This window comes from Providencia rettgeri, assembly GCF_023205015.1.
Classification (GTDB): domain Bacteria; phylum Pseudomonadota; class Gammaproteobacteria; order Enterobacterales; family Enterobacteriaceae; genus Providencia; species Providencia rettgeri_E.
On the sequence record NZ_CP096258.1, the window covers coordinates 230,686 to 346,028 of the forward strand.

A 115,343-nucleotide genomic window follows, 5' to 3' on the forward strand; every position below is an offset into this window, starting at 1 on the left:
TCGGTGCGTTGTTGGCTGCGTAATGCAAAAGCATCTTGGTCTTCACGGCTAATGTTGTAGGTTTCAGCCACATTTTCCGCAGTTTCTGGCATTGAATCTGTGGAAAACTGTTGTTCCATTAGTGGGTTGATAAACCGCCAGCCAATAGTGGTATCAAACACTTGTGCTTGGCGTGAGAATGCGGACTCTTGTTTGCCCATGACAAACGGTGCGCGGCTCATGGACTCGACGCCTCCGGCAATCATCAGCCCAGATTCCCCCGCTTTGATACTTCTTGCCGCTAACGCAATGGCATCAAGCCCAGAGCCGCATAGGCGGTTAATGGTGGTTCCAGAAACGGAAACAGGGAGCCCGGATAACAGCCCAGCCATACGTGCCACATTACGGTTGTCTTCCCCTGCTTGGTTTGCGCAACCAAAAATAATGTCGTCAGTTAATGACCAATCAAGTTGCGGGTGTCTTTCCATTAATGCTTTTAATGGGATAGTGGCAAGGTCGTCAGGACGTAATGACGATAAAGCGCCCCCATAGCGGCCAATTGGAGTGCGAACGCCATCGCAAATAAACGCATCAATCATGATTGTTCTCCTGTTAAACGATGACCTAACCGATGAGAACGACCGTGGAACAGCGCGAGTGTTTTGCCATCTTGGTTAGTTATCTCGACTTCATATAAGCCGCTACGTTTACCTTGGTGTTTCATCGTGGCAGTGGCAGTGAGTAAGTCACCTTCAAAACCGGGACGGATAAAATCAATGGAACACATAGAGGCAACAGCGGCATGCCCTTGGCTATTACAGGCGTAGGCAAACGCAGTGTCGGCGAGGCTAAATAATTGCCCGCCGTGGCAGGTTTTATGGCCGTTAAGCATTTGTGCTGTGATAGGCATTTTTAATTGCGCAAAGCCTTCTTCGACTTTTTCAATGGACATACCCATAGCTTTTGCACATGCATCATCACGGTACATAATGTGAGCTGATTGCTGGGCCAGCGTGTCGTTTGGCAGTGAAATCATGATATCTCCTTGAAAGTTAAAGATTGATAACCTGCGGCTAATTGCCTTAACAGCGGATTTGGCCGATAACGGTTGTCCCCATAAAACTGAGCCAAATTTTCAAGTACTGACAGCACGCGTTGCCAGCCTAGCTGCATACCCCAAGCGAGGGGGCCTTTGGGATAATTCACCCCAAAACACATGGCATTATCGGTATCTAAGGCTGTTGCTATCCCCTTATTGACGATATCTAACGCTTCATTGCATAACATCGCGACCGTTCTCATGGTTAACAGCGCTGGGTAGTCTGGCAATACAATCACGTGTTTACCTAACGATTGAAAAAACGCGATAGCTTGCTGGTTTTGTTGCGCACTATTTTGTGCTGCACAGCTTAACGTGATGGTTGTTGCGGCAAGGTAATTTGCCGATAAGTCAAAATGCACGACGGCTTGTTTCTGCATTTGCGCATGTGATGATGCCAATTTACCATTTGTTAACATAATAATAACGCCATTAACAATAAGTGTCGGGGATTGTTCGGAATGTTGTGTTAATCCTTCGAGAGAGATCCCATTTTCAGTTAAAAGCTGCGCAAACTCAGGAAACATCTGCCAATCGCCACAAGCTGTTATATTTTGAGGTTGGTCAAGGTGGACTTTTTCTGCAACGGAGGGCAAAGGTTGAGGTTTATTATCATCATAATGATAAAACCCTTGCTTCGATTTACGGCCTAAATGACCTGCTTGGACTAATTCCAATTGCATTAATGAGGTTTGAAAGCGTGGGTCATAGCCGAAGGCCTGAAATACGGATTCGGTGACAGCATAGTTCACATCATGGCCAATTAAATCTGTCAGTTGTAATGGTCCCATGGCGAACCCCCCAGCGTCACGTATGGCGCTGTCTAATGTGGCAGGTGTGCCAACTTGTTCTTCAAGTGCGCGTAATGTTTCAGCGTAGAATGGCCTGGCGACACGGTTGACAATAAAACCAGGGGTGGAACGGCAAATCACTGGCACTTTTCCAAATGATAGCGTCAATTCTTTTAGCTGTTTTATCACCGTATCTGATGTTTCTAGCCCGCGGATCACTTCAACCAATTTCATCACGGGCGCTGGGTTAAAAAAGTGTAATCCGGCAAGACGCTCTGGATGTGTGAGTTGTCTACCGATTGCGGTAATTGATAAAGACGAAGTGTTACTAGCAAAAATAGTTTTTTCACTACAAATACCTTCAAGTTCGCTGAAGATAGCTTGTTTTATTTCAAGTTTTTCAGCAACAGCTTCTATTACCAATTGTGCGTCCGACAGTGCCGAGAGACTTTTTGCCACCGCAATGTTTGCGATAATCGCCTCTGTGGCCTCGGGTTTGGCTTTCCCTTGCGCAACACGTTTGCGTAAACGTTGGGTCATCGTTGATAAACTACGGCTTAAGACGTCTTGGTTCACATCAAACAGCAAGACGGATAAACCCGCCGTTGCTGCCACTTGCGCTATACCAATCCCCATGGTTCCAGCGCCAATTACCGCGACGGTGTTGATGGTTGAATTCAAAGGTAAGGTCATGATTATCTTCCTTTAAACTGTGGTTCACGTTTATTTAAAAAAGCATTGACCCCTTCGCGATAATCTTCACTTCGTCCGCCAAGGCGCTGTAAATCGCGCTCAAGGTTGAGTTGCTCATCGAGAGTATTGGTTGCCGCGGCATAAATGGCCTTTTTGATAAGTCCTAAACCATAAGTGGGCTGGGTTGCAAGGTGTTGTGCGAGCTGTTGAGTAGTATTGATGAGCTCTTCATTTTCAGTCACTTGCCAAATCATTCCCCACTGTAATGCTTGCTCAGCACTTATTTTATCGCCTAATAATGCCATCCCCATTGCCCGCGCATGGCCCGCTAATTGAGGTAAAAACCAGCTTCCCCCTGAGTCAGGAACCAAGCCAAGGCGGCAAAAAGATTGAATAAAACTGGCACTTTTTGCTGCGATAACAATATCGCCAGCGAGTGCAATGGCGGCGCCTGCACCTGCGGCAACACCATTAACTGCGCAAATAATCGGTTTCGGTAATGTAGTTAGACGACGGATCAAGGGGTTATAGTAAGTTTCAACGGAAAACCCAAGATCGGGTGCTTCACTGCCTACGCTCACATTGCGATCATTCAGATCTTGCCCCGCACAAAATCCACGGCCTGCGCCAGTGATCACTAAACAGCGTACAGTTTCATCGCGTTCTGCTATTTTGAACGCTACACTGAGCTGGCGATGCATTTCGTCATTAAAGCTATTCAGCCTATCAGGGCGGTTAAGAGTGACGGTGAGAACCCCATTTTCTAACGTAGTGAGGATCATTGCTTCATTGGTCATGATTATTGTCCTGTAAACTGGGGTTTTCGTTTTTCGAAGAATGCCTCGATCCCTTCACGTCGATCGTTCGTCCCCGCTAAAGTCACAAAATATTGGCGCTCAAGCTGTAACCCTTCGGCAAGGTGGTTTTCTTGAGAATGTACCAGTGAGGCTTTTGCCGCTTGTACCGCTAAAGGGGCATGCATCGCGATACGCTCTGCCAGCTTTTGGGCGCGTTCTAGCACTAACTTATCCACACAAATTTCACTGATTAGCCCTGCTTGTAGCGCATGTTTTGCTGTGATCGGTTCACCTGTTAGTACCATTTGCATGGCGAGAGATTTACCGACTGTGCGGATTAAACGCTGTGTTCCTCCCGCGCCTGGCATTAAACCCAGAGTAATTTCGGGTAATCCGAAGCGAGCAGACTCACCGGCAATAATGATGTCGCTGGCGAGTAATAATTCAAAACCTGCACCCAGTGCATAACCATTTGCAGCACTAATGATGGGCTTTGATATCATCGATAACCTGCGCCAAACTTGGGGGCGTTTGTCGGTGATCGCACTAGCAACGGTTTGCTGCTGTAGTTCTTTAAGGTCGGCGCCAGCCGCGAAAAAACGCGGATTTCCGGTGATCACGATCGCACCGATCTCATCATTTATTTGTGCTTGTTCGAGGTGCTGAACCAGCAACTCTAAGCAGGCGGTGCTCAGCGCGTTGCGCACTTCAGGGCGGTTCAACGTGAGTGTGAGAACGCGGTTATGTTGTTGTGACAAAATCCAGTGGTTTTCCATTGCAGCTCCTACACATCAAAGTCTAGAACAACACCATCGCCTTTTGGCCACGCTTGGCAGCTAAGGATGTACCCCGCAGCGATTTGGTCGGGCTCAAGACTGTAATTGACCCCCATTTCCACTTCACCAGAGCGCAATTTACATTTGCAGGTTGCGCAAACGCCCCCTTTACAGGCGTAGGGTAAATCTGCGCCTTGACGTAATGCGGCATCCAAAATGCTGTCGTCTTGGCTATCCATGGCGATGTCCATGGTTCTGCCGTCTAGGTGAATACTGACTTGGCGTGTTTCGCTAGTTATGGCGGTTGCGGGTTTAAATTTGGCGCCTGAAGTGTTGAAACGCTCGGTGTGAATATATTCTTTTGGCATGCCATAACCGACTAAAGTGTCATGCACTTCATCCATCATGCTGTCGGGCCCACAAATAAACGCTCGGTCAAATTGTTTAAAATTCAATAAGGTTTTGCCTAACGCATTGAGCTGCTGTTGGCTGATTCTGCCGCTGAGTAGTTCGCTATCTTGTTGTTCTCGGCTAAATAAATAGAGAATTTGAAAGCGTGTAGAAAAACGGTTTTTCAGATCAGCAATGCTCTCTTTAAACATCACGGAGCGGCTATTGCGGTTACCATAAATCAACACAAAACTGCTTTTAGGTTCAGTTTGTAATGTGGCCTTAATGATGGAGAGCAATGGGGTGATCCCAGAACCAGCTGCGACGGCAAGGTAGTGTGCGTGGGTATTTGCCTCTGGTTGGTAGCCAAATTGCCCTTGCGGAACCATCACATCAAGGCTATCGCCAACTTGTAGTTCTTGGTTAACGAAATTAGAAAAACGTCCCTCGTAAATGGCTTTTACTCCAATTTTTAGCGTGTTTTCATCCGGTGAACTGCAAATGGAATAACAGCGACGCAGGTTTTCGCCATTAATAGAGGCCTTTAATGTGAGATGTTGCCCTGGGCGGTAATGGTATTGCTCTCGTAATGCATCTGGTACGTTAAAAGTAATGGCGACAGCTTCAGGGGTGTCACGCTCAATGGCAGCAATACTTAAACGATGAAATACAGTCATATGGGTGCCCCTAAATACATTTAAAGTAATCAAACGGTTCTAAGCATTCAGTGCATCGATACAATGCCTTACATGCAGTGGAACCAAATTCACTAATTTTTTCGGTCTGCTCGCTGTCACAACGTGGGCAACGAACCGCACCTTTGTGTTCTGGGTGTTCGCAGGACGTACCTTGTGGTGGTGCGATACCGAATTCACGCAAGCGCCTTTTCGCATCCTGATTCATCCAATCTGTTGTCCAAGCTGGGGTTAACAGAATTTCGATGTCGATGTTTGGAAAACCGGCATTACCTAGAACAGTTTTGATTTCATTGATTAAAAATTCAGTTGCTGGGCAACCTGAGTAGGTAGGTGTAAAAATAACTTTCCAACCCTGAGCCGCAGGTAGCACATTGCGGATCATGCCGAGATCAGTAATAGAGAGTGCGGGTAGCTCAGGATCGGGTATTTGGTGAAGCTGTTGCCAGATCTGGTGAACCTGGGGCGATTGAAGCTCACGATATTGCAGTCTCTGTTCCATAACATCACCACTGGCTGTTCGGGTAAGCGCGTTGCACAAACTGCAATTGCGTTAATAACAAGCCCAAGTGCTCAGTGTGGCTGCCTTGCTTGCCGCCTAAGCGATACGCTTTTTTCTCTGGCACAGTGAGGGTCGCTTCCGTGAATGTTTCGTTAATGGTGTTTAACCATGCGGCTTGTAAAGAACGTGGGTCAACAGCGATACCTGCTTCGCTGAGTGCAATTTCAATTTCATCAGCATGGAAAAGCTCACCGGTAAAGCGCCATAGCGCATTCACTGAACGTTGGATCCGTTGATGGCTTTCTTCACTGCCATCCCCTAAGCGGATCATCCACCCACGGCTAAAGCGCAAGTGATAAACGGCTTCTTTGAGGGATTTTTCCGCAATTGCTGACAATTGTTCATCACTGCTATGAATTAAGGCTTCATATAATGGAACATGATAAGCATCCATAAAGAATTGGCGCACTAGAGTGTCATCAAAGCCATTGTTGGGTTGTTCAACCAGTAATAAATTGCTGAACTCCCGTTCATCACGCAAAAAAGCAAGGGTATCTTCATCACATTCAGCCCCTTTTAGTTGCGCGGCATAGCTTAAAAAGTGACGCGACTGCCCTAGCAAATCTAAGCCGATATTCGATAGCGCAAGGTCAATTTCGAGCTCAGGGGCGTGGCCGCACCATTCGCACAGACGCTGCGCTAAAATTAAGGGGCTATCGCCAAGGCGCAATGTGTAATGGTGGAGCCGTTCTTGTTGGTTCATGGCAAGCTCCTTACATGTTTTTGATGCCATCAGGGATGGTATAGAAGGTTGGATGACGATAGACCTTGGTGTCCGCTGGGTCGAAGAACGTACTTTTATCTTCGGGCTGTGAGGCGATTAAATGCGTGGCCTTTACCACCCAAATTGAGCAGCCTTCACTACGCCTTGTATATACATCGCGGGCATTTTCTAGCGCCATTTGGTCATCAGCAGCATGTAAACTGCCGACATGACGATGGGCAAGCCCTTGCTTACTCCGAACAAAAACTTCATATAAAGGCCAATCTTGATTGCTCATGGTGTTTTCCTTTTCGTAAAATGGTCAGTGATTAAGCCGCAGATTTAACGGATTTCTGTTTGCGGCTATGTGCCATTGCACCTTCACGTACCCATGCGCCGTCTTCCCACCCTTTGCGCTTTGCGCTAAGGCGTTCGTGATTACAAATACCATTGCCTTTGATGACTTGGTAAAACTCTTCCCAGTCGATTTCACCGAAACGGTAATGGCCAAGTTCTTCATCCCAAACCAGCTCAGGATCAGGGATCGTCATACCTAACGCTTCCACTTGCGGAACGGTGTTATCAACAAACTTTTGCCGTAACTCGTCATTACTGAAGCGTTTGATTTTCCAAGCCATGCTTTGAGCACTGTGTGGGGAGTCCGAATCATTCGGACCGAACATCGTGAGAACGGGCCACCAAAAGCGGTTTATCGCATCTTGCAGCATCGCTTTTTGTTCATCGGTGCCTTCTGCGAGCGCCATCACTGCTTCATAGCCCTGACGTTGGTGGAAACTTTCTTCTTTACAGATTTTCACCATCGCTCTGGCGTAGGGGCCATATGAGGCGCGACATAGCGCGACTTGGTTCACAATGGCGGCACCATCGACTAGCCAGCCAATAACGCCAATATCAGCCCAACTTAACGTGGGGTAATTGAAAATGGAGGAGTACTTCATTTTTTCATCAAGTAACTTTTGATAGATATCTTGACGGGAGCAACCGAGGGTTTCGGCGGCGCTATATAGATATAAACCGTGGCCTGCTTCATCTTGAATTTTAGCCAGTAAAATCGCTTTACGGCGGAGTGTCGGGGCGCGTGTTAGCCAATTTGCTTCTGGCAGCATACCGACGACTTCTGAATGGGCATGTTGGCCTATTTGACGGATAAGGTTCTGCCGATACGCATCGGGCATCCAATCCTTGGGCTCGATGGAAATATCGGCTTCGATTTTGGCTTCGAAGTTAGCCTGATTTTGCTCGCTCATTGATCTTTTCCATTAAGTGATTCGATTATTATTATCTTTTCGATAAGAGTGAATCATATTCATTTAACATCAATGCTAGGAATTGTTAACAAAAAGATCAATGTTCATTAACCCTGTTTTGCGAGTGGCTTCACAATCAATAAATTAAATTCAAATAAAAACAATGTGTTGGTATTGATTGTTTTTGTGTGGTTTTTATGGGAGTGGGTATTTAAGACAAAGTTGTTCTTAATTTGTTAAATTTAAATTGGCGTCTATGCTTATTTTTATGATACATATTTGTTATCTGATTTTAATTGATGTTTTTTATTTCTGGAGAGGAATATGCAGCATTTAACAAGTTATATTATGGGGAAATGGGTGCAAGGTGAGGGCGAAGGGCGAAAAATTCATCATGCACTAACGAATGAAACCTTATATACGGTGACGACTGAAGGGTTGCCGTTAGCAGAAAGCTTACAGTATGGCCGCCAAGTGGGGGGCGAAATATTGTCAGCGATGACATTCCAGCAACGCGGGCAGATGCTTAAGGCACTCGCAAAATATCTACTGGAACATAAAGCGCAGTTATATGCGATTTCGGCACAAACTGGCGCAACCAAAGCGGATAGCTGGGTAGATATCGAAGGGGGAATTGCCACACTGTTTTCTTATTCGGGTCTCGCTAACCGTGAGCTGCCAGATGACACGATTTGGCCAGAAGAGGAAATGATCCCGTTATCGAAACAAGGGCAATTTATTGGCCATCATATTTTAACGTCTCGCCGTGGCGTTGCCTTGCACATTAATGCATTTAACTTCCCGTGTTGGGGAATGTTAGAAAAATTGGCACCCACATGGCTTGCTGGCATGCCAGCCATCATCAAACCAGCAACCGCCTCAGCACAGTTAACACAGGCGATGGTGAAATTGATGGTGGACAGCGGCTTGGTACCTGATGGTGCTATCCAACTGGTTTGCGGTGGTGTTGGCGATATGTTTGAACACCTTGATTTTGAAGATGTAGTGACTTTTACAGGGTCGGCAAATACAGGGCAAAAACTGAAATTGCACCCACGTATCATTGCTAAATCAGTGCCTTTTACAATGGAAGCGGATTCACTGAACTGTGCAATTTTAGGCGATGACGTCCAGCCAGAACAGCCTGAATTCGCGTTATTTATTAAAGAAGTCGTTCGTGAAATGACCGCCAAAGCGGGGCAGAAGTGTACCGCTATCCGTCGCATCATTGTGCCGCAAAACCAGCTCGAAAATGTGAAGCAAGCATTATTGAAACGCTTATCCGCTACAACAGTGGGTGACCCTGCGGTTGAAGGGGTCAGAATGGGGGCATTGATTAACTTAGAACAGCGCCAAGACGTACAAGAGAAAGTAAATTATTTACGTGATCATGGCTGTGATGTCTTATGTGGTGGGCAATTCGAGAAGCTTGATGTGATTGGTGCAGATAGCCAACACGGGGCTTTTTATCCACCTACGTTGTTGTATTGTGCAGAGCCTTTTAAATCTACAGCAGTACATGAAATCGAGGCTTTTGGTCCAGTCGCCACGTTAATGAGCTATGAGAATATCGAACAGGCGGTGCAATTGGCGATTTTAGGTGGTGGGAGCCTTGCGGGGACGTTAGTCACTGCGGATACACAAGTCGCGCAAACGGTCATTCGTGCGAGTGCGCGAGCTCATGGGCGGATGCTAATTTTAAATGAAGCATCAGCCGTGGAGTCCACTGGCCACGGTTCACCGCTTCCGCTACTGGTACACGGTGGCCCAGGGCGTGCGGGTGGTGGTGAGGAGCTAGGTGGCTTGCGAGCAGTCAAACACTATATGCAGCGTACTGCCATCCAAGGTAGCCCTTCGATGCTAACGGCAATTACCAAACAATGGATCCGAGGTGCAGATACCATCGCTGATGTGGTTCATCCATTCCGTAAACATTTTGAAGACTTAGTGATTGGCGACACGTTACTGACCGCAAGGCGTACCGTAACTGAGGCCGATATTGCTAATTTTGCCTGTCTCAGCGGTGATAATTTTTATGTTCATGTTGATAAAATTGGCGCAGCACAGTCGCTATTTGGTGAACGGATTGCGCACGGCTATTTTGTCGTTTCAGCCGCTGCGGGGTTATTTGTCGATGCAGGGGTTGGGCCTGTGATCGCCAATTATGGGATGGAAAACTTGCGCTTTATTGAACCTGTGAAAATCGGTGACACCATACAAGTTCGCCTAACGTGCAAGAAAAAGATCAAGAAAACGCAGAAACTTGCTGAAGACAAACCTAATGGCGTTGTTGAATGGGATGTGCAAGTGTTTAATCAGGACGATACCGTTGTGGCGTTGTACAGTATTTTAACGCTGGTGGAGCGTCGTGTAGGTGATTTTCACTAGTCATTATACGGTATGAATTAATTGTCGAGCTAATAGGTGCTTTTTCAATCATTTTCTGTTGTGATGAGGTAAAAAGTCATTTTGCTGTACAAGCCAATGGCTTATTTACCTCAGATGTGGTTATGTGAATTTCAACGTCAGTAAGCGGTTAGTTGGCAATAAACTGCGCTTGGTTCAATTGGCTAAGCGCGGTATTGACCGCAAAAATTTCACCACGTACTTCAGGGATACCGAAAGATTTCAGGCGTGCGCTGTGTTTTTGTAGATATGCTTTGGCATCGGCTTCAGAGGTAAACAAATAAACGCCTCCGGCTTTTTGAGTTTGTTGGTTTTCTGTCCAAATTTTCCACACAAAACCAGGTTCTTGGTTGATTGAATTGGCTAATTCATCCATTGCCACGGTCATTTCTGCGCCCCAAGGCCCTCGATACGGGAAATCAACTTGTAAAATAACGCTCATATCTGCTCCTTATGATTGAAGCGCTATAGTAATTCTTAAAGCAAATAATAACTTTGCTATTTATCGTATTTTAAACGATTTATTGCTTCAAACTATTACGCTTACCCGCTTCAAATGCCGCCAGTGTGGCGAGACGGGCTTGTTTATGGTCAACAATTGGTTCTGGATAATTAATCGGTGTATTGCTGATCACCGCCCATTCATGGGGTGTATGAATATATTTATCGGGAACTTGCTGTAATTCGGGTAACCAATGGCGAATAAAAGTCCCTTGCACATCAAACTTTTTCCCTTGAGTGGTTGGGTTAAAGATACGAAACCAAGGGGAGGCGTCAACGCCAGTAGAGGCTGACCACTGCCAACCGCCGTTATTTGCGGCTAAACTGCCATCAAGGAGTTGGCTCATAAAGTATTTTTCACCTTTGCGCCAATCAATCAGTAAGTCTTTGACTAAAAAGCTAGCCACAATCATACGTAGACGGTTATGCATCCAACCTGTTGTATTCAGTTGGCGCATAGCGGCATCCACAATTGGGTAACCCGTTTGTCCCGTTTTCCATGCGGTAAAATCGGTTGAAGAATCATTCCAGTGAATATGTTGTGTCCATTGAATAAATGGCTGATGGCGGCATAGACGTGGGAATGCCACTAAAAGATGCGAATAAAATTCACGCCAAATTAACTCATTTAGCCACGTGAATGCCCCGCTATCTGGGTAATCCAACACTTGGGGATTTTCTGCTTGTAATCGGTTGAAGCATTGGCGAGGGGACAGCACCCCCATCGCGAGGTAAGGTGATAATTGGCTGGTACCATCAATAGAAGGAATATCTCTATCGTTTTTATAACCGGCGACTTTCTGGGAACAAAACTGTCTTAATTGCTGTAAAGCAGACTTTTCACCGGCGGGAAATTGCGGCGAGTTTTCAATTGGTTGATAAGGAAATAATGGCAAAGTCTTATCGATGTTGACCGCGGCCGCTCGTTTTTCAGGGGCTCGCAGTGAACGGCAATCTGTCACAGTAAGTTGGGTGAGAAAGGCTCGGCGAAAAGGGGTATAGACTTGATACATCTCCCCTTTTTGATTCGTGACGGAACCCGGGGGAAGTAATAAGTAATCGTCAAAAGCATGGATATGCAACCCATGAGGTTGATTGATTAACCATTCATCCCGTTGTTTTTCGTTCCACTCGTATTGCCGATTAAAAAACAAGGCATCAGCCTGTTGCGTCTTTGCGTAATCGAGTACCCATTGTGCCGCATCGGCAAAATTCGCCTCAGTTTGACAAACCAGTGGAATACCAAGCTCAGCGAGTGAATTTTGCAGTTCAACGAGGTTTTGGTGAATAAAGGAGATTTGTCGCTCAGCCATATCATGTTGTTGCCATTGCTCAGGGGTGGCAGTAAATAGGGCGATGACTTGCGCATCTGGGTCTGCGCAGGCGGAGGAAAGTGCTTTGTTATCAGTGACCCGTAGGTCATTGCGAAACCAGATAAGATGACAAACTTGTTTGGCTGCCATCGCCTCCCTCCTCGGTTAACATTTTTGTTGAAGTCAAAACAAAGGGCCGGTAAACGGCCCTATTATGTTTAATCTAATTTAGGATGCTGATTGATTAAGGATTGGCGTTTTTTCTCAAGTTCAGCAATTTGTTCGTCAATATCTTCAACTTTTTGTTCAATATTGTCAAAGTGCTCGCTAAGAATTTCTTTTGCCTCGGCTTTATCTGATGCCGCAGGTGTTGCGCCCCGCAATGGTTTATTTGCCGTTTCTGGCATTCTGATACCCGTATATAAGCCAATTAAAGCAATCACGATTAAGTAATAAGCAGGCATATATAAGTCAGTGGTTGATTCGACCAACCATGCCGCAACAGTCGGTGTCGCACCGGCAATTAATACTGAAATATTAAAGGCAATCGCTAATGCACTGTAACGAATGTGCGTTGGGAAAATCGCGGGTAAAATGGAAGCCATAACCCCAGTAAAGCAGTTCAACAGCACCGCTAAAATTAATAAACCTAGGAAAATTAAGCCAACAGAACCACTGTTGATTAACATAAATGCAGGGTATGCCAATAAAATCAGACCGACACTACCGGTAATAACAAATGGGCGGCGACCAATTTTATCACTAGTTAAACCGATAATCGGTTGAACAAATAACATACCAATCATAATAGCAATAATAATTAGCACACCATGGTCAGTAGAGTAATTCAGGTTGTGTGATAAGTAACTTGGCATGTAGGTCAGCAACATATAGTAAGTCACGTTGGTTGCGATAACCAAGCCAACACAAATCATCAAGCTTTTCCAATACTTAGTCGCCACTTCACGCACTGAGATTTTGGGTGGGTTTTGAATATTGGCTTTATCTTGTCTTTCTAACGATTCAACATGTTGTTGGAACGCTGGGGTTTCTTCCAGTGAATGACGTAGATATAACCCGATGACCCCTAACGGTAATGCTAAGAAGAACGGAATTCTCCAGCCCCAATCATGGAAGTTGGCTTCCCCAACGATACTGGAAATTAGTACTACGACACCCGCACCTAAAACGAAACCGGCGATAGAGCCAAAGTCTAACCAGCTTCCCATAAAGCCACGTTTACGGTCTGGTGAATATTCTGCAACGAAGATAGCTGCGCCAGAATACTCCCCACCTACAGAGAAACCTTGAGCTAGCTTAGCAATTAATAACAGAATAGGTGCCCAGATACCAATGCTTTCATATGATGGGATCAAACCAATACAGAAGGTACTGACTGCCATGATGATAATTGTCATCGAAAGGACTTTTTGACGACCGTATTTATCACCTAAGATACCAAAAACGACCCCACCTAATGGCCTAACTAAGAAAGGCACGGAGAAAGTGGCTAATGCGGCAATCATCTGTACGCTCGGTGATGCGTCCGGAAAGAAAACCTGACCTAGAACATAGGCTAAGAAACCGTATACCCCAAAATCAAACCATTCCATCGCATTACCCAGCGAAGCCGCGGTAATTGCTTTTTTGAGTTTACCGTCATCAATAATAGTAATATCACTAATATTTAACGGCTTTTCTTTTTTCTTCTTGAATCTCATGAAACCATCCTCTTATTTTAATTTCAATAATCGAAACAACAGCACTTAAGATATGGGTTTTCATACATCAGAAAATATAAAACCTTATTATTTAGAATAGACGTTGTTTACGCAATAGATAAGTTTTTAGTGTTTTTATGTAGCGCTGAAATAACAGGCTAAAATAGATATGTAATGGGTAGAATAATGAGAATGTCTGTCTTTTAAATACAGCAAAAAAGTCACCTTGAGTTAAAAAATACAGTGCTAATACTACATTAATATCGAGCAAATGTAAAATGTAGGTGCTTTATACTGATACATACGCGTTATTGGGATTTTATATTGGCAATATAACGATTGAATTTAATACTTGAAAAAATAGAACCTTGGGGATGAATTAGGTGAATATAAATTGTTTTAAATCAATTTAGTATATATTTTTTGGTGAATTTTAGTCTGTCATAAATATATAAGGTTATTGATTTAATATGGTGGAAACAATGGTGTGACTGTAATGAATAATATACGCAGATAACCCCATCTTTTTATGATGCTCTTGTTTTGCTTAAGTTATTAATAACTCGCCTATTTATTTATCTTGTTGCTATCCTCTTCTTTTGATAATAACGGTGGATTGTGCTGTTCTGTTTTATATTTAATTTGATGAGTAGGAATGAGGAATTTACTTAGTTACAATCAATCTATTATCGATATTGGGTTTGATATACGCGAGTATGACAAGATTCTACTTTGAATGTTGTTATATTTCTAAAAGTACCTTTCATATTTTGAGCTGCAAGATATCAAGGGTATCACATCCGACTTAAAAGAGTGCCATTATGAAAAAACAGAGTGTTGCATCCTATATTGCAAAAGTACTTGATAATGCAGGTGTTAAACGTATTTGGGGCGTTACAGGAGACTCGTTGAATGGCTTAACCGACAGCTTGCGTCGTCAAGGCGCGATTGAGTGGTTAGGAACCCGCCATGAGGAAGTTGCTGCTTTTGCTGCGGGTTCAGAAGCTCAGTTAACCGGCAATTTAGCTGTCTGTGCGGGCTCTTGTGGACCCGGAAATATGCACCTTATCAATGGGTTGTATGATTGCCATCGTAATCGAGTACCCGTATTAGCAATTGCAGCTCATATCCCATCCAGTGAAATTGGTAGTAACTATTTCCAAGAAACCCATCCAACTGAATTATTCCGTGAGTGCAGCCATTATTGTGAAATGGTCTCTAACCCAGAACAAATTCCACAAGTTCTCGGTATTGCTATGCGTAAAGCGATCCTGAATAAAGGGGTATCAGTTGTTGTGATTCCGGGTGATATTGCGCTGAAAGATGCGCCAGAGTCAGCGAAAGAGACATGGTATCAGCCGCAAGCGCCACTGATTATGCCTCAGCGAAGTGAAATCGAAAAACTCGCCGAACTGCTGAATCAGTCTAAGAATATCACGCTATTCTGTGGTAATGGCTGCGCAGGTGCCCATGATGAAGTGGTTAAGCTAGCAGAAACCCTAAAAGCGCCGGTAGTACACGCGTTACGTGGTAAAGAACATATTGAATGGGATAACCCATACAGCGTCGGAATGACAGGTTTAATCGGCTTTTCATCAGGTTACCACGCAATGATGAACGCAGATACAGTTGTTTTGTTAGGAACACAATTTCCATACCGTCCTTTCTACCCAAGTGAGGCTAAAATCATTCAGGTTGATATCAATGCAGGCAGCTTGGGCTCCCATTGCCATATTGATATGGGGCTGATTGGGGATATTAAAGCGACATTGGATGCATTACAGCCACATTTACAGGCTAAGCAGGATACAAAACACCTTGATGGCGCTTTAAAACATTATGCAGAGGCTCGAAAAGGATTAGATGATCTCGCTAAACCGGGTCATGAAGGGTTAATACATCCTCAGTATCTTGCAACAAAAATTAGTGAATTAGCTGCGGATGATGCGATTTTCACTTGTGACGTTGGAACCCCGACAGTATGGGCTGCACGCTACTTGAAAATGAACGGTAAACGCCGTTTAATTGGCTCTTTTAACCATGGGTCAATGGCGAATGCGATGCCACAAGCTATTGGTGCGCAGGCCGTTGATAAAAAACGTCAAGTGGTTGCCATGTGCGGTGATGGCGGTTTCAGTATGCTAATGGGGGATTTTATCTCTCTTTCTCAAATGCAATTGCCAGTAAAAATTATCATTCATAACAATGGCGTACTTGGTTTTGTGGCCATGGAAATGAAAGTGGCGGGTTTCTTGACCGCTGGGACTGATTTACATAACCCTAACTTTGCAGCGATTGCGAATGCTGCGGGTATCAAAGGGATCCGTGTTGAAAAAAGTGAAGACCTAGACGGCGCATTAAAAGAAGCGTTTGCCCATGATGGGCCTGTGGTCGTTGATGTCTTGACCGCCAAACAAGAGCTGTCTATGCCGCCAGAAATTGCAGCGCAAGAAGCGAAAGGTTTTAGTCTGTATATGTTAAAAGCGATTATGAGTGGTCGCGGTGATGAAGTCGTTCAATTAGTGAAAACGAATTGGCTACGTTAAGTTATTCTTGTGAATAGCTGGAAAGCCCAATTCAGATGGATTGGGCTTTTTTATTCATCAATATCCTGCGGCTGATTGACTACGCCACAAATGGGCGGCAACCAATGCACGCCATGGGGTAAATTGTTCCAACCATTTTTCTGTTTCTTTGGCGCTGGGTTGCTCTGGTTTATCGAGCAATGTTTGTAAATTACGCCTTACAGCAACATCTCCATGTAAAGAGCCATCCAAATAATTAAGTCCTCGGAGTAAAGCATAGCTTACCGTCCAAGGGCCAATCCCTTTGATTTGTAATAATTGTTCAGTTATTTGATTTGCATTGGCGTGAGTGACGAGCCGTGATAAATCAATTTTTTGATTTTCAATGGCTTCACAAAGAGCTCTGAGGGCGATAATTTTACCCTTCGAAAAACCTGTTTGGCGCAGCGTTTCGTCATCAACTGACCTGACCTGTGGCGTATCGGGAAAACACCAAATACCCGAAGAGTGTTGGATCCCCACGGCTTGGATAAATCGCCGACGAATGGCAATAGCTGCATGAACACTGATTTGTTGGCCAATAATAGCCCAAACTAACGCTTCAAATGCACTAGCCGATTGATAAATCCTCAATCCTCTTTGTTTTTCAATGAGCTGTCCAAGTATTGGAGTTTCAAGGTAGCATTTTTCGAACTCATCAATATTTTGTTTCAAACCAAGTACATGTTGTGCCAGCGTTAGTAAATCTTGCTCATTGATAATGATAGATGGAGAGTCAATCGCTAATGAAATCGTTGCTTGTTGTTTTTTAAGCTCCAATGTCATTTTTGTTGCATGTTGTTGCCATATTATACCTTTATGTAATGTATTTTCTTCCACTATTTCCGCAACATTGTGTTGATCTCTCAGATGAAAGGCAAAAAAAACACTGTAAAGGTAATTTGTTGGGAGTGCTAGCTGTGCGGTGAATACTGGCATAATGATGGCCTTGTCAGATTGTTCTTTATTAGCAATATTATTGTGAATTAGCACATTGATCGACTCATTTTTTACTGAATAGGTATGCTATCTTATATAGGGTTATTAATTTTGTACTGATGTTATTTATCCATAGAATAAGGAAGTGTAAATGAAAACTGAGGATCACAGTTCATCTCATGGCACTTCGGTACCATTACCACAACCAAGGAAAGAATTAAAAGGCATTGGTGGATGGCTTATTTTTCCTATGTTAGGGATAATATTGTCCTTGATTATTTTGCCTTTTTCTATTTATGAGCAAAATACTCAAGTGATTGAATATTGGGTTGAATTAACAGACCCACAATCAAGTTCATTTATTCCATTATTTAAAGAACTAATCTATTTTGAGGTTTTAGGTAACATTATTTTATATGCGACCTTACTTTTCCTCAGTTATGTCTTTTTTACAACGAAAAAGCTCACAATTAAAATTTATATTTTTTTCCAGATCTTTTCTTTAGTTTTAACGGTTACGGATATTATACTCGCAAGTGTCTTATTAGATTTAGAGGTTGAGACCTCCGATATCAAAGATATTTTTCGGGCTCTCATTGCCTGTGCAATTTGGATACCGTATTTTTTAGTTTCAAGGCGTGTCAAAAATACCTTTGTAAATTAACAAATAAAATTCTGTGGTTTATTAATTGGGTAGGTAAATGATGATTAAATGCAAACGAGTTTATGACCCAGTCGATGATAACGACGGTTATCGCGTACTTATTGATAGACTGTGGCCAAGAGGAATAAAAAAAACTGATTTACAACACGACTCTTGGAATAAAGACGTTGCACCTTCTAATGAACTACGAAAATGGTTTCATCAGCACACGGATCAGTTTGCACAATTTATTGAGCGGTACCAGCAGGAACTTAATAGCACAGCAGCTTGGCAGGTACTGGTTGCTCAGGCAAAACAAGGTGATTTAACACTGTTATACAGTGCTAAAAATACAGAATATAATCAGGCCGTTGTACTCAAAGCATTTCTTGAAGATAAAATGCAAAGTAAAAAGTAAATAAAGGTTATTGGAATGGATATTCAGCAATCAACCCCGCAAACAGAGTCTGCAATAATATCATCGGTGGCTCAACAAGTGGCTAAAAAACCGTTACAAGGGATCGGTGGATGGTTAATTTTACCGGTTATTGGTCTGTTTTATATGTTGTACAAAACGGTCACGATGCTATTGCAAGAAATCTCGCAAGTACAAACTGCATGGCCATTGGCAACTGAAGCGGATTCTGATTTTTATATTTCAGGCTTTGCGACAGGTTTTTACCTCTTGCAACTCGGTTATGGTGTTTTAATTGCTCTATTTCTTTGGACGTTTATCGCTGCGGTTAAATGGAAAAAACAGGCGAAGTGGCTGTTTATCACCACCATGGTACTATTTACTTTAATGGTATTAGTTGCTCGTTTTGTGTTCCCATATATATTTGGTTTGGAAATTAACTACTCAAATATTATTACCGCTATAAATGGCAGCTTCTATTGTGTGTTATGGATCCCCTACTTTTTAGCTTCTCACCGCGTTAAAAATACGTTTATCCATTAAAGCGGATGGCCACACCTAATTTGGTAGTGGCCTAGTAGACAGTTATTTATCAGAAAGATTTAGCGTATGGGTTATATTGCAGTTTGCAATAAAGGCGTCATCGTGAGAAACCAGTAAGAGTGTTCCTTGGTAGTCCTGCAATAGCGCTTCAAGTAGTTGTTTTGAATCCAAGTCTAAATGGTTATCCGGTTCATCGAGTAATAAAATAGCAGGTGGGTTTGGGCTATGTGTGAGTGCCAATAGTGTTGCTTTTAGCTGCTCACCACCACTGAGCTGTTGTAGTGGCAGTAATGATTTATCTCCTCGTATTCGCAGCATACCTAATTGCGTGCGCCACTGCTCTACGGTAAACAAGGGTTGGTATTGATGAAGTGCTTCAGCGACAGGTAATGTTTTATCGAGTAAGTTGAGGTGCTGGTCTAAATAGCAAAATGTACCACTGAGGCGGCACTCTCCTGAATCTGATGGCAATAGGCCAGCAAGCACCTTCAGTAGGGTTGATTTACCACAACCATTACGCCCTTGAATATGCCAATGTTCTCCACTGTATATGGTGAATGAAAGTGGTGATGAATAACCGTAGGGCAAATGCAAATCAGAAGCAAAAATGGTGACTTTACTCCCTTCGTTTTGATAGTTAATCGTCATTTTTTGTGGTTTGATATGGCGGACTTTCTCTTGGTTTTCCTGTTGTTGATTTTGTAGGTTATCCATAACCCGTTGGTGCCGTTCTGCGACATTTGATTGCCTTTTCTCCGCACGATTTTTTTGCATATCAAGCAACAGTAAGGATTGCGACCCACCATAGCGAATTTTTTCCCCCTGTTTCTTGCGTTGAGCGGCTTTTTGTAATGTGGCCTGTTGCTGCTTTTTCTCTTGGTGAATACGTTTTTCTAAGCGCTCACTTTGTGCATCAATTGCGGCAATTTCCAAGTTTTTTTGGGTATCGTATAACGCATAATTCCCCCCATACTCGTGTAACCCTTTTTCTGTTAATTCAAAAATAGTATCCATTTCGCCTAACAGGGTTCTATTGTGAGAAATAACGAGGCAGCCAGCTCGGTGATCTGTGAGTTTTTGGCTGAGCCACTGCCGGCTTTGTGTATCTAAATGGTTATCCGGTTCATCGAGTAGCAAAAAGTGATCTTGATGAAGAAATGCACGACAAAGCGCGAGGCGGGTACGTTCACCACCACTTAAATGGGAGATAGGTGCTTCCATTGAGATAGCGAGCCCCGCAGAGTCCAATAGACTTTGCCATTGGGAAGGTAAATGCCATTTATCTTCTGTGAGCTCAAAATCTGCCAAAGAACCATTTCCTGCCTCAATGCGTAAGAATGCATGATAAAGCTCATTGATGCCTAAGGCATCGATGAGAGTGTCTCCTGTGAGTCGGGTTAATTGACCAACATAGATAAAGGGGAGATCCCAATGTACATTCCCTTGCGTAGGGGCTAATTGGCCAGCAAGAATACGCATCAAAACGGATTTTCCTTTGCCATTATGACCAATTAAGGCATTTTTTTGGCATGATAGCGTCCCGTTTAGCGGTGGAAAAAGGGCGGTTTGGTTAAATTCAATATTGAGCTGTGAAAAGTGACAAGCAATCGTCATATGTACCTCCAAAATAATGAGGACAGACAACGTCGTTGACTTATCAAGAAGTGTCGATGAAAGCGTTTGCCTGCCAGGAACAGAAAAATGAATACCAAAAGGGTATTGGAAAATATTTTCTGGCAGTGCTTAGTTCATCGTGAGGCGTACCTGTGAAGTTGGGTGAGAGGTAAATTCGCATACATTATAAACAGGCGTAATTGATTTGTACAACTTATCGTGATTGGGTCTTTTCTGAAATTCTTGGCAACGATTTAAAATAAAAAAAGCCAGTCAAACAGTGATGACTGGCTTTTTCCATTAACAACGAGATTTTATAACAACGAGATTTTACGATTATACAGAGGTATTCTCTGACAACCCATTTTTTGCTAACCATTGAGCAATGCGCTGCTTTTCTTCTTCATTCAGCCACATACCCAATTTAGTGCGACGCCAAATAGCATCATCCAACTCTGTTACCCACTCATGTTTGACTAAGTAACGTAACTCCGCTTCGTAGACATTCGCAGAGAATGCTTCACCAAGGTCGCTGAGTGAATTCGCGCCTTCAAGGATCAATTTACTGTTGCTACCGTAAGTTCTGGCAAAACGTAGCGCTAAGCCTTCAGGAAGCCATTGATAATGTTGACGTAATACACGTGCATAACCATCACGGTCACAACCTTCGATATCACCACCCGGTAACTGACCATTTTTGGTCCATGGGGTGCCTGCATTTGGATAATATGCTGCTAATTTAGTAACAGCAGCTTCTGCTAATTTACGGTAAGTTGTTAATTTTCCACCAAATACCGACAGCAATGGCGCTTGGCCTTGGTCATCGTGAATATCCAATGTGTAATCACGAGTAATGGCTTGTGGGGAGTCTGATTCATCGTCGCACAGTGGGCGAACACCTGAGTAGTCCCAAACAATATCACTCACGGTTAACTGTTTTTTGAAGTGGTCGTTATACACTTTCAGTAAATAGTTAACTTCGTTCTCATCAATTTTGACGTCTTTCGGGTCACCTTTATATTCTACGTCAGTGGTGCCGATGATAGAAAATTCATCCATCCACGGGATAACAAATACAATACGGTTATCTTCATTTTGTAAGATATACGCTTGTGGTTCATCATGTGCACGTGGAACGACAATGTGGCTGCCCTTGATTAGGCGAATACCGTAAGGTGATTTTAATTTCAGGCCATCATCAAAGAACTCTTTTACCCAAGGCCCAGTGGCATTAACCAGCCCTTTCGCTTTCCATGTATGGGTTTCACCCGTACGTAAGTCCTGAGCTTCAACAACCCATAAGCCATTTTCACGGTAGGCACGAGTCACTTTTGTGCGAGTACGAACCTCACCATTCTTACGTACCACTTCTTGAGCGTTTAATACAACTAAACGCGCATCATCAACCCAACAGTCAGAATATTCAAAACCTTTCGTTAATTCAGGTTTGAGTACGGAGTTTTGGTTAAACTTCAGACTCTTGCTGCTTGGTAAGCTGACGCGTTTGCCTAAATGGTCATATAAGAATAGGCCAATACGGATCATCCAAGCTGGACGTAAATGAGGCTGATGCGGTAAGCGGAAGCGCATTGGGAAGGCAATATGTGGTGCTAATCGTAATAGCACTTCACGTTCAGCCAACGCTTCGCTGACTAATCTAAATTCATAATGTTCTAAGTAACGTAAGCCACCATGAATGAGTTTAGAACTCGCAGATGAAGTGGCACTTGCTAAGTCTTGAGCTTCGAGCAGTAATACCGATAATCCACGACCTGCAGCATCTGCTGCAATTCCAGCGCCGTTGATCCCGCCGCCGATGACAATCAAGTCTTTAGTTTCCATGCATCCCCCTGAGATGTTCGAAACACTTTCAATAATGTTCGTTTTCGCTCATTTGATTGTAGTCAAAATAGATAGTGATGCCAACTATTATTAATGAAAAAAATAACAACTGCGTGATATTGGTAACAATTTTTTTTCAATACCCACACATAAAATATTGTTATTCACAATGGAAAAAAGAGAATTTCGCGCGAAAAAGAAAAAATGACGGTAAGGCTGAGGATTAAAATAGAGGAATAGCAAGAAGCATGATGGTAGTAGGAACTACCATCATGAGGATAATTTCTTGATTAACAAAGCTCTAATTGAACATTATGTTGCTCAATCACTTTAAGAATACTGTCTGGTGGCTGTTTATCAGTAAATAAGTAGTCAATCAGGTTCATATTACCCAAATTAACCATCGCGTTACGACCAAATTTAGAATGATCGGTGACAAGCATGACACAGCGTGAATTTTCAATAATCGCGCGTTTGGTACGAACTTCGTGGTAATCGAACTCAAGCAATGAGCCATCCATATCAATACCACTGATACCCAAAATACCGTAATCAAGCCTAAATTGAGAAATAAAATCGAGGGTCGCTTCACCAACAATACCGCCATCTCGTGAACGTACTTCACCCCCGGCTAAAATGAGGCGAAAATCTTCTTTTGGCATCAGCAAGGTGGCGACGTTAAGGTTATTGGTCACCACGCGTAGGTTTTTGTGATTAACCAATGCATGGGCAACGGCTTCGGGTGTGGTACCAATATCTATAAACAGTGTTGCACCATCAGGAATTTGGCTCGCAACATGTTGCGCGATACGCGCTTTTTCATCTGACCACATGATTTTACGGTCATTATAGGCCGCATTTACCGAACTTGAAGGCAGTGCTGCGCCACCGTGGTGCCGCTGAATTTTATTTTGTTCAGCGAGATCATTGAGGTCTCGACGGATTGTTTGAGGGCTAACCTCAAAGTGTTCGACGAGTTCTTCAGTACTGACATATCCCTGAAGACGCACAAGTTCCACTATTGCATCATGTCTCTGGGTTTGTTTCACAGCGTTAGCCTCTAATTATTAAAATGTTTTATCTGGAGCTCTGGTGTTTAAAACTGTGTCTATTATCCCATACTCCCATTAATAAGCCGATAATTAACCCTGAAGTATGTGCGGCATTGGCGATATGCATGCCTAAAACATCGAAATAACCGAAAAAAAGCCAGATAATGGAAAAAATCATTAACCCTCGAGGAACGCTAATGCCACTTTCAGGGCGACGTTCACCCGTTAACCACACATAACTGACAAGGGCATAGACAACACCGGATAATCCGCCAAAGTTGTTTTCACTAAATAGCGATTGTCCCCAGTTACTAAACAGCGCAGAGACCAGTAAGATAGTGAGTAACTTACCCGTCCCGAGTTTTCGCTCTACTTGCCCAGCCAAAAACCACCAGAGCGCAAGGTTGAAACCAATATGTGATAGCGAAAAGTGCACCAATGCAGGGCTAAACCAGCGCCAAAGCTCAGTTTGTTGGTCGCCAATAGGCCATGCCAAATAACGTAGAACTTCACGGGCATCAGTCATTTCTACCCAAAGATATACAACAACCGATAACAAAATAACAGCGATAGTTAAAGGGCCAGACTGCTCTTTAAGATAGCCCCAAGTTAGGTAGTTGCGATACTGAAATTGGATATCTGCGCTGCCAGTGTACCAACTGGCTTCTAGGTAGCGGGGGTGATTTGGGTCTTGCAAAAAAATATCTAATTCTTTCTGGACTTGAGGCTGCAATGGCTCATCTTCTAACCAAAGCTCAAAAAGCGCTTGTTCCTGTGATGGCTTTATTATTAAGTGAATATTTTTACTCGCCATGTAGTCAACAAAGGCTTGTGCCATTCTAGGATTAGCAAAAGAGGTGATGTGGATCATGAATGCGTTTTCTCATCTAGAGAGCCGTAACGGCTTGTGGATATTCCCTTAACCATGCTTCAAATCCACCATTGATGCTATACACCGATTCAAAGCCTATGTTGATCAGATACTGTGCAGCACCTTGGCTACTATGCCCATGGTAACACATCACCATAACAGGTTGTTCGTAATCCGTTTGTTCTAGAAATTGGCTCAGTGACTCATTGGTGAGGTGATAAGCCCCACTAGCATGGCCTGCACGAAAACTTTGTGGGTCTCGCACATCTACCAGTATGGCGGTGCCGTCTAACCAATGTTGATAGGCTTGCTCTGGTGTTAATGTTTCAAAATGGTCCATAAAATACCAAATACAGTAAGTAACAACCCATAAAAGGTTAAATGATAGGCACCCGTAAAGAACCGAGTGCCAAATATTCGTGGTATTGATTAGTAGAAAGAGTGTTCGCCACGTTGGTGCTCAGTCAGGTCTTTAACGCCTTTTAACTCACCTACAAACATTTTGAGAAGTTCTTTTTCGATACCTTCTTTAAGGGTGACATCGACCATTGAACAACCGTTACAGCCGCCACCAAATTGCAGAATTGCAAAGCCTTCATCGGTGATTTCCATCAGGGAAACACGGCCACCGTGGCTGGCAAGTTGTGGGTTAATTTGTGACTGTAAAACATACTCAACACGCTCAATTAATGGTGCGTCATCAGAGACTTTACGCATTTTGGCGTTCGGTGCTTTTAATGTCAGTTGTGAGCCGAGTTGGTCGGTGACGAAGTCAATTTCGGCATCATCCAAGAAAGGGGCGCTAATTTCATCAACATAAGCAGATAACTTCTCGAACTTTAGTTCTTTATCTGTGGCTTCAACGGCACCCGGAGGGCAGTACGACACACCGCACTCAGCGGTTGGCGTGCCTGGGTTGATAACAAAAACACGGATTTGAGTTCCTGGCTCTTGATTTTCCAACAACTTGGCAAAATGAGCCTGTGCTGCTTCAGTAATATTAATCATAATCATTTGCTCAATAATAGTTGACTGCTTTAGTTGGTTATAATACGCCCATTTACCCCTTTCCTACAAGGTGCGACACAGTGACCATGCATCAACAGTATGCGCTCCCGCACAAATCAACAATTGTGCTGCACTATTCATGGTAGAACCTGTTGTAATAACATCATCAATAACAGCAACATGTAGGTTTGAAACCGAACTGTTTAAGGTAAATGCTCCCTTTAGGTTATTTCGGCGATACTCACGTTTTAGTGTAGTCTGTGCCAGTGTAGCACGACTACGCAATAATGAATTTTGCGAATAGGGAATATTTAACCATCTGGACAAATTTTCGCCTATTAATGCCATGTGGTCAAATCCTCTCCACCATAGGCGGTGACGATGCAGTGGAATGGTGATGATTAAGTCTGGTTTTTGCCATTGTTGTTGGCGATAACCTGTGAGCCAAAATAATGCAAAAATACGTGCTAAAGTAGAAGCAAGTTGAGGTTGTTTTTGAAATTTAAAACGATGAATTAACATACGTAAAGCGGCTTGGTATGGGGTTACAGTGATAATTCTTTGCCATGAGGGAGGGCTCTTTAGACAGCGTCCACATTCCATGGTCGGCTGCTCACAGGGTAAAGCGCAGCGTAAACAACAGGTTGGCATTTTAGGTAGTCCTTTGAGGCAAAAATGGCAAATCCCCTGGTGAGATAATTTTAGTGATTGATGGCATAGCCAGCAGCCCCCCTCCATTGTTAGCATAGTAGCGTCCCGTTAAAACGAATTGGCAAATAAATGAATGAAGAGAGTGTAACGATGGCAAAGTTATATTGGCAGACCGTTGGTGAAGGTAAACAAGATCTTGTGTTGCTGCACGGATGGGGGCTGAATGCGCAAGTCTGGCAAACAATTATTCCGCGAATCGCTTCGCACTTTCGGGTTCATTTGGTTGACCTTCCGGGGTATGGGCGGAGCCAAGATTTCTCCCCCATGAATATTCAATCGATGGCGAATATTTTGTGGGAGTATGCCCCTAAAAACGCGATTTGGCTTGGTTGGTCACTTGGTGGGCTAGTTGCAAGCCGTATCGCGCTTGACCATCCCTATGAAGTTAAAGGGCTCATTACGGTTGCTTCCTCCCCGTGTTTTAAAGCCGAAGAAAACGGTTGGGCAGGGATCCGGCCAGAGGTTTTATTGGGTTTCGAGCAGCAACTTTCGGCCGATTTTCATCGCACAGTCGAGCGTTTTTTAGCATTGCAGACATTAGGGACAGAAAGCGCCAGAAACGACGCAAAAACCTTGAAATCTGTGGTACTCGAACAGCCTATTCCAACGGTTGAAACGTTAAATGCAGGGCTTGAATCATTGCGTACCGAAGATTTGCGCGAGGAATTAAAACAGTTACCGATCCCCTTCTTACGCATTTATGGCTATCTCGATGGCTTGGTACCGCGCAAAATAGTGCCAAGTTTAGATGAGCTGTATCCGAATTCGCCATCCGTGATTATGCGCAATAGCGCTCACGCGCCATTTATTTCTCATCCTGATGAGTTTTGTGAATACCTGTTGGATTTTCAAAGTCGTATTGAGGAATAAATAAAAAAATCAGCCTAATTCGAGGCTGATTTTTTTTGTGGTGTGCTTATTATTTGATTTTATACACAAAATGAGTGCAATCAGTGCTTTCAGGGCAGCCTTTACAGCTACTGCCTGTTAAACAAGCACTGATATCAACTTGTTCAATTTTCTCTAAGCTGACGAGCTTCTCAACCATCGCTTGAATCAATGGAATTGGTGTATTTAGCTGCTCACTGAGTAGCGCGATGTCAGCTTGCCCATATAAGGCGATTAAATCTCTTACCTGTAGCAAGCTGGTCATCGTTTTATTCCTTAGTGGCAAGCATCGCTTGAACAGCCAGAACATTGCCCGGCGGTTCTGTTTTTGATGTTCAAGGTTACGCGGCTACGCATGCGACGTAAGAATATGAACAAGGCAAGGTTGAACAGAACAACCGCGGCTATAGTAATCAAGCTACTTTGTGGGTGTTCACTGAATGTGGCGACTTGGTAAAACAGAGCTGCAAGGCTATAAGCCACATTCAAGCCCCACAGAATGGAGAAGCTCATCCAACTTTTGTTGGTTTCACGTGCGATAGCCCCCATCACAGAGACACAAGGCACATACAGCAAGACGAAGATCAGGTAGCTATAGGCTGCAACCCCTGAGCCAAATTTCGCGGCCATGGTGCCCATTGAGCCGGATTCCATCTCTCCATCGCCTTTACTAGCTTCGATAGGGTTCGATAACGCGCTTAAGGTAAAGGTCTCTTTTAAGCTATCCCACGTTTCGGAAACTGCATCCTCTAATTCTTCCCATAAATTGAAAGATTCTGCATCAAACGGCTCAGAAGTAATGGCTTCAGCGGTATACAGGGTGTTTAGTGTACCCACTACCACCTCTTTGGCCATCGCCCCGGTAATCAACCCAACAGTTGCTTGCCAGTTATCAGCATGCACGCCAATTGGCTGTAAAGCCGGGGTTATCACTTTACTGACAGAAGCCAGTGCGGAGTCATTAATATTATCAACGGGCTTACCAGAGAATGAGAAACTATTTAATGCGCCAATAAAGATACTGGCAACGATGATAACTTTACCTGCACGCACTACGAAGCCTTTGAGGCGTTGCCATGTTTGAATCAGCAGTGTTTTGATGTGCGGTACATGGTAAACCGGAAGCTCCATAATAAATGGAGAGGCTTCCCCGCGCATCAGGGTATGTTTGAGTAGTAACCCAGTTAAGATAGCGACAACAATCCCTAAAATATAGAGTGAAAAGACCACGCTGGCCCCATTTTTGCCGAAGAAAGCGGCCGCAAAAACAGCGAAAATGGCCAGTCTTGCCCCACAAGACATAAACGGTGCCATTAAGACCGTAATTAGCCTTTCGCGCGGTGCATCGAGAGTGCGTGCGCCCATAATCGACGGTACGTTACAGCCAAAACCGACAATCAAAGGCACGAAAGATTTACCCGGTAAACCTAAGGCTTGCATGAGGCGGTCCATCACGAAAGCAGCTCGCGCCATATAGCCCGAATCTTCCAGTATTGAAAGAAACAGATACATCATCCCAATTTGTGGCACTAACGGTAAAACCGTGTTAATACCGCCACCAACACCTTGGGCAAGGAAAATAGTTAGCCAATCAGGGAAGCTAAAGTAGGCACCAACCCACTGAATACCATGAATAAATATCGCTTCTGACGCACCTTCAAAGAAGGGTTGTAAGGCGCCACCGATGTTGATGGCTAAAACGAACATCAAATACATCACAAACAAGAAAATAGGTACGCCGAGCCAACGGCTCAGAATAAATTTATCCAGTGATTGTGTTAGTCGATTTGGTTCAGCGGCACTATTGTTAATCGCAGCATTGCAAATGGTCGCAATAGATTGATAACGTGCGTCGGCAATGAGTAATTCGGGTTCTTCGTTTAAGCTTTCTTTCAGTGTTTGGCGTATCGCCAGCAATTGTCCTTCAGATATTTCTGCGCGTTGGCGGCTATAGATATCCCCTTCGAGGATCTGCAATGCTAACCAGCGGCGTTGCTGGTGGCTAAATTGTTGTGCTGAAATTTGTTCAGATAATGAATCCACAGCTTGTAATAATTGTGCTGGATACTCTACAAGAGCTTGTTGGTTGTTTTGTGGATGTGTATCAATGGTTTTTTTCAGTTTATCGATACCCGTTGCTCGAGTTGAAACCATTGGGATCACAGGACAACCGAGCTGTTTTTCTAACTCAGCAATATTAATATCAATATGTTGGCTTTGAGCGATATCCAACATATTCAAGGCGACAATACATGGAACGCCTAACTCGACTAATTGCAATGTCAGGTAGAGGTTACGCTCTAAGTTGGATGCATCGACAACATTAATGAGCATGTCTGCCTCACCACTTAAAATAAAGTAGCAGGCGATTTGTTCGTCAAGAGAGGTTTGCTCAGAAATGGTGGTCAAAGAATAGGTGCCGGGTAGGTCAACAAGCTCGATTTTATGGTCATCTGTATGGAAGCGGCCCACTTTTCGTTCAACAGTGACCCCCGCCCAGTTACCGACCCGCTGCCTTGACCCTGTGAGCTGGTTGAATAAGGTCGTTTTGCCTGCATTGGGGTTACCAATTAAGCCGATAGTTAATCGTTTCATAGTGTTTGCCAATAATAAAAAAGAAATACTTAAACGGTGGTCGCTTCATCTAGATTGAGTAGAGCAAGATCTTTTTTACGCAGCACTAAGCTGACGCGGTGAGTTTCTATTTGAACAGGATCACCAAAAGGCGCTAAGCGCACCACTTTAAAGACAGAACCCGGAAGTAAACCGAGTGAGAGTAGTTTTTGTCGGTATGCAGGACTGATTTCTGGAGAGAAACCAAGTATTTTGTAACTGCATTGAGGAAGTATTGCCATAGTGTCTTCCTAATCATTTAATTAATAATGATATCGATGACAATTGTTAAAGAGTGCAATTGCTCAGGTAAATAAGGTCGCCAAACAAAAATAAATCTAATTAACAATGAGAATCATAATCATCCACCTTTTGTTATATTTAGCCTCTTTTTTCGTCAATTTGACTTGATGTGGATCAACGAAGCATTGAGTTTACGGTGTTCCGCTAGCGAAATTAATGGTGGAGTCAGTGAAGGGAAGGGGGCTGAATTATACTCAATACATTGTTTGATTTAATCAATAACAGCATTATTTATTGAAATAGGCACCACAATAGGTACATTGCGATGCCTATAAAGAAAGTTAACGTTTCTTACCGAATGCCGCGGCAAGGGCATCACTCATGGCGCTGTTACCCGAAGATGCGTTGTTTTGGCGTGAGTTACCTCTTGATTGAGGCGCTTTACGTGTATTTTTATCCTGTTCAGGGGCTGCACGGCGAGGAGAACTATTAGAATCCCCCGCTTGTTCATCTAAACGCATCGTTAGCGCAATACGTTTGCGTGCAATGTCCACATCTAACACTTTGACTTTTACAATGTCGCCTGCTTTTACCACCTTGTGTGGGTCTTCGACATAACTATTTGAAAGTGAAGAAATATGAACTAAACCGTCTTGGTGAACACCAATATCCACAAAAGCACCGAAGTTGGTCACATTGGTGACTGCACCTTCTAAAATCATGCCAGAAGTCAGGTCATTCATGGTTTCGACACCTTCGGCGAAGGTGGCAGTTTTAAACTCAGGACGTGGGTCACGCCCCGGTTTTTCTAACTCTTTAATGATATCAGTGACGGTTGGAACCCCGAATTGCTCAGTGGTGAAATCACGTGGGCTCAAGGCATTAAGGACTTGTGAATTACCCATAATTTCTTTGAGTGGCTGGCGGACAGACTCAAGAATTTTTTCAACAATCGGGTAAGCTTCAGGGTGAACAGTAGAAGCATCTAGCGGGTTTTTACCATCAGTGATACGTAAGAAGCCCGCGCATTGTTCAAAGGCTTTTGGCCCAAGACGTGCAACTTTGAGCAACTGCTTTCTATCACTAAATTGGCCATTTTGGTCACGCCAATCTACCACGTTTTGCGCAATCATTTTGCTTAGACCGGCAACGCGAGTCAGTAAGGCAACGGAAGCGGTATTCAAATCAACACCAACCGAGTTTACACAGTCCTCGACGACTGCATCGAGTTTACGCGCTAATTGTGTTTGGCTGACATCATGTTGATATTGGCCAACCCCAATGGATTTAGGGTCAATTTTCACTAATTCAGCCAGTGGGTCTTGTAGGCGACGAGCAATGGATACGGCACCGCGCAACGACACATCTAAGCTTGGAAATTCTAACGCTGCAAGTTCAGAGGCCGAATAAACAGAAGCCCCAGCTTCGCTGACAATCACTTTCTGTGCAGTGACTTCAGGGTATTGTTTTTGGACTTCAGCAAAGAAACGTTCCGTTTCACGAGAAGCGGTGCCGTTACCAATTGCCACTAATTCAACATTGTGTTTTTGGCAAAGTGCGGCCACGATGGTTGCTGCTTTTGCGGCTTGCCCGGTATGTGGGTAAATCGTGTCGGTAGCAATTAATTTACCTGTCGCATCGACGACTGCTACTTTTACCCCAGTACGCAAGCCAGGGTCTAAGCCCATGGTGGCACGCATTCCCGCTGGCGCCGCCATCAGTAAGTCACTGAGGTTACGCGCAAACACGTTAATAGCTTCCTCTTCAGCTTTTTCGCGCAGTGAGCTCATCACTTCGGTTTCTAAGTGCAGTAATATTTTGACGCGCCATGTCCAACTGATCACAGCTTTACGCCATTGGTCAGCAGGCGCATTGTTTAAACGAACATCTAAATGGCGGGTAATAATTTCTTCACAATAACTCTCTTTTGGCGGTTCATCGAACTGAGGGTCACAGTTTAATGAAAGCTGTAAAATACCTTCGTTACGACCACGGAACATCGCAAGGGCTCGGTGAGAAGGCACCTGAGCAACGGGTTCGTGATGTTCAAAGTAGTCACTAAATTTCACCCCTTCTTCTTGCTTACCTTCAGCAACAACAGAAACAAGGTGGGCATTTTTCCAAATATAGTCACGAACTTTCGCTAAAAGAGCTGCATCTTCGGCGAAACGTTCCATAAGGATGTAGCGAGCACCATCTAAAGCGCCTTTAACGTCAGCCACACCTTTATCCGCATCGATATAGGTTTTAGCGAGTTCATCAGGTGACTGGCTTGGGTCATTCCACAGGGTATCTGCTAAAGGCTCGAGCCCTGCTTCAATAGCAATTTGCCCGCGGGTGCGACGTTTTGGTTTATAAGGAAGATACAGGTCTTCAAGTTCGGTTTTATTGAGCGTCGTGTCAATAGCGGAGGCGAGCTCTGGTGTCAATTTACCTTGTTCTTCTATCGACTTGAGGATGGTTTGCTTACGGTCATTTAATTCACGCAAGTACCCTAAACGGCTTTCTAACTGGCGAAGCTGAGTATCGTCCAACCCACCGGTAACCTCTTTACGGTAACGTGCAATAAACGGGACAGTATTTCCTTCATCTAATAGCGTGATTGCAGAAAAAACTTGTTTCGGCTGGGCTTGCAGTTCCGCTGCAATAATTTGGCTTAGAGTTTCATTCATGTCGAGTTTCAATACCTACTGTTTAAATACCTACTGGAAGAACAGTTAAAAATTTATTGCACTGTTATACTTGGTGGTAACGAGAATTTCCAGACTGAATTTGAGCCTATTGGTAGGAAAGTCTCAGATTATGTTCTATAAAATATTATAATTATGGGTTCCATTGGCTAATATTTGAAGGTTATGACTAAAAGTCTTTTAATTACACGTGAAGGTTGGGATGCGTTAGATAAAGAATTGAAGTACCTGTGGAAGGATGAACGTCCTCGGGTGACTCAATCTGTTTCAGAGGCCGCAGCTCAAGGGGATCGCTCAGAAAATGCAGAATACATTTACGGCAAAAAAAGGTTGCGTGAAATTGATAGACGCATCCGTTTTTTATCCAAAAGGCTAGATCAATTAAGAATTATTGAGCCTGATCCTCGCCAAGAAGGCCGTGTCTTTTTTGGCGCATGGGTTAAACTAGAAGATGAAAATGAAAATATCAGAATATTCCGTATCGTCGGTGCTGATGAATTCAACCCGACAAAACAATGGATTTCAATTGATTCTCCCGTAGCGCGAGCCTTGATAGGCAAACAGGTTGATGATGAAATAACAGTAAATACGCCAGGAGGGCAGGTGACTTATTTTGTATTAGAAATAAGTTATCGGCCACTAACCTTCTGAAGTGTAAAATGATTCATTAAATCCCATGTTAGTGGTAAATTAGTGAGCATTAATATTGTTTTACTTACATTCATTAAAAAAATAATTTGAAAGATGCACATCTTGAGGGCTACAAAATGCAGGAAAGTTATAAGGTTCTTGTCGTCGATGATGATATGCGTTTGCGTGCGCTGCTGGAACGCTATCTCACTGAGCAGGGTTTTCAGGTAAGAAGTGCTGCAAACGCTGAACAGATGGACAGAATCCTGACAAGGGAATCTATTCACCTGATCGTCTTAGATTTAATGCTACCGGGCGAAGATGGCTTATCAATTTGTCGTCGCTTACGTAGTCAAAATAACCCAATTCCAATTATTATGGTGACAGCGAAAGGCGAAGAAGTGGATCGCATCGTTGGCTTAGAAATTGGTGCGGACGACTATATTCCCAAACCTTTTAATCCACGGGAATTGCTAGCTCGTATTCGTGCGGTATTACGTCGTCAAGCTAATGAATTACCAGGTGCGCCATCTCAAGATGATGCGATAATTACCTTTGGTAAATTCAAATTAAATCTTGGAACGCGAGAAATGTTCCAAGGCGATGAAAATATGCCGTTAACTAGCGGTGAATTCGCGGTGTTAAAAGTATTAGTTTCCTATCCAAGGGAACCATTGTCGCGTGACAAGTTAATGAGCTTAGCCCGGGGCCGTGAGTACAGTGCGATGGAACGTTCTATTGATGTTCAAATCTCACGTTTGCGTCGCATGGTTGAAGAAGACCCAGCACATCCTCGTTATATTCAGACGGTTTGGGGATTGGGTTATGTGTTTGTTCCGGATGGAAGTAAAGCATGAAGCGACTGAGGTTTTCAAGGCGTAGTACATTTTCTCGCTCGTTATTTTTATTTGTAGCCTTACTGTTTGCGAGCCTCGTAACCAGCTATATGGTTGTGTTGAATTTTGTTGTGATGCCTAGCTTACAACAATTCAATAAGGTATTGGCATACGAAGTAAGAACATTAATGACAGAGAAAATGGTTCTACAAGATGGAACCTCAGTGCGGGTATCTCCCGCGTTACGTAAGAAAATCTACAATGAATTGGGGATCACTTTTTATGCACATTCAGCAGCGATGGAAGAAGGGCTGAATTGGGCGAAAGAGTATGATTTCCTAAGTGAACATATGTCGGAATATATTGGTGGCAAGGCGAGTGTTCACCTCGAATTGGGCCGAGAGTACCCCATTCTATGGCTAACGTCTTATCTTGCACCTGATATTTGGGTTCGAGTTCCACTGACTGAAATTGGCCAGAACCAGTTCTCCCTTGTTTTTCGCTATACATTAACGATTTTTCTCACGATTTTTGCGGGGGTATGGCTGTATATACGTTACCAAAACAAGCCGTTGCTTGAATTGGAGTACCACGCAGGTGAAGTCGGTAAAGGGGTGATTTTGCCCCCAATGCAGGAAAAAGGTGCCACCGAGGTCAGGGCCGCCATCCGTTCTTTTAACCATATGGCTACAGGGATTAAAACCTTAGAAAACGACCGAACTGTCTTAATGGCAGGGGTAAGCCATGACCTAAGAACCCCCTTAACTCGTATTCGTTTAGCAACAGAAATGATGAGCCCAGAAGATAGCTATCTGGCTGAATCCATTAATAAAGATATTGAAGAGTGCGATGCAATTATCGGCCAATTCATGTCTTACCTGAAAACGGGTCAAGAAATGGATATGGAATTCTGTGACCTTAACGCTATCTTGATGGAAGCAGTGAACTCAGAAAGCAGCGTCGTCGGCGAAATTGAAACCGCACTTGAGCCAGGCTCAATGATTGTGAATGGTAACCCATTAGCGATAAAACGTGCTATTACAAATATGATAGTCAATGCATATCGTTATGGTAATGGCTGGATCAAGGTCAGTAGCGGTAAGACTGAAGACTCAGTTTGGTTCCAAGTAGAAGATGACGGTGCAGGTATCAAAGAAGAAGATATTCACCGCCTATTCCAGCCATTTGTTCAAGGTGAGAAAGCTCGCAGCAACAAAGGAACAGGGTTAGGTCTGGCGATTATTCGCCGAATTGTCGATGCCCACGAAGGGAGTATTGAGATCCATAAGAGTGAGCGTGGTGGGTTTGCGATTAGGGCTCTACTTCCCCTCAAAGAAAAAGAAGACTAAATACTCTTCACACTTTGCGCCGCAGCGTTGTTGGCTGCGTTCGGCTACTCGGGTCACATACTTGTGTATGCTCCCCGAGATATCCTCTCTGGCCGCCTAGCTGCAACACAAATTGTCTTGAGTATTATTTGTATTAAGTAGGAAAAGAGGCTCTCTTTTTATGGAGCCTACCTACAACTTGAACTATTTAGTGCTATCCTTCTACTCTTCACACTTTGCGCCGCAGCGTTGTTGGCTGCGTTCGGCTACTCGGGTCACATACTTGTGTATGCTCCCCGAGATATCCTCTCTGGCCGCCTAGCTGCGACACAAATTGTTTTGAGTATTATTTTATGGTTGTAGGATAAAAATATTTTTCGCTTTTATGACAGTCTGTCATTTTTCTTTTTGATATCAACCTAGAAATTCCATCCTCATAACTAATTGAATTTAATGGTTTAAAATTGAATTTCCTTCCGGCGTTATTTTCATCTAAGTGAAAAAATAATTAATTGTCATAAAACTGTCATAAAAACGACATGTTGTCGTAACGAAATTGTCCTATTTTTCCTACCGTGACATACACCCAACAATTTTATACTTGATTGTTTCTATACATCCCCGGAGGGATTATGAAAATGACGCGTACCACCTTAGCAAGCGTAATGGCAGCAACTTTATCTCTGACTGCAATGTCTTCTTTTGCTGCTACCAGCCTGACCGGAGCTGGCGCGACCTTTCCTGCTCCTGTTTATGCGAAGTGGGCAGACTCTTATCAGAAAGAAACAGGTAATAAAGTAAACTATCAGGGGATTGGTTCTTCTGGTGGTGTCAAACAAATTAATGCAAAAACAGTTGATTTCGGTGCATCTGATGCCCCATTGACTGATGAAAAACTCAAAGAAGATGGCTTATTCCAGTTCCCAACCGTGATTGGTGGTGTTGTACTGGCAGTGAACGTGAAAGGCATCGAATCTGGCCAATTAACGTTAGATGGCAACACGTTAGGTGACATCTATTTAGGCAAAATCACTAAATGGAATGACCCAGCAATCGCTAAATTAAACCCAAATGTTAACCTACCAGACCAAACAATTGCAGTTGTAAGACGTTCTGACGGTTCTGGAACTACATTCGTATTTACTAGCTACTTAGCAAAAGTCAGTGCAAGCTGGAAATCAGACGTTGGTGCGGGTTCAACCGTTAATTGGCCGAAAAATAGCGTAGGCGGTAAAGGAAATGATGGCGTTGCTGCTTTCGTACAGCGTTTACCGGGTTCTATCGGTTATGTTGAATATGCTTACGCAAAACAGAACAACCTTGCGTATACTAAATTAATCTCTGCCGATGGCGAAGCGGTTTCACCAACAGGTGAAAGTTTCAGCGCAGCAGCGAAGAAAGTTGACTGGTCTAAATCTTTTGCTCAAGATTTAACAAACCGTGATGGTGCGAATGCATGGCCGATTACTTCAACCACATTCATCTTAGTTCACAAGCAGCAAGCGAATGCGGAAAAAGGCAAAGCGGTTCTCGATTTCTTCAACTGGGCTTATGACAAAGGTGGTAAACAAGCGGAAGCATTAGATTACGCAATTCTACCTCAAGAAGTCGTGGCTGCAGTACGTACTGCATGGAAAACAGAAGTTAAAGATAGCCAAGGTAAAGCATTATTCTAGGTGAACTTAGCTTTTTTAAGTGCACTTAGGGTTGGAAATGGCGGGTAAGTGCTGAGGAACAGGACTTACCCGCTCATCGTTGTAACGCAATCCTGTAGATAAAGAACAGGAATGAAATGAGAACAAAGCGCATGGCCGAGAAAACAACGGCATTTAAAGCTCCCAGCAAATCAGGTGATGTGATTTTTGGTGCACTGGTAAAAATTGCCGCGCTGATCACATTGCTAATGCTTGGTGGCATCATTATTTCCCTTATTTTTGCATCTTGGCCAAGTATGCAAAAGTTTGGGTTTTCGTTTTTATGGACTAAAGAATGGGATGCTCCGGCGGAAGAATTCGGTGCCCTTGTGCCTATTTATGGCACTATCGTTACATCGTTAATTGCTCTGATTATCGCCGTTCCTGTTAGTTTTGGTATAGCGCTATTCCTAACAGAACTGGCTCCCAATTGGCTAAAACGTCCGCTTGGTATCGCGATTGAACTCCTTGCTGCTATCCCTAGTATCGTTTATGGGATGTGGGGGTTATTTGTTTTTGCACCTCTGTTTGCGGAGTATTTTCAAGAACCCGTTGGTAATGTGATGTCGAGTGTACCGATTGTCGGTGAACTATTTTCAGGACCTGCATTCGGGATCGGTATTTTAGCTGCGGGGATTATCCTCGCGATTATGATTATTCCCTACATTGCGTCCGTGATGCGCGATGTATTTGAACAAACGCCTGTGATGATGAAAGAGTCAGCTTACGGCATTGGTTGTACGACATGGGAAGTGATTTGGAATATCGTGCTGCCGTATACCCGCAATGGGGTTATTGGTGGTGTGATGTTAGGCCTTGGCCGTGCGCTGGGTGAAACCATGGCGGTGACTTTCGTGATTGGTAATACTTACCAACTTGATAGCGCATCACTGTTTATGCCTGGAAACAGTATCACCTCGGCACTGGCAAATGAGTTTGCGGAAGCAGAGAGTGGCTTGCATACATCGGCCTTGATGGAACTTGGACTTATCCTGTTTGTTATCACTTTCATTGTGTTAGCAATTTCCAAGTTGATGGTCATGCGTCTTGCGAAGAATGAGGGCCGTTAATATGTCGATATCTCAACCTATCGCAGTGAATGAAAAAGAGCGAGCACGCCGTCAAGCATGGCGTCGTCAAGTTAACAGAATGGCGCTATTTGTCTCAATGTTAACCATGGCTTTCGGTTTGTTCTGGTTAGTGTGGATTTTATTTTCTACAGTCACTAAAGGGATTGATGGCATGTCTCTCAATCTATTTACTGAAATGACTCCACCACCGAATACGGAAGGTGGTGGGTTGGCAAATGCCATCGTAGGAAGTGGTTTATTAATCTTATGGGCGACGGTTATTGGTACGCCTTTAGGGATTTTAGCGGGAATTTATTTAGCAGAGTATGGCCGTAAGTCATGGTTAGCTTCAGTTACCCGATTTATTAATGACGTTTTATTATCAGCTCCATCAATCGTTGTAGGGTTGTTTGTGTACACCATTGTGGTTGCACAAATGCAGCACTTCTCGGGTTGGGCTGGGGTCGTGGCGCTTGCATTGCTGCAAATTCCAATTGTTATCCGAACTACTGAAAACATGTTGAAATTAGTTCCAGATAGCTTGCGTGAAGCTGCTTATGCACTTGGCACACCAAAATGGAAAATGATTTTATCTATTACGCTAAAAGCGTCTGTGTCAGGGATTATCACTGGGATCTTGCTAGCGATTGCGCGTATAGCGGGGGAAACCGCACCGCTGCTGTTTACTTCACTGTCGAATCAGTTCTGGAGTACAGACATGAGCGAACCCATTGCTAACTTACCGGTGACAATCTTCAAATTTGCAATGAGCCCATTCTCTGAATGGCAAGAGCTTGCATGGGCAGGGGTTCTTTTAATTACCCTATGTGTCCTGCTCATTAACATCATTGCACGTGTTGTTTTCGCACAGAAAAAACACTAAGCGCCAGATAAATAAAGATTTAGAGAGAAAAGCAAACCATGATTAATGCAAACGATATTGCAAATAGTAAAATTAAAGTCCGTGACCTCAACTTCTATTATGGCAAGTTTCACGCACTGAAAAATATCTCTTTAGACATTGAAAAAAATAAAGTAACTGCATTTATCGGCCCATCAGGCTGTGGTAAATCGACGTTATTACGCACCTTCAATAAAATGTATGAATTGTATGGCGAGCAGCGCGCAGAAGGTGAAATTTTACTGGATGGCCAAAACATCCTGACTGATAAACAAGATATCGCACTGCTACGTGCAAAAGTCGGCATGGTATTCCAGAAACCAACCCCATTCCCGATGTCAATCTACGATAATATTGCATTTGGTGTGCGTTTATTTGAAAAGTTATCTCGTGTGGAAATGGATGAACGCGTGCAGTGGGCGCTAACAAAGGCTGCGTTATGGAATGAAACCAAAGATAAGTTACACCAAAGTGGTTATAGCTTGTCGGGTGGACAGCAGCAGCGTCTTTGTATTGCTCGTGGTATTGCTATTCGCCCAGAGGTTCTATTATTGGATGAGCCTTGTTCTGCCCTTGACCCTATTTCAACGGGTCGAATTGAAGAACTGATTAGTGAATTAAAATCAGAATACACCGTGGTGATTGTTACCCACAATATGCAACAAGCTGCACGCTGTTCTGACTATACGGCTTTCATGTATCTAGGGGAGTTAGTTGAGTTTAACCATACTGACAAAATGTTTACTACCCCAGAGATGAAGCAAACTGAAGATTATATTACTGGCCGCTACGGTTGATATGGAGCCGACGATGGATACGCTGAATCACAACAAACATATATCGGGGCAGTTCAATGCTGAACTGGAACATATCCATACTGAATTAATGACAATGGGAGGGCTGGTCGAAGAACAGCTCACCAAAGCCATTACGGCCATGCATAATCAGGATGAAGCCCTTGCGCGTGAAGTTATCGAAAATGACCATAAAGTCAATATGATGGAAGTGGCCATTGATGAAGAATGCGTTAAGATCATTGCGAAGCGCCAACCAACAGCGAGTGACTTGCGTCTGATTATGGCGATTTCGAAAACCATTGCTGAGCTAGAAAGAATCGGTGATGTTGCGGACAAAATTTGCCAAACTGCATTGGAGAAATTCTCTCATCAACATCAGCCCCTGTTAGTGAGCTTAGAATCATTAGGCCGCCACACAGTACAAATGCTACATGATGTATTAGATGCATTCGCACGAATGGATCTCGAGGAAGCTATTCGTATCTACCGTGAAGATGAGAAAGTTGACCAAGAGTATGAAGGTATCGTGCGCCAATTGATGACTTATATGATGGAAGACCCGAGAACGATCCCGAGCGTATTAACAGCACTATTCTGCGCTCGTTCAATTGAACGTATCGGTGACCGTTGCCAAAATATCTGTGAGTTTATTTTCTACTATGTGAAGGGGCAGGATTTCCGTCATGTGGGGGGAGATAGTCTTGAAAAAATGTTGACTAAAGACGATTAAATACTCATCTGATGGGGTATTTCTTTAATGACTATTGGCGTAAGTTTTTTCTACAGACTTTCTTCTTGCTCAATAAGAGTCTATTGATGGTTTAACCATGTTTGGGGCGCTTTGTTATCAAGGCGGCCCTTTTTTGTTTATTTGTATATGTCATTTTGGCATAAATATATTATTTAATATTATTTCAAGTGCTAAGCAATAATTGATAGCGTGTGATGGTCGATTTACAAAAATTTACCGTCAGGGGTATTCAATGAAAGCTCGTATTCTAACAACTGTTTTACTTACAGGTTTAGCGCTGACAGCGAATGTCGCTAGCGCAGATAAATTGGATGATATCAAACAAGCGGGTGTGATCCGTATTTCGGTATTTGATAGCAACCCACCATTTGGTTTTATTGATCCAAAAACTAAAAAGTTAGCGGGTTATGATGTTGATATAGCACAAGAAATAGCAGATAGTCTAGGGGTTAAGCTTGAGCTTCGTCCTACTAACCCAGCAAACCGTATTCCACTCCTGACTTCAGGTAAAGTTGACCTAATCGGTGCCAACTTTACCATTACAGATGAACGCGCAAAACAGGTTGATTTTTCTATCCCTGATTTTGCGACAGGCCAAAAATTTATTGCTCGCAAAGGTGTATTAAAAACACCTGACGACATCAAACCACTACGCATTGGTGCAGATAAAGGCACCGTGCAGGAAGTCACTTTACGTGAACGTTTTCCTGACACAAAAGTAATTTCTTATGACGATACCCCGCAAGCGTTCGCGGCACTGCGCAATGGTAACGTCCAAGCTATCACTCAAGATGATGCAAAACTGGTGGGCTTATTAGGTAATTTACCTGAAAAAGTGAAGGCAGATTTTGAAATTTCTCCATTTAGCCTAACGAAAGAGTACCAAGCATTGGCAGCAAGCAAAGGCGAAACGCGTTTGGTTGAAAACGTCAACGAAACACTGTTGAAACTGGAAAAAGAGGGTAAAGCTGAGGTGATCTATAACCGTTGGTTTGGGCCAGAGACCAAAGCCGCACAGCCACGCGGAGACTTTAAATTCGCACCTCTGAGTGAGCAACAGCCACAGTCTTAATGGGGAACGGTAAGTACTCAGTGATTTCAAGCCCCGCACTCTGTGTGGGGTTCTTGGTTATAAGGGATGAGTTTTTAATCACAAGCTGTGAAAGCAATAGGTCGTGAGCCATGTTTGAAAAATTTTTAAATGGTGATTTTTGGTCTGCTCATTTATTGGCACCGCAATATCTAGAGTGGTTTGGCTACGGCTTTTTGATCACCGTTTGGATCTCGATTTGTACTATTATTGCAGCGACGGCATTGGGCTTTATCGTTGCATCAGCAAAGGATAGCCAAATTGCACCTGTGTGTTGGGCCGTGAATATCTATATCTCTATTTTCAGAAATACGCCTTTGTTGGTGCAGCTATTTTTTTGGTATTTCGCTTCCGGTGAAATTTTACCGTCTGTTGTGATGGAGTGGCTTAATACCCCCCATGAGATCCATTTACTTGGAATAACTGTGGGTTGGCCGTCATTTGAATTTTTAGCGGGTTTTATTGGTTTGACCCTGTATACCGTGCCGTTTATAGCTGAAGAAATTCGTGCTGGGATCCGCGGCGTTCGTCAGGGGCAAAAATATGCGGCATTTGCTTTAGGACTAACTTCATGGCAAGCGATGAGGTTAGTAGTGCTTCCTCAAGCAGTAAAAATCGCCATGCCTCCGCTATTGGGCCAATATATGAATGTGGTGAAAAACTCATCATTAACAATGGCGATAGGTGTTGCTGAATTGTCTTATGTTTCTCGCCAAGTAGATAGCCAAACATTACAAACTTTCGCAGCCTTTGGCGTGGCAACCGTTTTGTATATCGCCATTATTGCAGTAATGGAAGGTTGGGGCCAGTGGCGTCAGCAGCGTAATTTGGCTCAGGGGGTATAAGATGGATTTTTCGATTATTGAGCAGAACTGGCAATATTTGTTATTTGGCACTTTCCCGGATGGCCCATTAGAAGGCGCGGCACTGACGTTAGTTATTAGCTTGCTTGCAGGTGCAGCTTCTATTGTATTAGGCACATTGGGTGGGATTGCATTAGCTATGCTGAGTGGTTTCTGGGTTAACCTATTCGCTGCAGTATTAGGTTTCTTTCGTGCAATTCCCGTCATTATGCTGATTTTTTGGACCTATTTCTTATTGCCGATGTTATTGGGCACGGAAATTCCTGGGATAGCGACAGTTGTGTGTGCATTGGCATTGATTACCTCTGCATATTTGGCTCATGCCGTGAAAGCGGGTATTTTAGCGATAGGTAAAGGGCAGTGGCAAGCAGGGATGTCCTTGGGGTTTAGCCGCTGGCAGGTATTGTGGAATATCGTATTACCACAGGCTTTACGTATGATGGTGCCGTCATTTATTAACCAGTGGGTGGCATTAATTAAAGATACCTCATTGGCTTATATTGTTGGGGTCGCTGAACTGTCCTTTTTGGCGACACAAGTGAATAACCGTGAAATGGTTTATCCTCTTGAAGTTTTCTTATTCGTCGCATTTATTTATTTTGTGATGTGTTTTGCGGTAGAAATTATTGCAAATAGGGTAGCGAAAAAGCTGAGTGCACAACATCAACCTCAGAAACTGGCGGCAAAACATCGCTTATTGTTTTGGCGTCGACAAAAGCTATTAGCACTTTCTTAAATTAAAAATGGCGGTTAAATAGCCGCCACTTCTTTTATTCGTTACCATCAATTCTTTTACTATTTCACCCTAGTGTATCAGTTAGTTAGGACGTTTTTACCCATAACAGCTTACGCAATCGTTTTCTTTTGTGATTTTTAATTGTAGTATAGGGCGAAAAAAACTTTTTTTGGGCGCGATATCTAATGAGTAATCAATCTTCTAGCTCGGCACAACCGCAGGGCTTGTTTCAGCGTGTTTTTAAATTACAAGAACATGGCACCACAGCACGGACAGAAGTTGTTGCAGGCTTCACCACCTTCCTGACGATGGTATATATCGTTTTTGTTAACCCTCAAATTCTCTCAGTTGCAGGCATGGATATCAAAGCGGTGTTTGTCACCACCTGTTTGATTGCCGCTATTGGTAGTATTTTGATGGGGCTGTTGGCAAATTTACCGATAGCAGTAGCACCTGCTATGGGGCTGAATGCTTTTTTTGCTTTCGTTGTAGTTGGCGCGATGGGCTATTCATGGCAAGTTGCAATGGGGGCCGTATTTTGGGGAGCAGTTGGGTTATTTATTCTGACACTATTTCGTATCCGTTATTGGATTATTGCCAATATCCCGCTTAGTCTTCGCGTCGGGATCACGAGTGGTATCGGCTTATTTATTGCGATGATGGGGCTGAAAAACTCCGGCATTATTGTTGCGAACCCGGACACGTTAGTCTCTATCGGCAATTTGACTCACCATAATGTTTGGCTGGGAGCCCTAGGTTTCTTTATTATCGCTATTCTTGCTGCACGCAATATTCATGCCGCTGTATTAGTGTCTATTGCAGTGACAACACTGATTGGTCTTGCTCTGGGGGATGTGAAATATTCTGGGATTTTCTCAATGCCGCCAAGTATTACAAGTGTGGTGGGTCAGGTTGATTTTTCTGGCTCTTTAGATTTAGCGTTATCTGGGGTGATTTTTGCCTTTATGTTAGTCAATCTGTTTGACTCATCAGGTACCATGATTGGTGTGACTGACAAAGCGGGTATTACGAATGAACGCGGGACTTTCCCTCGAATGAAACAAGCGTTATATGTGGACAGCTTGAGCTCTGTTGCAGGTTCAGCAATGGGGACATCTTCTGTCACTGCATATATCGAAAGTTCTTCTGGTGTTTCTGTTGGTGGGCGTACAGGTTTAACTGCGATTGTCGTTGGTATTTTATTCCTATTGACCATGTTTATCTCTCCTCTTGCAGGTATGGTTCCAGCTTATGCCACTGCGGGTGCCTTGATTTACGTGGGCGTGCTGATGACTTCAAGCTTAACTCGCGTGAAATGGGATGACTTAACGGAGTCTGTACCCGCTTTTATTACGGCAGTGATGATGCCATTTAGTTTCTCAATCACAGAAGGTATTGCACTAGGCTTTATTGCGTATTGTGCAATGAAAATTGGTACCGGACGTTGGCGTGATCTGGGGCTATGCGTGATTTTAGTTGCGGCGATGTTCCTACTAAAAATGGTGCTCGTCGACGCCTAATATTCGTCATACTTCAAGCTGTGGCGTCGTTGTCTTTACTCGGCTACTCGGGTTACATACTTATGTATGCTCCCCGAGATAACCTCGATTGACGCCTAGCCACAACTTGAATTATTTAGAATATTGCTCAAAACGTAAATCTCTATTCTTAGTACAAGCCTCTTCAACCAGCTTCCCTTTTTGTTGCTTGCATGCAACTCCAATTATTTAAGGTATAATCAATAAAGTACTATTGCGAAGGCAGGGTGGGATAAAAAATCCACTGAAATTGCAAACTAGTGCTTTCCCCCTTTATGGGATCCTGCTAGATTTCGCAGCAGAAACTGACTTTATCAAGGTATCAGACCATGAATGCACCAAAAAAACCGGCTGCTAAGCCAAAGAAAAAATACCGTAAAACGAAAGAAGAGATAAATGCGGAAGGCCGTGAGCGTAAGCGCGAGAAAAAACATCGTGGTCATAAATCCGGTAGCCGTAACCAAGAATCTGTGTCTAACAGTGCGAAAGGTGGGGAGTCTACCACTAAGGATCCACGCATTGGTAGCAAAAAACCGATCCCATTAGTTGTGGAAGATAACAAACCGACAGCACGTCCAGTGGTGAAAGAAAAGCCAGCCACTAAAGAAAAACTGCCACCAGAAAAAGAGCTGGAAATGCTAGAAAGCGACGATCGTTTAGATAGCATTTTGGCGCGTCTGGAAGATGGCGAAACTATCACAGCACAAGAACAACAGTATGTTGATACGTGTTTAGATCGTATTGATGAATTGATGAATATTCTCGGTATTGAGTTCAGTGAAGAAGAAGAGGAAGAAGACGAAGAAAAACTTGATGACATTATGCGCATCTTAAAAAGTAAATAATTTCGTTTAAAAGATCCCTCGTGCTAGCGGGGGATTTAGCTATTTTTTCTGCTAACTCACTTTTCTTTGATGTTGTATCAAATCTCTTTTCGCTAACATACTTTATAATATTATTTAAGTTGTGAAACTTTCACACTCACCAAATAACAATTAAATAAGGTGCAATCCATTGTATGGTTTGAGCTTTTGGTCAATTGAGGAATGTTATGTCAGAGCAAAATATTGTTTGGGATCTTTCTCTCATTCAAAAATACAATTATTCAGGTCCACGGTATACCTCATATCCCACTGCCTTGGAGTTTAACCAAGAGTACGATGAGAATGCGTTTGTTCAAGCAACACAGCGTTATCCTGACCGGCCTTTATCGCTCTATGTTCATATCCCTTTTTGCCATAAGCTTTGTTATTTCTGTGGCTGTAATAAATTAGTGACGCGGCAAAAACATAAAGCCGATGAATATCTTCAAGTAATTGAAAAAGAAATTATTCAACGAGCCTCGTTATTAAAAGGTCGTTTGGTAAGCCAGATGCACTGGGGTGGGGGCACTCCAACTTATCTCGATAAAACTCAAGTCAGCCATTTGGTTGGTTTATTGAAAACACACTTTAATTTTGCGGATGATGTGGAGATGTCGATTGAAATCGACCCGCGTGAAATTGAATTGGATATGATAGACCATCTGCGCCATGAAGGGTTTAACCGTTTAAGCATGGGAGTACAGGATTTTAATAAAGAAGTTCAGGTGTTGGTTAACCGTGAACAGGACGAAGAATTTATTTTTTCCCTAATTAAACGTGCCAAAGAAACGGGTTTTACCTCAACGAGTATTGATTTGATTTATGGTTTACCTAAGCAAACCCCTGAAAGCTTTGCGTTTACCCTAAAAAAAGTGGCTGAGTTATCACCAGATCGCTTAAGTGTGTTCAATTACGCGCATTTACCTAATTTATTTGCGGCACAGCGTAAAATTAAAGATGCAGATTTACCGAGTGCAGAACAAAAACTCGATATTCTGCAAGACACCATCGCGACTCTCACCAGAGATGGCTATCAATTTATAGGCATGGATCATTTTGCTCGTCCTGAAGATGAACTTGCCGTGGCACAACGGGAAGGGGTTTTACACCGTAACTTCCAAGGATATACGACTCAAGGCGATTGTGATTTACTGGGGCTAGGCGTTTCTGCGATCAGTATGTTAGGCGACAACTATGCACAAAATCAGAAAGATTTGAAAACCTATTATGCGCAAGTTGAAGAGCAGGGCCATGCGCTGTGGCGCGGCCTCGTTTTAACTGATGATGATTGCCTGCGTCGTGATGTGATTAAAATCTTAATCTGTAATTTTCAATTGGATTTCGCACAAATCGAAGAACTATATCCTATTGATTTTAAATCTTATTTTAAGGAAGATTTAGAGTTACTGAAACCGATGGTTGAAGATGGGCTGGTTGAAATGAGTGAAATGGGGATTAAAGTGACGCCTCAGGGACGTTTACTTATTCGGAATATTTGCATGTGTTTTGATGTTTATTTGCGGAATCAGATGAGGCAGCGGCAGTTTTCCCGTGTCATCTAAATACTCTTCATATTTCGCGCAATAGCTGCGTTGGCCTTATTCGGCTACTCGGGTCATATACTTTTGTATACTCCCCGAGATAGCCGAATTTTGCCGCCTTGCTCTAGCACGAACTATTTTGAGTATTACTGGTTCGTTATCTGATTATTTAGAACATTGGATGTTCTGCGGGGACTAGTATTTCGCTTTTTCGATTAGCTGATAAGCCGCATTGATGCGATCAGGGATGGGATACCATTTGTTGGACAAAATCACAACCGCAATTCGGTCTTCAGGAATAAATGCCGCATAGGTTGCAAAACCATTGGTTGAGCCGGTTTTGTTGTAGAAAGCTTGTGTTTCTGGCGGTAGTGCTGGTGTAATCGCTTCGACCTTTTGTGGCTGTAATGCCATTTCATCTCGGTTACCTTGCTGTAATTGAGAAATGGATACAGGCCATGAATAACTTTCCCACATCATATCTTGCACAAATGAATCGGTCATATAGAACCCAGCATGCGTGTTCTCTATGGCTTCCTGCCACGGTTTAGCGACTTTCTTTGTTTGCATATTAATATCTAAGAAGCGAATTAGATCTCTCGCATTCGATTTCAAACCATAAGATTCAGCATCTAAAATTTGTGGTGTTACACGAACGGGTTGGTTGTTCTTATTATAACCTTGAGCATAATTTTTCTGTTGATTTTTAGGGATATGAATATAGGTATGTTTTAGCCCTAGCGCAGGCAGCATCAGTTTTTCCATCGCTTGTTCAAATGGCATTTTGAGTTGTTTAGCCGTAACGATACCGAGTAGCCCCACGCCAAGATTTGAATAAGAGCGATACTGTCCAATGGCTTTGGTAGGTTTCCACTGCTGGTAATAATGGATTAACTCCGCTGAATTTGTAATGTTATCAGGCACAAATAACGATAAACCCGAAGTGTGAGTTGCCAAGTTCATGATTGTCACTTGGTCAAAAACAGACCCTTTTAATTCAGGAAGATAGTGGCTTACCTTTTGCGAGAAATCGAGTTTTCCTTGGTTTTGTGCGTAGGCTGCGAGTGTGGCAGTGAACGTTTTAGATAAAGAACCAATCTCAAATAAAGTCTTATCACTGACAGGTACTAAGCTTTGCTTAGACTGCACACCATAGTGATAAATATAGTGTTTCCCTTCAACGGAAATTGCGACAGACATCCCTGGGATCTGTTTTTGTTCCATCAGAGGTTTAATAATGTCATCCACATCCTTTTGAGTGAACGCATTAGCGGATAGCGTGGTTAACGCCAAACTCAGTGCGACAAAAATTCGCCCCTGACGAAAAAGAGTTTTCATAGAGTTATTCCAATAAGTACAAGTTTAAGTTATTGCTAACAGGAACAGGAAAGCATTTCATTGTGAATTAAAAGTGCTTTAATATACGATTTTCAGCGGATAATCCGTGTTTGAAAAATAGTATGCATGCTCTCAAACATTATTTAAAACGATATAAAATTCGATGAGGTAAAAGAAAATCTTATGGCAGAAAATTATCGTCATCGGCTTCCTCTTAATGCACTTAGGGCTTTTGAAGCTTCAGCACGACATTTAAGTTTTACACGAGCAGGAATTGAATTGAATGTGACTCAGGCCGCTGTCAGCCAACAAGTTAGGCTATTAGAGGAACAATTGGGGCTAGAACTATTTATTCGTTTACCTCGAGGGCTTGCATTAACCGAAGAAGGTTTTGCATTATTGCCTGTTTTGAGTCGCTCTTTTGACCAAATTGAGTCACTGTTGCTGCAGTTTGAAGATGGCCATTATCGAGAAGCCTTAAGTATTTCAGTTGTTGGCACATTTGCAGTGGGCTGGTTATTACCAAGACTAACGCAATTTTCGGAGTTATACCCTTATATTGATTTACGCATTATGACTCATAACAATGTGGTGAATTTAGCAGCTGAAGGCGTAGATTTTGCGATCCGCTTTGGTGAAGGGCTATGGCCACTCGTAGAAAATACACCACTATTTTCAACTGCGCATACGGTGCTTTGTTCAGAGAAAGTTGCGAATCAGCTGAAACATCCATTAGATTTAAAATCCCATCCGTTAATGCGTTCATATCGTAAAGATGAATGGGAAAAATGGTTTTTAGCTGCGGAGATTGATCCTTGGCGTGTCAAAGGCCCAGTATTTGATTCATCGCGTTTGATGGTTGAGGCTGCTTTATTAACCAATAGTGTGGTATTGGTGCCAAGTTGTATGTTTAGCCATGAATTAAGCGCAGGGGAGTTAGTTCAACCTTTTGATATATCTGTAACATTAGGGGGTTACTGGCTTAGCCGCTTGAAGTCTAAGCCATATACACCTGCAATGATGACGTTTCGCAATTGGTTGGTGGAAGAATCTCAAAAAGAACAATAAGTCGGTGCTATATTATAAATAGAAATAGCACCGACATTTAATTTACTGGCATATTATAATGCTCATATTTAGAGGTTAGAATACCAAAGCTTCAGCAGAGAAATAATTCTTTTTATTAATAGGGAGATCTGTACTATTAATATTCGTAATAGTTTCAGTAAAGAAATAGGTCGGCGAAACATTAAATATTTTTGCCAACTGGTAAATGGTGTCGACATGAATATTAACCTCACCATTTTCATAGCGTGATTGGTGTTGTTGGCTAATACCTAATAACATGCTTAATTCTTTACCACTCATTCCGTGAATTTCTCTTAATGATCTTATTTTTAAACCGACGGATTTAGATATTTTTCGTTTCATGATTTTTTCTCTAATTTATTTTAAATATTACAATGTGAATATAATTAAATATTTTTAATGTAATTGGAACTTCTAGCAATATGTACTATTACTTAATTTATTAAAAATCATGGGACTGAAAGAAGGTTTGAATATCAATCTCAAAATACGTTGCATACTGGAACAACCTATCTAAAGTAATTCTATTTATTCCTCTTTCATATCGTGACTGTTGTTGTGGGCTGATGCCAATAACCTCGGATAATTCATTAACTGAAAGCCCATTCGTTTTCCGATAAAAAAGTATTTTCTTGCCGATTAGGTGAGATGTTGAATAAGTCATATATACTCCTATAATTATATTTTTTATTTCTAACTAAACACGATGAAAGATTACCTCTCTATCTTAACCATTTTAATAAAATAGTAAATTTGCTATTTATCAATTATTCGATGATATTTTTCGATGTTAGCAATAAAAAACAAGTTATAAATAAATTATCATCTTTTTATGAATTAACATTGAATATTATTTATTCATATCTTATGTTAACCGACGCTGTTGAGTTTGCTGTTCCTGCGGTTATGTTATTAGCAGTTTTAATATATCGAGCTTTCCAATTAAAAATATAATCGCCACCTGCAACATTGTTTTGTAAAGTGAACTTTGAGTTGAGCTTTATTGGGTTACTGTTTCTATCTAATAATTGAATGGCGATTCCGGCTGCTTGCCCTTGCCCAGACAATTTAATCTTCCCTGTATTGGTATCAACATACCCAGCACTACTTGTAACTGTCACTTTTAGATTGGTGCCTGCAGCGCAGCTTAATGTAATGGGTATATTGACACTATTGCTAGTAGAGCCAATAGCTTTAAACTGAGTATCATACCAAGTCCCTAAGTTAACATTGTAACTTGTCGCTTTTGTTGAGCACTTTAATACATTAATTTTGATAGCACCTGCTGGAATATTCAACGATGTTAAATTCCACGTACTGTTATGTGGCGCAGGGTTACGCTGTGTTAATCTTCCCACATGCCCTGCCTTTAAATTTCCCCCCTGTGTGACTTGCCCTGTTTTTTTGATAGTGATAGTCCAATATGGGTTAGGGATCCCCCAAGCGGCTGGATTAGCTGCTGTTGGTGGTCCATAACGTGTATTTAAAAAACCGATATTGGTTGCTTTCACTTGAATGCTGATGCCCGGTATATTACTGGCTGCAATTTTATTGCCGTTTGGTACCCAACCATTGACATAGTCAGCATGTAAGTAGGCATTACCACATTGACCATTACTTCTTGGGCCTGAAAATGTATTGACTTGTGAGCCTTTAAAATTGACTTGAATCGTGGCTAAATCACGAGCCCCGGTATCATCATATTGCAGTGAATAGGTTCTTGCAGGTACATTCACCACAACATTCCGTAAATTAGGGTTTTGAATACAGGCTGCTTGTGTATATGTAGAATAAGCAAAAACCGAGCCTATTATTACCCGTAAAATTTTCTTTTTAGTCATAAAATATCCTTAACATTTTCTTTTTTATTTAAATATTTTTCTTCTGCATATTCAATCTCATTAATCTCCCTCGAATTGAAAATAAAAAAATCCATAATATCAATTTTAAATATTCTGGCGTATTCATTAAGCCTGTCAATATTAATTCGATTAATTCCCCGTTCGTAGCGGGATTGTTGTTGTTCACTCACTCCAATGATTTTAGATAAATTGTCTAGTGTCATTCCTTTCATTTTTCGATAATAGGTGATTTTATTTCCAATTATTCTTGATATAGGATAGTAATTAGGCATACCGCTTTCCCCTATTCGAATTGATACAACAAAAAATTAATTACTGATAGGTAAATGTAAATTCTAAATGGCTTTTAAATGAACCTGCAACCATACCACTGCCATAACCAGATACTCTTGCCGATAATGGAATTTCAACATTTCGCGTTTGAGTATTAACATTTGCGGTAATGGTATCGCCATTTTTTATTGTTGTTTTATTACCAGTATTTGCTAAATTTAATGCCACATTTTTCGCCGTACCATTATTAATAAAATGTTCAGTGACTATTGAGTCTGGCGTACCTGATATTTTCATTACAGCTTTGGTAGTGCCGACAGGGCAATTTTTTAACTTCACGGAAAAATCAACCCACGGAGATTTTTGCGTATCTTTGATATTCCAAATGTTAATTTTTTTCAAATCAATTAAATAGTTGTTTTTTTCGACTTCACAAGGTGCAGCAATAACGACGCCATGCACTTTAATATTTGCAGTTAGCCCAAATGCAGTTAAAGAACAGCTCATTAGTGATAGTAATAGAATAAAATGTCTCATGTTATTTTCTCTTTTATAAATAGGTAATTGTTGCCGTAATGTTGGCGGAAATAGTTCCCGGAGTGGCATTACCTAATGAGCTAAAAGCACGTGTGCGTAATGGAATATTAATATTCGCTTGCCCATTTGTCGGAACTTGTAATACTTTTTGGTTACCTAAAGCGGTTGTTCCATTACCATTTTGTAGTTGAACGGCTAGGTTTTTAGCCGTACCTTGGTTTTTGTATAAGCTTGCAGTATCCGCAGTATCCGCGGTTCCTGTAAACGTCAGTTTTACCTGGTTAATAAAAGATGAACAATTATTTAGGCTAATATTAAATGTGTTCCAATTAGAACCTGAACTCGCATTACGAAATACATCAGCAGAAATATTTTTTAGGTCAATATCAATATTATTCCCACCGGTAATATTGCAAGTTGCGGCTCGAATATTTCCGGTAAAGTTCAATGTCACTGTGCTAGCAGCAAATAAATTTCCGCTGAATATTAAGCTACTAAGTAAAAGTAAATTTTTAGATATATTTTTCATTTTTTATTCCTACTCATAGCGAATATTTACAGTCGCGGAGGCATTCGCTGTACCCGGCGTGATGTTATCGGCCGTTTTGATATAGCGAGCTTTCCAATTAAACATATAATCACCAGCCGGTACATTATTTTGCAGGCTATTTAACGTGTTCAACTTGATCGGGTTATTATTTTTATCCAGCAATTGTATTGCCACGCCAGTGGCAGTATTAGTACCCGTTAGCCCTAATTTTCCTGTAGCGGTATCTTCATATTTAGAACTTGTGACCGTCGCTTTGATATTAGTACCCGCCATACAGCTTAATGTTATGGGAATATTGATATTTGTACTGGTACTGCCAACAGAGGGAAATTGGGTATCATACCAATCCCCTAAGTTGATGGTAGGAACTGAATTTTTTAGTGAGCAACTGAGTACATTTATTCGATAGTTAGTGGAAAAAGAAACAGTTGAAATATAAAAATTGGTACCTGTCTTTCTATTCTGTTGATAAAATCTAGCGAGTTGCCGAGTTGAAATAATCCCACCAGAAGTAACGCGCCCCGTTTTTTCTATACGGATATCCCATGCTGGATTCGAGAATGTCCATGTAGTTGCCGTATATGGGCCATTGACAGGAAAGAAGGTATTTGATCCAAAGCTATTAATTCTCGCTTTGACACCAATACCATTAATTCCACTTACGGCCATACCATTACTGACTGGTGCTAGATAAATACCAACTTGATTTCCGCCACAATCTTGACCAACACCATTAGTCGGGTTATAAGTCCCCGTATAAATCGGTAAAGATATCGATTTTAATTGATAAGACCTAGTGTCATCATATTGTATGTTGATTGTTTCATTAGGTATTGTTTTTTGTATATTTCTCCATGTAGGATTTTGCACACATGCTGCATTAGCATATCCTGAGTATAAATATATACAACTCACTGACAATATTGTTCTATAAATAAAATTTTTCATTATTTACCCCTTATTATCGGCAAACAGCAGTTGTTTTATATAACCCCATATAGTTCGATATGCCTGCTAAGTTATAATTTACTTGGCACTGTTGTTTCTCGTTATATTGAATAATAAAATTGCCATTTTCAGCTAAGCCAGATAAATAAATTTCACCATCATTACCCACTATATTATTTAGCTGTGGGTTATCTTTAAATATCGCCTGAGCACCAAAAGGTACGGGGTTACCATCAGCAAAGGTTAATATCATGATGGCTCGGTACCCGACATTCGCCGCAAAGCTAGCTTTCACCAGAGCACCACGGCTTGGTGCAACACTTTGGCTGGTTAACTCCATTTCCGTATTTTCAGGTAGTTCAGAAGTGTCAATATCAATCACATTTTTACGATAAGCCGTGACATAAGGCACGAGTGCATAACCTTGGTTATTAGTAACAACCCCAGCTTGGTTTAAAATGGGAACATCGCCTGCATCTGGGACTTCAACAATCGCCGCGGTTTCCCCTAATTGTTGGCCGAGTACAAGGCCGCCAGAGTGAGCCACTAAGCTACCATTCACACCGTAATAAAGGTTATAGTTGTCTTTGCTATAGCCAGTGCCGCCTGAAACTTCACCATATTGGCCTTTATAAGAGGCGTTCATATTGCCGCTCGTACCTTGTTCTTGAGTGGTGAAACCCTGCTGCATGCTCCAATTTAAGCGGTTATTGAGTTGTGAAGCGGAAAGCCCAATACTGCCTGTGCTTGGGCCGTTGCTGCTACTATTACTGTTAAAGTTGTAATAGAAGGTGTTATCAAACACGGTAAATGGCACACTGACCGAAAACGCTAATTGATGGTCATCTTCACTTTTCGTGCGGCTACCGGAAGTATATGAGTAGCTATTAGTATTTTTGTTATAGGTATAATTCAAACTATAACTGATGCCTTGCCAACTGTTGTTGTAACCCACGGTAGCAGATTGTGTTTTACGGTCACTATTCCAGTAGTCTTCATTGATGTAGCCGACAGAGATTGAACCAAAGTTATCCCCTAAGTTTTGGCTGAGGGTGATTTCACCGCGATTACGGCGTCGTTCAATTTCTGGAGCATAGTTTGTATTTCTATAACCATCAAAGACTTCCGCTAAACTATAAAAACCTTTAGTGGAATAGCGGTAACCCGCTAATGCGATATTCGTACCAATATCGTTGATATTTTTGTTATAGCGGAAGCGGTATGATTGACCTTTCTCCTTAACATCATTACTTAGCGTTGAATTTGCATGAGTAACGTCAATGGATAATGCACCAAATCGCCCAAGGTTTTGGCCTGCACCGATGGAGTAAGATTGGTAATGCTCACTCACTTGGCTACCACCATAAGCGGTAATACCATATGGTAGACCATAGATTAAGGTAAATTGGCCAAATTTTGTTTTATCAATGCTACTGTCATAAGCGCGGTATTCCCCGCCCGTTACGCTATAAGAAAAATATCCTTCACGCTGCAATACGGGTAATGAAGCAAAAGGAACGATTTGATATTGCTCGCTACCGTTGGATTCTTTGATGGTGACATGCAAATCACCGCTTCCCCCTGTTGGGTATAAGTCATTGATTTTAAAAGGGCCTGCAGCCACCTCGGTTTGGTAGATAATGTAACCATTTTGGCGGATCGTCACCTGTGCGTTGCTACGAGCAATCCCACGTACAACGGGCGCATAGCCGCGTAAACTCTCAGGGGACATATCATCATCTGTCGCAAGTTGGGCACCCCGAAATGGCACGCTATCAAAAACCATCGAAGGTGAGACACTATCCCCCAAGGTCAACTGACTTTTGATGCGATTAATACCGCGTGATGCGTAGGTATAGATGGTATCCCATTTACCGGATTGGTCGGTACTACTTGACCATGTGGTGTAATTGCGTAACCGCCATGCTCCAATATTTAAGCCAGGTCTTAAATTTACATAATGGGATGTGTTATCCGAGCCACTACTTTTACGATCGTAATTCTTAGAGCCGTTATAGCTATAATTTAATAGCAGTGCGTTGATCCCATTATCGATATTGGCTAAGTCAACGTAACCCCTTGGGTTTCTATCCAATGCGATTTGGGGGATGCTTAAATATAAACGTTGAGAATCAAACTCAAAATTACTTGTGGCATCAGGGATCGCGGCAAGGTTTACACAGTGGCTTCCTGCGGTTTGTAATTCAGGGTATTCGGCTGTTTTGATACCAAACTCTTTAATATCAGCCAGTGATAAACACGGAACTAATTGGTTACGGCTATTTTTTTCAAATTTAAGATTTTTAGCACCAATTAAGTTGGTGTTGACATAAATATCAACATAGTAATCACCCGCTAATTGTTCATTATTCTCGAACTGTGACAAATCAACCGAATCTTTATTCGGTAGCTCTAAAAAGTCAGGATCAAAGTAGACATTATTTTCTATTTTTTCTTCAGCATATAGCGATGCGGTATAGCCTAAATATAATAGCAGGCCTAGAGATATTTTATTTATTTTCATGATAAAGCCCAACTTATTTTATAGTTTTATATTTTCTTTTCGAGTGCTTCTGGCGCTGCACCATAATCATTAATAACTTCCCATTTTATTGTCCCATTACTATTTGAGTTATTAACCTCGAAAGTCGCACTTGAGAAAGGTGCCGCATAAGAAACGTCATTAGCCTTTGTTCCATTAAAACTGATGCTCTGGAAATTCATAAAATATGGCGTTGGGTTTTTAACCGTAATTTTATTTCCAGATTTTGACCACACTAATTTTTTTTGCTCTTCAATAAAATCAACATCTTTTAATCCCTTGGGGCGATAAATTAATTTCATTTGCGTTTTAAAGGCAATTTGTAATGAGTTTTCTGTTCTTTCTGTTGCTGGAATAGTTTTTATATTTAGCCAGAATAATGACTCTCTATCATTAGGTAATTTATTTTCTGTTAAAAATATTCTTAGTGCATTAGTTCTATCTGCATTTAGCCTAAATAATGGTGGTGTGATAGAAAAATCAGACTGTTTTTTTTCATCTATATTATCTATCCAAGATTGAATCAAATAAGGGATTTTATCTGGATTTTCCACACTGATGCTGACATCTTTGTTTCCCTCGTTATAAATAACACGGGTTCCACCAATAATAACACCAGCATTCGCAGTGTTTATTAGTGCCAATAAGGAAATAAAAATATAGATAATAGATTTCATAATACCACCATTGATTATTATTAGATAAGGCTTAAGTCCTTTTAAACCTTATTTATTATTTAGTTATAATTGATTGTAAAAGTTGCTGTCGCATTAGCAGGACCAGGGGTCACAGCGCTAGACTTGGCAATATAACGTGCTCTGAAATCTAAATTATTTTCTACATTTTGTTTTAATGGATAAGTTTTAGAGGCAGTAAACAATGGCACGACTTTATTCTCATCATCAGTAATTTGAATACCAACGCCAGTTGCAACGCCAGTTTCTTCTTTTAATTTAATAACTTCATCATCACCAACATAAGAATCCGCATCAAATTTCACTGAAGCCGTTGTTACGGTAGCAGGGCAATTAATTAATTTAATCGTAAATTTAGTTGCAGCAGCAGTGCTTCCTGCAGTTGGTAATGCGGTTTTAGATACTTTTCCGAGATTTACTTTTAATGCATCAGAGCCAGCAGCTAATTCGCATGCTTGGTCGATGATTTCACCTGTAAAGTCGATAGTACCATCCGCCGCTAATGCATTATTAACAGCAACGATTGAGGTTGCTGCAATTAATGATGCAAGTAAGTTCTTTTTCATTTGTTTTTCTCCAAAAGATAATTATTTATTTTTCATTGAGTATATAAAAACAATAATTACTCAACTGAAGAGTATTTTGAGACTATTTTTTAAAATAAACAAGTTTTGTTAAAATTGGAAATATATAATTAAATATTAAAGTATTTAATTTTTTTAATTGAGTTAACACATTATGAGAGAGGGGTTGATATACTATATTGAACTAAGTTAAATATAATTTTTAATGATTATTTGACTAAAGTTAAATAACGATATAAAGCTAAGAATAATTACAAGGAGGGATATAAATTTAATTTATCTCTCATATAGAGATTATTTGGAATTATCAATCTTTGGCACGTTAGGTAAAATGTAGTGATTGTTTTATTTGTATTGTCGAAAAACGAAAGTATAGTGTAATTGTCGGTTTTGGTAGGTCTAAATGTGCTCTGTCTTGTTTTTTAATTAAGTACCACTAGAGATGTAGTCTTAATTTTAGATGGTTTAACTAAGACTACATAGGCGAAGGTTGCTCTTATTTTGATAATAAAGAGCAACAACCTAAAAATATGCAACATTATTTTTTGTTGATACTATTTGTACAAATTGAAATTTTTTCTGGCGATAATAGGCTTTCTGCTTGGAGTATTTTTCTTCTATTCTGTTGATTGTTTATTGTGCTAACTGGTGCTGGAATGGCAAAATCAATAATTAATTCTTGAATATCAAGGTCGAGTATTTCAGAAATAAAATATAAAGTATCAACGTGAATTCGTATTTCCCCTAGTTCATGTCGAGATTGATGCTGCTGACTTATCCCGAGTAATGTGCTGAGTTGCTGAATACTCATGTTATGGTCTTTTCTTAGTGTGCGGATCCGTGCTCCGATAATTCTAGATGTGTTTTTTTTCATACTGATAACCAATAATGATTAAGTAAAAATACTATAAAGAAAATGATTTTTTAATTTCATAACCATTTTTAATTTTTGTTTTTTCATCTTCACTAAACGAAAAAAAGTAACTAATGTTAATATCAAAATAGTTGGAGTATTGTTTTAGCCTATCTACCGATATTCGGTTATTTCCTCGTTCATAACGTAATTGTTGTTGCTCACTAATTCCAACCGTTTTAGCGAGAGTAACAAGAGAGAGTCCTTTATTTTTACGCAATGACTTTATTTTATTACCAATGACTGCAGAGACAGGGTAATAATTGCTCATTATTTAACCTCATTGATTTTTTATTTTTAATAAGTAAAAAATGCCTTGTACCTTCAAGATACATCTATCAGGTACTATGGTTTCTATCTTGATTTAAATCATACGTATTCGAGCTATACAGTTTTCATTTGGGTATTAGTTACTATAATAGCCAGACCTTGTTAATGATAAACAAATGTAAAATCAAGGTGGCTATTAAATGAACCGCTTGTCATTCCTGATCCATAACCCGCCATTCTCGCTGATAGTGGAATGTCAATTGTGCGGGTTTGTTCATTGACCAGCGCTGCAATTTTTTCACCATTTTTTATCGTGGTTTTATTTGCATGGTGAGCTAAGTTTAATGCGACATTTTTAGCAGAGCCGGTGTTGATAAAATAGTCAGTTGTGCCTGTGTCAGGTGTGCCTTTAATCTCCATAATGGCCTCTTTAGTGCCAATAGGGCAATTTTTCAATTTAATTGAGAAATCAACCCACGGTGAAGTTTGTGTATCTCGAATATTCCAAGCATTCACTTTTTTTAGGTCAATGACATGATTGATGGTTTCTAATTCGCAAGGCATCACTGCGACATAGCCATGTACGTTGATATTAATTTGTGGGTCTGCTGCCAATAGGGGACTGGAAGCAAGACAGAATAACAGTATCATTTTCTTCATGTTATATGCTCCGGTTTATAAATAGGTGATGGTGGCGGTGATATTGGCTGAAATAGATCCAGGCACGACATTACCTACTGCGCTAAATGCACGGGTACGTAATGGGATAGCAATATCAGATTGCCCATTTAAGGGCACTTGTAATATTTTTAGATTACCTAATGGTGTGGCACCATCACCACTTTGTAATTGCACAGCGATATTCTGTGCAGTACCGAGATTTTTATATAAGCTGTTTATGTCAGCAGCATCTGCAGTGCCTGCAAATGTCAGTTTAATTTGGTTCACAAATGAAGAGCAGTTATTTAAATAAATATCAAAATTTTTCCAGTCGGATCCTGTCTGCGCGCTATTAAATATATCAACCGGTAAACGCTTTAAGTCAATATCAATATTGTTGCCGCCAGAGATATTACAGGTAGCGGCTTTGATATTGCCTGTGAAATTTAATATGACGTTATCTTCAGCATATGTATAAAAGCTAGAGATCAAGCTATTTATTATCAATAAGGAGTGCATTAAATTTTTCATTATTTAATCCTATTCATAACGAATATTAACGGTGGCTGAGGCATTTGCACTTCCGGGAGTAATTTTGTCTGCTGTTTTAATATAACGGGCTTTCCAATTAAAGATATAATCGCCCTGTGGTACACCATCTTGCTGTGTCCATTTTTTATTTAATTCTATTGGTTTTCCAAAATCATTTAATAATTGTAAAGCAATCCCAGTTGCTTTATTTTCACCAGTTAAATCTAGTTGGCCATTGGCTGCATTTTTGATTGCACTTGATGTGACTGTAACTTTAAGATTTGTACCTGCAAGACAGGATAAGGCAATTGGAATATCAACCTCATTGCTTGTATCACCAATATTCTTAAACTGGGTGTCATACCAATCTTTCATGTCAATACTTAACGTGGTGTTTTTTAGACTGCAATTTAGCACAACGATATTAAAATTGTTTTTAAAGTGAAGCCCAGCAGTTTCGACCCCGAATGCCGTCATATTCGGTGGCGTATTCCATTGATATACTCTGCCAACTCGCCCACTTTCTAATTTACCTGATTTGTTTATGGTTCCAGTTTTTTTGATAAATAATCGCCAGGACATGTTACTAAAGACGGTTCTTTCTGGAATAGGATATCTGAATGAAGCCGGAGAAACTACATTTCCTGTCTGTCGGCTTGAGTAATGAAGATCTAGGCTTACTCCTACACCAGGAACAAGATTCGAATAGCGAGTTGTTGCCCTATGCACACCAGTTCCCCAAACTAAATCCAACCAACCAATCAATTCGGGATTACATTTATCACTATTACTTGTTGTAAAGCTATAATCGCTTGAAAAAAATGGAATATCAATTGTTTCTAGTATTCCATCTTCCATGTCGTATTGGACATAAATCGTTCTATCTGGGACGTATACGTTGGATAAAATTCTAGGATTTTTTTGACAGACAGCCAAAGAATAATCCGAATAAAAAAGTGTAAGGCAAGAAATTAAAAATATCTTATTTATTAACTTATTCACTATGTTTACCTCTATGATTTACCGACATACCGCAGTAGTTTTATATAACCCCATATAATCTGAAACACCGGCTAAGTTATAATTAACCTGACACTGTTGTTTCTCGTTATATTGAATAATAAAGTTCCCACTCTCAGTTAAACCGGATAAATAAACTTCGCCATCATTACCCACTAGATTATTTAGCTGCGGGTTATCTTTAAATATCGCCTGCGCACCAAATGGAACTGGCTTCCCATCTGCAAAATTCAATACCATAATGGCGCGATAACCGACATTAGCGGTGAAACTGGATTTCACTAGCGCACCACGGCTTGGGGAGACCGACTGGCTAGTCAGTTCCATTTCCGTGTTGTTAGGTAACGCCGAAGTATCAATATCGATGGAATTTTGACGGTAGGCCGTCACGTATGGCACTAACGCGTAACCTTGGCTATTGGTTACTACACCCGCTTGGTTTAATATGGGAACATTCCCTGCATCAGGCACTTCTACCAGCGCAGCAGTCTCACCCAGTTGTTGCCCTAACACTAACCCGCCCGCGTGGGCGACAAGGCTACCGTTAGTTCCGTAGTACAGGTTATAGTTATCCTTGCTATAACTTGCGCCCCCGGAAACTTCACCATACCTGCCTTTATAGGTGGAGTTCGCATTACCAGAACTGCCTTGCCCCTGATTGGTTAAACTCTGTTGCATACTCCAATTTAAACGGTTGTTAAGGTGAGATGCTGATACACCGATGCTACTCGAACTGGAGTCTCGGCTACTGTGGTTACTGGCAAAGTTAATGTAGGCGGTATCTTCAAACAAACTGAACGGAATATTGACCGAAAAAGTAAATAAGTGGTCTTCATCACTGTATTTTTTTGCCCCAGCACTCTGGGAATAGCTGCTGGTATTTTTGTTATAGGTGTAATTCAGCCCATAACTGACCCCTTGCCAGCTATTGTTATAGCCAAGGGTTGCAGACTGGGTTTTTCGGTCACTATTCCAATAATCTTCATTAACATAACCCATTGAAATAGAACCGTAAGTATCCCCTAGGTTTTGGCTGAGGGTGATTTCACCGCGATTACGGCGGCGTTCGATTTCAGGAGTGTAAGTGGTATCACGGAAGGTATCAAACACCTCGGATAAACTGTAATACCCTTGGGTCGAATAGCGGTAACCTGCCAAAGCAATATTGGTGCCGATATCATTGAGGTTTTTGTTATATCTAAAGCGGTAAGACTGCCCACGTTCTTTGCGGTCATCACGCATTTTGGCGTGAGATTGGGTCACATCAATAGAAAGCGCGCCAAAACGTCCCATGTTTTGCCCAGCACCTATCGAATAAGATTGGTATTTTTCACTGAACTGACTCCCTCCGAACATGGTGATGCCATAGGGTAAACCGTAAACCAACGTGAACTGGCCAAATTTGGTTTTATCTACATGACTATCATAGGAGCGATATTCCCCCGCGGTGGTGCTGTAGGATAAATAACCTTCTCGCTGCAATACAGGGAGCGAGGCAAACGGCACAATTTGCACCTGTTCGCTACCGTTCGATTCTTTTATCGTCACATGTAAGTCACCACTGCTGCCCGTTGGGTAGAGGTCAGTGATTTCAAAGGGGCCAGCTGCTACATCGGTTTGGTAGATGGTGTAACCGTTTTGGCGAATGGTGACCTGTGCGTTGCTGCGGGCTATCCCACGCACAACGGGCGCATAGCCACGCAGACTTTCAGGGTACATATCATCATCGGTGGCGAGCTGCGCCCCACGAAATGGCACACTGTCAAACACCTCTGATGGAGAAACGCTGTCTCCCAAGGTTAATTGGCTTTTTATGCGGTTGATCCCACGGGAGGCGTAAGTATAAACAGTATCCCATTTATTGGGCTGCCCTGTGCTGTTGGACCACGTGGTATAGTTGCGCAGACGCCATGCCCCAATATTTAAGCCGGGGCGTAAATTGACGTAGTTTGAGGTGGTGTCTTTTCCACCTTTACGATCGGTATTTTTAGAACCGCTATAGCTGTAATTCAGTAATAGGGCAGTAATACCGTTGTCGATATCCGCAAGGTCAACATAACCCCTTGGGTTTTTCGCCAGCGCGATCTGCGGAATACTGAGGTATAACCGCTGTGAATCAAATTCAAACTGACTTGTTGCATCTGGAATGATTGCTAAGTTAACACAGCCTGTTTGGCTATTTTGTAGCTCAGGATAATCTGCAATTTTAATATCGAAGCTTTTTAAATCATCCAGAGTTAAGCAAGGAACCAATTTATTATCGGTGCCTTTATCAAACTTTAAATTTTTCGCCCCGATTAAGTTAGTGTTGACATAAATATCAACGTAATAATTACCGGCCAATTGTTGGTTATTTTCAAATTGGCTTAAATCAACAGAGTCTTTATTTGGTAGCTCTAAGAAATCAGGGTCAAAATAGATATTTCCCTCTGTCGTATTATTGTCGATGGCATTTTCAGCATATAAAGGTACCGTATAGCCTAAATAAATAAGTAGGCTAAAGCATATTTTATTTATTCTCATTTTAACAACCTAAATCAATATTGGGCTATATTTTCGCTTCACTCAGTTCAGATGCGGAACCATAATCATTAATGACTTCCCATTTCACAATGCCGTGACTTGCAGTATCGTTAATCTCAAAAGAAGTGCTAGAAAACGGTGCGGCATAAGAGACGTCATTGGCTTTTTTACCGTTAAAGGTAACACTTTGGAAATTCATAAAATACGGCGTCGGGTTTTTTACCGTAATCCTATTGCCTGTTTTTGACCAAGTTAATTTCTTTTGCTCTTCAATAAAATCAACATTTTTAATTGCAGAGGGACGGTAAATTAATTTCATCTGCGTTTTAAAGGCAATTTGTAATGAATTCTCTGTTCGCTCTGTTGCCGGGATTGTCTTTATATTTAGCCAAAATAATGATTCTTTATCTTTCGGTAAGGTATTCTCGGTTAAAAATATTCTTAACGCATTGGTTTTATCTGCGTTTAATCTAAATAGTGGTGGTGTAATGGTAAATGCAGATTGTTTTTTTTCATCAACACTGTCAATCCACGATTGAATTAAATAAGGAATTTTATCAGGGTTTTCGACACTAATACTGACGTCTTTATTTCCCTCATTATAAATAACACGAGTCCCGCCAATAATAACGCCTGCATGGGCTAAATTAATCAATAAGAATGAAGAAATAAAAAAATAAACTAAGCGTTTCATATTAGTACCATTGAATAGGGGAGTAGGGTTTAAATCCATTTAAACCCTAAAAGCCAATTAGTTATAATTAATAGTGAAGGTTGCATTACCATTTGCCGGGCCAACGGTTACTGCGTCGGATTTTGCAATGTAATGGGCTTTAAAGTCTAAGTTATTTACAACGCCATCTTTTAATGGATAAGCTTTAGAGGCCGTATATAATGGGACAACAGCATTAGCGTCATCAGTAATTTGGATGCCAACACCTGTAGCAACACCGGGTTCATCTTTTAATTTGATAACTTGGCTATCATTTAAATAGGAATCGGCATCAAATTTCACTGAAGCCGTTGTTACGGCTTTAGGGCAGTTGATTAATTTGATCGTAAATCTCGTTGCAGCCGCTGTATCTCCCGCACCTGATAATGCCGTTTTTGATACTTTCCCTAAATTCACTTTTAGTGCATCAGAACCTGCGGATAATTCACAAGCTTGGTCGGTAATTTCACCGGTAAAATCAATAGTTCCATCAGCAGCTAATGCATTATTAATGGCAAAAACAGACGATGCCGCAATTAAATAGGCAAAGACATTCTTTTTCATTTATTACTCTCCAAGAGGATATTTATATGATGAGATTGAGTTAGTGAAAATATTCAGTTACTCAACTGGTGTGTATTTTGGCTTTTATTTTAAAAATAAACAATATGAGAGTAATTTGGGCTTAATCTCCTTTTTTGATGTGGTTTTTATATATTATGTTTGATATTCACACTATGGGTTGTAGGTTTTTTATGGATATATTAAGAAATGTTATTTTTTTGATTTTAGGGTTTTTGTTGAAGATCAAAATAAAAATTAAATAATTAAATTGGATTTAACGTGGTGTTTTTTGTTATTGTTTCACGCATCATGTGTTGTGGTGGTATTTAATATATTTGGCACTTTTTTAATTGTTCATTTTGAAACAATAAATAGTCTTAAATGTATTGTAGTAAAGGGAGCATCTGAACCCAATTATCACTAATGGTTATTTTTTTGCGTTTAGATGTCTTTTTTTGATGTGGGTCAGTATGGAATTATTGAATGTTAAGATAAGCATGAAATAATAAATTAAGTCACGCCTATCTTAATAGGATAGTCAATTTTTGCGGTTATTCAATCCCAAGCTCTTTTAATTTCCGAGTTAACGTATTTCTTCCCCATCCTAATAAACGGGCGGCTTCTTGTTTGTGGCCATTTGTATATCTCAACGCACAATTTAACATGGTGCGTTCAAGTAATGGCATCGTTTGGGCGAAAAGATTTTCCTTTCCATCCATTAAGGCGCTATCAGTCCACTCTTCAAGTAATTCAAACCACTGGGCGTTAGAAATAGGATCTTGCGATGACAACGATGGTGTTGGCATGAGATTGGCTTGGGATGATTTTACTACGGTATTTGGTTGGGGATGCTCTTCAAGCAAATCATCGGGTAAGTCTTGCGGTAAAATTTCTTGGCTTGCCGCCATCACAGTTAGCCAACGGCAGACATTTTCCAATTGGCGAACGTTACCCGACCAGTAATAGCGTTGAAGAATTTTTTCGCTATCAGGGTGCAGTACCTTACTTTCTACTCCTAACTCTTTGGCGGTATTTTGCAAAAAGTAGTGGGCAAGTCGAGGAATATCTTCAACGCGCTCACGTAATGGGGGTAATTGCACTCGGATCACGTTTAGCCTGTGAAATAAATCCTCACGAAATAGCCCTTCTTTAACCCGTTTTTCGAGATCTTGGTGGGTCGCTGCAATAATCCGCACATCCACATTAACTGGGGTATAACCGCCAATACGATAGAATTGGCCTTCCGCCAGAACGCGTAATAAGCGAGTTTGTACATCAAGGGGCATATCACCGATTTCATCTAAAAACAGTGACCCATGGTTAGCTTGTTCAAATCTCCCTTGACGTACTTGAGTCGCACCCGTAAATGCCCCTTTTTCGTGACCGAATAACTCAGATTCAATTAAATCTTTGGGAATAGCGGCCATATTTAATGCAATAAAAGGGGCATCGGCACGGGGGCTGTGCTGATGTAGCGCATGGGCAACTAACTCTTTCCCTGTACCTGACTCGCCATTGATAAGCACGCTAATTGATGAACGCGATAAACGGCCAATAATACGATAAACCTCTTGCATAGCCGGTGCTTCACCGATCATGGTCGAAGAGACAACAGGAGCGGCTTGTTTAGCTTCACGGCCAGTATGGTTTTGTTCGCGGCTATGATTCAGAGCGCGCTCGACTAATGCGACAGTTTCATCAATATCGAAAGGTTTTGGTAAGTAATCAAAGGCGCCTGATTGGTAGGCATTTACGGCAGCATCAAGGTCAGAGTGTGCTGTCATGATAATAATCGGTAAGAGAGGGTGCGATTGTTTGATGGTATTCAGAAGCTCAATACCATTTGTGCCTGGCATACGGATATCAGATAACAACACATCAGGGAGTGAATTTTCTAATGCAGCGAGTACAGCATCTGCACTGTCAAAGGAGGTACAAGCGAATTTTGCATGATCGAATGCACGCTCAAGTACCCAACGGATGGAGCTATCGTCATCGACCACCCAAATTTTTCCCTGCGTCATGGTTATCCCCTATTTCTTAATTGGTAGATAAATAGAAAACTCAGTGTGGCCCGGCCAACTGGTAAATTCGATTTTTCCTGCATGTTGGTCGACTAAACTGCGAGCAATTGATAGGCCAAGTCCGGTGCCATCTGGTCGTCCACTTACCATGGGATAAAATAATGTATCCTGAATTGCCAAGGGAATACCGGGGCCGTTATCTTCAATATCAATACGTGCAGCCAATCGATAACGCTCACCTTGCAGCGTGACTTGAAATGCCGTTCGTGTACGCAAGGTGATATAACCCCCCGTTTCAGCGAGAGCTTGCAATGCATTTCGAGTGATATTAAGGAGTACCTGCTCGATTTGGTCTGGGTAATATTCTAATTCAGGCAGACTCGGGTCATAGTCTCGAATTAGCGTCACGTTATCGGGTTTTTCTAATGACACCAAGCGCGTTACATTTTCCATAATATGATGGATACTTTGCTGTGTTTTCGGCCCCGGGTATTGTGGGCCAAGTAGCCTATCAACAAGCGCTCGCAGGCGGTCGGCCTGCTCGATAATCACTTGAGTATATTCATTTAGTTGTGGGTCAGGGAGCGCTTTAGATAGTAATTGCGCAGCGCCTCGCAAACCCCCGAGTGGATTTTTGATTTCGTGAGCAAGCCCTCGGATTAATTCGCGTGCGGCAAGTTGTTGGGCATTTTGCGCGAGTTCTTGGCTAAGACGTCGCTGGCTATCTAATTGTGAAAGCTCAACTAAAATAAATTGCTCTGAAAAAGGCTGTGCGCTGAACGACATCACATGGGAATGGTTATTAAAGACCAAGGTAACTTCATTTTCGGTAAAACTGTGACCGTCTTTTAAACTATTAAGCATGAGTTCATCATTGAGCGAACAATAGCTAAATAGTAGAGGTAGTGGTGTACCGTATAGCTTGCGCTGGCTTTGGGTTAAGATCTGGAGTGCAGCATGGTTGGCATAATGGATAACCAAGTCGTAATCCAAAATTAGCACGCTATTAATGAGAGAGTCGAGAATATGTTCCGGTGCTGGCAAATGTTCGGTTTTCATGTAATGTTGCTCCTGCACTATTTTGGTGCATTATACCTGATAGACCAAACAACCGATATTTGATTTTTGTTGCGTAAATACGTTAGAGATAAAAGGCCCCATCAAAAGATGGGGCAAGTGCTTCACGGCAACAAAGACTAACAGTGGAACGGCGTGTTACACACTGTAGTACATTTCAAATTCGAGAGGGTGTGGTGCCATACGAACACGTTGGATGTCGGCACGGGTTAATTCAATATACGCATCAATAGCGTCATTCGTGAATACACCACCACGGGTTAAGAATTCACGGTCTTTATCTAATTCCGCTAACGCTTCGTCTAAAGAGCCTGAAACAGTTGGAATTTCTTTGGCTTCTTCTGGTGGTAAGTCATATAAATTTTTGTCCATCGCATCACCAGGGTGGATCTTATTGATGATGCCATCAAGACCGGCCATTAACTGGGCTGCAAACGCTAAATATGGGTTAGCAGCTGGGTCTGGGAAGCGAACTTCAATACGGCGTGCTTTGGTACTCGCGACGACTGGAATACGAATCGAAGCAGAACGGTTACGTGCAGAATATGCCAACATGACTGGTGCTTCAAAGCCAGGAACTAAGCGTTTGTATGAGTTAGTCGTTGGGTTTGTAAATGCGTTCAGTGCACGTGCATGCTTAATAATTCCACCGATGTAATACAGCGCCATTTCGGATAAACCGCCGTATTTGTCACCTGCGAACAGGTTAACGCCACCTTTAGATAAAGACATATGGCAGTGCATACCTGAACCGTTATCACCCACTAAAGGTTTAGGCATAAAGGTCGCTGTTTTGCCGTAGGCATGGGCAACATTGTGAACAACATATTTATAAATTTGGGTTTCATCCGCTTTTTTGGTCATGGTATTAAAGCGGGTCGCCACTTCGTTCTGGCCAGCGGTTGCCACTTCATGGTGGTGAGCTTCAACAACCAAGCCCATCTCTTCCATCGTGGTACACATAGCTGAACGCAAGTCTTGTGATGAATCAACCGGTGGAACTGGGAAATAACCGCCTTTTACTGCAGGGCGATGGCCTTTATTACCACCTTCGTACTTGGTGCCTGTATTCCATGCCGCTTCGATATCATCAATATGGTAGTAACTACCATGCATGTTGTTGCCAAAACGAATGTCATCAAAAACGAAAAATTCAGGTTCTGGCCCAAAGAGAACGATATCGGCAATGCCACTTGAGCGCAGGAAATCTTCCGCACGTTTTGAAATTGAACGTGGGTCTCTGTCATAACCTTGCATCGTGCCCGGTTCTAAAATATCGCAGCGAATGATCAACGTGATATCTGCATAGAATGGGTCTAACATCGCCGTTGATGGGTCTGGCATTAATACCATGTCTGATTCATTGATGCCTTTCCAGCCACCAATAGATGAACCATCAAACATCTGGCCTTCTTCAAAGAAGTCTTCGTCAACTTGATGAGCAGGGATAGTGATGTGTTGCTCTTTACCTTTAGTGTCGGTAAAACGCAGATCAATAAATCTAACATTGTGCTCTTTAATTAACGATAAAACATGTTCAGCGGACATCTCGGCTCTCCTGGTCGGGTCTAATCAACAAATCACAAGCTATCGTTTGATAGTCGGTCTGTTGTTTGTCTGGCGTGTTAGTTATATAAAATTAGTTATATAAAAATAGTTAGCACGCGCTCTATAAATAGATAAGCTAAAAGCGTGCCAACTTTTTTAATTATAGTAAATACTGATTGTTACGTGAGGAATAGATTTATTATTAAGCAAATATTGCATTTTGTGCACTGTTTTGGTGCGATCGGCTCTTTTGCGCGCACCAATTTGGTGCTTTGAGTGAATTTGGGGGCCATCGGTGGGATTTCAAATAAAAAATCAGCACTGTGCTCTGTTAAAGCGCAATGCCGATGAAATCTAAAAGAAATGAGGTTATTTAATCTCAAGCAGCGGCATTAATCTTCATCGCTATTGGTTAATAACGTATTTACTTCTTCAATTTGTTTTACTGCATCATTGATAATGGAAGCTATTTGGCGAGTCTGTTCTTCATTTAGCTGTTTTAAAACCATTTTGTGACGCAATAATGCTTTAAAGCGACTGACAGCCATTTCAATGTCTTCCGCTAAATTGCCGCCTTGTTGCATATCACGCGCTTTTGCTAGTTTGCGAGCAATAACCGCTTCAATTTCTTTATTTTGAGCGAGATGGGCAGCTCCTTCTGGTGTGATCGTAAAACTTTTGCGATTGCGCTCAACAATCTGAGACTCTAGGAAGCCTTGCTCTTCTAACAGTGTTAGAGTCGGATAAATAACACCGGGACTAGGCACATATAAGCCATTTGAGGCTTCTTGAATATCTTTGATAATTTCATAGCCATAGCTTGGTTTTTTAGCGACTAACGAAAGTACCATTATATGAAGATCGCCATGGTCGAATAAACGACGCAGGCCTTTGCCTCTTCCGCGGCCTCTTTGGCGGCCTTCGCCGTGGCAGCGTTCACCGTGTCCGTGACCATGACGGCCTTCGCCGTGGCAGCGTTCACCGTGTCCGTGACCATGACGGCCTTCGCCGTGGCAGCGTTCACTGTGTCCGTGACCATGACGGCCTTCGCCGTGACAGCGTTCACTGTGTCCGTGACCATGACGGCCTTCGCCGTGGCAGCGTTCACTGTGTCCGTGACCATGACGGCCTTCATTGTGGCAACATCCACCGTGGTGGCCACGTTGATTTTCATCGTGGTGTGCATAATATACATGACGACAAGATTTAATTAGCATATAGTTACTCCTTAGCGTGTAACTTTAGATATATCGAATTTATTTTATGGGTTTACTATATTTAGATATATCTAATTAGTCAATTTAGATATATCTAAATAACGCAAAAAGATATTTAAACTGGCAGTTAAGAAAGAAAGTCTATTTTTTGTTCTTTTTTTGGGCTGCTAATATTAAGTTTTTAGCGTATTATTCTGTCACTTTGTGATTTCACAGTGCTGATAGGCCTATTTTTATTAGGTATTTTGGCTCAGTCTCGCAACTGAATGTTTTTTCGTTAAAAACTTTTTATACAGTGATGGGTTTCACATTTATTCCACTTGTGCGGAAAAACGTGTAAAATAACAGCAAATTAACGTAGAAAGTATGCTTTGGGCGTGAATAACGGCTCAAAAAGCATATTCCTTTCCTGTCAATTAAACGGTAAAAATCCTTGTCAATTCAAAATTTAAGAAACATCGCCATCATCGCTCACGTTGACCATGGCAAGACCACACTGGTTGGTAAATTACTGCAGCAATCAGGCACGTTCGGTGAACGTGAAACTGTTGATGAGCGTGTTATGGACTCCAATGACTTGGAGAAAGAGCGTGGTATTACTATCCTTGCTAAAAATACCGCTATCCAATGGAATGGTTATCACATTAATATCGTAGACACCCCAGGTCACGCCGATTTCGGTGGTGAGGTTGAGCGCGTTATGTCTATGGTTGACTGCGTACTGCTGGTTGTTGATGCGATGGACGGCCCAATGCCACAAACTCGCTTCGTAACGCAAAAAGCGTTCGACCACGGTTTACGTCCAATTGTTGTTATCAATAAAGTTGACCGCCCAGGCGCACGTCCTGATTGGGTTGTTGACCAAGTATTCGACTTATTCGTGAACTTAGGTGCAACGGATGAGCAACTCGATTTCCCTATCGTGTATGCTTCTGCATTAAACGGTATTGCTGGCCTTGACCACGAAAACATGGCTGAAGACATGACTCCACTGTACGAAGCGATTGTGGAACATGTTGCGCCTCCGGCAGTCGACATTGACGGCCCATTCCAAATGCAAGTTTCGCAATTGGATTACAACAGCTATTTAGGTGTTATCGGTATCGGTCGTATTAAGCGCGGTGTTGTTAAGCCTAACCAACAAGTAACGATTATCGATAGCGAAGGTAAGACTCGCAACGGTAAAATTGGTAAAGTTCTGACTCACTTAGGTTTAGAGCGTATTGACTCACAACAAGCGGAAGCGGGTGATATCGTTGCTCTGACAGGTTTAGGTGAACTGAATATTTCGGACACCATTTGCCAAGTCGGTAGCGTTGAAGCATTGCCTGCGTTAGCGGTTGATGAGCCAACTGTTAGCATGTTCTATTGTGTTAACACCTCACCATTCTGCGGTAAAGAAGGTAAGTTCGTGACTTCACGTCAGATCCTTGACCGCTTGAATAAAGAACTGGTTCACAACGTTGCACTGCGCGTTGAAGAAACTCAAGATCCAGACGCATTCCGCGTTTCTGGTCGTGGTGAGCTTCACTTATCTGTTCTGATTGAAAACATGCGTCGTGAAGGTTTTGAATTAGCCGTATCTCGTCCAAAAGTTATCATTCGTGAAATCGATGGCCGTAAACAAGAGCCATTTGAACAAGTGACTTTAGACGTTGAAGAACAGCACCAAGGCGACATCATGAAAGCTTTAGGTGAACGTAAAGGTGACCTGCGCGACATGATGCCAGACGGTAAAGGCCGCGTACGTCTTGACTACGTGATCCCAAGCCGTGGTCTGATTGGCTTCCGTACTGAATTCATGACAATGACATCAGGTACGGGTTTACTGTACTCAACATTCAGTCATTACGACGATGTTCGCCCAGGTGAAATCGGTGGCCGTCAAAACGGCGTTCTGATCTCCAACGGTCAAGGTAAAGCGGTTGCTTACGCACTGTACAGCCTGCAAGATCGCGGTAAATTGTTCTTAGGTCACGGTGCTGAAGTGTATGAAGGCCAAATCATTGGTATTCACTCACGTTCTAACGACTTAACCGTTAACTGCTTAACAGGTAAAAAACTGACTAACATGCGTGCGTCAGGTACTGACGAAGCAACGACTCTGTCACCACCAATCAAAATGACTCTGGAACAAGCACTTGAGTTCATTGATGATGACGAGTTAGTTGAAGTGACTCCGCAGTCTATCCGTCTGCGTAAACGCCACTTGACTGAGAACGATCGCCGTCGTGCAAACCGTTCTAAAGAAGACTAATTATCGTTACGTGATATTGTTTATTACATTATTGTCGTGATGTGTGTAAGGCGCCTTTCGGCGCCTTATTTATTGATAAGGTTTATAACGACTTGTCTTTCTTCATAAAATACAGTGATGAAATAAATAGTCCGATAATTAAAGGGATTTCGTACAATTCTTCAATAAGGCTTTGTAGCTCAGCATGATGTAGAAAAATGGAACTCAGGAACCGATGGTGTTCAACACTATCTGAAATCAAAAAAGCACAAAGGGTCAGTAGTAAGCTCCAAAGTGGAATCGCTGTATTTTTTAGGTGAAAAACAATACTTTTTCTTAATGGAGAAGCGAATAGCATCAAAACTAAACTGCCAATCAAGACGACAGAAACGAGTCTAAAATAGATGTGATCTAAATTAGGGAAAAATTCGCGTCCCCAATTTGTTCCTCTGCCAAATAATGTTGCCCACCAGATAGTTGCCCATAACCAAAATAGTTTCATTTCCTGACTTTTTTGCTGTAATGGTTTCATATAAAACCAAGTGAAAAAAGCACAAAAAATTAGAGTAATAGATTGAAAATGTTCAATAGTTTTTGTTGCTAGGTCGATATTTAAATTCAGGGAGAGATTATTAAATAATGGAATTAAAAATAAGCTTCCCCATAGAATAACAATCGGCCAAGAGATTGTTTTATCTACTTTCATAGTATGACTTTTATATTTTAAGATTTATTGATTACTGATAATGCATGGATATCAGCTGACATTGCTTATGTGTAACTTGCTACGTGTAAGTCATTATGCAAAAAGCCTATGGTGGGACTTAACATTTAGTATCAAAAGCCGATAGTGTGGTGTGAAATAGCACCTTTAGGATAAAAAATATTTTCTCTTTAATGGAACAAATTGCCCAGTTTGCTGCTCGTTAATTGAGCTAAGTGCGGGTTGCTTAATCGATAAATTGACAAAATAACGTGAATTATCACTAATTAGGGCTGTTCAGTTGCATGAATAATGATTAAAGTAAATTTAGTGAATAACAATGAGGAAAATTTATGCTGTATATCTTCGATATGGGTAATGTGATTATTGATATCGACTTTAATCGTGTATTTGATAAATGGTCTGAGCTCAGTGGTACACCAAGTGAAGAAATCAAATCACGTTTTACTTTTGGTAATATCTTTCAATTACATGAGTGTGGAAAAATTTCAGACATCGAGTTTGCTGAACTGCTTTGTGAAGAAATAGGCATAACACTAAGCTTTGAAGATTTTGCTGAAGGCTGGCACGCTATTTTTATTTCATTACGACCTGAAGTCATTGATATTATGGAGCGCCTTCGTGAACAAGGGCACCGAGTGGTCGTTTTATCGAATACCAACCGTCTACATCTAGACTACTGGCCAGCACACTACCCAGAAATTGCAGCTTCCTCTGATTTTTTATATCTCTCCCAAGATTTAGGCATGCGTAAGCCTGATCCTGAAATTTACAAATATGTGCTGCAATCAGAAGATTTTGATGCAGCAGATGCTATTTTCTTTGATGATGTCGAGGAAAATATAAAAGCTGCAGAAGCTCTTGGTATTCGCAGTATTCATGTCGTGAATAAAGACACCATTCCTGAATATTTCCGCACTTACGATTTTAGTGCTGAAGTTGAATAACATCCTGATTTTATCGTGGGGCAACGGCGAACGTTGCTCCATCTTTTTGTAAAGAGTCATCATGATTGCATTAATCCAGAGAGTCACTCAAGCGAGTGTGGTTGTTGATCAGAAAATAGTAGGGCAAATAAATACTGGGTTGTTGGTTTTACTTGGTGTTGAAAAAGATGATGATGAGCAGAAAGCCAAGCGTTTGTGTGAAAAAGTATTAGGCTACCGTATTTTTAGCGATGAACAAGGGAAAATGAATCTCAACGTTCAGCAAGCGGGAGGTAGCCTATTGGTGGTTTCTCAATTTACTTTAGCTGCTGACACCAAAAAAGGTATGCGGCCAAGTTTTTCAGGGGGAGTCGAACCTGAAAAAGCAGATACCTTGTATCAATACTTCGTTGAACAAAGCCGGCTACAAGGGATTGAAACACAAACGGGGGAATTTGCTGCCGATATGCAAGTAAATTTAACCAATGATGGCCCTGTTACCTTCTGGCTACAAGTGTGAAGCCATTTTTAAAGGGGGAAGCGATGTACCATTTACGTACACCGAAAGATGATATTGAATTCGCAACTTATTACCATTTTCGCTGGGAAATGTTGCGAAAACCGTTTAATCAGCCCCTTGGTTCAGAAAAAGATGGATATGATTTAACCGCACACCATCAAATGGTTGTGGATGATAAAAACCGTATCCTTGCCATTGGCCGCTTATATATCAATGCAGATAATGAGGGGGCTATCCGTTTTTTAGCCGTTAACCCTGCCATGCAAGGTAAAGGACTCGGCAAATTAATTATCATGGCTCTCGAATCCGTTGCGCGGCAAGAAGGCGTAAAACGCATTGTGTCGAGCGTTCGTGAAGAAGCCGTCCCCTTTTTCGACAAAATGGGTTTTGAGAACCGTGGCCAAGTCGCTGGGCAGTTAAAAACGCCTGTACGCCACTATTTGATGATTAAACCCATTGAGACGCTAGACCAAATTCTACATCGTCCCGATTGGTGTGGTGAGCTACAACAAGCGTGGTATAAGTACATTCCATTGAGTGAGAAAATGGGGGTTCGAGTTGACCAATACACAGGAACTCGTTTTATTACCACCATGCCGGAAGCGGGCAACCAAAATCCTCATGAAACGATATTTGCAGGAAGCCAATTTTCATTAGCTACCTTGACGGGATGGGGGCTGATTTGGCTGTTAATGCAAGAACACCAGCTTGGTGGCGATATAGTGTTGGTCGATGCCAGTATTCGTTATGGTAAGCCCGTAAGCGGCAGGCCGACAGCGACAGCGGACTTAGCAAATATGAGCGGTGACCTTGACCGTTTAGCGCGCGGCAGTAAAGCGCGGGTAAAGCTGAAAGTCGAGGTTAGTAACCCTGATGGCAAAGTGGGCGCAGTATTCAGTGGTGTCTATATGGTGCTACCTGTAGCGCCAGTAAAGTAATGTTGTTCATTGAAAATTAAAAGATAAAGGCAGGTATGATTGACCTGCCTTTTGTATTTCTATGGATTACTAAGTGCGGGGAGCGGCTCTACTAATGAAGGCTCGGTAGGCTGTAAATCGGCTTCGGACTCTACTGAAGAAGTGACAACCCCATTAACAACGGTACGGAATAGGCGTTTGCCTTGCAATGGGACTGCCATCAACTCCCCATTCAAACTTTTTTCTACTGATGGGGCGAGTAAATCCCCTTGTAATGTCGCATCAAAATCACCAATAACTTGAGCGGGAAAGCCTGCCCAGCCCCATTGGTTTAAATCAACGAGATCAATATTCGAACCCGATGCTCTCAGTAAGAAGGGGACTTTTTTTGGTTCTTGTTTTACCAGCAAGCCAACCTTACTGATGCCTTTATCGGTACTGACTGTTAAGCTCGCAGCGGCTGAGGACTTACCACTTTGACGCACTTCAATAAACGGGCGGCGTACAAGAACTTGGTTAATTGTGCCGCTATCTGCAGTGAATGTCGCTTTACCGCTCCAAACTCCCCACTGCTTTTGTCTTATTAAATCGATATTTTCAATATTGCCGCTGAGCGCGGTCAGCTCAAAGGGAAACTGTGGTTGGATATTCATCAAAAGTGATTGAGAAAGGGTGAATTTTTTGATGCTTAAACCAGATAACCAAGGCGGTGTAGGCTCTGCAAAGAATGATAGCCAATTTTCAGGCAAAGTATATAAGATACCCGCTAGTTTGCCTTCGTCGATAGTCAGTATTCGGTCATTGCGCTGCCAAGAACCACTTAGGTTAAAGACGCCTTTATTATAGTAACCGGATAACTTATTGATATTCAGGTTGTCACCGTTAATTTTCAGATCACCAATTAAGGTACTGAGTTGCTGGTCTTTTACGACAAATTGGTCAACATTAAAACGAATGTTGCTTTCGGAACTAGTCCAGCCCCCTCTCACGAAGCTGAGTTGGTCAATTTCGGTGCTTAGGCCAGAGAGTGCCCAATCCTTCCCTTGAATATCAATGTTGGTTAACTCTACTTTTTTGATCTGCAATGATTTTTCACTCGTTATTGCATCAAATAGTGAATCGAAATCAACTTTATTTTCCCAGCCGACTTTATTCATGGTGAGGGAATCTACCGTGATAGCGCCATCCTTAAGTACCTTCCCAGCCCCCGCAATATAGCCATTATTTAGGTAGGCACTTGCTTGACTTATTTCTGTTCCTTGCTGCTGCAATTTACCGGTAATGGCAACATTCTTGAATGAAAGGTCATTAAATTTTAATTGGTTAGCGGTAAATCGAAAATCACCGTAACCAAAAGGGGAGTTTTCATCGGGTTTCCAAGGGGTAATTCCCCCCGTGAAGCCAGTGACTTGCACAGTATCATTGTCTTTTTTAAGCGTGATTTGGCTATTTTCAAATTGCAAAATATTCGCGGAAATAGGTAGCAGTATCGTATCAGGTGTGACAGTTGTCGATAATGTTCCTTGAGTAATAACCAAACGTTTGATTGCCGTACCGCTAAATAGATTTCGCCAATTAACATCAAGCACGATTTGCCGTGAGTCTAAAGAGAGGTCACTGTTTTTATTCGCTAATTTGACATCTTGGAAAATGAATTCACCGGGGTTAGAAAATTCATGTCCCATAATTCCCACATCAATATCATAGTCAGTGAACTTACTTAAAAATTGACTGGAGTAGGATGCACCCCAACGGGTTTGCAGCCCGATATAAGTAAAAATAAACAATAGCAGCAGTAACAGAAGTGCATAGGTAGTAAGTTTGATTAACCATTTCACAGTTTACTGCTCCTTTGGTTTGTTGACGAATAGACACAGGAAGAGACTGCCTAATATAGCGACAATTTAAGGACAGGATACAGAAAAACCGCCAGAGTGTTCAACACTGGCGGCTAGAATGAAGGTTATTTTTCGAGAGGGAAGACTAAATTCAGAACAATTGCAGTTAAACCACCCGCAGCAATACCAGAAGAAAACAATGTTTTTAGCCAGTCAGGTGCGAATTGCAAAATCAAAGGTTGCTGTGAAACGCCCATACCCACTGCGAGGGAAAGCGCAATAATCATGATAGCCCGGCGATTGAGCGGTTCACGAGATACAATGCGTACACCTGAAGCGGCAATGGTACCAAACATTACAATGGTTGCTCCGCCCAGCACAGGTTCGGGAATTTGTTGCACGAAGCCTGCAACCGCAGGGAACAGCCCCAATAGCACTAACATTAAAGCGACAATGTAGCCGACATAGCGACTTGCCACCCCAGTTAACTGGATAACACCGTTGTTTTGCCCAAAGCAAGAGTTAGGGAAAGTATTAAATACCGCAGAAACCATCGAGTTCAAACCATTAGCAAGTACGCCACCTTTGATACGTTTCATGTACAAAGGGCCGCGAACCGGTTGCTCAGATACATCAGAAGTGGCGGTAATATCACCTATCGTTTCTAAGGAAGTCACCATAAAAATAAGAATTAATGGGATCAACAGGTTCCAGTCGAAGGATAAGCCATAATAAAAGGGCTCAGGGACAGTAATAATTGGCTGGTTGGCTTCCATTGGTTGCGCATTTGGCAACATGTCCATCCACCAAGCTGCAATATAACCAACAGCCATAGCAATGACTAAAGATGCGACACGTAAGTAAGGGTTTTTCTGCCGATTAAGTAAAATAATAACCGCTAAAACAACCCCAGCCAAAATCAAATAGTCTGGTGAACCGAAGGTGTTATCGCTAATCGCACCATAGCCACCGCCAATGGATGTTAACCCTACTTGAATCAAGGATAGGCCGATAATCATGACAACAACACCTGAAACCAGTGGTGTAATGACTCGACGGGCTAGATGTAAGAAGCGAGAAAGAATCACTTCGGTGAGTGCTGCAACTAGCAATGTGCCGAATAAGGCTGCCATCATCGACGGGATATCAGCGCCACCTTGCTTAAGTGCAACACCCCCCATGATTAAAGGTGCAACAAAGTTAAAACTGGTTCCTTGAATCGAAAGCAGGCCTGAGCCAATAGGGCCCCATGCACGGATCTGAATTAAAGAAGCAATACCGGAGGCAAATAAAGACATACTAATGATGCGCTGGGTATCGTGAGCTGGTAGTCCTAATGCCTGACAAATCAGCATCGCAGGGGTAATCACCGCAACAAACATCGCCAGAAGATGTTGCCCAGCGGCAAACAAGGCTTGGGGCAGTGGTGGGCGGTCTTCTAATTTATAGATGAGTTCGCTTTGCGTTTGTATGGTCGCTTCAGTAGTTTGTTTTTCAGACGTCGCAGTATTCATTGCCTTCATTTCTCGCCAACAAAAAACGCATTGTAATGTGTCGAAATTAAAAAGCAATCGTTTGCGCGTAAAAAATATTGATCAATGTTAAATAAGGCTGTCACATTTTTATATCTTTTAACTTGTATTTATAACAGTTTTTTTTTCTAATCCTATAACCTGCTTTTGGCGTTTTAAGGAAGAAATTAACGTCTTACTAGTTTTTGATAATTTTAACAACAGACGAGGTACGTGAATGTATCATCTCGATGTCTACGGTACACTGGTAGCAGCTACCTTAGTACTATTACTTGGGCGTAAACTGGTCAAATCAGTTCCTTTCCTTGAAAAATATACAATCCCTGAACCTGTTGCGGGTGGGTTGTTAGTAGCTTTTAGTCTTTTATTGCTTAAACAATTATTTGACTGGAGCCTTTCTTTTGACTTATCACTGCAAGAACCTATGATGCTGGCATTTTTTGCCACAATTGGTCTTAATGCCAACCTTGCTAGTTTGAAGGCTGGTGGTAAGGCATTGTTTATCTTCATTTTTGTGGTTGTTGGTTTATTGCTTGTCCAAAATACGGTAGGGATTGCTCTTGCTGAATTATTGGGATTAGACCCTCTCATGGGGCTATTAGCTGGTTCAGTTACCTTATCGGGTGGTCATGGAACTGGTGCGGCATGGGGGAAAATTTTCACTGAAAGCTATGGTTTCCAAAGTGCAACAGAAGTTGCAATGGCGTGTGCTACATTTGGACTTGTTCTCGGTGGTTTAATCGGCGGGCCTGTTGCACGTTTTCTAACGCGTAATATTCCAACGCCAGGAACGGCTGATGATGATAAAGACGTTCCAACTGCATTTGAGAAACCACAATCTGGGCGCATGATCACTTCAATGGTTTTAATTGAAACTATTGCACTGATCGCTATTTGTCTATTGGTGGGAAGTTTTATTGCAGGCGAATTAGCCGATACTCCTTTCGCATTGCCTAAGTTTGTCTGCGTACTTTTTGTTGGTGTCATTTTAAGTAACAGCTTATCACTGCTTGGTTTTTACCGAGTATTCGACCGCGCTGTTTCTGTCATGGGTAACGTGAGCCTCTCATTATTCTTAGCAATGGCACTCATGAGCTTGAAGCTGTGGGAATTAGCATCACTTGCAATCCCAATGATTATCATTCTTGCTGTACAGGCTTGTGTGATGGCGGGATATGCTATTTTTGTGACTTTCCGCGTGATGGGCAAAAACTATGACGCTGCAATCTTAGCTGCAGGTCATTGTGGGTTTGGTCTTGGTGCGACACCAACAGCGATTGCGAATATGCAAGCTGTTACGGATAGATTAGGTCCATCTCACTTAGCATTCTTGGTTGTACCAATGGTTGGGGCATTCTTCATTGATATTGTTAATGCGATAGTGATTAAACTGTATCTGATGCTGCCATTATTCCCAACGATTGCTGGTTAACTTTCATTTTATAATAAATCAAGTAAAGCAGGTATTGCCGTGAAAATATTCACGGCAATTTTCATTTTAGGGAACGAATAAAAAGAAGATATAAAACTTAAGCGTGGCTGTACTGCTCTCGCTCAGGTAACCAACGCTCAATAAGTTGTTGTGCATTTTCGGGGTGATTTTGTTGAATATGGCGAGCAAGGCGTTGCACTTCTGGCAACATGTATTGGTCACGCAACAAATCTGCGACTTTAAATTCTGCATTTCCTGTTTGTCTAGTGCCTAATAATTCCCCTGGCCCGCGAATTTCGAGATCTTTTTGTGCGATAACAAAGCCATCATTGCTGTCCCGCAACACTTGTAGTCTTTGTTTAGCGGTATGGGTTAACGGTGTCTTGTACAATAAGACACAGTGAGACGCGATAGCTCCACGGCCGACCCGCCCTCTTAGTTGGTGTAACTGAGCCAAACCAAGGCGTTCAGGGTTATCAATAATCATTAAACTTGCATTTGGCACATCCACACCGACTTCAATAACCGTCGTAGCAACCAGCAGTTGAATTTCATTCTGTTTAAAAGCCGCCATAATACTTTGCTTTTCAGCGGGTTTCATTCGACCATGAACTAAACCGACTTTCAATTCAGGTAATGCCAGTGCGAGCTCTTCGCTGGTCACTTGAGCTGCTTGCGCTTCTAATAATTCAGAGTCTTCAATGAGTGTGCAGACCCAATAGGCTTGGCGGCCTTCTTCAATACAGGCTTGGCGAACACGCTCAATAATATCATTACGGCGAGTGTCCGGTATGGCGACAGTGGTGACGGGGGTTCGTCCTGGAGGTAGCTCGTCGATGACCGAGGTATCTAAGTCTGCATAGGCTGTCATCGCCAGCGTCCGTGGGATTGGCGTAGCGGTCATGATTAATTGATGAGGGTGGTACCCTTGCTGCTCACCTTTTTCACGCAGAGCGAGCCGCTGATGAACGCCAAAGCGATGTTGTTCATCAATGATAACAAGCCCCAGAGCTTTAAAGCTCACTTGCTCTTGGAAAATAGCGTGTGTTCCAACAACCATCGCGACCTCTCCACTTGCGATGGCATCTTGCTGAGTCTGACGTGCCTTACCCTTTTGTTTACCCGCAAGCCAACCTACTTTGACACCTAAAGGTTCTAACCACTGTTTGAACGTATTGGCATGTTGCTCTGCAAGAATTTCCGTGGGAGCCATCAGCGCCACTTGTTTGCCATTCTCGATGGCACAAACGGCGGCTAAGGCTGCAACGAGGGTTTTCCCTGATCCCACATCCCCTTGAATCAAACGCATCATAGGGGCGTTTTTAGCGAGGTCTGCTTCAACTTCACTAACAACACGGTTTTGTGCGTCTGTTGGTGAAAACGGTAATTGTGCAAGTAACTGAGATTTTAATTGACCACTTGTCACTAATGGTTCCGCATATAGGCGTTCATTACCTGCGCGGATAGCTAACATGCTTAGATGGTGAGCGAGTAGTTCTTCGAGGACTAGCCGCTTTTGTGCCGGATGATGGCCTTTTTCTAGCTCGCTCAGTGCCACATTCGGTGGTGGATTGTGTAATAAGCGAATAGCATCTGGTAAGCTTATCATTCCACGGCTAAGCTCTTCAGGAAGTAATTCTTTTATTTTCCCGCTATCCAGTAGCCCGAGCGCTTGTTCCATGACTTTGCGTAAAGTCGCTTGGCGAACACCTTCAGTGGTTGGATATACGGGTGTTAAATTCTCTTGCAAGCTGATATTGCTGGGGTCTTTAGACACTTTATATTCAGGGTGAATGATTTCCGGTCCTGTATTTCCTCTGCGAACTTCCCCATAGGCGGTAACCTGTCTTCCTTCTGCTAAGTTATTTTTCATTGCTGCTGAGAAATTGAAAAAACGTAAGGTGAGGTTGCCTGTTCCATCGGAAATTAAGCAAGTCATCATTCTTTTTCGGCCGAAGACGACTTTAGTTTGCAGGACTTCGCCCGTGATCGTTGCTGTCGTGCCGGGAAGAAGATCTTTTATTTGATATAAACGAGTATGGTCTTCATAGCGCAAAGGGAAATGAAGAAGAAGGTCTTGAACGGTGTTCAAACCGATTTTACGCATTTTTTCTGACTGACTTGCACCAACACCATGCAATGAGGTCAGTGAAATGGTATCAAGTAGCCCATTATTCATGTTATTTCCTTCTATTTAACCAAACTGCCGTCTTTTCATTTTTTCGGTTAATTGCATTTGTGCCCACCACGTCTCATCAGCTTCAATTTGCCCTTGGTTATTAATCAATGGCCGAGGAAGCCCCTTACGTTTAGCGACTTCAGCCAGTACAGGGTAACCGCCTTCAAATAACCAAGCTTGTTGTTCATCTGGTGAGAGCAAGCAATGTTCACGATCGTACATTCCCGCTTGTTGCCGCTGCCTTTGGGCTTCATACAGAATTAATGCAGAAGCGACGGAAACATTCAAAGATTGCACCATACCCGCCATTGGAATGATAATGTGTTTATCCGCCAGTGCGAGGGCTTGTTGTGAAATCCCTGTTTTCTCTTGCCCCATCATAATACAAGTTGGCAAAGTATAATCAATTTCACGAAAATCAACGGCATGTTCCGACAAGTTAGTTGCCAAAACCTGCATGTTTTGTGATTTTATTTGGGAAATGGCTTCTTCGGTCGATGCGTGTGAAATAATTTTAACCCAACTATTACTCCCTGCAGCAGAAGAAACGGACAGTTTGACTTGTTGGTCAGGCCAAATAGCATGAATTTGATGGATCCCTACCGCATCCGCACTGCGTACAATGGCAGAAACATTGTGCGGTTTATGAATTTCTTCGAGGCAGAGAGTTAGGTCAGGCTGCCGCATCGCCATCATTTGGCAAATGCGGCGGTAGCGGCGTTCATTCATAGTGATTAATCAAGTATGGTCGTTAATTACGGTTTCGGCTAACACGTAGAACGTCAGGCATAATACGGATTTTTCGCATCACATTTGCCAATTGAACACGGTTTTTAGTCGTAAGGCGAATAAAGGCACAATATACACGGCCATCTTTTTCTTCTGTATTCATACTTTGAATACTTGAGTTAGCGTCATTAATAGCGGCGGTTAAATTCGCTAAAGCGCCTTGATGGTTAATCATATCCACTTTAATTTCAGCGATAAAGTCGGTGTCGGTGTCATTGTCCCATTCAACTGCCATAAATTTATCAGGTTCTTTCTGATACCCACGGATATTTCGGCAAGACTCATGGTGGATAACCAGACCTTTGCCAGGACTAATATGTGCAACAATTGGGTCACCAGGAATAGGGCGACAACATTTTGCAAAGGTGATTAAAACACCATCTGCACCCTTAATAGACAGTTTATTCCGGCTTTCAACTAACACTTGTTCTTCTGGTGCATTTTGTGGATTGTTTTGTAGATTACGTGCGACAACCACACTCATTGCATTACCCAACCCAATTTCAGCAAGCAAATCATCGATAGAGTGCAGCTTCATGCGTGCTAATTCTGCATCAATATTGGTTTGAGGGATATCAGTGAGTTTATTTCCTGCCCCTAGGGCATGGTTGAGTAAACGGCGACCTAAGTTAATAGAATCTTCGCGTTTTAAATTCTTTAATAATTGGCGTATTTTGGCGCGAGCTTTTGAGCTAACGACAAAATTTAGCCAAGCTGCGTTCGGCCTAGCGCCCGGTGCAGTGATAATTTCAACAGTTTGGCCACTCGTCAGGGATTGCGAAAGTGGGTAAGGCTGACGGTCAACACGAGCCCCCACGCAAGCATGGCCAATATCCGTGTGTACCGCATATGCAAAATCAACAGGTGTTGCACCAGTAGGTAATTCAACAATACGGCCTTCTGGAGTGAAAACGTAGATTTCATCTGGAAATAGATCCGATTTAACGCTTTCAATAAATTCAAACGAGCTACCTGCACTTTGTTGCAACTCAAGTAGGCTTTGCATCCAACGTTGAGCTCTAACTTGTGCCGTTGTACCTTGTTCACCTTGCTCTTTATAGGCCCAATGTGCAGCAACCCCCATTTCAGCCATTTGGTCCATGTCTTCTGTGCGAATTTGCACTTCGACAGGCACACCATGCGGCCCAATAAGTGAGGTATGTAGCGACTGATAGCCATTGGCTTTAGGGATGGCAATATAGTCTTTAATACGGCCCGGACGCGGCTTGTATAAACTATGCATCTGACCTAAAACACGGTAGCAAGTATCCACATCTTTCACTATTACTCTAAAAGCATAGATATCCATAATGGAATGGAAACGTTGCTCTTTTTGGTGCATTTTGCGATAGATGGAATAAAGATGTTTTTCTCTGCCACTGACGCGACAAGGAACACCCGCCTCAGTAAGCCTACCGTCAATTTCCGAGAGAATTTTTTGGATCATCTCTTTTCGGTTACCGCGAGCGGCTTTAACCACTTCTTTGATAACGCGATAACGGTTGGGATACAACGCCTCAAAACCAAGCTCTTCAAGCTCTGTTTTGATGTGGTGTATACCTAGCCTATGGGCTAACGGGCTATATATTTCAAGGGTTTCACGTGCAATGCGCCGACGCTTATCGGGCCTGAGTGACCCTAACGTGCGCATATTGTGAGTACGGTCTGCCAGTTTTATCAAAATGACACGGATGTCTTTTACCATCGCCATGATCATTTTGCGGAAGTTTTCTGCTTGAGCTTCTTTTTTGTCGCGAAAGTTGAGCTTGTCTAGTTTGGAAACACCTTCAACGAGACCGGCGACGGTGGTACCAAACAATTCTTCTATGTCTTGAAATGTCGCTGGAGTATCTTCAATCACATCATGAAGTAGCGCAGCCATCAGTGTTTCATGGTCCAAACGCATTTCAGCAAGAATACAAGCAACAGCAACTGGGTGAGTAATATAAGGCTCACCACTCGAACGGGTCTGTCCTTCGTGGGCATCCCGTGCAACAACATAGGCTTTTCTTAGTAATTCAATTTGTTCTTTAGGAAGATACTTTTGAATGACTAAATTAAGGCTCTCAAACAGATACAAGGCAGACCCACCTTAGTGATTAGCGACGACCTTCAGCGATTGCAGAAACTGCTTGCATTTCAGCTGCTTCTTGCTCTTGCTGCTCTTGGCGCTCACGCACATCTAAAATGTGACCGTTGATTAAACCTTCTTCTACTTCACGCAATGCGATAACAGTATATTTATCATTTTCTTCAGGAACTAAAGGGTCTTTTCCACCCGTTTGTAACTGACGAGCTCTACGTGCCGCAACCAATACGAGGTCAAAACGGTTACCAATTTTTTCTACTGCGTCTTGAACAGTTACGCGTGCCATAAGTGTGCTACTCCAAAGAAATAAAAAAATGACCTGATATGATACTGAAACTATTCTCAGTCTGCTAGTAATTTGCTGATTAAAGCATCATGTCGCTGAATTTGACGCGCTAACTTTAAACGCTCAGTACGGATGATAGATTGTAAATCGCTTAGCGCGGTATTGAAATCATCATTAACAATAAGGTAATCATACTCGTTGAAATGTTCAATTTCACCTACCGCTTGTGACATACGCTTTTCTATAACTTCATCGCTGTCTTGCCCACGTCCACGTAGCCTACGATAAAGTTCATCTTTTGATGGTGGGAGAATAAAAATACTGCGTGCTTCTGGCATTTTATCCCTAATTTGTTGGGCTCCCTGCCAATCGATATCAAGAAAAACATCTACACCACTATTTAATACATCTTCAATGATGGGTTTGGACGTCCCATAATAATTTCCAAAAACGCAGGCATGCTCTAAGAACTCGCCTTTGTCGACCATTTGTAAAAAATCAGTTTCAGATACAAAGAAATAGTGCTCGCCATGGACTTCCCCTGGACGTGCGGCTCGAGTTGTATGAGAAACGGAAACCTGTGTGTCATACAATGGTTGTGTTTTTAATAAAGCCTGAATCAGACTTGATTTCCCTGCACCACTAGGGGCAGAAACAATATATAACGTGCCTTGTATCATGATGATTTCTTGAATAGTCGAGGATTAAACATAAAAGATGGTGATAAACCCGACATAGTATACACGTACTTGCATCAACATGCAGCGATATCAATAAATCATGAATTTTAATTAAATGAATTTGATTCATCGCTAAATTGTGAACAGGTTCGAGAAATTAACTTATTACTCATGAAAACAACATTCGTTTTGCGACGCTTTTTGCAAATAATCTCTTTTGGAGATGAAGACAGAAAAAAGATATTTCATGCTTAGTGAATCGGAAAAATGCTTTGAAATATAGCATTACAATGGATTAGTAATAACAAGGAATAGTTATGGTTTATATTTTTTATGGTTATTGGTTAGCGTCATCTTATAGGTTGGGTGGGTTAATTTTGGGCGTCATGGTGTGTATTAATTTTGCCCAAGCCGCGCAGCAAAGTGCTATTAATGAACAGTGTGAAGAACAAAATAGTCAAATAATTAAGCGGGAGAGTCACAGGTTAGGAAAACAATTACAGTTGTGGAACCAATCTTATCGTTTGGCTGGTAGCAGTCCTATTAGTGATGAAGCTTATGATCAGTTATTTAATTTATGGCGTTCTCTGCAACGCTGTCAGCAGCTTCCTGAAGAATTACCCGACGTGCAATTTCCCGAAAAATTACAGTTAATGAGGCATCCTATTCCTCATACAGGCTTGAAGAAACTCAATGAATTAGATGTTTATAGATGGATAGAAACACGTAAAAACATCTGGTTGCAACCTAAAATCGACGGTGTTGCGGTAACGTTGGTTTACAAGAATGGCAAGCTTATTTCCATGATCAGCCGGGGAAATAGCGTTGAAGGAATCGAGTGGCGAGCAAAAGCAGATTTCATTCCTGCAATACCCAAACAAATTAAATATTCAGGTACGCTTGTGCTCCAAGGGGAGTTATTTTGGCGTATGAATAAGCACATTCAAGCTAAAAGGGGGGGAGTAAACGCACGCAATAAGGTTGCAGGGTGGTTAATGCGAAAAAGTCCCCCAACTGCTCTTGAAGAAAATATTGGTATTTTTATCTGGGCGTGGCCTGCGGGAGATGCAAACCCAAAAACACAATTAACATTACTTTCTGAGATAGGTTTCCCGCTTGCTGAGCAATATAGCCATAAAATTGAAAGTAAAACCCAAGCTAAGCAACTAAGGGAATTCTATTATCAAGGCCAATTACCATTTGCGACCGATGGCATAGTGCTTAAAAATTTTCCAGCGCCAGCGGCATCAGCTTGGCAATCAAAACAAAATAGCTGGGCGATTGCATGGAAATACCCATTGCGCAGTGTGCTATCAGAGGTAACTAAGCTCAAATTTAATGTTGGCAGGACAGGAAGAGTTAGTGTCGTTGCTGAAATCATCCCCATCAATATTGACTCAAAAACTATTTCAAAGGTAAATGCTGGATCATTATCATCATGGTCAAAGCGGAATTTACTTGTTGGAGATAAAATACTTGTCTCTCTTTCAGGTCTCGGAAGTCCAAAAATTGAAGACATTGTTTGGCGGCGAGAGAAACGTGAATACCCAGATACATCAAGCTTAACGCAGTTTCATGCGCTCAGTTGCCTGACTTATACGGAATCTTGCTCGCAGCAATTTGTAGCGAGGTTAACATGGTTAGGCAAACAACTCAGTATTCGAGGGATAAATGAAGCGACGTGGCGCCAGTGGGCTGAGAGCCATAACCTTACTCAACTAACAACTTGGTTGTCAGAGCAATGGCAAAACGATTTACCTAAAGGGAAAAAGCACCAACTGTTAGTAAAGCAACTGAAAATGGCAAAGGCTCAACCTATTTGGTTTTGGTTAAAAGGTTTGGCAATTCCACTGCCTAAGGTACAAGTAGGAAAAGTGACTGACATAGGTATGCTGTATGACCCCTCATGGGTTAATAGTATAAATTTGACAGAATTACAAAGGAAAAAACTGGCTAATTGGTTGGCAGAGCCGGAAATTCAATCTATTTTACGTATCTTGTCTGATATGAAAGCTATTCAGCCATCAATCGCAAACTATTAATGGCTGACGATCTTTTGCTGAACTAGGTTAATCTTGGTTTTCGTAATTGAAAATAGGTAGACCAAGACGATAACGAATGGCGATTAGCCTTGCGCTTAAACCAACAACGAGTGTGATAATTACCACGATGTCTTTAGGCAGAGGAGTTTGTAATAGGCCAATATAGATCCAAGCGGCAGCGAAAGAGACGCCAGCATAGACCTCTTTTTGGAAAACTAAAGGGATTGTATTACACAGCATGTCTCTTAACACACCGCCAAAAACGCCAGTAATTACGGCTGCAATAGCAGCGATGATTGGGCTATAGTGCATATCGAGGGCAATTTGGGCACCCAGTATAGAAAACACAATTAGCCCGATAGCATCTAATATGAGGAACAATCGACGTAAATGTTTCATCATCGGAGCTATCCAAATTGTCACAATAGCAGCGCCTGCAACAGTCAGGATATACTCAGGGTGTTCCACCCAGCCTAAGGGGTAATGGCCAAGTAACATATCACGTACGGAACCACCGCCAATTGCTGTCGCAGACGCAATAATGATGACACCAAAGACATCCATTTTTCGCCTGCCAGCGGCAAGCGCACCCGTCATGGCTTCTGCGGTGATACCAATAATATAAAGTACACTTAATAACATGGTAGTTTTGTTCAAGACTAAGGTTGTTGCTAAAGGGTAATATTACTTGTGAAACTTCTCGACTGAGATTTTCTAGTGTTGGTTAAACTAGATTAGTTAAAATAATCCGATAGCGATATTAAATGATGTCAAAGGATAACAGATTGAATAATAAATTGCCCTATAAAGAAACACGTTTAACGCATGATGAGCGAAGCCATCAACTAACGAACATTAATGTCTGGACTCCAGATAGCCAGTGGTTAGCGTACGATATACGACCAAATGGTAGTTCTTTTACAGGTTTATCTATAGAAAAAATTCATGTAAAAACACGGCAAGTTGTTGAGGTTTATCGTGCAAGTCATGGGGCTCACGTGGGGGTGGTAACTGTAAGTCCTCAACCACCAATTCAATATGCGTTTATACATGGCCCTGAGTACCCAGATGATCAGTGGCAATATGATTTTCACCACCGGAGAGGGGTGTATGTTAAAGACGAGCAATTAAACGTCGCCCACTCCATTGATGCAATGTGTATTACTCCTCCTTATTTAGTGGGGGCGTTACGTGGGGGCACTCATGTTCACGTTTTCAGTCCAGACGGAAAGTGGCTGAGTTTTACATATAACGACCATGTTATGCACGAATTAGATGTGCAATTAGATCAACGGAATGTTGCGATTGCTGTACCTATCGGTCCTATCAATGTAAACCCCAAAAAACATGTTCGAGAATATAATGGTGACTACTTTTGTTGTGTTGTGACCCAGACTACACCGCAGCCTAAAGCTAACAGTGATGAAATTAGCCGTGCATACGAAGAGGGTTGGGTAGGTCAAAAAGGCTATCAAAAACAGAGTGGGGAATGGCAGGAAAGAGCCTTGGTATTTATTGGTGATACTCATTCTACAAATGGTGAAATTATTCCTGAGATCTACATTGTTGATTTGCCTTCACAGCTTGAGGATTACATGATTGCAGGGGAATTTCCTATCCAAGGAACAGAATCGAGCATGCCTTCCCCTCCTAGGGGGATACTGCAAAGGCGCTTAACTTATACACAGGATAAAAAATTTCCTGGTTTAGCAAAACAACCTCGACATTGGCTTAGAACTTCTCCAGATGGTAAATCAATCGCTTGTTTGATGAATGATGATGACGGTAATGCTCAATTATGGTTAGTTGATACGCTAACTGGAACACAAAGGCAAATAACACACGGTTCTTCGCCACTTCAGTCTGCTTTTAACTGGGATAGTAAAGGAGAGCACATCTGCTTTATTCGTGATAATAGCGTCATGTATTGTCATGTTGTGACTGGAACTATGCAAAAACTAACAGAATGGACGGAGCTTGCCCCTGTTGCCGATGCCGTTGTATTTTCACCTAATGATGAGTTGATCGCATTCATGCGTGATATTGATGGATTTAGACAGATTTATACCGTAGAAACGGGTTTAAAGCGGCAAATAAAATAATCAGATTACTATAATAACGGATAAAAAAGTTAGGATTGACTTTTTTATTCGTAATTGTTTTTATTATATTCCAATAAAAAACTCAATCATTTAATTGTTAATTATTTACATGTAGAACATGTAGATGCTTACAAATAGAATATTTAAAGTTAAGAAAAATTCTTGTCATAATAAATTAATAATTAAAGTAATATTACATAAATGATTTGCCAGAACTTAGTTAGGTTAAAAATAATGTATTAACAAATACATTTAGTACACAATCATATTTTAATTATAAACGTTCGATTACTTCTGGACTACTTTTTCGTTTTATCTTTATTTTCAAGTTCTTCTATACGTTTTTTGGGGGAGTCAGCTTTATCGTCATTATCTGATTTGGCGTAATCTAAAGGAATTAAAAGAGTATCCATAACAACAGAAAAAGGTAAATCAATAGCAAGTAAAGGTTTGATGACCCAACCCGTTTCATCATCTTTAATCATTTTAATACTATTTTTAGAACCAGGGTAATAACCTTCTGACGGGCCCGCATGAGTCATAATACTCGAGCAACCACTCAAAATAAGAGGTGCGATAAGGAAACAGAATCGTATTGAAATTAAACTCGGCATAGACGTCGTTAACCTGTATTTAGCTTGTTATTCCTAATGTTGACTTATAATAACGAAAAACAAGAAATTCACAATAATGGCGTCATATTATTATTTTATTTAACTGTATGTATTTTTTTAGTTAATAGTTTTCTTGTAGCTATTAACTAAAAATGTTTACCTTCAGTATCTATTCGATGAATGGTAAATAACGTTAAGAAATAAAGACATACTATTTTATATTTGTTATCAGTTTGAAAATTCTAAAAAAATAGGTCATTTATTCATTCTGAACTGTGCTCTATGGCACATATTACCCTCAGGCTATTTGGCATAATCGATTCAGTAGTCTGTTTTATCGCCTATTTGGGTGTGTTTAATGGGTAACTTGTCGTCAAAAGGATGTGGTCTATGAGTGAGTTAGCTCTTACTGTAAGTTTGTTGGCGTTAGCTGCTGCTTTAGGGCTATGGATTGGTAATTGGAAAATCCGTAGTGTTGGGCTGGGTATTGGTGGTGTCCTATTTGGGGGGATCATCGTTGGGCATTTTGCCCAAAGTTACGGCTTACAACTGAATAAAGACATGCTGCATTTTATTCAAGAGTTTGGCTTGATACTGTTTGTATACACGATTGGTATTCAGGTCGGGCCTGGTTTTTTCTCTTCTTTACGTGTTTCTGGCCTAAAATTAAATGGCTTCGCACTAATGGTGGTTGTCTTAGGTGCGGTGGTAACGGCAATTATATATAAAGTTGCGAATATCCCATTACCTATTATTTTAGGTATTTTTTCAGGTGCAGTCACGAATACCCCATCTTTAGGTGCTGGTCAGCAAATTTTATCTGATTTAGGCTCTGATCCTAACCTTGTTGACCAGATGGGGATGGGTTATGCCATGGCATATCCTATGGGGATTTGTGGCATATTATTAGTGATGTGGTTAGTACGCATTATTTTTAGGATCTCAGTAGATAAAGAAGCTTCCGCATTTAATAGTTCTAACTTTCAACAGCGCGACTCTCTGCAGACTATGAATATTGCCATTCGTAACGCTAATCTTGATGGCTTAATGATGCAAGACATCCCACTACTTGGTAGCGAAGCGATTGTTTGTTCAAGATTAAAACGTGGAGATATGCTTGTTGTCCCTCAGCCCACAACAGAGATCCATTTAGGGGATCTATTGCACGTTGTTGGTTTGAAAGACGATTTAAATAAAGTTCGCTTAATATTAGGTGAGGAAGTTGATGCATCCCTTTCGACATCAAGCTCTATTTTGCATTCCGTTCGTGTAGTAGTCACGAATGATGCCGTATTAAGTAAAAGGCTTAAAGACTTAAATTTAAAACAAAAATATGACGTTGTTGTTACACGATTAAATCGTACGGGTATTGATTTAGTGGCTAATAACAATTCAGTTTTACAATTTGGCGATATTTTAAATATTGTTGGGCGTCCTGAGTCAATTGAAGCTGTCACTGCTTTGTTAGGCAATGCGAAACAAAAACTACAGCAAGTTCAAATGTTACCTGTGTTCCTTGGAATAGGGCTTGGGGTTGTACTGGGGTCAATACCTGTTTTTGTTCCAGGTTTTCCTGCAGCGCTAAAACTTGGATTAGCGGGAGGTCCATTAGTTGTTGCATTAATTCTAGGCCGTATAGGGACGATCGGGCGTTTATATTGGTTTATGCCTCCGAGTGCAAATTTGGCGTTGAGAGAGCTGGGAATTGTCATGTTCCTCGCTGTGGTAGGGCTCAATTCTGGTGGTGGCTTCATTGATACTTTAATTAAAGGCGATGGGCTGACGTGGATTGGCTATGGGTTATTGATCACGTTTGTGCCGCTATTTATTACAGGTGTTGTCGCTCGAATTTTTGGCAAAATGAACTATCTGAGCCTTTGCGGGGTGCTAGCGGGTTCCATGACGGATCCGCCTGCATTAGCATTCGCAAATAATATTCATGCGACCAGCGGCGCGCCCGCATTATCTTATGCAACAGTTTATCCATTAGCGATGTTTTTAAGGATTATTTCGCCTCAATTGCTGGCCATTTTATTTTGGGCTGTTTAGTTAAATGTGATAATCCATTTGATGAATAACTAACACTGTTTAAGGCTTGTTTTTCAATTGGATAGGTGAGTATTCTGATGGATGTAGAAGAAGGCCATTAAAAAGTATCACGATATATAGGGGCAAAAAGTGCTTTTGTTCAAGCAATAACCAAATTGAAAAGATGTTCTAATGGTTCTGAATGATATTCGTATTGAAAAATTAATTTGATTTCAATTACGGAGTTCTCGCTAATTTTAGCCCTTTCTATATGAAAGGGCTTTTTTTTACCTAAAAATTGCAATGACAGGGTTAAAAGCCCTTTGTTATTTAGCAACCTAACAGGTTACTTCTTGATACGCTTTTTCTAGTTCTTCAGCTAATATCTTGATCCCCTGTTCAATTTTTTCTGGTTCAGGGACATAGTTCATGCGCATACATTGATGTGCATGTGGCCAATCTTGTTCGATACCGGGAAAGAAGTAGTGGCCAGGAACCATCAATACACCACGTTTTTTTAAGCGTTGGTATAATTCTAAGCTATTAATTGGCAAGCCTTTAAACCATAACCAAAGAAAAATAGCACCTTCAGGCTTATGAATTAAACATTTATCTTCTGGAATATAGCGGCGAATAATTTCGATGGCTTCTTCCACTCGTTGCTTATAAAAAGGGCCAATGACATTCTTAGATAATGAGATAAGGTCATCTTTCTTAAGCATTTCTAACGCAAGTGCAGGGCCTATGCCACCTGGAGCAAGGCTGATAATGCCGTTCATGTTGCTAACGGCTTCAATGATTTCTTCATTAGCGATGATAATGCCGCATCGAGTTCCAGGTAAACCAAGTTTAGATAAACTCATACAAAGAATGACATTTTCGTTCCAAAATGGCGTAGCTTCGCTGAAGATAATGCCGGGGAAAGGAACGCCATAAGCATTGTCTATTAATAATGGGATATTATGTTGTTTAGCTAGTTTGTCTAAATGCTCAACTTCTTCATCTGTAATGACATTACCAGTTGGGTTTGTTGGGCGAGATACGCAAATAACACCAATGTCATCAGTCACTTCTAAAGTATTAAAATCTACACGGTACTTAAATTGACCATTAGGTAAAAACTCAATTTGCGGTTTATTAGCCACAAATAAGTCGTCGTCTAGCCCTGAGTCTGCATAACCGACATATTCAGGGGCAAGAGGGAAGAGGACTTTACGAGTGATACCATCTTCAAAGCGACCGGCTAGCAAGTTAAATAGATAGAAAAAAGCACTCTGGCTGCCGTTAGATAGGGCAATATTTTTCGCGCTAATATTCCAACCTAGTTTTGCTTTTAGCGTTGCTGCAAGCGCTTTCAACATGGCATCTTTACCTTGAGGACCATCATAATTACATAAAGTGTCCGTCAATTGGCCATTAGCACACATTTCTGCTAATAGATCTTGGAAATACTTATCCATTTCAGGGATATGAGCTGGATTGCCACCCCCTAACATAATGGAGCCAGGGGTTCTTATGCCGTCATTCAAGTCTTTCATTAATAATGAAATGCCTGAATTTTGGGCAAATTTATTACCAAATTTAGAAAATATCATCGCATTTATTCACATATATTTATTAGATTGTTAATGGAATTTAAAACATACTCTGCTACTTCTCAGAGTTCAACCACCCATTCACATCTTTTTTTAATTTAAAATATCGAAAGTTTATAGTTGGCCGAGTTAAAATATTGCAATGTTAATGCAATGGTGGTTTATTTTTCTTTTTCTTTGGTAAGTTACACTGATAAAAACTAATTTATTTAAATTGGCAACAATGCATTAAATGGTCATTTACCATGCCAGTCGCTTGCATAAATGCATAACAAGTGATTGAACCTACAAATTTAAAACCATGTTTTTTAAGTGCTTTGGAAAGAAGCTTAGACGTTTCAGTTTCCGTAGGAACTTGCGACGAATTTTCCCAAGCATTGACAATGGGGCGGCCATCAACAAATTGCCAAAGAAAAGTAGAAAAATCTTCACCATTGTCTTGCATCGCTAAATAGGCTTTTGCATTCGCGATAATCGCATTAATTTTGAGTCGGTTACGGATAATTCGAGTGTCTTGCATAAGTCGCTCAACATCATTCTCATTCATTAATGCGATTTTTGTAGGATCGAAATGATGAAATAAATCACGATATCCTTGGCGTTTTTTTAAAATGGTGTACCAAGATAGCCCGGCTTGCTGGCCTTCAAGGCAAAGCATTTCAAATAATGCTAAGTTGCTATAATTGGGTTTACCCCATTCATGGTCGTGATAAGCGATATATTCAGGGTCTTGATTAACCCAATGGCAACGTGTCAGAGAAGTACCCATTTTTCATCCTTTTTACAGTTTCGATAACCTTGTTTCAAAAAACAAACCATTTATACTGTATAAATAACCAGCTTGAAAGGGGTGAAAGTATTTTTTTTTATTTTTAGAATAAATACAGACATATTCAATGCTGTATATCTTGCGGTCAAAGGGTATACTGGCGTACTTTCATTAAATTTTACGTATCGCGTGCGGATCTAACATGCAAAAGTTTGATACCAAGACCTTCCAAGGTCTAATCCTGACATTACAGGACTACTGGGCGCGTCAAGGCTGTACCATTGTTCAACCATTGGACATGGAAGTCGGCGCCGGAACTTCTCACCCAATGACGTGTTTGCGTGCATTAGGCCCTGAGCCTATTGCTGCGGCTTATGTTCAACCATCTCGTCGACCTACTGATGGTCGTTATGGTGAAAACCCAAACCGTCTACAACACTATTATCAGTTTCAGGTGATCATTAAACCATCACCCGACAATATCCAAGAATTATACCTAGGCTCTTTAAAAGAATTAGGTGTTGACCCAACCGTTCACGACATTCGCTTTGTTGAAGATAACTGGGAAAACCCAACCCTAGGGGCTTGGGGATTAGGTTGGGAAGTATGGCTTAACGGGATGGAAGTGACTCAGTTTACTTACTTCCAGCAGGTCGGTGGTCTTGAATGTAAACCGGTAACGGGTGAAATTACATACGGCCTAGAACGCTTAGCTATGTATATTCAAGGCGTGGACAGCGTGTATGACCTTGTCTGGTGTGATGGCCCATTGGGTAAAACCACCTATGGTGATATTTATCATCAAAACGAAGTTGAGCAATCAACCTATAACTTCGAATACGCAAATGTAGATTTTCTTTTCAAATGTTTTGAAGAGTATGAAAAAGAAGCTCAACACTTGCTGGCTTTGGAAACACCACTTCCACTACCTGCATACGAACGTATTTTGAAAGCGGCTCATACTTTCAACCTACTCGATGCACGTAAAGCCATTTCTGTTACTGAACGCCAACGCTATATTTTACGTATTCGTACCCTAACTAAAGGGGTTGCAGAAGCGTACTATGCTTCTCGTGAAGCGCTTGGATTCCCTATGTGTCATAAGAACTAAGAGGCTGTCATGACTCAACAGACTTTCCTTGTGGAAATCGGCACCGAAGAGTTACCGCCGAAGGCTCTTCGTTCATTAGCTGAATCATTTGCTGCAAATTTTACGGCTGAACTTGATGGTGCTGATATCGCTCATGGTGCAGTAACGTGGTTTGCTGCCCCTCGTCGTCTAGCACTTAAAGTCGCTGATTTAGCGGCTTCACAGCCAGACCGTGAAGTTGAAAAACGCGGCCCTGCTATCTCTCAGGCGTTTGGTCCAGATGGCCAACCGACTAAAGCCGCTGAAGGCTGGGCTCGTGGTTGTGGTATTACCGTTGATCAAGCTGAGCGTTTGACGACCGATAAAGGCGAATGGCTACTGTATCGTGCTCAAGTAAAAGGGCAGGCTGTCAGCGAATTATTGGTTGATATGACTAGCCGCGCGCTCGCAAAACTACCCATTCCTAAATTAATGCGCTGGGCTGATAAAGACACTCAATTCGTTCGTCCTGTTCATACCGTCACATTACTACTAGGTAGCGATGTTATTGATGGTGAAATCTTAGGTATCAAGAGCGGGCGCACGATTCGTGGTCACCGTTTCATGGGTGAATCTGAATTTACTATTGATAATGCGGAACAATATCCAGCCATTTTACGTGAACGCGGTAAAGTCATGGCGGATTACGCAGAACGTAAAGCGGTTATTAAAGCAGATGCGGAAAAAGCAGCTCAGGCTCTTGGTGGCCAAGCTGACTTAACAGATAGCTTGCTTGAAGAAGTGACGTCATTGGTTGAATGGCCAGTCGTTTTAACGGCTAAATTTGAAGAGAAATTCTTAGAGGTTCCTTCAGAAGCGCTCGTTTACACCATGAAAGGGGACCAAAAATATTTCCCAGTTTATGATAAGACTGGCAAGCTAATGCCTAACTTTATCTTTGTGGCCAATATTGAGTCTTCTGACCCTCAGCAAATCATTTCAGGTAACGAAAAAGTTGTGCGTCCACGTTTAGCGGATGCCGAATTTTTCTTTAAGACTGACCGTAAACAACGTTTGGAAGATAACTTACCACGCCTAGAAACCGTATTGTTCCAGAAACAATTAGGTACACTGCGTGATAAAACCGACCGTTTAGAAGCATTAGCTGGCTGGATTGCGAGCAAAATTGGTGCGGATGTCAATCATGCTACACGAGCTGGCTTATTAGCGAAATGTGACTTAATGACTAACATGGTGTTTGAGTTCACAGACACTCAAGGCGTTATGGGAATGCACTACGCACGCCATGATGGTGAGTCAGAAGATGTTGCATTAGCTTTAAAAGAGCAGTACCAACCGCGTTTCTCAGGGGATGCACTTCCATCAACTGACGTTTCAGCTGCATTAGCACTGGCTGAAAAAATGGATACGCTTGCGGGTATTTTTGGTATCGGTCAACATCCTAAAGGCGATAAAGACCCATTTGCTCTGCGCCGTGCTGCGTTAGGCGTCTTACGCATTATCGTTGAAAAAGGCTATCAGCTTGATCTCGTTGAAATGACAGAAGAAGCGGCTCGCTTATACGGTGATAAATTAACCAATGACAATGTGGTGAGTGACGTTGTTGAGTTCATGCTTGGCCGTTTCCGTTCTTGGTATCAAGAATTAGGCTATAGCATTGATACCATTCAAGCGGTATTAGCTCGTCACCCAACACAACCAGCTGACTTTGATGCACGAGTGAAAGCCGTTACTCACTTCCGTTCATTAGACGAAGCACAGGCTCTTGCAGCGGCAAATAAACGTGTTTCCAATATTCTGAGCAAATCAGAAGAAAAACTTGCGGACAACGTTTTAGCCTCTGTTCTAAAAATGCCTGAAGAAGTCAAACTGGCGACTCACGTTGTGGTATTACAAGATAAGCTTGCGCCAATGTTTGCAGAAAGGAATTATCAAGAGGCTTTAGTTGAATTAGCTTCTTTACGCGATATCGTGGATGAATTCTTTGCAAATGTGATGGTAATGGATGAAGACCAAGCGGTTCGTATTAACCGTTTGACACTATTAAGCCAGTTACGTGAGTTATTCTTAAGAGTAGCGGATATTTCTTTACTGCAATAGGCTTAAAATTGAGTTATTAGCGTGTTGTTAATGCTATTTTTATAAACTCTAACCTGTTTGATAAATAAGCACTAAAATATTTTAGTGCTTATTTTTTGCTTTAAATAAGGCGAGTTGCATATAAACCTTACCATTTTGGTGGTTTTATCGGCAAACGAACAGAATTGGCGAAAAATGGGTTGACGACCTCCGTTCTTGGCAGTATTATTCACACCGTTTTCGGCGAGTAGCGCAGCTTGGTAGCGCAACTGGTTTGGGACCAGTGGGTCGGAGGTTCGAATCCTCTCTCGCCGACCAAATTCTAAAACCCACCTCATTGAGGTGGGTTTTTTCATTTTTACCCCTTCCTATTTTTCACCTCAACTATTTCAGACTAACTTGGCTTGCACTCAATCACCTATCTCTGTTGATATATAAGCTGACTCACTCATGTTGTTTTAGGTAAAAACGCTTTTTCATTACAAGGACTCGTTAATGAAAGTTGATAACGTTTTATCGATACATCTTTGCTGCTTCTTATTCAGTTTTTGTACCATTATTGGTTTTAAAGCTTATAGCACGCCTATAGCGCCTCCAAATGGCATTATCCAAGTCCCCTCTACTTGTATCATGATGAATCAAGTACATTTCATTGGGCTTGAGCAAGTAAAAGAAATCGCTCGTAGCCAAGTGAATAAATGGCGGCAAAAGATAGAAGGCCAGTGCATTGATGAACAAGGCTTGCTTAAATATGCGGATGACATTACGGCAGAGTTAGTTCATGCAGGCTATTTGACCTCTTACTTGTATTACCCAGAGCAAACTTTTCTATTTGGTATCCTGCAAGCAAAAATAATAGCAGGAACAGTTTCTTCAGTGGTTTATCAACATGAGCAGGTAGAATATAAATCACTTCAACATATATTTCCTTTTCAACTAGGGGATGCGCTTAATCTGCGACAAGTTGAGCAAGGTTTGCACAACTTACAAAATGCATCTTTAATCCCTTTTCAAGTCAAATTAATTGCAGATGATAAGCATGAAAACGCCACTCAAATTATAGTGTTAGGCCAGCACCGGCGAGAATTTCAAGGTACTCTCTCCTTTGAGTCACACTCAATGGCCCATCAGGTAGGCAATACAAATACAGTTAGCCATACTTTTATGGTTGCTAATCCTTTGCTACTAAATGATTTTCTATATTCAAATATTAGCCGTCAATTTAGTAACACTGAAGAGACCGAAGTGAAATCAGCCATGTTGTTTTATTCTCTTCCTTATCAATACTGGTTGTTTTCAATATTGAGTGGATACCAGAAAAATAAAACGGTCATTGCTAGCAATGATGTTGTTTTACCTCTGCAGCAGCATCATGGTTTCTTATTATTACAAGCCGAGTATTTATTAAAGCGAACAGAAAACGCGATGACTTCATTAAGCCTAGGGTCTGAAAGCCAAAAGAGTGACACATTTTTGGCTAATCTACACTTACGAACACAACAACGTTTGGCTCATTACATTATCGGTGAGTTGACTCATCAGGTTAGCTTTTTACAGGGTAGCGCTTTAATGGCATTAAAGTATAAACAAGGAACTAGCTGGTTTGGTGCAAATGCACAGCAAGTTACAGGTTTAAATAAGCCACAGGTTATACAAATCTCGGCTTCTGCAATGAGGGTGGCTTCTCCTTTTCAATATGAAAGCCAACTTGATGTGCAATTAAGTCGTGATAAGTTAGATGTTTTATTAGAGCAAGAGTCATTTATTGGTTTTGGGGGCGTTAGCGGTTTTATTGGAGGGGGCGAGCCCTTTGATATGGGGGATAATAGTTTAAAGCTACAAAGTGAGGTCCTCTGGCAGAGCCCATGGCCATATCTGGCTTTATATACCTCGTTAGGTTTAGGAACAACATCAAATGATAGAGGAACCTTTTGGAAAGAAAATCTATTGCTGGGTGGTAGAGTCGGAGCTAAAGGCCAAATAGGGCGTTTGTCATATCATTTATTTGCTGAAACTCCAATTTGGCAAACTGACCAGCTGTTGGTGAATTCAATGAGTACAGGTCTTCAGGTAAGGGTTCATTATTAGTTAAATCATAGGGTTAAGATAGGCAATTGCATCATTCAGGAATGGCCGAATTAATACTAGGCAATTGTAGCTTTTATCGTTGGTATTAAAGCATATTCTGTATTTGGGCAAATAGAATACAAACTCTTATCAGTGTTATTTTATTCTTTAAGTTATCAGTTAGTTAAAATTTTGTTTAGCATAGTCAGCTGAATGTTTTTTATTTGCTTATAAAACAAACTAAATTATTACATACTAAAATAATTTCCATATCAATTCTCTTTAGTGTTTTATTTCGCACTACACTAATAAAAGCACTATATTCGTTCAGTAATTCAGCACTTAATCACAAATATAAAAATAAATAACCGCAACATAAAACCCTATTCACTACGAATTATATGGTTATAACGCCTGCACCTTGTCCTATACTGTAAAATTTTAAGCTAAATTGCGATGCTAATTGTTTCTAATATGTTACATAGATTGTAGGTGAGTCATAAATGTGGCTATTGACGAAGTGAGTAACAGTTGATTAATTGCACAATGAATAACAAAAAATACAGATACTACATCTGTCGTTTTTATGACGGATTTAGGCATCAAGCAAAACAACATGAACACCATAGGAGCATACAGATGCGCTCTATTAAAAAGACAGGTTTACTGACTGTAGGGCTTACATTGGCAGCATTAGCAGTATCAGCATCAGTACAGGCAAAAACGTTAGTTTATTGTTCAGAAGGTTCCCCAGAGGGCTTTAACCCGCAGTTGTTCACGTCAGGAACAACCTATGATGCAAGTTCAATCCCACTGTATAACCGCTTAGTGGAATTCAAATTAGGAACGACGGAAATTGAACCGGGCCTAGCGGAAAGCTGGGAAGTGAGTGATGATGGTAAAGAATATACTTTCCATCTACGTAAAGGTGTCAAATGGCACTCGAATAAAGAATTTAAGCCAAGCCGTGATTTGAATGCGGACGATGTCATCTATACATTTATGCGTCAAAAAGATGCAAATCACCCATACCATAAAGTTTCAGGTGGCAGCTATGAATACTTTATGGGAATGGATATGGATAAAATTATCGATAAAGTTGAAAAAGTCGATGATAACACCGTAAAAATTACGTTAACTCGTCCAGAATCTCCATTCTTAGCCGATATGGCAATGGACTTCGCATCCATTCTTTCTGCTGAATATGCAGATCAGATGTTGAAAGCGGGTACGCCAGAAAAAGTAGACTTAAACCCAATCGGAACAGGCCCATTTGTTCTGCAACAGTATCAGAAAGACTCCCGTATTCTTTATAAAGCCAACGACCAATATTGGGGCACAAAACCTAAACTTGACCGTTTAGTCTTCTCTATCACGCCAGATGCTTCCGTTCGTTATGCAAAACTGCAAAAAAATGAATGCCAAGTCATGCCATATCCAAATCCGGCTGATTTAGAGCGTATGAAGCAAGATAAAGACATTACGTTAATGGAGCAACCAGGCCTAAACGTCGGTTACCTCTCTTATAATGTCGAGAAAAAACCGTTAGATAATCAAAAAGTTCGCCAAGCGCTGTCTATGGCGGTGAACAAAGATGCAATTATCGAAGCGGTTTATCAAGGTGCAGGCCAAAAAGCGAAAAACCTTATCCCACCGACAATGTGGGGCTATAACGATGCTGTGAACGATTACGAATATAATCCTGAAAAAGCGAAAGCCTTATTAGCAGAAGCGGGTTTCCCGAATGGTTTTGAGATAGACCTGTGGGCGATGCCTGTTCAACGACCATATAACCCAAATGCACGCCGTATGGCGGAAATGATCCAAGCAGACTGGGCAAAAGTTGGCGTTAAATCAAAAGTTGTCAGCTATGAGTGGGGCGAATACCTCAAACGTGCGAAAGATGGCGAGCCACAAACGGTAATGATGGGGTGGACGGGTGACAATGGGGACCCTGATAACTTCTTCGCAACCTTATTTAGCTGCGCCGCAAAAGAGCAAGGTTCTAACTACTCAAAATGGTGTAATGAAAGCTTTGAAAACTTGATCCAACCTGCGCGCCAAACTGCAGATCACGACAAACGAGTCGAACTGTATAAGCAAGCGCAAGTTGTGATGAATGAGCAGGCGCCAGCTCTCATTATTGCACACTCCACGGTGTTCGAGCCAGTACGTAAAGAAGTCAAAGGCTATGTGGTTGACCCACTAGGGAAACACCACTTCGAAAACGTCGATATTGAGAAGTAATCGTATCTAATCTGTCTATGCCCTTCGTTGCTGGTTTAGAGCGGAGGGCGTTTTCTTCTCTAGAAGAAGCGGAAAAGTTAAGTTGTTTGTGAGCACCCGGAAAAGCGATTTTCTGAGTAGCCAAACGGACTAAGAGCCGTCAACGGCATTATTAAAGAGATTCAGGATATGTTGCAATTTATCCTCCGACGATTGGGGCTTGTGATCCCCACGTTTATCGGTATTACATTATTAACCTTTGCTTTTGTCCACATGATCCCGGGTGACCCGGTGATGATCATGGCTGGTGAAAGGGGATTATCCCCTGAAAGGCATGCTTATTTAATGGCTGAACTAGGGCTTGATCAGCCACTTTGGAAGCAATATCTCCATTACATCAATGGGATATTTCATGGTGATTTAGGGATTTCCCTAAAAAGCCGTATTGGTGTGTGGGAAGAGTTTTTACCGCGTTTTTTAGCGACAGTCGAACTAGCTACCTGCGCCATGATTTTTGCGGTTTCTGTTGGGATCCCTGTTGGGGTTTTAGCGGCAGTAAAACGTGGGTCAATTTTTGACCATACTGCCATCGGCCTTTCTTTAACGGGTTACTCAATGCCTATCTTCTGGTGGGGGATCATGCTCATCATGCTTGTGTCGGTGCAGTTAGACCTCACCCCAGTAGCTGGCCGAGTCAGTGATACCGTTTTTCTGGATGACTCCCAGCCTCTAACCGGTTTTATGCTTATTGATACCCTAATTTGGGGGGAGGATGGTGATTTTATTGATGCGGTAGAACACTTAATATTGCCGTCTATTGTTTTAGGAACGATCCCATTAGCCGTTATTGTGCGTATGACTCGCTCGTCAATGTTGGAAGTGTTGGGAGAAGACTATATTCGTACCGCACGGGCTAAAGGCCTTGGCCGCGCGCGCGTCATTTTAATTCACGCATTACGCAACGCATTATTACCCGTAGTCACGGTAATTGGCTTACAGGTTGGGGTGATGTTAGCGGGGGCTATTTTAACAGAAACTATTTTCTCATGGCCTGGATTAGGACGCTGGTTAATCGAAGGGTTACAGCGCCGTGACTACCCTGTAGTACAAGGGGGAGTCTTGCTGGTAGCTACACTGATCATACTCGTAAACTTAGTGGTCGACGTGCTGTATGGCATTGTAAACCCACGTATTCGTCATAAGAAATAAGGAGCGCTAAATGTCTCAATCTACTGAGCCAACTGTTGTCAGCGCCCCGCAGCCGATGACACCATTGCAAGAGTTTTGGCACTATTTTAAGCGTAACAAAGGGGCCGTTGTCGGGATGTTCTATATTATCCTGATGGTGCTGATTGCGATTTTTGCGGGGGTATTGGCGCCTCACGCACCTGATGAGCAATTTCGTGATTTTTTACTTGTTCCACCAGTTTGGGAAGATGGGGGAAGTTGGCAGTTTATTTTAGGGACAGATGATGTTGGGCGTGATTTACTTTCCCGCTTAATGTATGGCGCACGTTTGTCATTGCTAGTAGGCTGCTTAGTCGTTGTTTTATCATTAATTATGGGTGTCACCATTGGGGTGATCGCGGGATATTTTGGTGGTGTTGTTGATGCGTTAATCATGCGTGTAGTTGACATCATGTTGGCATTACCGAGCCTATTATTAGCGTTGGTGCTGGTGGCCATTTTTGGCCCGTCCATTGTTAATGCTTCTATTGCTTTGACGTTTGTTGCTTTGCCACATTACATCAGGCTGACGCGTGCGGCTGTACTGGTGGAAGTCAACCGTGATTATGTCACTGCCTCTCGAGTTGCGGGTGCGGGAGCGGCTCGTCAAATGTTCATCAATATTTTACCTAACTGTTTGGCACCTTTGATTGTACAGGCCTCTTTAGGTTTTTCGAATGCCATTTTAGATATGGCTGCTTTGGGTTTCCTCGGAATGGGCGCACAGCCACCAACTCCTGAATGGGGAACGATGCTGTCTGATGTGTTGCAATTTGCACAAAGCGCATGGTGGGTAGTGACTTTTCCTGGATTAGCAATTTTATTGACGGTGCTTGCGTTCAACCTGATGGGTGATGGGTTACGTGATGCATTTGATCCAAAACTCAAGCAGTGATGAGGTAACCAAATGGCATTGTTAAATGTAGAACAACTTTCGGTACATTTCGGAGACGAAAAAGCACCGTTTCGCGCCGTTGACCGCATCAGCTATAGCGTTGATAAAGGCCAGGTCGTTGGTATTGTTGGTGAGTCGGGTTCAGGTAAATCGGTGAGTTCACTCGCGATTATGGGATTGATCGATTACCCCGGAAAAGTGATGGCAGATTCATTAAAATTTGATGGACGTGATTTGCTGTCGATCCCTGAAAAAGAACGTAGGCAGATTGTTGGTGCCGATGTTGCGATGATTTTCCAAGATCCGATGACCAGTTTAAACCCTTGTTTTACCGTGGGGTATCAGATCATTGAAGCATTGAAAGTGCATCAAGGCGGGAGCAAAAGTACACGCAAACAGCGGGCTATTGACCTGTTAGATATGGTGGGGATCCCTGACCCACAATCACGTTTAGATGTGTATCCTCACCAGTTGTCTGGTGGGATGAGCCAGCGAGTGATGATTGCGATGGCGATAGCATGTCGACCTAAATTATTGATTGCGGATGAACCGACAACAGCGCTAGATGTTACTATTCAAGCCCAAATCATTGAATTGTTGTTGGAATTGCAGCAACAAGAAAATATGGCATTAGTGCTTATCACTCATGACCTCGCTTTAGTAGCAGAAGCGGCACATCACATAATTGTAATGTATGCAGGGCAGGTGGTTGAGTCCGCCAAAGCGAGTGATATTTTTAAACACCCTCGCCATCCTTATACACAAGCGCTACTACGTGCCTTGCCGGAATTTGCGACAAATAAATCACGTTTAGCCTCACTTCCCGGTGTGGTTCCCGGAAAATACGATAGGCCAGTGGGCTGTTTATTGAACCCACGTTGTCCGTATGCAACGGAGATATGCCGTCAAGAAGAGCCAATGTTACAAACCGTTGGTGATCGCCAAGTCAAATGCCATATGCCACTGGATGATATGGGGAGGCCAACACTATGAGTGACAAACAATATACTCCATTACTTAAAGCTGTGGATTTGAAAAAATATTATTCCGTCAAAAGAGGGGTTTTTGCTGCCGAGAAAACCTTAAAAGCATTGGATGGAGTCTCTTTTGAACTAGAAAGAGGTAAAACACTGGCAGTGGTTGGGGAGTCCGGTTGTGGTAAATCGACATTGGGTCGTTTATTAACCATGATTGAGCAACCTTCTGAAGGCGAGTTGTATTATCAAGGCCAAGACTTGTTAATAAAAGATAAGTCTGCAGAGAAGCTACGCCGTCAAAAAATCCAAATTGTTTTTCAAAACCCTTATGGCTCGCTAAACCCACGTAAAAAGGTGGGGCAAATTTTGGAAGAGCCGCTATTGATTAATACTTCGCTATCGAAAGAGCAGCGTAAAGAAAAAGTGCTCTCCATGATGGCTAAAGTGGGCTTGAAAACAGAGCACTATAGCCGATACCCTCATATGTTTTCTGGTGGTCAACGTCAACGTATCGCGATAGCACGTGGTTTAATGCTTGACCCTGACATCGTGGTTGCAGATGAACCTGTTTCCGCTCTGGATGTTTCTGTTCGTGCTCAAGTATTAAATCTGATGATGGATCTACAGCAAGACTTAGGTTTATCTTATGTGTTTATTTCACACGATTTATCGGTGGTAGAGCATATTGCTGATGAAGTCATGGTGATGTATTTAGGCCGCTGTGTGGAAAAAGGGACAAAAGAGCAGATTTTTAATAACCCTCTTCATCCTTATACCCAAGCGTTATTATCCGCGACACCAAGGTTGAATCCAGACGCTCGGCGCGAACGTATTAAATTAACGGGAGAGTTGCCAAGTCCCTTGAACCCACCACCGGGGTGCGCATTCGCCGCGCGTTGTCGTAGAGCATTTGGTCAGTGTACGCAGCTCCAGCCAACATTGAAGGAATATAACCAACAGTTGGTTGCATGTTTTGCGGTTGATGAAGATGAAAAGCAGATGATTGTTATGAGTTAATGTGTGAAACGGCAGAAAAGGCTAATTTTCTGCCGTTTTTTATTCAAGTATGCCTTTAATCAGTTTTAACATGTTGTTTGTCCTAAATACCCAATCTTTCTTTTTAAGCTACTCTTTTGCAGATAAAATCAAGTATACTGGCTGATGTTCCCGTTTTCTTTAAAAAGCTGCTTGATTAGAAAGGTTGTGGCCAAATGAATACCCGAGTCCAACGCTCACTAACATTAAAAAGTATGGTCGTATTCTTTATGATTACGTTGCTATCACTTGCGCTTTTTTTAGCTATTCAATTCAGTTACTTAGTTGAACAACGTAAGCAAGATTATTTAGACCAACTCAGTAACGCTGTAGTGCAAATTCAAGAACCATTAACAGATTCATTGCTAAGCTCCGATCTTAACGAAGTCAAACGGTTGCTGATAAGTTTAAAAACATCGGGTATTATGGGAAATGCGATTATTACGGTTGATGGCACAACGGTAATGAATCTAAGCTTTGCAACGCCTAAGCCGATACCTAATTGGGTGACTCATTTTGTGGGGATCCCTGTCGAAATGACCGTGCCGCTGTACGCCTATGGTAATGTTGTGTTGCAAGCGAAGCCTCAAGGGTATTTAACATTACAGGTTGACCCTAACCGTGTTTATCGGTTCGCATTAAATACACTTGCTTTGATGACAACCACTTATTTGCTGTTAGTACTCATTATTGCTATTGGAATGACGTGGTGCGTCAGCCGTATGATAGTAAGACCACTGCGAAAAATCGCAATTGAGTTACAGACAAATTCTGAAGTTAATCAAATTACTGTGTCTGAATATCATCATGACGATGAGCTCGGTTTACTTGCAAAAGGGTATAATCGTCAAAGAAAACAGCAAAAATCAGACTAAGCCATGAACATGAACTCAGCTTTATGGTCTAATATCGTTATAGTGGTGACAATGAAAAATGGAATAAAGCCAAACTATATCGTTTAACCCGATAAGTTCGCGTTTTTCGTTAATTTATCTGTCGTTATTCGCGGTTAAATATAAAGATATAAAACACATAGGGGTTTACATGCAGGGCTTGAAAGTTCGGTATATCATTAGTGTTGTATTATTCTCCGTCTCGCATTTAGCGGTGGCTGAGTCTTTACAACCTGATCCAGCATGGCAGCAAGGAAAGCTAGAAAATGGCTTTAGCTGGCAATTATTACAAACACCACAACGTCCAAATGACCGTATCCAGCTCAGATTAGCAATAAAAGCAGGCTCATTAACAGAAAAAGCGAGCGAGAAAGGATACAGTTATCTCATTCCTAAAATGGCGTTGTTTCATCAAACAGAAGCGTTTCCAACTGCAACATTACAAGAATTTTGGCGTCAGGCAGCAGACCCTGACATGCCTATTCCACCCGCTGTTGTTTCCTATGACTATACTATTTATAGCTTAAGTTTACCTAATAATCGCCCAGACCTAATTAAGCAAGCGCTCAATTGGCTTGCAACTTCTGTTGCAGGTGCGGAGTATACAGAAACGACGTTACATAATGGTTTAACCGCTCAAAACGTACCCGTAGCAACACTCCCTTTAAATGCCAACGATCCCGTTTGGCGAGCGCGTTTAAAGGGGTCAACGATGATGGGGTATGACCCAGGCCAAAAACCGAATGATGTTGTGGCGCTTGAAAGTGTGAACTCTTTTTATCAAAAATGGTATACACCGGATGTCATGACATTGTATGTCGCGGGCCATGTGGATGCTCGAATGTTATCTGATTCAATTTCACAAAATTTCTCTTCATTAGAAGGTCGGCGCTCTGAACCGGTTTCTGTTGCCGTGTTATCGTCAGTAAAACCGCAATCTATTGATATTTTGCAGGAACAACCTGCACAGGACACGCTTTCATTAATTTGGGATATTGATTGGCTACCCATTAAAGACTCAAATGTCTTACTGCGTTATTGGTCCAGTGACTTAGCGCGTGAAGCGGTTTATCGCTCCTTGCAAAAAGCGTTCAATCAAAAGTTTAGTCAAGGGGAAGTCGTTCCGGGGTTAGATTGTCGTGTGCAATATCAAAAAGCCAGTTGTACATTAACGGTCACGGCAGCGCCTGAAAAAATGGCGGCGGTGACAGACATTGTCGCGAGTGAGCTTGCATCGATTAACCAAAATGGTATTGCGCCTGAGTTATTTGACGACATGCTCAAAGAGAAACAGGTGCAGTTATCGCAGTTGTTTGCCGCTTATGCGCGCACGAGTACCGACGTTCTGATTAGCCAACGTTTAATTTCTCAACAAAATGGGGTGGTTGATATTGCTCCTGAACAGTATCAGCGGTTAAGGCAATCTTTCTTGGCGTCACAAAGCCTTGAACAGGTGAATATGGAAGCTCGTCGGTTATTATCTCAAGAGGCAGCGTTTGTATTAGCGCAGCCAAAAGATAAACAAATGATGGATGCAGAACAAATTCGCCAGAAATTTACCAAGGTGCTATGGCCTCAAATTGCAGCGCCAGTATCAACAGAAGCCGCATCCGCTTCACCTGTAGAAGAAAAATCTACTGCACAATAAATATGAAAAGATAGAAATACGAAAGATAGCCATTGAATATCCAGTGGCTATTTTTTCATTTCATGTTGTTGGCTTAATATTGATTCAATAACGTGGATCAGCGTCTCTCGTGATTCTCTATCATCAACAAACCCTGCCGCACTGGTTTTTGCTTTTGGTGCGTAATAGGCTACCGAGCCCCAAAAACCTAAATGGGAATACAAGGTGATGCCATTGACAACATTCACCATGATGCCCAATCTGTAATTTTCTGCGCCATCATGAGAACCCATACTTAGCATAGTCTCTAGCGTATTTGGTGATGAAAAAATATTTCCCTCAAACAGCGCTTCTAGAAATATCGCCATTTGTTTCGATGACATAACTAAACCACCACCGCCATAGGCATCCATGGAAGCGTGAACATGAGTGCCATCCCATTTACCTAAGTATTGGCGAGCCCGGGGAGCCGCGATTTTAGGGGGCGGCTCTAATGACTCCCAATAGGCGCTTTCAAGGCCAATAGAGTTGAAATGCAAAAGTTCCCTAACGGCTAGGCCAAGGGATTGCCCTGTGATTCGTTCAATAATATCACCGAGCAAAATATACCCAGTATCTGAATAGATAAAGGACTCTGAAGGCGAAAACGTTGGAAATTGTTTACCCATGTACATCTCGACCTGCTCTGTTCGGCTCCAAACATAATTAGGCTGTTTAAGAACGGCTTTGAGATAGTCACCATCAGCATGGTCTAGCAGGCCACTGCTGTGCTCCAGTAAATGGCGGATGGTGATAGCACGAGTGTTATATTGGGTACTGAGCAGCGCATCATATTGTGGGTCAATATATTCAGATATTGCATCATCAATACTAAGTTTCCCCATTTCAGTAAGACGTAAAATTGCAGCCGCAGTAAATGTCTTTGTGTTACTGGCGATTCGCAGCGGTGTATCAACAGTGAGGGGCGCACCTTCAAGATCTGCTCCTCTGGCGCAGAAGGTTCCTACGCTATTTTGGGTTTGATTATGGTAGTAAAGGACGACACCACAAGTTAAATTTTCGAGTTGTTGAATAGAGGTGGTCATAATAATCTCATTATTAAATGATTAAGATGAGGATACATGCCATCTTAATCATATTCATACGAACCAATGTACGTTTAAAATGCGCTGAAATGGGTAATATGGCAGCCATACTAGGGTCAGTGTTTTTTCTTTTTATATAAATTTGGTGCTATGTTTACTCTAGATATAAGAACATAAAATGTACCCAGATATTGATGTAAAGGAAATAGCATGAACAACGTGAATACATTTTTACAACGGTTAGGCTTGCGTTATCCCATTATACAAGCTCCGATGGCAGGCGTTTCCACCCCAGCGCTAGCCGCTGCAGTTTCAGAGGCGGGCGGGCTTGGCTCACTAGGCCTAGGTGCAAATTCAGTGGAACAAGCTCGCCAATTGATTATTCAAACGCAAGCTCTGACAAGTAAAGCATTCAACGTCAATTTATTTTGCCATTTACCTGCGAAGCGTCATCCCACGAATGAACAAGCGTGGATCCAGTATTTAACCCCTTACTTTACCCAATTTAATGAGCATCCCCCTGCTTATCTCAATGAAATTTATGACACTTTTTTAGATAACTCAGAAATGTTATCTGTGTTGCTTGCAACAAAACCTGCAGTCGTAAGTTTCCATTTTAATATTCCATCCTTCGAGGTAATCCAGAAATTGAAACAACATGGGATTTATACCATGGCGACCGCAACCAATTTGCATGAAGCACAACAAGTTGAATTGGCTGGGATTGACGCTGTTGTTGCACAAGGTATTGAGGCGGGAGGGCATCGAGGTATGTTTGATTTGCAGGCTTTAGATGAAGAACTGACCACTTATGAATTAGTGACGTTAATATCTCAACATATTGATTTACCAGTGATTGCGGCTGGTGGCATGATGGATGGGCAAGGTATTAATATGGCTTTAGATTGCGGTGCTGCTGCCGCTCAATTAGGCACTGCATTTTTGCTTTGTCCTGAATCTGCCGCGAACGCAGGCTATCGAGCTAAGATTAAGCAACAAACTGGGGATCACACGCAACTAACGTCTGCAATTTCAGGGCGTCCAGCGAGAGGGATTATTAATCAATTTATTCGAGCAGGTAACGGCTATGAGACAAGTCAATTACCTGATTATCCATTGGTTTATGATATTGGTAAGCAGCTTAATGCAGCAGCAATCAAATCAGGTAGCGATGAATTTTCGGCATATTGGGCGGGGCAGAGTGTGGCGAAAGCTCGCGAGATGCCAGCGTCTTTATTGGTTAGAACGTTAGCAGAAGAAATGAAACGCTAGTTTTAAGCGTGGTGGGGCGGGTTGCATCACCGCCCTCAATAAGTTGCTATTTAACCATTTCGTTATCCAATGAACCTTTTGGCTCATCAGTGGCTATCCAAGCTGCACAAAATAAAGTTAAACGCGCAAAGAAATAGAAGAATGCCATTAGCCCAAGCACTGAACCAAATGCAGCACCGGAAGGTGAGGATGCAAGGTTAGGCAAAATCCAGGTCATGATGGATTTAATGATTTCAAACCCAATGGCTGCCAGTAATGTTCCTTTAAAGAGTGACCTACGGCGATGTTGCATGCGCGGCAGGATCCAAAAAATCCACAGAAATAATAGGAAGTTAGCCGTAATTGATATCGTTAAACCAATGAGTGTCCAAGCCGGTTTCAGCCATTCTATACCGCCTAGTCCAAGTGTACTGACAATCGTTGCTTGTGCAGAGCCAGCAACAGAGGTCAGCGTAATTGTCACAACTAAGGCAATAAGTAGGCCAATTAAAGCAAAGAAGTCGCGAATATAGCGGAAGATAATATTTTCATGTTCATCTTCATTACGTTCCCATACAGGGCGAGATTGCGCCAAAATAGCTAAACGTAAGTTATTAACCCAATTAACCCCTGAGTAGACTGCTAAAGCTAACCCTGTCAGCCCAACGGTTGTACGTTGACGGATGGCGGTATCTATTGTTCTTTCTAATGTATTTGCGAGTGTCGGATCAGTAATATTTGCAGAAATTCCACGAACTAATTTTTCAAGTAATTCAGGATTACTAGCTAATACAAAACCGGCAGCAGCGAATGAAAACATTAAAACGGGGATTAAAGAGAGAAAGGAGAAATAAGTGATCGCAGCTCCAAACTGGTTCCCCATTCGGTCGTTAAAGCGTTGCACGGTACGAATGATATGAGCAATAAAAGGAATTGCACAAATAAAGTTCACAACGCGCATTGAGAAGGTCACTGCTTTTTTACTGCCATCAATACTTCTATTCAGTGTTGCTTTCAGTTTATTGGTATCTTTTTGTTCTTCTTCCTGCGTATTCGACATTTAATCCCCTTTTCCCGCAACTAAAAATTGTCTGACTTTTCGACCTATTTAATGCCTATAAATGAATAATATGCATAATACTATAGCTTAAATTGGCTAGTAACTTCATCCCAATGACTATTTTAAGAGATAAATAGCCATTGGAACGTTTGTATAAAGTCAAAGCAACTAGCTAATTAATCAGAGGAAAAGGGACATTAGAAATTAAAGCGCATCTTTATAAACTTGCAGTTCAGCTTGAGCTTCTTTTAACTCGGCTTGTGCTTCCGCGAGTTTTCTTTCACGCTTTTTAATTTTGCTTCTGTCATCACCTTTTAATTTTTCTTCCTGCAACTCAGCTTCGCGCTCTTGTACTTTTTCTGTTTTTTCAGCCACCTCTTTTTGGCTATCTCGGTATAAAGATTCTGGAGTGCAATAACGATTCACATTATCGAGTGCTTCTTCTAAGCCTTTAACTCGATGTTGATTTCCATGTTGTTTAGCGTAATTAATTTGCTCTTCAATGCGTTGTTTTTTTATTTCGCAGCCATTTTGTGTTTTTGCTGCCATTACTGATGCGCTCGTAAAAAAAGAAATACAAATACTAGTTGTAAGGAGTATTTTATTCATCATTTACCTCTGTTTATTTTAAAATTTGTGCTTAGGATAGCGTTTTATTTCTTTTCGGTCATGTGAATTTTAACACAGCTATGGTTATGACATTTGTAGTTAATTTTAGCTATAATGACGCGGATGAATAAATCCGGTCTATTTTTTGTTCAAAAGGGCTATCTTTAAAGAACCTATTTAATAATAGTCATCTTAGTGGCTAGTATTGAATTTCCTCAGGAAACAAACGTTACATGTTAAGTTATCGTCACAGCTTTCACGCAGGCAACCATGCTGATGTGTTAAAACACACAGTACAGAGCTTGATTATTGAATCTCTGAAAGAGAAAGAAAAACCGTTTCTGTATTTAGATACACATTCAGGTGCTGGCCGTTATCAATTAACGGGGGAGCATGCAGAAAAAACAGGTGAATATCTTGAAGGGATTGCGCGCATTTGGGAGCAACCTGATTTACCTGAGGAATTATTACCGTACATGAATATTGTGCGCCAATTGAATGATAATGGGCGCTTACGCTATTACCCAGGTTCACCATTATTAGCAAAATATTTATTACGTGAACACGATAAACTGGTATTAACTGAATTACATTCGAGCGATTATCCATTATTGCGCACCGAATTTTCACGGGATAACCGCGCGCAAGTTTTCAAGGAAGATGGATATCAACAACTGAAATCGAAATTACCCCCACAGAGTCGACGTGGTTTTGCGCTGTTGGATCCTCCTTATGAGATGAAGACGGATTATGAAGCAGTAGTGAAAGGGGTGGTAGAAGGCTATAAACGCTTTGCAACAGGAACTTATGCAATTTGGTATCCTGTTGTATTACGGCAACAAATTAAGCGCATGGTCAATCAATTAGAAGCAACGGGCATTCGTAAAATACTACAAATTGAATTGGCGGTACGCCCTGATAGCGACCAACGTGGAATGACAGCGTCTGGTATGATAGTGATTAACCCACCTTGGAAACTTGAGCAGCAAATGAAGAATGTGCTGCCGTGGTTACATAAAACACTCGTCCCAGAAGGTACAGGACATACGTTAGTTGACTGGATTGTGCCAGAGTAAACGGTATTTTTGATAGGTAACGTCGATTAAATCAATAGGCTTTACCTATCTAAAAGCGCTATTTATATCATGACAATCAATAGCATGATGCGAGAAAATGCATTCATAAATCATTCAATCAATGGGAATAACCAAATTATGAGCAAACATTACGACTATATCGCAATTGGTGGCGGAAGCGGTGGTATTGCGTCGATGAACCGTGCAGCAATGTATGGGCAAAAATGTGCCTTAATTGAGGCGAAAGCATTAGGTGGAACTTGTGTTAACGTGGGCTGCGTGCCGAAAAAGGTGATGTGGCATGCGGCACAAATTTCTGAAGCTATTCGCAATTATGGTCCTGATTATGGTTTTGATGCGACAATTAATCGTTTTGATTGGAAAACATTGATTGATAGCCGTA

105 protein-coding genes and 1 tRNA gene (2 of these 106 only partly in view) are annotated in these 115,343 nt (G+C 41.8%); 43 read left to right on the forward strand and 63 right to left on the reverse strand.

Annotated features, from left to right (window positions below; translation table 11 throughout):
- The 10 genes in view from pcaF to paaA are tightly spaced (at most 31 nt apart) and all read right to left on the reverse strand, a layout consistent with a single transcriptional unit that may run on beyond the window.
- Positions 1–578, reverse strand: the 5' portion of a protein-coding gene (gene pcaF / locus M0M83_RS01000) for a 3-oxoadipyl-CoA thiolase (protein WP_125891782.1). It extends 625 nt beyond the left edge of the window; only the first 578 of its 1,203 coding nucleotides appear in the window; it begins with the start codon at positions 576–578; its stop codon lies beyond the left edge, outside the window.
- Positions 575–1,015, reverse strand: a complete 441-nt coding sequence (gene paaI / locus M0M83_RS01005) for a hydroxyphenylacetyl-CoA thioesterase PaaI (RefSeq protein ID WP_248467377.1) — start codon at positions 1,013–1,015, stop codon at positions 575–577. Before paaI ends, pcaF begins: the two co-directional genes overlap by 4 nt.
- A complete protein-coding gene (locus M0M83_RS01010) occupies positions 1,012–2,562 on the reverse strand; it encodes a 3-hydroxyacyl-CoA dehydrogenase (protein ID WP_248467379.1) in 1,551 nt (516 codons plus the stop codon). The genes paaI and M0M83_RS01010 overlap by 4 nt, the downstream gene beginning before the upstream one ends.
- Before the next feature lie 2 nt (positions 2,563–2,564).
- On the reverse strand, positions 2,565–3,359 hold the full coding sequence (gene paaG / locus M0M83_RS01015) for a 2-(1,2-epoxy-1,2-dihydrophenyl)acetyl-CoA isomerase PaaG (protein WP_248467380.1): 795 nt from the start codon (positions 3,357–3,359) through the stop codon (positions 2,565–2,567).
- A 2-nt stretch (positions 3,360–3,361) separates the two neighbouring features.
- Positions 3,362–4,135 carry a 2,3-dehydroadipyl-CoA hydratase PaaF gene (paaF, locus tag M0M83_RS01020; protein WP_125891779.1) on the reverse strand — a complete coding sequence of 258 codons (774 nt, stop codon included), beginning with the start codon at positions 4,133–4,135 and terminating at the stop codon, positions 3,362–3,364.
- An 8-nt stretch (positions 4,136–4,143) separates the two neighbouring features.
- Entirely contained in the window at positions 4,144–5,202 is a 1,059-nt protein-coding gene (gene paaE / locus M0M83_RS01025; RefSeq protein WP_248467382.1) for a 1,2-phenylacetyl-CoA epoxidase subunit PaaE, read from the reverse strand.
- A gap of 10 nt (positions 5,203–5,212) precedes the next feature.
- Entirely contained in the window at positions 5,213–5,722 is a 510-nt protein-coding gene (gene paaD / locus M0M83_RS01030; protein ID WP_102138796.1) for a 1,2-phenylacetyl-CoA epoxidase subunit PaaD, read from the reverse strand.
- Between the two features lie 4 nt (positions 5,723–5,726).
- Positions 5,727–6,485, reverse strand: a complete 759-nt coding sequence (paaC, locus tag M0M83_RS01035; RefSeq protein ID WP_125891776.1) for a 1,2-phenylacetyl-CoA epoxidase subunit PaaC — start codon at positions 6,483–6,485, stop codon at positions 5,727–5,729.
- Positions 6,486–6,495: 10 nt separating this feature from the next.
- Positions 6,496–6,783 (reverse strand): 1,2-phenylacetyl-CoA epoxidase subunit PaaB, encoded by a 288-nt coding sequence (paaB, locus tag M0M83_RS01040; protein WP_125891775.1) that lies wholly within the window; start codon positions 6,781–6,783, stop codon positions 6,496–6,498.
- A 31-nt stretch (positions 6,784–6,814) separates the two neighbouring features.
- Positions 6,815–7,753: a 1,2-phenylacetyl-CoA epoxidase subunit PaaA gene (gene paaA, locus M0M83_RS01045; protein WP_125891774.1), complete on the reverse strand. Its 939-nt coding sequence runs from the start codon at positions 7,751–7,753 to the stop codon at positions 6,815–6,817.
- 324 nt (positions 7,754–8,077) lie between these two features.
- Between paaA and paaZ the strand changes: the two genes are divergently transcribed.
- Entirely contained in the window at positions 8,078–10,141 is a 2,064-nt protein-coding gene (gene paaZ, locus M0M83_RS01050) for a phenylacetic acid degradation bifunctional protein PaaZ (RefSeq protein WP_248467384.1), read from the forward strand.
- Positions 10,142–10,289: 148 nt separating this feature from the next.
- On the opposite strand, the gene M0M83_RS01055 is transcribed toward paaZ, so the two are convergent.
- The 3 genes from M0M83_RS01055 to proP form a co-directional block, all read right to left on the reverse strand.
- Entirely contained in the window at positions 10,290–10,601 is a 312-nt protein-coding gene (locus M0M83_RS01055) for a monooxygenase (RefSeq protein ID WP_248467386.1), read from the reverse strand.
- 79 nt (positions 10,602–10,680) lie between these two features.
- Entirely contained in the window at positions 10,681–12,123 is a 1,443-nt protein-coding gene (gene phrB / locus M0M83_RS01060) for a deoxyribodipyrimidine photo-lyase (RefSeq protein ID WP_248467388.1), read from the reverse strand.
- Between the two features lie 68 nt (positions 12,124–12,191).
- Positions 12,192–13,694 (reverse strand): glycine betaine/L-proline transporter ProP, encoded by a 1,503-nt coding sequence (gene proP, locus M0M83_RS01065; RefSeq protein WP_213913522.1) that lies wholly within the window; start codon positions 13,692–13,694, stop codon positions 12,192–12,194.
- 821 nt (positions 13,695–14,515) lie between these two features.
- On the opposite strand from proP, the gene poxB reads away from it, so the two are divergent.
- The gene (gene poxB / locus M0M83_RS01070; RefSeq protein ID WP_125891769.1) at positions 14,516–16,240 is read left to right on the forward strand and encodes a ubiquinone-dependent pyruvate dehydrogenase; all 1,725 of its coding nucleotides are present in this window, start codon (positions 14,516–14,518) and stop codon (positions 16,238–16,240) included.
- Positions 16,241–16,297: 57 nt separating this feature from the next.
- On the opposite strand, the gene M0M83_RS01075 is transcribed toward poxB, so the two are convergent.
- Complete coding sequence (locus M0M83_RS01075) at positions 16,298–17,197, reverse strand: DNA-3-methyladenine glycosylase family protein (RefSeq protein ID WP_248467390.1); 900 nt, start codon at positions 17,195–17,197, stop codon at positions 16,298–16,300.
- 151 nt (positions 17,198–17,348) lie between these two features.
- Between M0M83_RS01075 and M0M83_RS01080 the strand changes: the two genes are divergently transcribed.
- Genes M0M83_RS01080 through M0M83_RS01090 form a run of 3 tightly spaced genes read left to right on the forward strand, consistent with a single transcriptional unit; the run spans position 17,349 to position 18,798 of the window.
- Positions 17,349–17,861, forward strand: coding sequence for a DUF2569 domain-containing protein (locus tag M0M83_RS01080; protein ID WP_213913523.1), 513 nt, complete (start codon positions 17,349–17,351; stop codon positions 17,859–17,861).
- Positions 17,862–17,901: 40 nt separating this feature from the next.
- Positions 17,902–18,258: a DUF488 domain-containing protein gene (locus tag M0M83_RS01085; protein WP_125891845.1), complete on the forward strand. Its 357-nt coding sequence runs from the start codon at positions 17,902–17,904 to the stop codon at positions 18,256–18,258.
- A gap of 15 nt (positions 18,259–18,273) precedes the next feature.
- Complete coding sequence (locus tag M0M83_RS01090) at positions 18,274–18,798, forward strand: DUF2569 family protein (RefSeq protein WP_213913524.1); 525 nt, start codon at positions 18,274–18,276, stop codon at positions 18,796–18,798.
- A 42-nt stretch (positions 18,799–18,840) separates the two neighbouring features.
- Here M0M83_RS01090 and M0M83_RS01095 read toward each other — a convergent pair whose 3' ends face one another.
- The 7 genes from M0M83_RS01095 to M0M83_RS01125 form a co-directional block, all read right to left on the reverse strand.
- Entirely contained in the window at positions 18,841–20,412 is a 1,572-nt protein-coding gene (locus M0M83_RS01095; RefSeq protein ID WP_248467391.1) for an ATP-binding cassette domain-containing protein, read from the reverse strand.
- A gap of 336 nt (positions 20,413–20,748) precedes the next feature.
- Positions 20,749–22,254, reverse strand: coding sequence for a glycerol-3-phosphate dehydrogenase (gene glpD, locus M0M83_RS01100; RefSeq protein ID WP_248467392.1), 1,506 nt, complete (start codon positions 22,252–22,254; stop codon positions 20,749–20,751).
- A 290-nt stretch (positions 22,255–22,544) separates the two neighbouring features.
- Complete coding sequence (locus M0M83_RS01105) at positions 22,545–23,303, reverse strand: DeoR/GlpR family transcriptional regulator (RefSeq protein ID WP_004262881.1); 759 nt, start codon at positions 23,301–23,303, stop codon at positions 22,545–22,547.
- Between the two features lie 28 nt (positions 23,304–23,331).
- Positions 23,332–24,177, reverse strand: a complete 846-nt coding sequence (glpG, locus tag M0M83_RS01110) for a rhomboid family intramembrane serine protease GlpG (protein ID WP_248467393.1) — start codon at positions 24,175–24,177, stop codon at positions 23,332–23,334.
- A gap of 16 nt (positions 24,178–24,193) precedes the next feature.
- Positions 24,194–24,517, reverse strand: a complete 324-nt coding sequence (glpE, locus tag M0M83_RS01115) for a thiosulfate sulfurtransferase GlpE (protein WP_004262879.1) — start codon at positions 24,515–24,517, stop codon at positions 24,194–24,196.
- Positions 24,518–24,606: 89 nt separating this feature from the next.
- A complete protein-coding gene (gene nfuA, locus M0M83_RS01120) occupies positions 24,607–25,185 on the reverse strand; it encodes a Fe-S biogenesis protein NfuA (RefSeq protein ID WP_125891763.1) in 579 nt (192 codons plus the stop codon).
- A 63-nt stretch (positions 25,186–25,248) separates the two neighbouring features.
- Complete coding sequence (locus tag M0M83_RS01125; RefSeq protein WP_125891762.1) at positions 25,249–25,932, reverse strand: DNA utilization protein GntX; 684 nt, start codon at positions 25,930–25,932, stop codon at positions 25,249–25,251.
- 54 nt (positions 25,933–25,986) lie between these two features.
- Between M0M83_RS01125 and bioH the strand changes: the two genes are divergently transcribed.
- Positions 25,987–26,766 carry a pimeloyl-ACP methyl ester esterase BioH gene (gene bioH, locus M0M83_RS01130; protein ID WP_248467394.1) on the forward strand — a complete coding sequence of 260 codons (780 nt, stop codon included), beginning with the start codon at positions 25,987–25,989 and terminating at the stop codon, positions 26,764–26,766.
- 49 nt (positions 26,767–26,815) lie between these two features.
- Here bioH and M0M83_RS01135 read toward each other — a convergent pair whose 3' ends face one another.
- From M0M83_RS01135 to M0M83_RS01150, 4 genes are all read right to left on the reverse strand, one after another.
- Positions 26,816–27,049, reverse strand: coding sequence for a FeoC-like transcriptional regulator (locus M0M83_RS01135; RefSeq protein WP_125891760.1), 234 nt, complete (start codon positions 27,047–27,049; stop codon positions 26,816–26,818).
- Positions 27,050–27,060: 11 nt separating this feature from the next.
- Positions 27,061–29,379: a Fe(2+) transporter permease subunit FeoB gene (feoB, locus tag M0M83_RS01140; protein WP_248467395.1), complete on the reverse strand. Its 2,319-nt coding sequence runs from the start codon at positions 29,377–29,379 to the stop codon at positions 27,061–27,063.
- A 29-nt stretch (positions 29,380–29,408) separates the two neighbouring features.
- Positions 29,409–29,639 (reverse strand): ferrous iron transporter A, encoded by a 231-nt coding sequence (gene feoA, locus M0M83_RS01145; RefSeq protein WP_004266125.1) that lies wholly within the window; start codon positions 29,637–29,639, stop codon positions 29,409–29,411.
- Positions 29,640–29,981: 342 nt separating this feature from the next.
- Positions 29,982–32,312, reverse strand: a complete 2,331-nt coding sequence (locus M0M83_RS01150) for a Tex family protein (protein ID WP_125891758.1) — start codon at positions 32,310–32,312, stop codon at positions 29,982–29,984.
- Between the two features lie 183 nt (positions 32,313–32,495).
- Here M0M83_RS01150 and greB point away from each other — a divergent pair, with 183 nt between their 5' ends.
- The 14 genes from greB to hemN all read left to right on the forward strand — a co-directional run bounded on the left by greB (position 32,496) and on the right by hemN (position 46,989).
- Positions 32,496–32,981 carry a transcription elongation factor GreB gene (greB, locus tag M0M83_RS01155; protein WP_125891757.1) on the forward strand — a complete coding sequence of 162 codons (486 nt, stop codon included), beginning with the start codon at positions 32,496–32,498 and terminating at the stop codon, positions 32,979–32,981.
- A gap of 116 nt (positions 32,982–33,097) precedes the next feature.
- Positions 33,098–33,817 (forward strand): two-component system response regulator OmpR, encoded by a 720-nt coding sequence (ompR, locus tag M0M83_RS01160; RefSeq protein WP_004266122.1) that lies wholly within the window; start codon positions 33,098–33,100, stop codon positions 33,815–33,817.
- Positions 33,814–35,145, forward strand: coding sequence for a two-component system sensor histidine kinase EnvZ (gene envZ, locus M0M83_RS01165; RefSeq protein ID WP_213913529.1), 1,332 nt, complete (start codon positions 33,814–33,816; stop codon positions 35,143–35,145). The genes ompR and envZ overlap by 4 nt, the downstream gene beginning before the upstream one ends.
- Positions 35,146–35,756: 611 nt before the next feature.
- A complete protein-coding gene (gene pstS, locus M0M83_RS01170; protein WP_125891755.1) occupies positions 35,757–36,800 on the forward strand; it encodes a phosphate ABC transporter substrate-binding protein PstS in 1,044 nt (347 codons plus the stop codon).
- A gap of 131 nt (positions 36,801–36,931) precedes the next feature.
- Positions 36,932–37,888, forward strand: coding sequence for a phosphate ABC transporter permease PstC (gene pstC / locus M0M83_RS01175; protein WP_125891843.1), 957 nt, complete (start codon positions 36,932–36,934; stop codon positions 37,886–37,888).
- A gap of 1 nt (position 37,889) precedes the next feature.
- Positions 37,890–38,771: a phosphate ABC transporter permease PstA gene (gene pstA / locus M0M83_RS01180; RefSeq protein ID WP_125891754.1), complete on the forward strand. Its 882-nt coding sequence runs from the start codon at positions 37,890–37,892 to the stop codon at positions 38,769–38,771.
- 38 nt (positions 38,772–38,809) lie between these two features.
- A complete protein-coding gene (pstB, locus tag M0M83_RS01185) occupies positions 38,810–39,586 on the forward strand; it encodes a phosphate ABC transporter ATP-binding protein PstB (RefSeq protein ID WP_004262838.1) in 777 nt (258 codons plus the stop codon).
- 13 nt (positions 39,587–39,599) lie between these two features.
- Positions 39,600–40,316 (forward strand): phosphate signaling complex protein PhoU, encoded by a 717-nt coding sequence (phoU, locus tag M0M83_RS01190; RefSeq protein ID WP_102138818.1) that lies wholly within the window; start codon positions 39,600–39,602, stop codon positions 40,314–40,316.
- Between the two features lie 253 nt (positions 40,317–40,569).
- Entirely contained in the window at positions 40,570–41,409 is an 840-nt protein-coding gene (locus M0M83_RS01195) for an ABC transporter substrate-binding protein (RefSeq protein ID WP_213913530.1), read from the forward strand.
- Positions 41,410–41,519: 110 nt separating this feature from the next.
- Positions 41,520–42,272 (forward strand): amino acid ABC transporter permease, encoded by a 753-nt coding sequence (locus tag M0M83_RS01200; RefSeq protein ID WP_248467396.1) that lies wholly within the window; start codon positions 41,520–41,522, stop codon positions 42,270–42,272.
- A 1-nt stretch (position 42,273) separates the two neighbouring features.
- On the forward strand, positions 42,274–43,026 hold the full coding sequence (locus M0M83_RS01205; RefSeq protein ID WP_125891751.1) for an amino acid ABC transporter permease: 753 nt from the start codon (positions 42,274–42,276) through the stop codon (positions 43,024–43,026).
- A gap of 185 nt (positions 43,027–43,211) precedes the next feature.
- Complete coding sequence (locus M0M83_RS01210; protein ID WP_125891750.1) at positions 43,212–44,546, forward strand: NCS2 family permease; 1,335 nt, start codon at positions 43,212–43,214, stop codon at positions 44,544–44,546.
- 347 nt (positions 44,547–44,893) lie between these two features.
- Entirely contained in the window at positions 44,894–45,409 is a 516-nt protein-coding gene (gene yihI / locus M0M83_RS01215) for a Der GTPase-activating protein YihI (RefSeq protein WP_213913532.1), read from the forward strand.
- Between the two features lie 206 nt (positions 45,410–45,615).
- Complete coding sequence (gene hemN / locus M0M83_RS01220) at positions 45,616–46,989, forward strand: oxygen-independent coproporphyrinogen III oxidase (protein WP_125891748.1); 1,374 nt, start codon at positions 45,616–45,618, stop codon at positions 46,987–46,989.
- Positions 46,990–47,163: 174 nt separating this feature from the next.
- On the opposite strand, the gene ampC is transcribed toward hemN, so the two are convergent.
- Positions 47,164–48,306, reverse strand: coding sequence for a class C beta-lactamase (gene ampC, locus M0M83_RS01225; protein ID WP_248467398.1), 1,143 nt, complete (start codon positions 48,304–48,306; stop codon positions 47,164–47,166).
- A gap of 183 nt (positions 48,307–48,489) precedes the next feature.
- Here ampC and M0M83_RS01230 point away from each other — a divergent pair, with 183 nt between their 5' ends.
- On the forward strand, positions 48,490–49,374 hold the full coding sequence (locus tag M0M83_RS01230) for a LysR family transcriptional regulator (RefSeq protein WP_248467400.1): 885 nt from the start codon (positions 48,490–48,492) through the stop codon (positions 49,372–49,374).
- Positions 49,375–49,449: 75 nt separating this feature from the next.
- Here M0M83_RS01230 and M0M83_RS01235 read toward each other — a convergent pair whose 3' ends face one another.
- The 22 genes from M0M83_RS01235 to M0M83_RS01340 form a co-directional block, all read right to left on the reverse strand.
- Entirely contained in the window at positions 49,450–49,737 is a 288-nt protein-coding gene (locus M0M83_RS01235) for a helix-turn-helix domain-containing protein (RefSeq protein ID WP_248467402.1), read from the reverse strand.
- Positions 49,738–49,837: 100 nt separating this feature from the next.
- Positions 49,838–50,059: a helix-turn-helix domain-containing protein gene (locus tag M0M83_RS01240; RefSeq protein ID WP_125891744.1), complete on the reverse strand. Its 222-nt coding sequence runs from the start codon at positions 50,057–50,059 to the stop codon at positions 49,838–49,840.
- Between the two features lie 190 nt (positions 50,060–50,249).
- Positions 50,250–51,236, reverse strand: a complete 987-nt coding sequence (locus tag M0M83_RS01245; protein WP_213913536.1) for a fimbrial protein — start codon at positions 51,234–51,236, stop codon at positions 50,250–50,252.
- Complete coding sequence (locus M0M83_RS01250) at positions 51,233–51,529, reverse strand: helix-turn-helix domain-containing protein (RefSeq protein ID WP_125891742.1); 297 nt, start codon at positions 51,527–51,529, stop codon at positions 51,233–51,235. Before M0M83_RS01250 ends, M0M83_RS01245 begins: the two co-directional genes overlap by 4 nt.
- A gap of 40 nt (positions 51,530–51,569) precedes the next feature.
- Positions 51,570–52,067, reverse strand: a complete 498-nt coding sequence (locus M0M83_RS01255) for a fimbrial protein (protein WP_248467404.1) — start codon at positions 52,065–52,067, stop codon at positions 51,570–51,572.
- Between the two features lie 13 nt (positions 52,068–52,080).
- On the reverse strand, positions 52,081–52,596 hold the full coding sequence (locus tag M0M83_RS01260) for a fimbrial protein (RefSeq protein ID WP_125891741.1): 516 nt from the start codon (positions 52,594–52,596) through the stop codon (positions 52,081–52,083).
- 9 nt (positions 52,597–52,605) lie between these two features.
- Entirely contained in the window at positions 52,606–53,487 is an 882-nt protein-coding gene (locus M0M83_RS01265) for a fimbrial protein (RefSeq protein WP_319862877.1), read from the reverse strand.
- Positions 53,488–53,578: 91 nt separating this feature from the next.
- Positions 53,579–56,089, reverse strand: coding sequence for a fimbria/pilus outer membrane usher protein (locus M0M83_RS01270; protein ID WP_248467406.1), 2,511 nt, complete (start codon positions 56,087–56,089; stop codon positions 53,579–53,581).
- Positions 56,090–56,115: 26 nt separating this feature from the next.
- Complete coding sequence (locus M0M83_RS01275) at positions 56,116–56,784, reverse strand: fimbrial biogenesis chaperone (RefSeq protein ID WP_213913539.1); 669 nt, start codon at positions 56,782–56,784, stop codon at positions 56,116–56,118.
- A 59-nt stretch (positions 56,785–56,843) separates the two neighbouring features.
- Entirely contained in the window at positions 56,844–57,368 is a 525-nt protein-coding gene (locus M0M83_RS01280) for a fimbrial protein (RefSeq protein WP_213913540.1), read from the reverse strand.
- A 556-nt stretch (positions 57,369–57,924) separates the two neighbouring features.
- Positions 57,925–58,260, reverse strand: a complete 336-nt coding sequence (locus tag M0M83_RS01285; protein ID WP_248467408.1) for a helix-turn-helix domain-containing protein — start codon at positions 58,258–58,260, stop codon at positions 57,925–57,927.
- A 31-nt stretch (positions 58,261–58,291) separates the two neighbouring features.
- Complete coding sequence (locus tag M0M83_RS01290; protein ID WP_213913541.1) at positions 58,292–58,570, reverse strand: helix-turn-helix domain-containing protein; 279 nt, start codon at positions 58,568–58,570, stop codon at positions 58,292–58,294.
- A gap of 161 nt (positions 58,571–58,731) precedes the next feature.
- The gene (locus M0M83_RS01295; protein ID WP_125891735.1) at positions 58,732–59,229 is read right to left on the reverse strand and encodes a fimbrial protein; all 498 of its coding nucleotides are present in this window, start codon (positions 59,227–59,229) and stop codon (positions 58,732–58,734) included.
- A 15-nt stretch (positions 59,230–59,244) separates the two neighbouring features.
- Positions 59,245–59,760, reverse strand: coding sequence for a fimbrial protein (locus tag M0M83_RS01300; protein WP_213913542.1), 516 nt, complete (start codon positions 59,758–59,760; stop codon positions 59,245–59,247).
- 9 nt (positions 59,761–59,769) lie between these two features.
- Complete coding sequence (locus M0M83_RS01305) at positions 59,770–60,762, reverse strand: fimbrial protein (protein WP_248467410.1); 993 nt, start codon at positions 60,760–60,762, stop codon at positions 59,770–59,772.
- An 18-nt stretch (positions 60,763–60,780) separates the two neighbouring features.
- Positions 60,781–63,303 carry a fimbria/pilus outer membrane usher protein gene (locus M0M83_RS01310; protein ID WP_248467413.1) on the reverse strand — a complete coding sequence of 841 codons (2,523 nt, stop codon included), beginning with the start codon at positions 63,301–63,303 and terminating at the stop codon, positions 60,781–60,783.
- Positions 63,304–63,328: 25 nt separating this feature from the next.
- A complete protein-coding gene (locus tag M0M83_RS01315) occupies positions 63,329–63,997 on the reverse strand; it encodes a fimbrial biogenesis chaperone (RefSeq protein ID WP_213913544.1) in 669 nt (222 codons plus the stop codon).
- 57 nt (positions 63,998–64,054) lie between these two features.
- Positions 64,055–64,579: a fimbrial protein gene (locus M0M83_RS01320; RefSeq protein ID WP_125891730.1), complete on the reverse strand. Its 525-nt coding sequence runs from the start codon at positions 64,577–64,579 to the stop codon at positions 64,055–64,057.
- A gap of 551 nt (positions 64,580–65,130) precedes the next feature.
- Complete coding sequence (glnG, locus tag M0M83_RS01325) at positions 65,131–66,603, reverse strand: nitrogen regulation protein NR(I) (protein WP_125891729.1); 1,473 nt, start codon at positions 66,601–66,603, stop codon at positions 65,131–65,133.
- Positions 66,604–66,612: 9 nt separating this feature from the next.
- Positions 66,613–67,662, reverse strand: a complete 1,050-nt coding sequence (gene glnL / locus M0M83_RS01330) for a nitrogen regulation protein NR(II) (protein WP_004262719.1) — start codon at positions 67,660–67,662, stop codon at positions 66,613–66,615.
- Positions 67,663–67,818: 156 nt separating this feature from the next.
- Positions 67,819–69,228: a glutamate--ammonia ligase gene (gene glnA, locus M0M83_RS01335; protein WP_125891728.1), complete on the reverse strand. Its 1,410-nt coding sequence runs from the start codon at positions 69,226–69,228 to the stop codon at positions 67,819–67,821.
- Between the two features lie 392 nt (positions 69,229–69,620).
- The gene (locus M0M83_RS01340; protein ID WP_248467415.1) at positions 69,621–70,445 is read right to left on the reverse strand and encodes a PadR family transcriptional regulator; all 825 of its coding nucleotides are present in this window, start codon (positions 70,443–70,445) and stop codon (positions 69,621–69,623) included.
- 433 nt (positions 70,446–70,878) lie between these two features.
- On the opposite strand from M0M83_RS01340, the gene typA reads away from it, so the two are divergent.
- Positions 70,879–72,702: a ribosome-dependent GTPase TypA gene (gene typA / locus M0M83_RS01345; RefSeq protein ID WP_125891727.1), complete on the forward strand. Its 1,824-nt coding sequence runs from the start codon at positions 70,879–70,881 to the stop codon at positions 72,700–72,702.
- Positions 72,703–72,784: 82 nt separating this feature from the next.
- Here typA and M0M83_RS01350 read toward each other — a convergent pair whose 3' ends face one another.
- The gene (locus M0M83_RS01350; protein ID WP_248467417.1) at positions 72,785–73,387 is read right to left on the reverse strand and encodes a hypothetical protein; all 603 of its coding nucleotides are present in this window, start codon (positions 73,385–73,387) and stop codon (positions 72,785–72,787) included.
- Between the two features lie 350 nt (positions 73,388–73,737).
- On the opposite strand from M0M83_RS01350, the gene yihX reads away from it, so the two are divergent.
- From yihX to fabY, 3 genes are all read left to right on the forward strand, one after another.
- A complete protein-coding gene (gene yihX, locus M0M83_RS01355) occupies positions 73,738–74,352 on the forward strand; it encodes a glucose-1-phosphatase (protein ID WP_125891725.1) in 615 nt (204 codons plus the stop codon).
- 61 nt (positions 74,353–74,413) lie between these two features.
- Positions 74,414–74,851: a D-aminoacyl-tRNA deacylase gene (dtd, locus tag M0M83_RS01360; RefSeq protein WP_248467419.1), complete on the forward strand. Its 438-nt coding sequence runs from the start codon at positions 74,414–74,416 to the stop codon at positions 74,849–74,851.
- A gap of 23 nt (positions 74,852–74,874) precedes the next feature.
- Positions 74,875–75,789 (forward strand): fatty acid biosynthesis protein FabY, encoded by a 915-nt coding sequence (gene fabY, locus M0M83_RS01365; RefSeq protein WP_125891723.1) that lies wholly within the window; start codon positions 74,875–74,877, stop codon positions 75,787–75,789.
- 59 nt (positions 75,790–75,848) lie between these two features.
- Here the strand turns inward: fabY and M0M83_RS01370 are convergent, their stop codons facing one another.
- Both M0M83_RS01370 and M0M83_RS01375 read right to left on the reverse strand, forming a co-directional pair.
- Positions 75,849–77,606: an AsmA family protein gene (locus M0M83_RS01370; protein WP_248467422.1), complete on the reverse strand. Its 1,758-nt coding sequence runs from the start codon at positions 77,604–77,606 to the stop codon at positions 75,849–75,851.
- A 125-nt stretch (positions 77,607–77,731) separates the two neighbouring features.
- Positions 77,732–79,120: a uracil-xanthine permease family protein gene (locus M0M83_RS01375; protein ID WP_096863580.1), complete on the reverse strand. Its 1,389-nt coding sequence runs from the start codon at positions 79,118–79,120 to the stop codon at positions 77,732–77,734.
- Between the two features lie 235 nt (positions 79,121–79,355).
- Between M0M83_RS01375 and gltS the strand changes: the two genes are divergently transcribed.
- Positions 79,356–80,570, forward strand: a complete 1,215-nt coding sequence (gltS, locus tag M0M83_RS01380; RefSeq protein WP_125891721.1) for a sodium/glutamate symporter — start codon at positions 79,356–79,358, stop codon at positions 80,568–80,570.
- Between the two features lie 97 nt (positions 80,571–80,667).
- On the opposite strand, the gene recG is transcribed toward gltS, so the two are convergent.
- From recG to gmk, 5 genes are read right to left on the reverse strand one after another with little or no spacing between them, the layout of a single operon-like run.
- On the reverse strand, positions 80,668–82,749 hold the full coding sequence (recG, locus tag M0M83_RS01385; protein WP_213913551.1) for an ATP-dependent DNA helicase RecG: 2,082 nt from the start codon (positions 82,747–82,749) through the stop codon (positions 80,668–80,670).
- A gap of 15 nt (positions 82,750–82,764) precedes the next feature.
- Positions 82,765–83,478, reverse strand: coding sequence for a tRNA (guanosine(18)-2'-O)-methyltransferase TrmH (gene trmH / locus M0M83_RS01390; RefSeq protein ID WP_125891719.1), 714 nt, complete (start codon positions 83,476–83,478; stop codon positions 82,765–82,767).
- A 22-nt stretch (positions 83,479–83,500) separates the two neighbouring features.
- Positions 83,501–85,618 carry a bifunctional GTP diphosphokinase/guanosine-3',5'-bis pyrophosphate 3'-pyrophosphohydrolase gene (gene spoT / locus M0M83_RS01395; RefSeq protein WP_125891718.1) on the reverse strand — a complete coding sequence of 706 codons (2,118 nt, stop codon included), beginning with the start codon at positions 85,616–85,618 and terminating at the stop codon, positions 83,501–83,503.
- 19 nt (positions 85,619–85,637) lie between these two features.
- Entirely contained in the window at positions 85,638–85,913 is a 276-nt protein-coding gene (rpoZ, locus tag M0M83_RS01400; protein ID WP_004262665.1) for a DNA-directed RNA polymerase subunit omega, read from the reverse strand.
- A gap of 56 nt (positions 85,914–85,969) precedes the next feature.
- Positions 85,970–86,593: a guanylate kinase gene (gene gmk / locus M0M83_RS01405; protein ID WP_125891717.1), complete on the reverse strand. Its 624-nt coding sequence runs from the start codon at positions 86,591–86,593 to the stop codon at positions 85,970–85,972.
- 317 nt (positions 86,594–86,910) lie between these two features.
- Between gmk and ligB the strand changes: the two genes are divergently transcribed.
- On the forward strand, positions 86,911–88,635 hold the full coding sequence (gene ligB, locus M0M83_RS01410) for an NAD-dependent DNA ligase LigB (protein WP_213913552.1): 1,725 nt from the start codon (positions 86,911–86,913) through the stop codon (positions 88,633–88,635).
- A 27-nt stretch (positions 88,636–88,662) separates the two neighbouring features.
- Here the strand turns inward: ligB and M0M83_RS01415 are convergent, their stop codons facing one another.
- Positions 88,663–89,277: a trimeric intracellular cation channel family protein gene (locus M0M83_RS01415; RefSeq protein WP_102138856.1), complete on the reverse strand. Its 615-nt coding sequence runs from the start codon at positions 89,275–89,277 to the stop codon at positions 88,663–88,665.
- Positions 89,278–89,399: 122 nt separating this feature from the next.
- On the opposite strand from M0M83_RS01415, the gene M0M83_RS01420 reads away from it, so the two are divergent.
- Positions 89,400–90,737, forward strand: a complete 1,338-nt coding sequence (locus tag M0M83_RS01420; RefSeq protein ID WP_248467424.1) for a DUF3748 domain-containing protein — start codon at positions 89,400–89,402, stop codon at positions 90,735–90,737.
- Positions 90,738–91,036: 299 nt separating this feature from the next.
- On the opposite strand, the gene M0M83_RS01425 is transcribed toward M0M83_RS01420, so the two are convergent.
- Entirely contained in the window at positions 91,037–91,279 is a 243-nt protein-coding gene (locus M0M83_RS01425) for a YceK/YidQ family lipoprotein (protein ID WP_336432219.1), read from the reverse strand.
- Between the two features lie 462 nt (positions 91,280–91,741).
- Here M0M83_RS01425 and M0M83_RS01430 point away from each other — a divergent pair, with 462 nt between their 5' ends.
- Positions 91,742–93,400, forward strand: a complete 1,659-nt coding sequence (locus tag M0M83_RS01430) for a putative transporter (protein ID WP_102138858.1) — start codon at positions 91,742–91,744, stop codon at positions 93,398–93,400.
- Positions 93,401–93,717: 317 nt separating this feature from the next.
- On the opposite strand, the gene M0M83_RS01435 is transcribed toward M0M83_RS01430, so the two are convergent.
- Entirely contained in the window at positions 93,718–94,974 is a 1,257-nt protein-coding gene (locus M0M83_RS01435; RefSeq protein WP_248467426.1) for a valine--pyruvate transaminase, read from the reverse strand.
- A gap of 205 nt (positions 94,975–95,179) precedes the next feature.
- Complete coding sequence (locus M0M83_RS01440) at positions 95,180–95,743, reverse strand: DNA-3-methyladenine glycosylase I (protein WP_248467427.1); 564 nt, start codon at positions 95,741–95,743, stop codon at positions 95,180–95,182.
- A 202-nt stretch (positions 95,744–95,945) separates the two neighbouring features.
- Between M0M83_RS01440 and glyQ the strand changes: the two genes are divergently transcribed.
- From glyQ to M0M83_RS01495, 11 genes are all read left to right on the forward strand, one after another.
- Positions 95,946–96,854 (forward strand): glycine--tRNA ligase subunit alpha, encoded by a 909-nt coding sequence (gene glyQ, locus M0M83_RS01445; RefSeq protein WP_004262647.1) that lies wholly within the window; start codon positions 95,946–95,948, stop codon positions 96,852–96,854.
- A 9-nt stretch (positions 96,855–96,863) separates the two neighbouring features.
- On the forward strand, positions 96,864–98,933 hold the full coding sequence (gene glyS, locus M0M83_RS01450; RefSeq protein ID WP_248467428.1) for a glycine--tRNA ligase subunit beta: 2,070 nt from the start codon (positions 96,864–96,866) through the stop codon (positions 98,931–98,933).
- Between the two features lie 220 nt (positions 98,934–99,153).
- Positions 99,154–99,230: transfer RNA gene (locus M0M83_RS01455), tRNA-Pro, on the forward strand.
- Positions 99,231–99,407: 177 nt separating this feature from the next.
- The gene (locus tag M0M83_RS01460) at positions 99,408–101,000 is read left to right on the forward strand and encodes a ShlB/FhaC/HecB family hemolysin secretion/activation protein (protein WP_248467429.1); all 1,593 of its coding nucleotides are present in this window, start codon (positions 99,408–99,410) and stop codon (positions 100,998–101,000) included.
- Positions 101,001–101,618: 618 nt separating this feature from the next.
- On the forward strand, positions 101,619–103,226 hold the full coding sequence (dppA, locus tag M0M83_RS01465) for a dipeptide ABC transporter periplasmic-binding protein DppA (RefSeq protein WP_102138864.1): 1,608 nt from the start codon (positions 101,619–101,621) through the stop codon (positions 103,224–103,226).
- Positions 103,227–103,394: 168 nt separating this feature from the next.
- Positions 103,395–104,414 carry a dipeptide ABC transporter permease DppB gene (gene dppB / locus M0M83_RS01470; protein WP_102138865.1) on the forward strand — a complete coding sequence of 340 codons (1,020 nt, stop codon included), beginning with the start codon at positions 103,395–103,397 and terminating at the stop codon, positions 104,412–104,414.
- 10 nt (positions 104,415–104,424) lie between these two features.
- Positions 104,425–105,327, forward strand: a complete 903-nt coding sequence (gene dppC, locus M0M83_RS01475) for a dipeptide ABC transporter permease DppC (RefSeq protein WP_213913560.1) — start codon at positions 104,425–104,427, stop codon at positions 105,325–105,327.
- Between the two features lie 12 nt (positions 105,328–105,339).
- The gene (gene dppD, locus M0M83_RS01480) at positions 105,340–106,320 is read left to right on the forward strand and encodes a dipeptide ABC transporter ATP-binding protein (RefSeq protein ID WP_102138867.1); all 981 of its coding nucleotides are present in this window, start codon (positions 105,340–105,342) and stop codon (positions 106,318–106,320) included.
- On the forward strand, positions 106,317–107,321 hold the full coding sequence (gene dppF, locus M0M83_RS01485) for a dipeptide ABC transporter ATP-binding subunit DppF (protein WP_213913562.1): 1,005 nt from the start codon (positions 106,317–106,319) through the stop codon (positions 107,319–107,321). Before dppD ends, dppF begins: the two co-directional genes overlap by 4 nt.
- A gap of 194 nt (positions 107,322–107,515) precedes the next feature.
- Positions 107,516–108,214 carry a HAMP domain-containing protein gene (locus M0M83_RS01490; RefSeq protein ID WP_125891706.1) on the forward strand — a complete coding sequence of 233 codons (699 nt, stop codon included), beginning with the start codon at positions 107,516–107,518 and terminating at the stop codon, positions 108,212–108,214.
- A gap of 169 nt (positions 108,215–108,383) precedes the next feature.
- Positions 108,384–109,880 carry a M16 family metallopeptidase gene (locus M0M83_RS01495; RefSeq protein WP_248467430.1) on the forward strand — a complete coding sequence of 499 codons (1,497 nt, stop codon included), beginning with the start codon at positions 108,384–108,386 and terminating at the stop codon, positions 109,878–109,880.
- A gap of 47 nt (positions 109,881–109,927) precedes the next feature.
- Here M0M83_RS01495 and M0M83_RS01500 read toward each other — a convergent pair whose 3' ends face one another.
- A complete protein-coding gene (locus M0M83_RS01500) occupies positions 109,928–110,944 on the reverse strand; it encodes a serine hydrolase domain-containing protein (RefSeq protein ID WP_248467431.1) in 1,017 nt (338 codons plus the stop codon).
- 210 nt (positions 110,945–111,154) lie between these two features.
- Between M0M83_RS01500 and M0M83_RS01505 the strand changes: the two genes are divergently transcribed.
- Positions 111,155–112,216 (forward strand): NAD(P)H-dependent flavin oxidoreductase, encoded by a 1,062-nt coding sequence (locus M0M83_RS01505; RefSeq protein WP_125891703.1) that lies wholly within the window; start codon positions 111,155–111,157, stop codon positions 112,214–112,216.
- 46 nt (positions 112,217–112,262) lie between these two features.
- Here the strand turns inward: M0M83_RS01505 and yhjD are convergent, their stop codons facing one another.
- On the reverse strand, positions 112,263–113,255 hold the full coding sequence (gene yhjD / locus M0M83_RS01510) for an inner membrane protein YhjD (RefSeq protein WP_248467432.1): 993 nt from the start codon (positions 113,253–113,255) through the stop codon (positions 112,263–112,265).
- Between the two features lie 204 nt (positions 113,256–113,459).
- Entirely contained in the window at positions 113,460–113,864 is a 405-nt protein-coding gene (locus M0M83_RS01515; RefSeq protein WP_248467434.1) for a DUF1090 domain-containing protein, read from the reverse strand.
- Between the two features lie 233 nt (positions 113,865–114,097).
- On the opposite strand from M0M83_RS01515, the gene M0M83_RS01520 reads away from it, so the two are divergent.
- Both M0M83_RS01520 and gorA read left to right on the forward strand, forming a co-directional pair.
- The gene (locus M0M83_RS01520) at positions 114,098–114,940 is read left to right on the forward strand and encodes a 23S rRNA (adenine(2030)-N(6))-methyltransferase RlmJ (RefSeq protein WP_248467436.1); all 843 of its coding nucleotides are present in this window, start codon (positions 114,098–114,100) and stop codon (positions 114,938–114,940) included.
- A 138-nt stretch (positions 114,941–115,078) separates the two neighbouring features.
- Positions 115,079–115,343, forward strand: the 5' end (the start) of a protein-coding gene (gene gorA, locus M0M83_RS01525; protein WP_102138925.1) for a glutathione-disulfide reductase. The gene runs 1,088 nt beyond the window's last position; the window shows 265 of its 1,353 coding nt (coding positions 1–265); its start codon is at positions 115,079–115,081; its stop codon lies beyond the right edge, outside the window.

What these genes read in the sequence shown, in the direction of transcription:
- ampC (WP_248467398.1), bottom strand. Translation starts at nt 48,306, where the DNA reads ATGAAAACTCTTTTTCGTCAGGGGCGAATTTTTGTCGCACTGAGTTTG.
- pstB (WP_004262838.1), top strand. Translation starts at nt 38,810, where the DNA reads ATGATTAATGCAAACGATATTGCAAATAGTAAAATTAAAGTCCGTGAC.
- M0M83_RS01085 (WP_125891845.1), top strand. Translation starts at nt 17,902, where the DNA reads ATGATTAAATGCAAACGAGTTTATGACCCAGTCGATGATAACGACGGT.
- paaF (WP_125891779.1), bottom strand. Translation starts at nt 4,135, where the DNA reads ATGGAAAACCACTGGATTTTGTCACAACAACATAACCGCGTTCTCACA.
- M0M83_RS01320 (WP_125891730.1), bottom strand. Translation starts at nt 64,579, where the DNA reads ATGAAAAAGAATGTCTTTGCCTATTTAATTGCGGCATCGTCTGTTTTT.
- glpE (WP_004262879.1), bottom strand. Translation starts at nt 24,517, where the DNA reads ATGGACCATTTTGAAACATTAACACCAGAGCAAGCCTATCAACATTGG.
- dppD (WP_102138867.1), top strand. Translation starts at nt 105,340, where the DNA reads ATGGCATTGTTAAATGTAGAACAACTTTCGGTACATTTCGGAGACGAA.
- M0M83_RS01350 (WP_248467417.1), bottom strand. Translation starts at nt 73,387, where the DNA reads ATGAAAGTAGATAAAACAATCTCTTGGCCGATTGTTATTCTATGGGGA.
- M0M83_RS01150 (WP_125891758.1), bottom strand. Translation starts at nt 32,312, where the DNA reads ATGAATGAAACTCTAAGCCAAATTATTGCAGCGGAACTGCAAGCCCAG.
- M0M83_RS01270 (WP_248467406.1), bottom strand. Translation starts at nt 56,089, where the DNA reads ATGAAAATAAATAAAATATCTCTAGGCCTGCTATTATATTTAGGCTAT.
- M0M83_RS01290 (WP_213913541.1), bottom strand. Translation starts at nt 58,570, where the DNA reads ATGAGCAATTATTACCCTGTCTCTGCAGTCATTGGTAATAAAATAAAG.
- M0M83_RS01200 (WP_248467396.1), top strand. Translation starts at nt 41,520, where the DNA reads ATGTTTGAAAAATTTTTAAATGGTGATTTTTGGTCTGCTCATTTATTG.
- envZ (WP_213913529.1), top strand. Translation starts at nt 33,814, where the DNA reads ATGAAGCGACTGAGGTTTTCAAGGCGTAGTACATTTTCTCGCTCGTTA.
- dtd (WP_248467419.1), top strand. Translation starts at nt 74,414, where the DNA reads ATGATTGCATTAATCCAGAGAGTCACTCAAGCGAGTGTGGTTGTTGAT.
- paaI (WP_248467377.1), bottom strand. Translation starts at nt 1,015, where the DNA reads ATGATTTCACTGCCAAACGACACGCTGGCCCAGCAATCAGCTCACATT.
- M0M83_RS01520 (WP_248467436.1), top strand. Translation starts at nt 114,098, where the DNA reads ATGTTAAGTTATCGTCACAGCTTTCACGCAGGCAACCATGCTGATGTG.
- dppF (WP_213913562.1), top strand. Translation starts at nt 106,317, where the DNA reads ATGAGTGACAAACAATATACTCCATTACTTAAAGCTGTGGATTTGAAA.
- M0M83_RS01460 (WP_248467429.1), top strand. Translation starts at nt 99,408, where the DNA reads ATGAAAGTTGATAACGTTTTATCGATACATCTTTGCTGCTTCTTATTC.
- feoA (WP_004266125.1), bottom strand. Translation starts at nt 29,639, where the DNA reads ATGGCAATACTTCCTCAATGCAGTTACAAAATACTTGGTTTCTCTCCA.
- paaG (WP_248467380.1), bottom strand. Translation starts at nt 3,359, where the DNA reads ATGACCAATGAAGCAATGATCCTCACTACGTTAGAAAATGGGGTTCTC.
- M0M83_RS01095 (WP_248467391.1), bottom strand. Translation starts at nt 20,412, where the DNA reads ATGACGATTGCTTGTCACTTTTCACAGCTCAATATTGAATTTAACCAA.
- pstC (WP_125891843.1), top strand. Translation starts at nt 36,932, where the DNA reads ATGGCCGAGAAAACAACGGCATTTAAAGCTCCCAGCAAATCAGGTGAT.
- paaD (WP_102138796.1), bottom strand. Translation starts at nt 5,722, where the DNA reads ATGGAACAGAGACTGCAATATCGTGAGCTTCAATCGCCCCAGGTTCAC.
- paaE (WP_248467382.1), bottom strand. Translation starts at nt 5,202, where the DNA reads ATGACTGTATTTCATCGTTTAAGTATTGCTGCCATTGAGCGTGACACC.
- yihX (WP_125891725.1), top strand. Translation starts at nt 73,738, where the DNA reads ATGCTGTATATCTTCGATATGGGTAATGTGATTATTGATATCGACTTT.
- M0M83_RS01250 (WP_125891742.1), bottom strand. Translation starts at nt 51,529, where the DNA reads ATGCCTAATTACTATCCTATATCAAGAATAATTGGAAATAAAATCACC.
- dppC (WP_213913560.1), top strand. Translation starts at nt 104,425, where the DNA reads ATGTCTCAATCTACTGAGCCAACTGTTGTCAGCGCCCCGCAGCCGATG.
- M0M83_RS01010 (WP_248467379.1), bottom strand. Translation starts at nt 2,562, where the DNA reads ATGACCTTACCTTTGAATTCAACCATCAACACCGTCGCGGTAATTGGC.
- gltS (WP_125891721.1), top strand. Translation starts at nt 79,356, where the DNA reads ATGTATCATCTCGATGTCTACGGTACACTGGTAGCAGCTACCTTAGTA.
- M0M83_RS01490 (WP_125891706.1), top strand. Translation starts at nt 107,516, where the DNA reads ATGAATACCCGAGTCCAACGCTCACTAACATTAAAAAGTATGGTCGTA.
- M0M83_RS01340 (WP_248467415.1), bottom strand. Translation starts at nt 70,445, where the DNA reads ATGCTAATTAAATCTTGTCGTCATGTATATTATGCACACCACGATGAA.
- bioH (WP_248467394.1), top strand. Translation starts at nt 25,987, where the DNA reads ATGGCAAAGTTATATTGGCAGACCGTTGGTGAAGGTAAACAAGATCTT.
- M0M83_RS01075 (WP_248467390.1), bottom strand. Translation starts at nt 17,197, where the DNA reads ATGCCAGTATTCACCGCACAGCTAGCACTCCCAACAAATTACCTTTAC.
- M0M83_RS01255 (WP_248467404.1), bottom strand. Translation starts at nt 52,067, where the DNA reads ATGAGACATTTTATTCTATTACTATCACTAATGAGCTGTTCTTTAACT.
- M0M83_RS01375 (WP_096863580.1), bottom strand. Translation starts at nt 79,120, where the DNA reads ATGAATACTGCGACGTCTGAAAAACAAACTACTGAAGCGACCATACAA.
- M0M83_RS01425 (WP_336432219.1), bottom strand. Translation starts at nt 91,279, where the DNA reads ATGACTCATGCGGGCCCGTCAGAAGGTTATTACCCTGGTTCTAAAAAT.
- ompR (WP_004266122.1), top strand. Translation starts at nt 33,098, where the DNA reads ATGCAGGAAAGTTATAAGGTTCTTGTCGTCGATGATGATATGCGTTTG.
- poxB (WP_125891769.1), top strand. Translation starts at nt 14,516, where the DNA reads ATGAAAAAACAGAGTGTTGCATCCTATATTGCAAAAGTACTTGATAAT.
- recG (WP_213913551.1), bottom strand. Translation starts at nt 82,749, where the DNA reads ATGAATAATGGGCTACTTGATACCATTTCACTGACCTCATTGCATGGT.
- ligB (WP_213913552.1), top strand. Translation starts at nt 86,911, where the DNA reads ATGGTTTATATTTTTTATGGTTATTGGTTAGCGTCATCTTATAGGTTG.
- M0M83_RS01440 (WP_248467427.1), bottom strand. Translation starts at nt 95,743, where the DNA reads ATGGGTACTTCTCTGACACGTTGCCATTGGGTTAATCAAGACCCTGAA.
- yhjD (WP_248467432.1), bottom strand. Translation starts at nt 113,255, where the DNA reads ATGTCGAATACGCAGGAAGAAGAACAAAAAGATACCAATAAACTGAAA.
- M0M83_RS01195 (WP_213913530.1), top strand. Translation starts at nt 40,570, where the DNA reads ATGAAAGCTCGTATTCTAACAACTGTTTTACTTACAGGTTTAGCGCTG.
- glnA (WP_125891728.1), bottom strand. Translation starts at nt 69,228, where the DNA reads ATGTCCGCTGAACATGTTTTATCGTTAATTAAAGAGCACAATGTTAGA.
- M0M83_RS01315 (WP_213913544.1), bottom strand. Translation starts at nt 63,997, where the DNA reads ATGAAACGCTTAGTTTATTTTTTTATTTCTTCATTCTTATTGATTAAT.
- dppA (WP_102138864.1), top strand. Translation starts at nt 101,619, where the DNA reads ATGCGCTCTATTAAAAAGACAGGTTTACTGACTGTAGGGCTTACATTG.
- trmH (WP_125891719.1), bottom strand. Translation starts at nt 83,478, where the DNA reads ATGAATGAACGCCGCTACCGCCGCATTTGCCAAATGATGGCGATGCGG.
- glpD (WP_248467392.1), bottom strand. Translation starts at nt 22,254, where the DNA reads ATGGAAACTAAAGACTTGATTGTCATCGGCGGCGGGATCAACGGCGCT.
- dppB (WP_102138865.1), top strand. Translation starts at nt 103,395, where the DNA reads ATGTTGCAATTTATCCTCCGACGATTGGGGCTTGTGATCCCCACGTTT.
- pstA (WP_125891754.1), top strand. Translation starts at nt 37,890, where the DNA reads ATGTCGATATCTCAACCTATCGCAGTGAATGAAAAAGAGCGAGCACGC.
- M0M83_RS01090 (WP_213913524.1), top strand. Translation starts at nt 18,274, where the DNA reads ATGGATATTCAGCAATCAACCCCGCAAACAGAGTCTGCAATAATATCA.
- glpG (WP_248467393.1), bottom strand. Translation starts at nt 24,177, where the DNA reads ATGATCCACATCACCTCTTTTGCTAATCCTAGAATGGCACAAGCCTTT.
- M0M83_RS01205 (WP_125891751.1), top strand. Translation starts at nt 42,274, where the DNA reads ATGGATTTTTCGATTATTGAGCAGAACTGGCAATATTTGTTATTTGGC.
- paaZ (WP_248467384.1), top strand. Translation starts at nt 8,078, where the DNA reads ATGCAGCATTTAACAAGTTATATTATGGGGAAATGGGTGCAAGGTGAG.
- pstS (WP_125891755.1), top strand. Translation starts at nt 35,757, where the DNA reads ATGAAAATGACGCGTACCACCTTAGCAAGCGTAATGGCAGCAACTTTA.
- yihI (WP_213913532.1), top strand. Translation starts at nt 44,894, where the DNA reads ATGAATGCACCAAAAAAACCGGCTGCTAAGCCAAAGAAAAAATACCGT.
- nfuA (WP_125891763.1), bottom strand. Translation starts at nt 25,185, where the DNA reads ATGATTAATATTACTGAAGCAGCACAGGCTCATTTTGCCAAGTTGTTG.
- rpoZ (WP_004262665.1), bottom strand. Translation starts at nt 85,913, where the DNA reads ATGGCACGCGTAACTGTTCAAGACGCAGTAGAAAAAATTGGTAACCGT.
- proP (WP_213913522.1), bottom strand. Translation starts at nt 13,694, where the DNA reads ATGAGATTCAAGAAGAAAAAAGAAAAGCCGTTAAATATTAGTGATATT.
- M0M83_RS01210 (WP_125891750.1), top strand. Translation starts at nt 43,212, where the DNA reads ATGAGTAATCAATCTTCTAGCTCGGCACAACCGCAGGGCTTGTTTCAG.
- M0M83_RS01415 (WP_102138856.1), bottom strand. Translation starts at nt 89,277, where the DNA reads ATGTTATTAAGTGTACTTTATATTATTGGTATCACCGCAGAAGCCATG.
- M0M83_RS01505 (WP_125891703.1), top strand. Translation starts at nt 111,155, where the DNA reads ATGAACAACGTGAATACATTTTTACAACGGTTAGGCTTGCGTTATCCC.
- phoU (WP_102138818.1), top strand. Translation starts at nt 39,600, where the DNA reads ATGGATACGCTGAATCACAACAAACATATATCGGGGCAGTTCAATGCT.
- M0M83_RS01125 (WP_125891762.1), bottom strand. Translation starts at nt 25,932, where the DNA reads ATGCTAACAATGGAGGGGGGCTGCTGGCTATGCCATCAATCACTAAAA.
- feoB (WP_248467395.1), bottom strand. Translation starts at nt 29,379, where the DNA reads ATGAAACGATTAACTATCGGCTTAATTGGTAACCCCAATGCAGGCAAA.
- M0M83_RS01430 (WP_102138858.1), top strand. Translation starts at nt 91,742, where the DNA reads ATGAGTGAGTTAGCTCTTACTGTAAGTTTGTTGGCGTTAGCTGCTGCT.
- glyQ (WP_004262647.1), top strand. Translation starts at nt 95,946, where the DNA reads ATGCAAAAGTTTGATACCAAGACCTTCCAAGGTCTAATCCTGACATTA.
- M0M83_RS01230 (WP_248467400.1), top strand. Translation starts at nt 48,490, where the DNA reads ATGGCAGAAAATTATCGTCATCGGCTTCCTCTTAATGCACTTAGGGCT.
- glnL (WP_004262719.1), bottom strand. Translation starts at nt 67,662, where the DNA reads ATGAAAACCGAACATTTGCCAGCACCGGAACATATTCTCGACTCTCTC.
- paaA (WP_125891774.1), bottom strand. Translation starts at nt 7,753, where the DNA reads ATGAGCGAGCAAAATCAGGCTAACTTCGAAGCCAAAATCGAAGCCGAT.
- M0M83_RS01285 (WP_248467408.1), bottom strand. Translation starts at nt 58,260, where the DNA reads ATGAAAAAAAACACATCTAGAATTATCGGAGCACGGATCCGCACACTA.
- M0M83_RS01420 (WP_248467424.1), top strand. Translation starts at nt 89,400, where the DNA reads ATGATGTCAAAGGATAACAGATTGAATAATAAATTGCCCTATAAAGAA.
- M0M83_RS01245 (WP_213913536.1), bottom strand. Translation starts at nt 51,236, where the DNA reads ATGACTAAAAAGAAAATTTTACGGGTAATAATAGGCTCGGTTTTTGCT.
- paaC (WP_125891776.1), bottom strand. Translation starts at nt 6,485, where the DNA reads ATGAACCAACAAGAACGGCTCCACCATTACACATTGCGCCTTGGCGAT.
- M0M83_RS01080 (WP_213913523.1), top strand. Translation starts at nt 17,349, where the DNA reads ATGAAAACTGAGGATCACAGTTCATCTCATGGCACTTCGGTACCATTA.
- glyS (WP_248467428.1), top strand. Translation starts at nt 96,864, where the DNA reads ATGACTCAACAGACTTTCCTTGTGGAAATCGGCACCGAAGAGTTACCG.
- M0M83_RS01435 (WP_248467426.1), bottom strand. Translation starts at nt 94,974, where the DNA reads ATGATATTTTCTAAATTTGGTAATAAATTTGCCCAAAATTCAGGCATT.
- greB (WP_125891757.1), top strand. Translation starts at nt 32,496, where the DNA reads ATGACTAAAAGTCTTTTAATTACACGTGAAGGTTGGGATGCGTTAGAT.
- glnG (WP_125891729.1), bottom strand. Translation starts at nt 66,603, where the DNA reads ATGACGCAGGGAAAAATTTGGGTGGTCGATGACGATAGCTCCATCCGT.
- M0M83_RS01055 (WP_248467386.1), bottom strand. Translation starts at nt 10,601, where the DNA reads ATGAGCGTTATTTTACAAGTTGATTTCCCGTATCGAGGGCCTTGGGGC.
- M0M83_RS01280 (WP_213913540.1), bottom strand. Translation starts at nt 57,368, where the DNA reads ATGAAAAAGAACTTACTTGCATCATTAATTGCAGCAACCTCAATCGTT.
- M0M83_RS01500 (WP_248467431.1), bottom strand. Translation starts at nt 110,944, where the DNA reads ATGACCACCTCTATTCAACAACTCGAAAATTTAACTTGTGGTGTCGTC.
- fabY (WP_125891723.1), top strand. Translation starts at nt 74,875, where the DNA reads ATGTACCATTTACGTACACCGAAAGATGATATTGAATTCGCAACTTAT.
- M0M83_RS01295 (WP_125891735.1), bottom strand. Translation starts at nt 59,229, where the DNA reads ATGAAGAAAATGATACTGTTATTCTGTCTTGCTTCCAGTCCCCTATTG.
- M0M83_RS01310 (WP_248467413.1), bottom strand. Translation starts at nt 63,303, where the DNA reads ATGAGAATAAATAAAATATGCTTTAGCCTACTTATTTATTTAGGCTAT.
- M0M83_RS01515 (WP_248467434.1), bottom strand. Translation starts at nt 113,864, where the DNA reads ATGAATAAAATACTCCTTACAACTAGTATTTGTATTTCTTTTTTTACG.
- gmk (WP_125891717.1), bottom strand. Translation starts at nt 86,593, where the DNA reads ATGATACAAGGCACGTTATATATTGTTTCTGCCCCTAGTGGTGCAGGG.
- M0M83_RS01135 (WP_125891760.1), bottom strand. Translation starts at nt 27,049, where the DNA reads ATGACCAGCTTGCTACAGGTAAGAGATTTAATCGCCTTATATGGGCAA.
- M0M83_RS01260 (WP_125891741.1), bottom strand. Translation starts at nt 52,596, where the DNA reads ATGAAAAATATATCTAAAAATTTACTTTTACTTAGTAGCTTAATATTC.
- M0M83_RS01275 (WP_213913539.1), bottom strand. Translation starts at nt 56,784, where the DNA reads ATGAAATCTATTATCTATATTTTTATTTCCTTATTGGCACTAATAAAC.
- paaB (WP_125891775.1), bottom strand. Translation starts at nt 6,783, where the DNA reads ATGAGCAATCAAGATTGGCCTTTATATGAAGTTTTTGTTCGGAGTAAG.
- M0M83_RS01235 (WP_248467402.1), bottom strand. Translation starts at nt 49,737, where the DNA reads ATGAAACGAAAAATATCTAAATCCGTCGGTTTAAAAATAAGATCATTA.
- hemN (WP_125891748.1), top strand. Translation starts at nt 45,616, where the DNA reads ATGTCAGAGCAAAATATTGTTTGGGATCTTTCTCTCATTCAAAAATAC.
- M0M83_RS01300 (WP_213913542.1), bottom strand. Translation starts at nt 59,760, where the DNA reads ATGAAAAATTTAATGCACTCCTTATTGATAATAAATAGCTTGATCTCT.
- M0M83_RS01240 (WP_125891744.1), bottom strand. Translation starts at nt 50,059, where the DNA reads ATGACTTATTCAACATCTCACCTAATCGGCAAGAAAATACTTTTTTAT.
- M0M83_RS01495 (WP_248467430.1), top strand. Translation starts at nt 108,384, where the DNA reads ATGCAGGGCTTGAAAGTTCGGTATATCATTAGTGTTGTATTATTCTCC.
- phrB (WP_248467388.1), bottom strand. Translation starts at nt 12,123, where the DNA reads ATGGCAGCCAAACAAGTTTGTCATCTTATCTGGTTTCGCAATGACCTA.